This window comes from Pseudomonas sp. 20-5, from assembly GCF_056782835.1.
The window spans coordinates 4719231-4832936 of sequence record NZ_CM165584.1 but is presented as its reverse complement, the minus strand read 5'-3'; the positions used below and the strand labels follow the sequence as shown (position 1 = coordinate 4832936).

Here is a 113706-nt window from a genome sequence, read left to right as displayed (position 1 = left end):
CTGCCTGACGGGCTTCGTTGCGTTGCTCGTCGCTTTGCTTCAGTTGCCAGCTCGATTCATCGCAGCGCTGCTTGAGCTCCTGCAGACGCTGTTCGATCTGCTGAAGCCGCGCCTGTTGCTGCCGGCGTTGCTCGATGGACTCGCCGAGTGCCTGGAAAGTCCGCAGCGGATCTGCCTGCCAGCGCTGCCAGTGCTCGTCGGAGAGCAATGGACGCAATTGCTGGCTGTCCTCCTCGACCTGCTGCTGCAAATGTTCGTAGCGCTGCCGTTGTTCCGTCAGCGCCTGCTGGCGCTGTTGCAGGATCGTCTCGGCGGCCCGCAGTTCCTGCTGCAATTGCTGGGTCTGGCGCTGGCGGGCGATCAGCCGGTCGAAGTCTCGTTGGCACTGCTGGCGCTGCCCTGCCAGGTCGTCCAGGCGTTGTGCCAGCCACTCCAACTGCGCGGACGGCTGCAGGAGTCGCAGTTCTTCCGGCAGCGTCCATTGGTCCAGTTGCCGATCGAGCGCGGCCAGTTGGCCAGTCAGTTCCTGCTGCTCCTGGCGACTCTGGTTGAGTCTTTCGCGCTGGCTGGAATAGCCCTCGCGCAGACCGACCAGGGTCTGTCGCAGCCGCTCGAGGGACTGCTCGGCGCGGACCTGCTCCTGGTCGTCGTGTTCACCGAGGGCGGCGAGCAGTTGCTCGGAATGGTGATAGGGATGCTCCTGGCTGCCGCAGACCGGGCAGGCCTCGCCGTCCACCAGGCCGGCGCGCAGTTGCTCGACGCTGGCGCTGCGGGCCAGACGTTGGCGCTGGAGCAACTCGCGGGTGACCTGCAGGGCCTGCTCCGCCGCCTTCACCTCCTCGGCGCATTGGCTGCCTTGTCGTTTCAGGTCGAGCAATGCCTGCTCCTGCTCGACCATACGCTGGTCGAGTTCGCCCAGGCGTCGAGCCAGACCGGCGCGTTGGTCGAGGACCTGTTGCCATTCCTTGTGGAGCGCTTGTTGTCGTTCCAGGCTATCGGTCTGCCGGCGCAATTCGTCCAGGCGTGCCGCCAGGTCGTCCGGCTCGCTGCCATGGAGGGCGGTCCATTGCGCCTGCAAGCGTTCGAGCGGTTCACCGGCGTGGGCCAGGGATTTTTCCAGCTCGGGGAGCTGCGCCTGGCTTTCGAGCGCGCGCTGGCGACGTTGCACGAAGGCGGCGAGCTGGCCCTGGTGGGTCGCCCAGGCGTCGCCGAGCGCGGCGAGAGCCTGGCTGTCGCGCAATGCCGCCTGCAGTTGCGCCTGTTCCGCGACATGGCGCTGCTGCTCCATATCCAGTTGCCGAGCGGCGTCGCTTTGCTGGGCGTGGCGCTGGTTCGATTGCCGATGGAGTTCCTGTCGCTCGGCCAGCATTCGCTCCAGGCGCCTGGCCTCGCTCTCCAGCTGGAAAGCCTCGCGCAACGGCGCCTGGGCCTGACGCAGATGGTTGTCGGCCTGGGCCTGGCGCTCGCGCGCCTCCTGCAAGCGGGCCTGCAATCCTTGCAAGCGCTCGGCGCCCGCGGCTTGCTGCTCGGTGCGCTGCCGCTGCTGCTGCTCGGAGTGCCGGAGTTCCTGCTCGAGTTGCTTCAGGCGTTCGATCAGTCCGCGAACCGGAGCCAGGCGCTCCAGCCATTGCAGGGTTTCCCGCTCCGTCGCCAGGGCGTCCCAGGCCTGCCTGGCCTCGGCCAGTTGACCTTGTGCGTGCTCGCAGGATTGCAGCAGCCGCTGCTCCTCGGTGAACCATTGTTGCTGGCCTTCCAGACGTTGCAGTGCCTGTTGCTCCTGGAGACGCGCCTGGGCGTGGGATTCCAGCGCCGCCTCGAGCCCGGCCCGGGCCTGCTCGGCCAGGGGCAGGCTGCCTTCCAGGCGTTGCTCGAGTTGCTTGCGCTGCTCGTCGGCCTGGCTGGCGCGCTGATAGGCGGCTTTGCTCAATTGGCTGTACAGGCCGGTGTCGGTGAGTTTCTCCAGCAATGCGCCGCGGTCGTTGTCGCTGGCCTTGAGGAAGGCGCTGAATTCGCTCTGGGCCAGCAGCACGGCGCGAGTGAACTGGGCGAAATTGAGGCCGAGCTTCTGCTCCAGCTGTTCGCGGAACTCGCTTTTCTTGTTCGCTGCCAGCATTTGCTGGGTCTCCAGGTCCTGGAGGCTCTGCTGGCTCTTTTGCAAGGCGCCGTCCGCCTTGTCCCGGGAGCGCCGGGTTTCCCAGCGGGCGCGATAGCGGTGGCCGTCGATGCCGACGAAATCCACTTCGGCGTAGCCGCTGGCGCAACCGCGGCGCAGCAGGTTGCGTTCGTCGTTGCTGGACAGCTCGTTCCGGCCATCGGGAACCTTGCTGCTGGCCGAAGTGCTTTCCAGCCGCGGCGTGCTGCCGAACAGGGCCAGGCACAGGGCGTCCAGCACGGTGCTCTTGCCGGCGCCGGTCGGACCGGTGATGGCGAACAGGCCGGCGCTGGACAGCGGTTCGCGGGTGAAGTCGATTTCCTGCTCGCCAGCGAGGGAGGCGAGGTTCTTCAGGCGGATGGCGAGAATCTTCATGGAACGGCTTATTTCCCCGGGGGCTCTTCGGTGGCCAGTTCGACGCTTTGCAGCAGACTGGCGAAGTCATCCAGCGCCTGCGCATCCGGGCCGGAGCCATAGGCGCTTTCCCAGGCGCGGCTGAACAGTTCCTGGGGGTTGAGTTGGTCGAGCCCGAGCAGCGGCGCCTGCTCTTCGTCGCGGCGCTGGTACTCGCTGGCGATGCGCACCAGACGGCAAGCCTTGCCCAGCAGGGCGCTCTCGACCTGCTGGCGCAGGTCCGGTTGCGGCTGATCCAGCATGACGCGGACTTCCAGCCAGGGCCGCTGTTCGTTCAGCAGGTCGGCCTCGGCCAGTTCGCCGATTCGATCGAGCACCTCGCCAAGAGGCGCGGGGCCGATGCGCAACAGTTCCACCGCGCGTGGCACCGGGAGACTCTGTACATCCTTCAGGCGCTCACCTTCCAGGGTGACGAGGAGGACCTGGTGGCGATAGTTCACTTCGGCGAAGGACAGCGGCAGCGGCGACCCGCTATAGCGAATGCGCTCCTGTCCGGCGACTTTCTGTGGCTTGTGCAGATGACCGAGGGCTACGTAGGCGATCTGCTCCGGAAACAGGCTGGCGGGCAGCGCTTCGACGTTGCCGATGATCAGGTTTCGCTCGGAGTCTTCGGAAACCGAGCCGCCGGCCATGTGTGCGTGGCTGACGGCGACCAGTGCCTGTCCCGGCGTGCGACGGGCGTGCGCGGCGGCAACCAGGCGTTCGTGCACCTGGCGGATACCGGCCAGGTAATCGTCGCCGAGCCCGCCTCCGGTGACTTCGGCGGGACGCAGGAAGGGCAGGGCCAGGCACCAGGCGGCGACCTGGCCATCCGAATCGTGCAGGGGCAGCAGCAGGCGATCGCTATCGAGGCTTTCGTCTATCCAGCCGATCCGGCCGATGGCATGGGCGTTCAGTCGTTTCATCAGCGGAGCGGGCAGTTCGATGCGCGCGCCGGAGTCGTGGTTGCCTGCGATCATCACGATCTCCAGCCGCGGCAGCCGCCGATGGGCGCTGACGATGAAGTCGTAGAGGCGCTCCTGGGCTTTGAGCGGTGGATTGATCGTGTCGAAGATATCGCCCGCGATCAGCAGGACATCGGCGCGCTGCTCTTCCAGCTGGCGCAGCAGCCAGTCGAGGAGGCGCGCGTGTTCATGATCGCGGTCCTGGCCATGCAGGGTCTGACCCAGGTGCCAGTCGGAGGTATGTATGAGGCGCATGGAACACTCGTCGAAAGCGGCGGAGCCGTGGCTCGCATTCCTTATATGAGGCAACAGAAGGAGAGGGCGGGGCAAGCCAGCCTATAAAGGAGGAATGGGGCATCCTCTGGGCTTCCTGACCTTTGGGTTAAAAAGTTTCAAATAAGTGTTGACGCCAGTTTCTATCTCCCTATAATGCGCACCACTCCCGGCGACGACGAAGAGTAAATGCTTGAAAATCAAGGATTTACGGATTCTCTCCCAGGGGCGGTGAAGCGCTCCGGCAGGTTGTCCGCCGCAGCGGTTCGGTCCCGAAAGGGGCTCGAAACGAAGCTTCATCGAGGTGCTTGACAGCGAATTTGAACGCTGTAGAATGCGCCTCCCGCTGATCGGAAGATGGTTTGAAGGTCGGCGCAAGCGGTTGAGTAGAAAAGAAAATTTTCGAAAATAACGCTTGACGGAACGAGAGGTTGCTGTAGAATGCGCGGCCTCGGTTGAGACGAAAGCCTTGACCAGCTGCTCTTTAACAAGTCGAATCAAGCAATTCGTGTGGGTGCTTGTGATGTAAGACTGGTGATCGCAAGATTATCAGCAACGCAAGTAACACTCGTGAATTCGAGAGTTTTATCTCTTTTTAAGAGAATGCGATTGCTGAGCCAAGTTTAGGGTTTTCTCAAAACCCAAGCAGTATTGAACTGAAGAGTTTGATCATGGCTCAGATTGAACGCTGGCGGCAGGCCTAACACATGCAAGTCGAGCGGATGAAGGGAGCTTGCTCCTGGATTCAGCGGCGGACGGGTGAGTAATGCCTAGGAATCTGCCTGGTAGTGGGGGATAACGTCCGGAAACGGGCGCTAATACCGCATACGTCCTGAGGGAGAAAGTGGGGGATCTTCGGACCTCACGCTATCAGATGAGCCTAGGTCGGATTAGCTAGTTGGTGGGGTAAAGGCCTACCAAGGCGACGATCCGTAACTGGTCTGAGAGGATGATCAGTCACACTGGAACTGAGACACGGTCCAGACTCCTACGGGAGGCAGCAGTGGGGAATATTGGACAATGGGCGAAAGCCTGATCCAGCCATGCCGCGTGTGTGAAGAAGGTCTTCGGATTGTAAAGCACTTTAAGTTGGGAGGAAGGGCAGTAAGTTAATACCTTGCTGTTTTGACGTTACCAACAGAATAAGCACCGGCTAACTTCGTGCCAGCAGCCGCGGTAATACGAAGGGTGCAAGCGTTAATCGGAATTACTGGGCGTAAAGCGCGCGTAGGTGGTTCAGCAAGTTGGATGTGAAATCCCCGGGCTCAACCTGGGAACTGCATCCAAAACTACTGAGCTAGAGTACGGTAGAGGGTGGTGGAATTTCCTGTGTAGCGGTGAAATGCGTAGATATAGGAAGGAACACCAGTGGCGAAGGCGACCACCTGGACTGATACTGACACTGAGGTGCGAAAGCGTGGGGAGCAAACAGGATTAGATACCCTGGTAGTCCACGCCGTAAACGATGTCGACTAGCCGTTGGGATCCTTGAGATCTTAGTGGCGCAGCTAACGCGATAAGTCGACCGCCTGGGGAGTACGGCCGCAAGGTTAAAACTCAAATGAATTGACGGGGGCCCGCACAAGCGGTGGAGCATGTGGTTTAATTCGAAGCAACGCGAAGAACCTTACCTGGCCTTGACATGCTGAGAACTTTCCAGAGATGGATTGGTGCCTTCGGGAACTCAGACACAGGTGCTGCATGGCTGTCGTCAGCTCGTGTCGTGAGATGTTGGGTTAAGTCCCGTAACGAGCGCAACCCTTGTCCTTAGTTACCAGCACCTCGGGTGGGCACTCTAAGGAGACTGCCGGTGACAAACCGGAGGAAGGTGGGGATGACGTCAAGTCATCATGGCCCTTACGGCCAGGGCTACACACGTGCTACAATGGTCGGTACAAAGGGTTGCCAAGCCGCGAGGTGGAGCTAATCCCATAAAACCGATCGTAGTCCGGATCGCAGTCTGCAACTCGACTGCGTGAAGTCGGAATCGCTAGTAATCGTGAATCAGAATGTCACGGTGAATACGTTCCCGGGCCTTGTACACACCGCCCGTCACACCATGGGAGTGGGTTGCTCCAGAAGTAGCTAGTCTAACCGCAAGGGGGACGGTTACCACGGAGTGATTCATGACTGGGGTGAAGTCGTAACAAGGTAGCCGTAGGGGAACCTGCGGCTGGATCACCTCCTTAATCGAAGATCTCAGCTTCTTCATAAGCTCCCACACGAATTGCTTGATTCACTGGTTAGACGATTGGGTCTGTAGCTCAGTTGGTTAGAGCGCACCCCTGATAAGGGTGAGGTCGGCAGTTCGAATCTGCCCAGACCCACCAATTGTTGGTGTGCTGCGTGATCCGATACGGGGCCATAGCTCAGCTGGGAGAGCGCCTGCTTTGCACGCAGGAGGTCAGGAGTTCGATCCTCCTTGGCTCCACCATCTAAAACAATCGTCGAAAGCTCAGAAATGAATGTTCGTGAATGAACATTGATTTCTGGTCTTTGCACCAGAACTGTTCTTTAAAAATTCGGGTATGTGATAGAAGTAAGACTGAATGATCTCTTTCACTGGTGATCATTCAAGTCAAGGTAAAATTTGCGAGTTCAAGCGCGAATTTTCGGCGAATGTCGTCTTCACAGTATAACCAGATTGCTTGGGGTTATATGGTCAAGTGAAGAAGCGCATACGGTGGATGCCTTGGCAGTCAGAGGCGATGAAAGACGTGGTAGCCTGCGAAAAGCTTCGGGGAGTCGGCAAACAGACTTTGATCCGGAGATCTCTGAATGGGGGAACCCACCTAGGATAACCTAGGTATCTTGTACTGAATCCATAGGTGCAAGAGGCGAACCAGGGGAACTGAAACATCTAAGTACCCTGAGGAAAAGAAATCAACCGAGATTCCCTTAGTAGTGGCGAGCGAACGGGGATTAGCCCTTAAGCTTCATTGATTTTAGCGGAACGCTCTGGAAAGTGCGGCCATAGTGGGTGATAGCCCCGTACGCGAAAGGATCTTTGAAGTGAAATCGAGTAGGACGGAGCACGAGAAACTTTGTCTGAACATGGGGGGACCATCCTCCAAGGCTAAATACTACTGACTGACCGATAGTGAACCAGTACCGTGAGGGAAAGGCGAAAAGAACCCCGGAGAGGGGAGTGAAATAGAACCTGAAACCGTATGCGTACAAGCAGTGGGAGCCTACTTGTTAGGTGACTGCGTACCTTTTGTATAATGGGTCAGCGACTTATATTCAGTGGCAAGCTTAACCGTATAGGGTAGGCGTAGCGAAAGCGAGTCTTAATAGGGCGTTTAGTCGCTGGGTATAGACCCGAAACCGGGCGATCTATCCATGAGCAGGTTGAAGGTTAGGTAACACTGACTGGAGGACCGAACCCACTCCCGTTGAAAAGGTAGGGGATGACTTGTGGATCGGAGTGAAAGGCTAATCAAGCTCGGAGATAGCTGGTTCTCCTCGAAAGCTATTTAGGTAGCGCCTCATGTATCACTCTGGGGGGTAGAGCACTGTTTCGGCTAGGGGGTCATCCCGACTTACCAAACCGATGCAAACTCCGAATACCCAGAAGTGCCGAGCATGGGAGACACACGGCGGGTGCTAACGTCCGTCGTGAAAAGGGAAACAACCCAGACCGCCAGCTAAGGTCCCAAAGTTGTGGTTAAGTGGTAAACGATGTGGGAAGGCTTAGACAGCTAGGAGGTTGGCTTAGAAGCAGCCATCCTTTAAAGAAAGCGTAATAGCTCACTAGTCGAGTCGGCCTGCGCGGAAGATGTAACGGGGCTCAAACCACACACCGAAGCTGCGGGTGTCACGTAAGTGACGCGGTAGAGGAGCGTTCTGTAAGCCTGTGAAGGTGAGTTGAGAAGCTTGCTGGAGGTATCAGAAGTGCGAATGCTGACATGAGTAACGACAATGGGTGTGAAAAACACCCACGCCGAAAGACCAAGGGTTCCTGCGCAACGTTAATCGACGCAGGGTTAGTCGGTTCCTAAGGCGAGGCTGAAAAGCGTAGTCGATGGGAAACAGGTTAATATTCCTGTACTTCTGGTTACTGCGATGGAGGGACGGAGAAGGCTAGGCCAGCTTGGCGTTGGTTGTCCAAGTTTAAGGTGGTAGGCTGAAATCTTAGGTAAATCCGGGGTTTCAAGGCCGAGAGCTGATGACGAGTCGTCTTTTAGATGACGAAGTGGTTGATGCCATGCTTCCAAGAAAAGCTTCTAAGCTTCAGGTAACCAGGAACCGTACCCCAAACCGACACAGGTGGTCGGGTAGAGAATACCAAGGCGCTTGAGAGAACTCGGGTGAAGGAACTAGGCAAAATGGCACCGTAACTTCGGGAGAAGGTGCGCCGGCTAGGGTGAAGGATTTACTCCGTAAGCTCTGGCTGGTCGAAGATACCAGGCCGCTGCGACTGTTTATTAAAAACACAGCACTCTGCAAACACGAAAGTGGACGTATAGGGTGTGACGCCTGCCCGGTGCCGGAAGGTTAATTGATGGGGTTAGCGCAAGCGAAGCTCTTGATCGAAGCCCCGGTAAACGGCGGCCGTAACTATAACGGTCCTAAGGTAGCGAAATTCCTTGTCGGGTAAGTTCCGACCTGCACGAATGGCGTAACGATGGCGGCGCTGTCTCCACCCGAGACTCAGTGAAATTGAAATCGCTGTGAAGATGCAGTGTATCCGCGGCTAGACGGAAAGACCCCGTGAACCTTTACTGTAGCTTTGCACTGGACTTTGAGCCTGCTTGTGTAGGATAGGTGGGAGGCTTTGAAGCGTGGACGCCAGTTCGCGTGGAGCCATCCTTGAAATACCACCCTGGCATGCTTGAGGTTCTAACTCTGGTCCGTGATCCGGATCGAGGACAGTGTATGGTGGGCAGTTTGACTGGGGCGGTCTCCTCCTAAAGAGTAACGGAGGAGTACGAAGGTGCGCTCAGACCGGTCGGAAATCGGTCGCAGAGTATAAAGGCAAAAGCGCGCTTGACTGCGAGACAGACACGTCGAGCAGGTACGAAAGTAGGTCTTAGTGATCCGGTGGTTCTGTATGGAAGGGCCATCGCTCAACGGATAAAAGGTACTCCGGGGATAACAGGCTGATACCGCCCAAGAGTTCATATCGACGGCGGTGTTTGGCACCTCGATGTCGGCTCATCACATCCTGGGGCTGAAGCCGGTCCCAAGGGTATGGCTGTTCGCCATTTAAAGTGGTACGCGAGCTGGGTTTAGAACGTCGTGAGACAGTTCGGTCCCTATCTGCCGTGGACGTTTGAGATTTGAGAGGGGCTGCTCCTAGTACGAGAGGACCGGAGTGGACGAACCTCTGGTGTTCCGGTTGTCACGCCAGTGGCATTGCCGGGTAGCTATGTTCGGAAAAGATAACCGCTGAAAGCATCTAAGCGGGAAACTTGCCTCAAGATGAGATCTCACTGGGAACTTGATTCCCCTGAAGGGCCGTCGAAGACTACGACGTTGATAGGCTGGGTGTGTAAGCGTTGTGAGGCGTTGAGCTAACCAGTACTAATTGCCCGTGAGGCTTGACCATATAACACCCAAACAATCTGATGATTGTGTGTTGTAAGGTGAAGTCGACGAACCGAAAGTTCGCATGAACCGCAAACACCTTGAAATCACATACCTGAATCTGGATAGACGTAAGCCCAAGCGAACGGATATCCAACCGAATTGCTTGACGATCATAGAGCGTTGGAACCACCTGATCCCTTCCCGAACTCAGTAGTGAAACGACGCATCGCCGATGGTAGTGTGGGGTCTCCCCATGTGAGAGTAGGTCATCGTCAAGCTCCTATCCCAAAACCCCTGGTCAGCGATGACCGGGGGTTTTGCTTTTGCGCGCGGAAAAAGGCGTGCTTCCTGTTCACCTTGCCGAACCCCTCCTGGCATGTCCTCTTTCGCGTCTAGCGTAGCGAGAGTCCGGGCGGATCCGCATGGCGCTGGCGCTCTTGCGTTCGCCGTACCTATCCCGATCCGCGAGTTAGAGCCTCGCTTCGAGGAGAAAGACAAAAGGTGGCTTCCGATGAAGGGAATCGCTTGATTTACTGTATGAATAAACAGTATCTTGAGCGCTCCCCCCTTCGTGGCCATCCCTGTTGGCCATCCCAAGGCAGCTCGTCTCTCGAGCTGCCTTTTTCTTTGTCTCAATGGAAATCCCGGCTGCGGACGTCCAGGCCGGTGAGTAGAGGGGTCAGGTCATGCAGGCGCCCTGCGATGACGTGGCGCACCTCGCCGGAGGACTCCAGGATGCCCTCCACCTGCAGCAGCCGGGACTCGAGGAATGGCCGCCTCTGCCGTTCGGCGAGGTCGTGCCGGACCACCACGTTGAGCATGCCGAACTCGTCCTCCAGGGTGATGAAGGTGATGCCGCTGGCGGTCTGTGGGCGCTGCCGGCCGACCACCAGGCCGGCGACCCGTATCGGTCGTCCATGTCCCAGTTTCGCCAGTTCGCGGGAGTCGCGGCAGCGGCGGGCCTTGAGCTGTCCACGCAAGAGTTTCAGCGGATGCGGGCCGAGGGTGGTGCCGAGGAGAGCGTAATCGCTCAGCAGTTCCTCGCCGCGCGAAGGCAGCGGCAGGCTGACCGTGGTTTCTTCGATGACGGTCCCTTCGGCGAACAGTGGCAATTGCGGCTCGACGCTGGCGACGGCCCAGCGCGCCTTGTGCCGGTGTCCGGCGAGACCGCGCAGGGCGCCGGCATCGGCCAGCAACTCCAGGGCCCGGGCGTCGAGCCTGGCGCGTCGGCCGAGATCGTGCACGTCGAGGAACGGCTCGGCCTCCCGGACCTGCTCGATACGCCTGGCATCCTCCTCGCGAAAGCCTCGGATCATCCGCAGGCCGAGGCGTATGGCCGGTTGCGCCTGGCCGAACGGCTCCAGGCTGCAATCCCAACCGCTGTGGCGGACATCCACCGGGCGTGTCTGCAGGGTGTGGCGGCGGGCGTCCTGGAGCAACTGGTCGGGGCTGTAGAAGCCCATCGGCCAACTGTTGATCAAGGCGCAGGCGAAGGCCGCCGGCTCGTGACGTTTCAGCCAACTGCTGGCGTAGGTGAGCAGGGCGAAGCTGGCGGCGTGGGATTCAGGGAAACCGTAGCTGCCGAAGCCTTTGATCTGCTCGAAGATGCGCGCTGCGAAGTCGGCCTCGTAGCCGTTGGCGAGCATGCCCCGGGTCAGCCGCTCGCGGTGGTGTTCCAGGCCGCCATGACGCTTCCAGGCGGCCATCGAACGACGCAGTTCGTCCGCCTCGCCCGGCGTGTAGTCGGCGGCGACGATCGCCAGTTCCATGACCTGTTCCTGGAACAACGGGACGCCCAGGGTACGTTCGAAGACCTTCTCCAGTTCGGCCGATGGATAGGCCACCGGCTCTTCACCGTTTCGCCGGCGCAGGTAAGGATGCACCATGTCGCCCTGGATCGGCCCCGGCCGGACGATGGCGACCTGGATCACCAGATCGTAGAACTTCTGCGGGCGCAGGCGTGGCAGCATGGCCATCTGTGCGCGCGATTCGATCTGGAACACACCGATGGTATCGGCGCGGCTGATCATTTCGTAGGTGGCCGGGTCTTCGCTCGGGATACTGGCGATGCTCAACCGCTTGCCGCCGCGCAGCGCGTGGATCAGGTCGAAGCTGCGGCGCAGGGCGCTGAGCATGCCCAGGGCGAGGACGTCGACCTTGAGCAGGCCGACCGCGTCGAGATCGTCCTTGTCCCACTGGATCACCGTGCGCTCGGCCATGCTGGCATTCTCCACCGGGACCAGGGTGTCCAATGGCTGTTCGGAGATGACGAAGCCGCCGGGGTGCTGCGAGAGGTGGCGCGGAAAACCGATCAACTCGTCGGTCAGGGCCAGCACCCGGCGCAGGATCGGACTCTGCGGATCGAAGCCGGCCTCTTCCAGGCGTTCGGCGCTGGGGGCCTGGTCGCTCCAGCGGCCGCAGCAGTTGGCCAGGACGTCGACCTGCTCGGGCGGCAGACCCAGGGCCTTGGCTACGTCGCGCACCGCGCCGGCGCCGTGGTAGGTGCTGACCACCGCGGTCAGCGCCGCGCGCTGGCGTCCGTAGCGTGTGAAAACGTACTGGATGACCTCCTCGCGGCGCTCGTGTTCGAAATCCACGTCGATGTCCGGTGGTTCGTTGCGCTCGCGGGAAAGGAAGCGCTCGAACAGCAGGTTGGTCCGGTCCGGGTCCAACTCGGTGATGCCGAGGGCGAAGCACACTGCTGAATTGGCCGCCGAGCCGCGGCCCTGGCAAAGGATTTCCCGGCCCCGGGCGAAGGCGACGATGTCCTGCACGGTGAGGAAATAGCTTTCATAGCCCAGTTCGGCGATCAGCTCGAGTTCTCTCTCGATCTGCTTGCGGACCTTGGCGCTCGCGCCGTTCGGCCAGCGCCTGGCGATGCCCTGTTCGGTGAGATGGCGGAGCCATGACGCCGGGTCGTGTCCGGCCGGTACCAATTCGCGTGGATACTGGTATTTCAGCTGTTCCAGATCGAACCGGCAGCGTTCGGCGATCTTCAGGGTTTCCGCCAGCAGGGCTTGCGGGTAGATACCCTGCAGGGCCTCCAGGGTACGCAGGTGGCGTTCCCCGTTGGGGAAGAGATAGGCGCCGGCCTCGCTGACCGGCAGATGGTTGCGGATCGCTGTCATGCAGTCCTGCAGGGCTCGCCTGCCGCGGGCGTGCATGTGGACGTCGCCGCAGGCCACGGGCGGTAGCCGGAGATGCGAGGCGAGCGCGAGCAGTTTGTCCAGGCGGGCATCGTCATCGGCGCCGCGATGCAACTCGACGCCCAGCCAAAGGCGCTGGGGGAAGCGTTCGCGGAGCCAGGCAACCTGCTCGTCCTCATGGTCGTTCGGCAACCAGATCGCCAACAGGCCGGCGAGCGGCTGTTGCAGGTCTTCGCGCAGTAGCCGGTAGTGGCCCTTGTCGGCTTGTCGCCGGCCGCGGGTGATGAGGCGACAGAGGTTCTGGTAGCCCTCCAGGTCCTCCGCCAGGAGGACCAGCTTGGGCCCCTGTTCGAGGCGGATTTCGCTGCCGACGATCAGTTGTACCTGGTGCTCCCGCGCCGCCTGCCAGGCCCGTACGATACCGGCCAGGCTGCATTCGTCGGTGATCGCCAGGGCCCGATAGCCCAGGCGCGCTGCACGGGCGAAGAGTTCCGTGGCGCTGGAGGCGCCGCGCTGGAAGCTGAAGTTGGACAGGCAATGCAGTTCGGCGTAGGCGCTCATGCGAACCAGCCATGCAGCCACAGCGGCCCCTCGCTACCGACCTCGCGATAGACCCAGGCACGTTGTCCGCTGCGGGTTTCCACCAGGTAATAGTCGCGGCGGATGTCTTCGCCATCCCACCAGCCCGACTCGATCCGCTCCGGGCCGGTCAGCACGGTGGGCAAGGCCTCGCCGAGGAGGCGTGGCTCCGCCAGCAGCCAGCCGGGTCGGAGGCCGCAGGCTGCCGGCGATTGCGCCCTGTCGCAGCTGTGCGGCCGCCAGCTTCGCTCCGGACGGTGTTCGGCGACGGCGCTCAGGCCCTGTACCGCCTCGTCGCCCAGCCGCGCGCGCAGGCGTTCCCGCAACTGTTCCCAGCCGAGATACTGCTGTGGGCGCTCGTCGAACAGTTCGCGGTGCTGCGGCGTGAAGGGGGGCAGCTCGCGGGCCTCCAGGCGCACGGCATGCACGGGGGCGGGCAGTTGCAGCTGTTCGAGACGGCCGCGGGTCAGTTCGAAGAGCATGGCCGCCTCGCGTTCGGCGCTGAGCAGGCCGACCGTGACCTGGCTGTCGGCGCGCCCGTGATGCTCCAGATGCAGGGTGAAGCGCTGCACGCCGCTGTCGCGTCCGGCGAGAAAGGCGGCGAGATCGGCGCTCAGCCGTCGCAGGGGGAAGAGCAGGGCCTGGTGCGATTCCACGTCGAAATTGAGTTCGATGCGCAGGTCGAAGGTGTCCGGCGGCCGGTAGTGCTCCAGCGCCAGTGGGCTGCGGCCGCAGAGGCGGTCGATGTGCAACAGCAGTTCGGCCGGGAAGCGACGGGCCAGGGCGGCGCGCGGCAACTCGAGGACCTGGCGCAGATGGCGCAGTCCCATGCGTCCGAGGGCGACGGCCAGCTCCCGCGAGAGTCCCAGGCGGTCCAGCGGAAGGGCGGACAACTGGCGTTGCAGCGCTGTCTCGTCCTCGATGGCCAGGCCGTCGTGGCTGTTCGCCAGGACCCTCGCCGCCACCGGGTTCGGCGCCAGGCACAGGCGATGGCGGAAGCCCAGCGCCGTGAGTTCCTTGCGCAAGCGGGCCTCGAAGCGTGGCCAGGGGCCGAACAGGGCAAGGCTGGACTGCACTTCCAGCAGCAGCGCACGCGGATAGTGCAGGCTGACCTGCGAGCTGAAACCGTAGGCCCAGGCGGCGAGGAAGGCCTGCCAGCGCTCCACGGCGGCGAGGTCGTATTCCGCCGTGGCGAAGTCCCGGCTCAGGGCCTGGGCGGCGATCAGCGATTGACCGGGCTTCAGGCCGAGCGCGCGTGCCGCTGGGTTGACCGCCTGCAACTGCCGGCGCTGCGCTGGGCCGCCGAGCAGCGCCAGCGGTGCGTCGGGATTGCTCCGTTGACGCAGCGCGCTGTCCATGGCCAGTTGCGGCAGGAGAATGCAAGCCCAGAGCATGGCCGCCTCATTGCCAGGCGCTGGCCGGCAGGGCGGTCGCCGGCGCGAGGCCGCCCCGGCACTTGAGGATGCGCAGGCGTGGGGGGCGGGTTTCGATGCACAGGCGTAGCGCTGCCGGCGAAGGGTTGACCGCTTCGCGCAGGGGGCGATAGGCGAAACCCAGGGCCTGACCGCTTTCGGCGGCGACCTGGAGGCGGCGCAGGGCGCGGTCGTCGGCCTGCTGCGGCCAGCACAGCACTGCGGCGCAACTGCCCGAGCGCAGGCACTGTTCGGCAGCCCACAAGGCGTCGCGTCCGCTGGCCTGCAACAGGACCAGGTGGCGCAGGTCGACCGCGGCGGCCAGCCAGGCCTGCGGATAAGGTACATAGGGGGCGCCGACCAGGACGACACGACGTTGCGCCTGGGTCAGGCGAGCGAGGGTCGGCATCAGTAGTTGCAGTTCGCCGACACCGTCGCGGGCATGGAGGATTTCGTTCAGGGCATGCTCCGGCCAACCGCCGCCGGGCAGCAGTGCGTCCAGGCGCGCATGCCCGGTGGGCAGGGAAGCGCCGGCCGGTACGGCGGACTGGCCTTTCCAGATCCTACGTGCGTCGAGCAGCGCACTCAGCGCTATGCCATTGCCTCGTCCGGCGACGGCTGCGGGTGGGGAGATGTCGGCTACGGATGAAAGGGAGGCCAAGGAAATAACTCGAATGCTGTATGTAAATACAGTATTTGCTGTAGTCCTTTTCTGGTCAATGGCAGTCGGTCGGCATCCTTTCATGTGACACTGAGATTCAATAACGAATATAATTGAGAATCGTTATTGATACTGGGCGCGCTATGTCGGCCCAGTGCGTTCCGTCCCTCGAAAGGAATTCCCCTATGGATACCCTGGCCCCTGAATCCACTCGGCAAAACCTGCGTTCGCAACGCCTCAACCTGCTGACCAACGAGCCGCACCAGCGCCTGGAGAGCCTGGTGAAAAGCAAGGAACCCTTCGCCAGCCGGGACAATTTCGCCCGCTTCGTCGCCGCCCAGTACCTCTTCCAGCATGACCTGGAGCCGCTTTATCGCAACGAAGCGCTGGCCCGCCTGTTCCCCGGCCTGGCTTCCCGCGCCCGCGACGACGCCGCTCGTGCAGACCTGGCGGACCTCGGCCATCCGGTGCCGGAGGGCGACCAGAGCGTGCGCGAGGCCGACCTGAGCCTGGCCGAGGCACTGGGCTGGCTGTTCGTTTCCGAAGGTTCGAAGCTGGGCGCTGCGTTCCTGTTCAAGAAAGCCGCCGCGCTCGAACTCGACGAGAACTTCGGCGCCCGCCATCTGGCCGAACCGGAAGGCGGCCGCGCGCAAGGCTGGAAGAGCTTCGTGGCGATCCTCGACGGCATCGAGCTGAACGAGGAAGAAGAGCGCCTGGCCGCCAAGGGCGCCAGCGATGCCTTCAATCGTTTCGGCGACCTGCTGGAGCGTACCTTCGCCTGAGGGGCGTTCCTTGTCCTTTGATCGGCGGCCAACCTCGCCGACGACGATTGCCCCGGCCTGGTTGCCGGGGTTTTCTGTCTTGCGCCGCCGGCCAGGAGCGCGGACCTGCGGAGACCCTTAGCGAGGCGGCCGCTGCGCTTCCACTGAGTTGCCGAACGAGGTGCCCAGGCGAATGCGCGTCGCCGATTGGTTGTACAGGCCGAGCTGGTTTGGCGGACGCCGGACGATGGCGGCGGAATCCAGCTCCTGTTCGCGGCGGGTCCTGGCCGCGCTGTCAGGATCGGTCATCTGCTGGCTCAGGCATTCATAGGACAAAGCCTGGTAGCCGTTGACCTCGGTGTTGATGCAGTTCGCCGGCGGCGTCGGCTCGTCGGCCAGGGTGGCGTTCATGGCCAGGCCCAGGATCAGGGCCGGCAGAACCTGCGATGAACGGTGCATGGCGATTCTCCCGCGCTGGGATGGTGGTTTCCCGCTTATACGGCAATCGGTGAAAACATGTCACCGCAGGTACCGTCACACCACAGTCACACAGTGCCATCAGGATGTCCCTCCTGGGTGATGGCCATCTGGCCTGAACCGGGTAGTTCGGACTGGAATCCGTTGATGTCGATCCTCGGGGTGGCAAGGTCGTGCGCAGTGTCGTTGCTCGGTCTCGGCATGCTGCTGCCGGCGTCCGGCGCCGTGCCGGGCGATGGCGGCAGGCCGCCGTTGCGCCTGGCGGTGCACGCGTTCGATATTCCTCCGCAGAGCCTGGCATCGGCGCTGGTGACCTACAGCGGGGTGACGGGAATGGCGGTTCTGGTGGATGGCGAGCTGGCTCGTGGACGGCGCTCGGCCCGCTTGCAGGGGCGCTTCACCGCCAGCGACGCCCTGACCCGACTGCTCGGCGGAACCGGCCTGATGGCGCGCTACACCAGCCAGGAAGCGTTCACCCTGCTGCCGGCGCAGGCCGTCAGGAACGCTGCGCCGCTGCCGGCAGAGATGCCGAAGGTCGAGCAGCCGCTGGATCGGCGCTACGCGGGAGCGGTCCAGGCGGCGCTGGAAGAACAGTTGTGCCGCTCGCCGCGCACTCGTCCGGGTACCTATCGCGCGGTGCTGCAACTCTGGATCGGTCGCTTCGGCGAGGTTCGCCACAGTCGCCTGCTCGGTTCGACCGGCGACCCGCAGCGGGACAGCGCCCTGGTGGAAAGCCTGCGCGGCGTGCGGGTGATGCAGGCGACGCCCGCTACGCTGGCCCAGCCGCTGACCATCCTGTTGCTGCCGAAGACGACGGGCAAGGCCATGGAATGCAAGCTGACGGAGGGAGTGGGAGGGTCATGAGCGATTCGCGGCAAAGCGCGATGGTGAAGCTGTTCCTCGCCTCCTACGACGACTTCAAGGCGCGCTTGAAACGGCGCCTGGGCTCCGAGGACCTGGCGTGCGACGTGCTGCACGAAACCTACCTGAGAGTCGACCGGCTGGATGATGCCCTGGAGGTCAAGAAGCCCCAGGCCTACCTGTTCCGTATTGCCCTGAACATTGCCGCCGACCGCCGCGAGGGCGACGCCCGCCTGCTCACCGGGGAGGAGGTGGCGGAGCTGTTGCAGGTGGCCGACGAAGGCCTCGACCCGGAGCGCATCGTCGGCGGTCACGCCGAGATCCGTCGCCTGCTGGAGGCGCTCTGCGAACTGCCGGCGCGGCGCCGGCAGATTCTCATCGCCTCGCGCCTGGAGGAGACGCCGCATGCGGAAATCTCCCGTCGCTTCGGCATTTCCACCCGCACCGTGGAGAAGGAACTCAAGGCCGCCCTGTGGTTCTGCGCGGAGCGCCTGGAAAGAAAAGTCATCCAGAGGTTCGGTCCCGGGGCCGGAAAACCGTCATAAGCATAAGCAGGTGGAAAACCGCCGCCATATCCATCCCATGAGCCATTCCGGTGTCCGTACAGCACAGTCATGACAGCCTCAGACTCCGCCGCCGATGAAACCGGCGACCTTCGCCACGAAGCGCACGCCTGGGTGATCAGCCTGACCTCCGGACGCGTCACCCAGGGCGACGCGCGGGCCTTCCGCCAGTGGTGTGCGCGCAGCCCGCAACACCTGCGAGCGTTCGTCGAGGCGCGCGATCTCTGGCAGGCACTCGGCAGTGCCGCCGCTCTGCCGCTGGAGCCGCCGGCCGTGGCGCAGATCGCGCCGAGGCGTTTCGGTCGTCGCTGGTTCGTCGGCGGTGCGCTGGCCGCCTCGGTGGCGTTGTTCGTCTTGCGCCCGTCGCTGCTCGACCATGGCCTGGGCGGCGCCGACTACGTCACGGCGGTCGGCGAGCAACGCCAGGTGCAGGTGAGCGGCGAGACGCGGATCGAGATGAACACCCGCACCCGCCTGAACGTGCGGCGCAATCAAGAGCAGCAGGAAACCATCGAACTGCTCGGCGGCGAGGCCGAGATCATCGCCAGCCACCCGCCGCAGAGCAGCCTGCGGGTGATGGCCGGGAGCGCCTGGCTGAGCGCCAGCCGGGCCCGCTTCAATGTGCGCAGCAGCGGTGACGTCTGCGTGGTGACCTGCCTGGAGGGCAGCGTGCGGCTCGAACACCTCGGCCAGCGCCTGGACCTCCAGGCCGGCCAGCAGCTGACCTTCGACGAGCGACGCAACGGTCCGCCGGTGCCTTTCGACGTTGCCGAGGTGATGGCCTGGCGCGAGCGCATGCTGGTGTTCAACGACGTACCGTTGGCCACGGTGATCGACGAAATCAACCGCTACCGTCCCGGCATGCTCCTGCTGCTGGACAAGGCCCTTGGCCGACGCCGGGTCCAGGCCCGTTTCAGCCTCGACCAACTGGCCGACGTGGCGACCCTGATCCGCGATGCCTATGGCATCGAGGCCACCCGCCTGCCGGGCGGGGTGGTGCTGCTCGGCTGAGCCACCGCTTCATTGCAGGGCCACCACCCGTCGATAGCGCTCCACGCCGTTGCGGGTGACCCGCGCCAGGCTGATCTCCAGTCCGCTGGCGCGGACTTTGCTGCGTGCCGGCAGGCGCGTCCAGCCCTTTCCCGGCACCCAGGCACGGATCTCGAACCGACTCACGTCGTCCAGCACAGCCACCCGCTCCGCCAGCGGCGGCAACGGCAGGCGGTCGCCGCTGGGCGAGGCGGCGCGGTAGAGGACCTTGCCCTGTCGCCACCAGCGCACGCGCTGCAGCGGCGCGCCTGGCTCGGTACTGGCGCGGACGATGTCCAGGCGCAATGGGATCTCGCTCAGGCGCTTCAGTGCGAGTCCGGGCGGCAGGCTGTCGCCGGCCCGGATCGGCTCGTCGCCGCTGGGCAGGCCGGACTCCTCCCGGATGGCGCTGTGCAGGGCGATGTCGCGCTCCAGTTGGTTCAGCGCGCGCAGTAGCGCGGCGCCCTGCTCGGTGCTGTCCTCCAGGTGCGCGCTGGCCCGGGCGATGCTGTCCAGGCCGCGCCAGGCCATCAGGCTGACGATGGCCATGAGCATGATCGCGACCATCACCTCGATCAGGGTGAAGCCGGCTTGCCGGCGCCGCGTCGTCGCGCGTTCAGCGTACCCGGACATGGCCGTTCGCCTCGCGCAGCACGGTGACGCTGTGTTGGCCGTCGGAGAGCGTTATCCGCAACGGCGCGCCGATCCATTCGGCGTCCAGCAACACCGGTCGCGGCGGGCGCACGCTGACCCGCAGCGGCGCGGCCTGCCAGTCGCGCGCGCGCAATTCGGTGTCGGCGGCGAAGGCGTCGGTCTTGCCGCGATAGGCCTGCGGGCTGAAGCGATAGCCCTTGGCGCTGGGCTGCCAGAGGATCGGCGTACCGCGTACCCGCGCTTCGCCCTGGGCTATTTCCAGCAACCGCGCCAGGCGCGCGGCATCCTGGCGCAGCAGGCCCGTCGGGTCGGGGCGAGCGCTCAGGCTGATGGCCGCCGTGGCGATGCCGACGATTACCAGCACCACCATCAGTTCGATCAGGGTGAAACCGCCTTGCCGGGGTCGCCTCACCGGATGCCGCTCCGCGAAGAGAGAGGTTTCCAGAGTGCCCGACGAAGATGATCGGCGTGTGAAACATAACGGAGAGAATTCCGCGCTAGGCTGGTGCCGGGGCGCCGTTCGTGGCGCCCGTCGCCCAGACGCCAGGAGAGCCCGCCATGCCGGCCATGCCCCGTATCGATCCGCCCCGCCTGGTCCAGTTCGCCGCCGTGCTGGCGATCCTCGCCGGCCTGCTGTTCTGGGGCTATCTGTTGCTGGCGCCGATTCCCGGCGTGGTCCAGGCCGAGGTCGCCGACGTTCCGCCGCCCAGCGGCGAGGGCGCCGCTCAACGCTGGTTCGCGACGCCTTCCAGTGAGGTCGAGGTGCAACTGGCGGGATTGATCAGCGGTGGTCCCGCGGCGATCGCCATCCTCTCGGTGAACGGCGCGCCGGCCCAGGCCTATCGCGAGGGCGAGGTCCTGGCACGTGCGGCGAAGGTGCGGCGGATAGAGGCCGACGCGGTACTCATCGAGCAGAACGGCGAGGTTCGCCGGGTGGCCATGCAGCGGCTCGCCGAACCGCCGCCGCTGGATACCCTCAAGCGCGGTTGAGATCACCGGGAGCGGCTCAGCAGGGTGTTCAGGCGCGCCAGCGGCACCGCCTGTTCGCGCTGCGTGCGCACACGGATTTCCACCCACAGTAGCGCGGGGTCGTCGGTGGCCTCGACGCGTTGTTCGCAGTACAACCGCAGGCGGCCCTGGGAGCATTCGAAATCACTGTTTCCCGGAGCCGTGCCGACGCCCAGGCGTAGCTCGGCGAGCCGGCTCTCCGCTGCCAGCAGGGCCAGCGACTTGTCGCGCAACAGACCATTGCCGTCGGTCATCAGGCCCACCGCGCGGATCGCCGCGGCCAGGGCGATGGCGACGATGGCCAGCGCGACCAGCACTTCGATCAGGGTGAAACCGCGGGAAGACAGGCGCGTGGACATCGCGGAAAGGTCGGCGAAAGGGGACTTCCAGGCTAGCCGGGAAATCTGACCGATCCCTGACAAAAGCTCGGGAGGGCGCTCCCGCGAGCCATCCCCGGCGCCTGCCGGAAAGCCCGGCTCCAGGGCCTTGCGGGCGCCTCCGGAAGAGCGGCGCACCCGAGGATTTTCAATATCGTTGACATATCTTCCTGAAACAATCCGCGGCGAATCGAACCATGCCGAGGAGTGTCGAGATGGATGTCGTGCAGTTCAGCTCCAGCCCGAAAGGACATCGGGGACAGCGGGGCTTCACCCTGATCGAGATCATGGTGGTGGTGGTGATCCTCGGCATCCTCGCCGCGATGGTGGTGCCCAAGGTGCTCGACCGTCCCGACCAGGCCCGCGCTACCGCGGCGCGCCAGGACATCTCCGGGCTGATGCAGGCGCTCAAGCTCTACCGCCTCGACCAGGGCCGCTATCCGAGCCAGGCGCAGGGCTTGAAGGTGCTCGCGGAGCGCCCTGCCGATACCTCGGCGAGCAACTGGCGCTCGTACCTGGAGCGCCTGCCCAACGACCCCTGGGGCAAGCCCTACCAGTACCTGAATCCCGGCGTGAACGGTGAGATCGACGTGTTCTCCCTCGGCGCCGACGGGCAGCCGGGCGGCGAGGGCATCAACGCCGACATCGGCTCCTGGCAGCTCTGAGCGCGCCATGAACGGTCATCGCCAGCGCGGCATGGCGATCATCAGCGCGCTGCTGATCGTCACCGTGGTCGCGGTCATAGCCGCCGGCCTGATCGCCCGCCAGAGCGCATTCATCCGCGCCCTGGAAAGCGAGCAGCTACGCATCCAGGCCGGCTGGATGCTGCGCGGCGGCCTGGAATGGAGCCGCCAGTTGCTGCTCGAGGACAGCCGCCGCGACCCGCTGACCCGCCTCGACCAGCGCTGGGCGCAACCGATGCGTGGCTTGCGTCTGAGCAGCGCCGAATTGCCGTTCAACGGCCAACTGGAAGACGAGCAGGGCAAGTTCAACCTGCGCAACCTGTTGGTCGACCAGCGCCCCGATCTCCAGGAGCGAGCGAACTTCGAACGCCTCGCCGGTCTGCTCGGCGTGCGCCCGAAGGAGACGCGGCTGATCGTCGAGCGGGTACTCGATTCCTATGCACGGCTGCCCGCCGAAGCGCCGCCGGCCGAGACGCAACCCGCAGGCTTCGACAGCGGCCGCGAGACTTCGCCGGGCGCCGTGTTGCGTGCGCTTCCGGCGCGCATGCCGGCGCTCAGGCGTCTCGACGACCTGGCCCGGCTGGGCATTCCGCCGGCGACCCTGGAACGCCTGCGGCCCTACGTCACCATCCTGCCCGAAACCACCTGGATCAACGGCAACACCGCGCGCGCCGAAGTGCTCGCCGCCTGTGTCCCCGGCCTCGGGCTGGACCAGGCGCGGCGGGTGCTCGGCGAGCGCGACCGGGGCCGCTGGTTCCTCAATCGCGGCGACTTCGTCAACCGCCTGAACATGCCGCAATTGCAGGCGCAGTCGGTGAAGGTCGGGATCACCAGCGACTGGTTCCTGCTCACCGCCTATGCTCGGCGCGACCGGCAAGAGGTGCGCCTGCAAGCCCTGGTGCAGCGCAAGGCCGGTGAAAGCACGGCGGTCAACTGGATGAGGGTGGGCTCATGAAGGCCGCCTGGCGTTGCCTGCTGCCGCCGCTGAGCGAGTTCGCCGAGGCGGCGCCGCTGCATTGTTTGCGCCTGGATGCGCGCGGCGCGGTGCAGGAACGAATCGAGGTCTCGCTCGCGGAACTGGCGCGGCGGCGCCAGGGGTTGCCGGTGGCGCTGTTCCTGCATCCGCGCGATTGCCGCCTGGTCAGTCTCGAACTGCCGGCGCTGCCTGCGGCGAAGCTTGCCGCCGCGGTGAACTGTGCGGCCGAGGCGCTGGTCCTCGGCGATCCGGCGCAGCTACGCCTGGCCCACGGCCCGCGCGGCGCCGACGGGCGCCTGACCTTGGGGTGGCTGGAGGCGTCGGCGCTGGCCTCGCTGGAGCAGGCCGTACAGCGGCTGCGGCTCGACGTGCGGGAGGTGCAGGCCGCGCCGTTCCTCCTGCCGTTGCGCGATGACGCTTGGGTGGCCGGCGAGTGGGACGGCCATCTGCTGTTGCGCCGCTCGCTGAGCGACGCTGTGGTCCATCCCTTGCCGGAGCAGGGCCTCGCTGAGGTCCCGCAGGAGTTGCGGCTGTTCTGGCTGGGCGAGCGTCCGGCGTGGCGCTCCGCAGCCCTGGAGCGGGCCGAGATGCTGGACGAAGCGCTGCGCTGGAGCGGGCCCGCCAGTCCGTGGGGATTGGCGCTGAAAGCGCCGGCGACGAGCGCCGGCAACGGCACCTGGAAGATGCCCCTGTTCTGCGCTGCCCTGGCCTTGCTGGTGTGGGTCGCCGGCCTGAACCTGTACGCCGGGCAACTGGCCGGGCAGGGCCAGTCCTTGCAACGGCAGAGCAGTCAACGCGTGCAGCAGGCCTTCCCGGAACTGCCGGTGGTGCTCGATCCGCTGCGCCAGGCTCGCGAGCGACGCGACGCCTATCTGGCCGGCAAGGCCGATGGCGATGCCGTACCGGGGCTGGCCGCGCTGCTGCATGGCGCCGGCGAGGCGATGCCGTTCCTCGCCGGACGCCTGCAACGACTGGACTACCACGCCGGCGAACTGGACCTGGAGCTGCTGCCGGGACCGCCAGGCGGCGATGCCGCTGCCTGGCAGGGCGAGTTGGGCAAGCACGGGTTGCAGGCCGATGCCTCCGACAAGGGCTGGCAGGTGCGCGCCATGGAAGCGCCGCCAGCGCCGGCCGCTGGCGCGGCAGACAGTGGCACTGCCGAGGCGGCTGCCGATGAAGATGAATAAGCGCCTGGCGGGCCTGCTGAATACCCCGGCGCAGCGCTGGAGTCCCCTGCTGCTGCGGTTGCAGGCCTACTGGCGGCAACTGGCGCCGCGCGAGCGCAAGATTCTCGCCGGCGGTGGCCTGGCGCTATGCCTGGCGCTGACCTGGCAAGTGTTCGTCGATCCGCCGCTGGCGCGGATCGAGCATTGGCAAGCCGAGCTGCCGCGCCTGCGTGCGCAGGCCGCGGCGGTGGACGGCGTGTTGCGTGAGGTCGAGGCGTTGCGCGGTCCGACCCTGAGCGGTACGGCGGACGCCGAGGCGATCCGTCGCAGCCTGCGCGATCAGGGACTCGATGGTTTCCAACTGGACGCCCCGCAACCGGGCCAATGGCAACTGGACTTCGCCAGCGTGTCCGGCGAGGCCTTGCTGCGCTGGCTGGCGCGCAGCCCGGCAGCGTTGCGCCTGAGCGTCAGCGAGGCGCAGGTGACGCGTCTCGACGCTCCTTCCGAGGAGCGCTCCGGCTCTTCGAACGAGCTGTCCGGCGGGCTGGTGTCCGCCTCGATCCATTTGCAGTCGACTTCCGCTCCCAAGGATTCCCCATGAGGCAATCAGCTTTCCACCATGCCCGGCGTCGTTGGCCTGTACTGGGCGTGGCGCTGGGCGCGCTACTGGTCGCGGCGTGTAGCGAGACGCCGAAGGTCCCCGGCGTGCCCCCGGCCGACGAGGAAGTTGGCCGGCCGCTGAGCAGTGTCCGCTCCGGTGCGCCGTTGCGCAGCGCCGACGTCCGCGAGCGGCCCCAGGCCGAGCAGGCCCGCCGCGCGCTGAGTGCCGGACGCGGCGTAGCGCGCTCCGGTGGCGTGGCTCCGGTCTCAGCGGCAGCGGCCGAACTCGGCGAGCAGCCGGTCAGCCTGAATTTCGTCGATACCGAGGTGGAAGCGGTGGTGCGCGCGCTGTCGCGCGCCACCGGCCGGCAGTTCCTGGTCGACCCGCGGGTGAAGGGCAAGCTGACCCTGGTTTCCGAAGGCCAGGTGCCGGCGCGCACCGCCTACCGCATGCTCACCAGCGCCCTGCGCTTGCAGGGCTTCAGCGTGGTCGACGTCGACGGGGTCAGCCAGGTGGTGCCGGAGGCCGACGCCAAGCTGCTCGGCGGGCCGGTCTACGGCGCCGACCGGCCGGCGGCCAACGGCATGGTCACGCGGACCTTCCGCCTGCGCTACGAGAACGCGGTGAACCTGATCCCGGTACTGCGCCCGATCGTCGCGCAGAACAACCCGATCAATGCCTATCCGGGGAACAACACCGTGGTGGTCACCGACTACGCGGAAAACCTCGACCGGGTCGCCGGGATCATCGCCAGCATCGACATCCCCAGCGCCAGCGACACCGACGTGGTACCGATCCAGAACGGCATCGCGGTGGACATCGCCAGCACCGTCTCCGAACTGCTCGACAGCCAGGGCAGCGGCGGCGCCGAGCAGGGCCAGAAGACCGTGGTGCTCGCCGACCCACGCTCCAACAGCATCGTGATCCGCTCGCCGAGCCCCGAGCGCACGCAATTGGCGCGCGACCTGATCGGCAAGCTGGACAGCGTGCAAAGCAATCCCGGCAACCTCCATGTGGTCTACTTGCGCAACGCCCAGGCGACCCGCCTGGCCCAGGCACTGCGCGGGCTGATCACCGGCGACAGCGGCGGCGAGGGCAACGAGGGCGACCAGCAGCGCGCGCGCCTGAGCGGCGGCGGCATGCTCGGTGGCGGCAACAGCGGTACTGGTAGCCAGGGCCTGGGGAGCAGCGGCAATACCACGGGCAGCGGTTCCAGCGGGTTGGGCGGCAGCAACCGCAGCGGCGGCGCCTATGGTGCGATGGGCAGCGGCCAGGGCGGCGCCGGACCCGGTGCGATGGGCGAGGAGAACTCGGCGTTCTCCGCCGGCGGGGTCACCGTACAGGCCGACGCCACCACCAACACCCTGCTGATTTCCGCACCCGAGCCGTTGTACCGCAACCTCCGCGAAGTCATCGACCTGCTCGACCAGCGCCGCGCCCAGGTGGTGATCGAAAGCCTGATCGTCGAGGTCAGCGAAGACGACTCCAGCGAGTTCGGCATCCAGTGGCAGGCCGGCAACCTCGGCGGCAACGGCGTGTTCGGCGGGGTCAACTTCGGCCAGTCGGCGCTGAACACGGCCGGCAAGAACACCATCGACGTGTTGCCCAAGGGGCTCAACATCGGCCTGGTGGATGGCACCGTGGACATCCCCGGGATCGGCAAGATCCTCGACCTCAAGGTGCTCGCCCGGGCGCTGAAGAGCCGCGGCGGCACCAACGTCCTGTCGACCCCGAACCTGCTGACCCTGGACAACGAGTCGGCGAGCATCATGGTCGGCCAGACCATACCCTTCGTCAGCGGCCAGTACGTCACCGACGGCGGCGGTACCAGCAACAACCCGTTCCAGACCATCCAGCGCGAGGACGTCGGCCTGAAGCTGAACATCCGTCCGCAGATCTCCGAGGGAGGAACGGTCAAGCTCGACGTCTACCAGGAGGTCAGCAGCGTCGACGAGCGCGCCAGCACCGCCGCCGGGGTGGTCACCAACAAGCGCGCGATCGATACCAGCATCCTCCTCGACGACGGCCAGATCATGGTCCTCGGCGGCCTGTTGCAGGACAACGTGCAGGACAACACCGACGGCGTTCCCGGACTCTCCAGCCTCCCCGGCGTCGGCTCGCTGTTCCGCTACCAGAAGCGCTCGCGGACCAAGACCAACCTGATGGTCTTCCTGCGTCCCTACATCGTCCGCGACGCCGCCGCCGGTCGCAGCATCACCCTCAACCGCTACGACTTCATCCGCCGCGCCCAGCAGCGCGTGCAGCCGCGCCACGACTGGAGCGTCGGCGACATGCAGGCTCCGGTGCTGCCGCCGGCGCAGCAGGGCATCCCGCAGGCCGCCTACGACTTGCGCCCGAGCCCGCGGCCGCTGCGCGCGGTACCGCTGGGCGAGGCGGCGCCGCTATGAGCCTGCTGCCCTACGCCTGGGCCAAGGCGCAGCGCGCCTTGCTGCGGCCGGGCGAGCATGGCGCGACCCTGCTGGTCAGCCCGCGGACGCCCGGCTGGGCGATCAGCGAGGTGCGCCAGCGGCATGCGCTGGCCAGCCTGGAGAGCGTCCGCGACGACGAGCTCGACACCCTGCTGGCCAGCGCCTACTCCGATACCGGCAGCGCCGCGGCGGTGGTCGGCGCGGCGGAGAGCGAGGTCGACCTCGACCGCCTGATGGACGATATCCCCGAGGTTACCGACCTGCTCGACACCCAGGATGGCGCGCCAGTGATCCGCATGATCAACGCGCTGCTGACCCAGGCCGCGCGCGATGAGGCCAGCGACATCCACATCGAGCCCTTCGAGACCCATTCGGTGGTGCGCTACCGCGTCGACGGCGCCCTGCGCGACGTGGTCGCGCCGCGCAAGGCGCTGCACGCGGCGCTGGTGTCGCGGATCAAGATCATGGCGCAGCTGGATATCGCCGAGAAACGCCTGCCCCAGGACGGCCGCATCGCCTTGCGGGTAGCCGGGCGGCCGATCGACATTCGCGTCTCCACCGTGCCCACCGGCCACGGCGAACGGGTGGTGATGCGCCTGCTGGACAAGCAGGCCGGACGCCTGAGGCTGGAGACCCTGGGCATGGCTCCCGGCGTGCTGGCGCCGCTGGACAACCTGATCCGCCAGCCGCACGGCATCGTGCTGGTCACCGGGCCCACCGGCAGCGGCAAGACCACCACCCTCTACGCCGCCCTGGCGCGGCTCGACGCCAGCACCAGCAACATCCTCACCGTCGAGGACCCGGTGGAGTACGACCTGCCGGGGATCAGCCAGATCCAGGTCAACGCGCGCATCGACATGACCTTCGCCGTAGCCCTGCGGGCGATCCTCCGGCAGGACCCGGACATCATCATGATCGGCGAGATCCGCGACCTGGAGACCGCGCAGATCGCCGTGCAGGCTTCGCTCACCGGGCACCTGGTGCTGGCCACGCTGCACACCAACGACGCGGTGTCGGCAGTGACGCGGCTGGTGGACATGGGGGTCGAGCCGTTCCTGCTCGCCTCGTCGATGCTTGGCGTACTCGCCCAGCGCCTGGTGCGGCGCCTGTGCACGCATTGCCGGGTCGAAGAGGACGGCGGCTGGCGCGCGGTCGGCTGCCCGGCTTGCAACCAGACCGGCTACAGCGGGCGCACCGGCATCCACGAACTGTTCGTGATCGACGACGAGATCCGCCGCCTGGTCCACCAGGGCCGCGCCGAGCAGGATCTCCGCGAAGCCGCCCGCGCGGCCGGCATGCGCAGCATGCGCGAGGACGGCGAGCGCTGGATCGCCAGCGGCTCCACCACCCTGGAGGAAATCCTCCGCGTGACCCGGGACGCCTGATGCAGACCTTCCGTTACGAAGCCGCCGACGCCCAGGGCCGGATCGAGACCGGCACCCTGGAGGCGGACAGCCAGCGTGGCGCCCTCGGCCAACTGCGCGCCCGCGGCCTGACCCCGCTGGAGGTCCGCGAGCAGGCTGGCGGCGGGACCGGGCAAGGGGCGGGCGCGCTGTTCGCCCCGCGCCTGTCCGACGGCGACCTGGCATGGGCCACCCGCCAGCTGGCCAGCCTGCTGGCCGCCAGCCTGCCGCTGGAGGCGGCGCTGAGCGCCACCCTCGACCAGGCCGAGCGCAAGCACATCGCCCAGACCCTGAGCGCCGTGCGCAGCGACGTACGCGGCGGCATGCGCCTGGCCGACGCCCTTGCCGCACGGCCGCGGGACTTCCCGGAAATCTACCGGGCGCTGGTGGCTGCGGGCGAGGAGTCCGGCGACCTGGCCCAGGTGATGGAGCGCCTGGCCGACTACATCGAGGAACGCAACGCCCTGCGCGGCAAGATCCTCACCGCGTTCATCTACCCGGCGGTGGTCGGCGTGGTCTCCATCGGCATCGTCATTTTCCTCCTCGGCTACGTGGTGCCGCAGGTGGTCAGCGCCTTCTCCCAGGCGCGCCAGGACCTGCCGGCGCTGACCCGGGCGATGCTCCAGGCCAGCGACTTCGTGCGCGCCTGGGGCTGGCTCTGCGCCGGCGCCATCGGTAGCGCTTACTGGGGCTGGCGCTTGTACCTGCGCGACCCGCAGGCGCGGCTCGGCTGGCACCGGCGAGTGCTGCGCCTGCCTCTGCTCGGTCGTTTCGTGCTCGGGGTGAATACCGCGCGCTTCGCCTCCACCCTGGCGATCCTCGGCAGCGCTGGCGTACCGCTGCTGCGCGCGCTCGATGCGGCGCGCCAGACGTTGGCCAACGACTGCCTCGCGCAGGCGGTGGAGGAGGCCACCGCGCAGGTTCGCGAAGGTGTCTCGCTGGCCTCGGCGCTGCGCACGCGGCAGGTGTTCCCGCCGATCCTCACCCACCTGATCGCCAGCGGCGAGAAGACCGGTGCGCTGCCGCCGATGCTCGACCGCGCGGCGCAGACCCTGTCGCGCGACATCGAGCGCCGCGCCATGGGCATGACCGCGTTGCTCGAGCCGCTGATGATCGTGGTCATGGGCGGGGTGGTGCTGACCATCGTGATGGCGGTGCTGATGCCGATCATCGAGATGAACCAACTGGTCCAGTAGTCCGTACCTGAACAAGCCCTTCCCGTGCTGGGCGATTAACCGCTCGCGGCTATCCGCCGTGGGGATGGGGCGTCTCAGCAGTCTTCCGAAGAGAGGTATCGGCGGATAACGCCGCTGGCGTAATCCGCCCTACGGGAGGGGCCTGTGCAAGCAGGCCTTCCTCTCGCTGTCATCAACCCGTGTGGCCTCTCGCCAGGGCTCGGGTGCATGTTTCAGCGAGGTTGCCCCGAGGGAGCGCCATGGCCGTCGCGGGCCGGCCGCCGGGAGGCGCTCGCGGAACCTCGCAGGTCCCGCGAAAAGGCCCGGCGCAGAGCCTGCGAACACCCGAGGAAAGGCTGCGAAAACAATTCGATGCTCCCGAGATTTTTTCCCCGATCTGTCACCGGAACTTGCGAGTTTTATCCCCAGCGGCCCCTTCGACCGGCTAGGGATGCAAAGCCCGGCAAGCACGGCGCCGCCTCATGCAAGACGACTTCCTCAACGTACCAACACCACGATGAAAGGAGATTCTTCATGTTCAAGCGCTCTCTGATCGCTGCCTCGCTGAGCGTGGCCGCCCTCGTATCCGCCCAAGCCATGGCCGTCACCGGCGGTGGCGCTTCCCTGCCGGCCGAGCTGTACAAAGGCTCCGCCGACAGCATCCTGCCGGCCAACTTCAGCTATGCCGTGACCGGCAGCGGCACCGGCAAGAACGCTTTCCTGACCAACAACTCCTCGCTGTTCGGCACCACCGGTACCGTTCACTATGCCGGTAGCGACTCGGTCCTGAGCAGCTCCGAGCTGTCCACCTACAACACCAACTACAACAACACCTATGGTCCGCTGATCCAGATCCCGTCGGTAGCCACCTCGGTCACCGTGCCCTATCGCAAGGACGGCAACACCACGCTCAACCTGACCAGCGCCCAACTCTGCGACGCCTTCTCCGGCGCCAAGACCACCTGGGGTCAACTGCTGGGCACTACCGACAGCACGCCGATCCGCATCGTCTACCGCACCGGTAGCAGCGGCACCACCGAACTGTTCACCCGCCACCTGAACTCGATCTGCCCGACTCGCTTCGCCACCAACTCGACCTTTACCAACGCCCGTCTGCCGGCCGGCGGTACGTTGCCGAGCAACTGGGTTGGCGTCGCCGCCACTTCCACCGTGGTGTCGACCGTCAAGGCAACCAACGGCTCCCTCGGCTATGTCAGCCCGGATGCGGTGAACATCAACAGCAACGCCGAGGTTTCCCGTGTGAACGGCAACCTGCCGACCCAGGCTAACGTTTCCACTGCCCTGGGCAGCGTGGCTCCGCCGGCCAACGCCGCCGACCGTGCCGATCCCAGCAAGTGGGTTCCGGTGTTCGCCAATCCGAGCGCCGGCTACTCCATCGTCGGTTACACCAACTTCGTCTTCGGCCAGTGCTACAAGGACGCCAGCGTTTCCACCGACGTCCGCGCCTTCATCAACAAGCACTACGGTGGCACTACCACCAACGCCGCAGTTGCCGCCCATGGCTTCATTCCGCTGACTCCGGCCTGGAAGAGCGCCATCGTGAGCGCCTTCTACACCGGCACCAGCGAAAACCTGGCCATCGGCAACACCAACGTCTGCAACACCAAAGGCCGCCCGTAAGCGCTTCGCCTAGGCGAATCGATACGAGGACCGGCAGCCCTATGGCTGCCGGTCTTTTTTCTTGTGGGGAACCCAGGAGGTTTTCCTGCTCAAGCCAATGTTTGGCGTCGTTGCTCTGACGCTCTTGACCAGTCATACAACGCTGGGCGCTACGGTGACCGGCGGTGGTGCTTCCATGCCGGCCAAGTTGTACAAAGGTTCTGCCGACAGCATCCTGCCAATCAACTTCAGCTATGCCGCAAGCGGCAGCGGCATTGGCAAGACCGCTTTCCTGATGAATAACCCCATGCTGCTTGGCGCTACTACCGGCACCGTCCACTACATTGGTAGTGACTCGATCTTGAGTAGCAGCGAACTGAGCGCCTATTCAACCAACTATAGAGGCGCATATGGTCCACTGATCCAGATTCCATTGGCGGGTACCGCAGTAACCATTCCTTACAAGAAGCCCGATATTACCGACCTGAACCTGACCAGTGCCCAGCTCTGCGATGCCTTTTCCGGCGCCAAGGTCACTTGGGGGCAACTATTGGGGAACCCCGCCGACCGTACGCCGATTCGTATCGTCTACCAGCGGGGCGGCAGTGGAGCCACCGAGTTGCTGACCCGCCACCTGAACTCGGTCTGCCCGACTCGCTTCGCCACCAACTCGATCTTCACGAACGCCCGTCTGCCGGCCGGCGGTGCGCTGCCGAGCAACTGGGTGGCAGTACAGCCTTATGAAAGTGTCAGGAATGCCGTCGACAATGTGTCAGGCTCGATCGGCTATGAGGGGCCTGATGGTGTGGACCTGAGCGACAATTCAAAGATCGCGCGAGTGAATGGCTTGCTCCCTACTCAAGCCAATCGCGTGATCGCTGTTCGTAGCGTGGCTCCGCCGGGTGTCGCTGCAGATCGCGCCGATCCGAGCAAGTGGATACCGGTCTTCGTCAACCCGAACGCAGGCTACTCCATCGTCGGCTATACCAACTTTGTCTTTGGCCAGTGCTACAAGGATGCCACTGTTGCCGCCGACCTGCGTGCCTTCCTTACCCAGCATTATGGCGGCACCACTACAAATAGAGCGGTAGCTGACCACCGTTTCGTACCCCTGGTCGCTTCCTGGAAGAGCGCCATCATGAGCGCCTTCATCACTGGTACCAGCGAAAATCTCGCGATCAACAATCCCTCCGTCTGCAACGGCAAAGGGCGTCCATGAGTGACCTGGCATGACGGTGGCTGAAATCCGGCTGCCGTCGTGTTTCCGTTCGCCCAGGCTCCTCGCTCCGCTCCATGAACTTTCCATGACAAGTCTTCGGCCCACCCTCCGCCAGGCCGTCTACCAGTAACGGGCGTCGTTGCGGGCGCCCGACCGACTTCATGCTCAAGGACCCCTTCGCCATGCCGTCCCGTTCGCCGTCGTCCGCCCGTTCCTCCCGCGCGCTTTACGCGCCGCGCCTGAAGCCGCTGGCCCAGGCCATCGCCCTGCTGCTGGTCGCAGGGGGCGCCCAGGCCGCCGGGCAGCCGTTCAGCGCCGCCTGGTTCGCCGCCAAGGGCGCGGCTCAGGGCGGCGCTGCCGGGGCGCCGCGACCGGGAGCGCAGTTGCCGGGGGCGCCGCCGCCGCTGGCGCAGCAGCAGCGGGTCAACCAGCAGTTGCAGCGTTCGATGGCCAACCTGAACAACACCGTCGCCGCCATTGCCGCCCAGCAGGCCGCCCAGGCCGCCGGACGCCAGGCGGCGCTGAACCTCCCGCAGGATGTTCCGGACGGGCTCGGCGAGGGCGGCCTCAAGGTCGACGCCTCGCTGCCGTTCGAGCAGGCCTGGCAGAACGCCAAGGGACCGGTGCAGACCCAGGCCGCCGGCAAGACCACGGTGAGCATCGAGCAGACCGCCGACAAGGCGGTGCTCAACTGGGAAACCTTCAACGTCGGCCGCAACACCACCGTGGACTTCCAGCAGAACGCCGACTGGGCGCTGCTCAACCGGGTCAACGACCCCAGCGCGCGGCCCAGCCAGATCCAGGGGCAGATCAAGGCCGACGGCACGGTGATGCTGGTCAACCGCAACGGCGTGGTGTTTTCCGGCAGCAGCCAGGTGGACGTGCGCAACCTGACGGTGGCGGCGGCGAACATCTCGGACGAACAGTTCCGTCAGCGCGGCCTCTACTACGACAACGCCGGCAGCCGTCCGACCTTCACCGACGCGGCCGGCGCCGTGCGCGTGGAGCAGGGGGCACAGTTGCGTACGGCAGCGCCGTCCGGCTCGACCAGGGGCGGCGGCTACGTCCTGCTGCTCGGCAGCGAGGTGGACAACGCCGGCAGCATCGTCACACCGAAGGGGCAGACGGTCCTGTCCGCCGGCGACAGCTTCGTCATCCGCCGTGGCCAGGGCACCGACGGCAACCTGACCTCCACCACCCGCGGTAACGAGGTGCTGCCGGGCTTCGCCGCCGACAGCAGTGCCGGCCGGGTGCGCAACAGCGGCCTGGTGCAGGCCGCCACCGGCGATATCAGCCTCAGCGGCCGCGAGGTGGAGCAGGCCGGCGTATTGCTTTCCAGCAGTTCGGTGGACAGCCGCGGCACCCTGCACCTGAAGGCCAGCGAGCGGATCACCCTGGCCGAAGGTGCCACCAGCGCCATCCTGGTGGATAGCAGCGGCAGCGCCGCCCTCGACAGCCAGCGCGAGGCCTTGCTCAAGCCGTTGAACGGCTCCAGTGCCGCCGTCAGTCGGGGCGACGACGACCGCCGCGACCTGTCGCGGGTGGAGATCGACTCCGCCGGCAGCGTCGATTTCCGCGACGGCTCCATCACCCTCGCCAGCGGTGGCCAGGTGGCGGTCAACGCTGGCCAGCGCGCGCTGCTGCGCGACGGCGCGGTGATCGATGTCTCCGGCGCGCAAGGCGTGCAGGTGGCGATGGAGACCAACAGCATCAAGGTCAACGTGCGCGGCAACGAGCAGCGCGACGCCTCGGTCAACCGCGAGGGCGGCGGTCTGAACAGCCAGGACGTGTGGGTCGACGTGCGCGACCTGGTACGGGTGCCTGCCGGCACCAACGGCTATGCCAGCGACCGCTGGTACACCGCTGGCGGCCTGCTGGAGGTCGGTGGCTACCTGGGCACCCAGGGCCACTCGGCGGGCGAGTGGATGGCCCAGGGCGGCATCGTCAGTTTCACCGGCAACGACGTGGTGACCCAGGCCGGTTCACAGATCAACCTGTCCGGCGGAACCCTCGATGTGCAGGGCGGCTACATCCGCCAGACCTGGCTGAAGGGCTCGGACGGACGCCTCTACGAACTCGGCTCGGCGCCGGGTGACCTGCTCTACGACGGCATCTACCGCGGCTACGAGGCACACAGCGAGCGCTGGGACCAGACCCGTTATTTCTACAATCCGCTGATCGCGCCGACCCAGCGCTACGAGAACGGCTACAGCGTTGGCCGCGACGCCGGCAGTCTGGTGATCGGCAGCGCCAATGCGCGGCTCGACGGCCAGGTGGTCGGCGATACCTATCGCGGCGAGCGGCAGACCGAAGCGCCACAGGCCGGCCTGGACGGCTACAACCAGTCGCAGAATGCCGTGGCGCGCGGCGCGCAGCTGGTCGTCGGGCGCTACACCCCCTACTACGTGAAGAGCAGCGGCCTGCTGGAGTACGCTCTCGGCGCCGATGCCGGCAGCCTCAAGCAGGTGGTCATCGGTGCCGGCGAGGTGGCGGCCGAGGAGCCGACCCTGGACGCTCCGGTGGCCGCCGAGCGCCAGGGCCGCCTGAGCCTGGACAGCGAACTGCTCAACGGCTTCCAGCTGGGCGGCCTGAAGGTGGCGGCCGGCGAGAGCATCCGCGTCGACAGCGCGCTGACCCTGGCCAATGGCGGCGAGGCGATCCTGTTCGCCAAAGACGTGGCGATCGACGCCGACATCACCGCTCATGGCGGCAGCCTGCAGGCCGGCAACGTACTGGCGCAGATTTCCCCGAACGGGACGATCGATGGTTTCGTCGATGCCGGCCGCGAAGCCGGCATCTTGCGCGTGGGCGATGGTGTACGACTGGATGCCAGCGGCTTGTGGAGCAACCTGCTGCTGGCGCCGGAGGACAACGATACGTTGGTCTACCGCGACGGCGGACGGATTTCCCTGCGCAGCGGCGGCGACCTGAGCCTGGGACAGGGCAGTCTGCTCGACGTGTCGTCCGGGGCGGCGCTGCTGGCCGACGGCAAACGACTGGGCGGACGCGGCGGCGACATCGCCTTGCACGCCAGTGCCGGGCTGGCGCAGGCCAGCGATGGCCAATTGCAGTTGGGCGGCACATTGAATGGTCTCGGCACGAGTGGCGCCGGCACGCTATCGCTGCAGAGCGGCAAGGTGCGGATCGGCGGCGGCGACCTCGGGGATGGCAGCCTGCAACTGGCCGAAGATTTCTTCCAGCAGGGCTTCGCCAGCTACCGGGTGGTCGGTCGCTCCGGATTGACGGTAGCCGAGGATGCCCAGGTGCGGGTCGCGCGGCCGGTCTACCGTTTCGCCAGCGGGGCCGGCGAGGTCGCGGCTGGCGAGGCGCCGCGAGAGGCGCTGGAGGCCTGGATACCGCCGCTGTACCTAGAGGATGCCTTGGCCGGACGCTTGGTCCAACGCGAAGGGGCGGACCTGTACCTGCAGGCAGGCGGCGACGGCAATATCCTCGGGCAGCTCGATCCCGCCAGCCAGACGCTGGAGCTGGGGCGCGGTTCGCTGGTCGAGGTCGATCCGGGGCGCGCCATCGTCCTGCGCGGTCCCGGACAGATCACCTTGGATGGCATTCTGAACGCTTGGGGCGGACGCATCGACGTGCGCCAGCAGCAGTTCGGCGCGCTCGACGTTACCCAGGACAATCAGCCCAAGGCGCAAGGCCAGCCCCATGCTCGCTCCATCTGGATTGGAGAGCAGGCATTGCTGGATGTTGCCGGCCGCGCTGTCACTGCCTTGGATGGGCGCGGTCGCCGCTATGGAGAAGTGCAGTCCGGCGGCAGCATCGTCATCGGCGGCGAGATCGATCCGGGCAAGGCGATCGCGACCTCGGCGGATGCGTTCGTCATCGTACGCCCCGGTGCACGACTGGAGGCCTCCGGCAGCCAGGCACAGCTGGATGTACCGGGACTGGGAAGGGTTTTGCTGGCCGGCGACGGCGGGCGCATCGCTCTCAGTTCCTACAATGGGCTGTATCTAGACGGCTCGTTGCGCGCCGCAGCCGGCGGCTCGGGAGCGGCGGGCGGCAGCCTGGAGATCATTGCGGACGCTCCCCTGTACCAAGGTTTTACTGTCGTGGATGACCGGGTATTGGCCATGCGTGAGCTGATCCTGACGGCAGGGCACGCCGATTCGGGATTACCGACCTTGCTGCAACCGGGAATGGACGATTCGGCTCTGCGCTATGGCCAGAGCCGAGTTGGGACTCAGTCGCTGACGGGCGGCGGATTCGACCAACTTTCGTTGTTCAGCAACGGTCCGCTGTCGTTCGAGGGGAACATCGATCTTGCGATGGGGCGCAGCCTGAATCTGTACGCGGGGACGATAGCCGCCACAGGTGGCGGGCCGAGCGAGGTGAAGTTGCAGGCGCCCTATGTCCGCCTTTCCGGCATCGGGATGTATGGGCAGCAGGCCTCTGGCGAGTTTCGTCCGCGTCTCACGTACGGGCCGACCGCGACAGCGGAGCAGGTTCGCTTGCAGGTTTCTGCCGGGCGCCTGCTGGATATCGCCGGGCGCTTGTCATTCGGTAGCGACGGGGTGATCAATGGGGTCAACGCAGAGGCTGTCCGCTATCAGCGACCAGGTTTCGAGAAGGTAACGCTGCGCAGCGAGGGCGACCTGCGTTTCGCTGGCGACTATCCAGAGAATGGCGATCCGTCGGGGCGCTTGATAACCCACGGCGATCTGCAACTGACTGCGGCCCAACTCTATCCGGTGACGGGAGCGAGTTCGACCCTCTATGCCGGGTATGGACTGGATGAGAGGGGGCAGGCCGTCTTCGATGCCGAACGGCATTTGGCTATCGAACGTAGCGGCGAGTCCTTGCCGGACACTCCGCTGTCGGTATTCGGCAGTCTGGCGTTCATGGCATCGAATATCGAGCAGGGTGGCGTGGTGCGTGCGCCGCTGGGGCTCATCCAGTTCGGCAGCAATCTGGATCGTGCCCCGGGCACGGTAAGGTTGTTGCCGGGTAGCCTGACCTCGGTCAGCGGCGCTGAGCTGGTTATGCCCTATGGAGGCACGACCGATGGGATCAACTATCTGGTCAACCAGGTCCCCATTCAACTGACCGGTGCCGGGGGCGCTCTCGCTGCTGGGACACTGGTTGCGGGAGTCGGCCTTTATGCCAGCGAGGTCGATGTGCAACAGGGCGCGCGGCTGGACCTGTCCGGCGGCGGCGAACTCGCGGGGGCTGGATTCATCTCCGGCAGAGGGGGTTCGACCGATGCGCGTTTTCATCCCCTGGTGCAGCAGGACAATGATGGGTTCCGTCTGCCGGAGCTGTCCAGCAACCCGGTGTATGCCATCGTGCCTGGACACCAGGCCGTTAGTGCGCCATTGGGCGGCGAGGCGGGCGCCATCCAGCCGTTGGTCGGGCAACAGGTCACCATCGGGGATGGCGTTCCCGGCCTGGCCGCCGGTACCTACACCTTGCTGCCTTCGACCTATGCCCTGTTGCCGGGCGCTTTCCGCGTCGAGATCAACGGTCTGGCGGGGCAAGGCGCGCCCATGGCGACGCAGGGGTTGCGCAATGGCTCCTGGGCGACGTCCGGGCAGTTGTCGATTGCCGGCACGTCCATCCGCGACAGTCTGAGCCGTCAGGTCATCCTGTCTTCCGCCGATACGCTGCGCCGCTACTCGCAGTACAACGAAATGAGCTATGCGGATTTCATTCGCGCCGATGCCGCGCGCAAGAACATCCCCAGAGCGATGTTGCCAGTGGATGCCAGATCCCTCTACCTGGGATTGCGCGCGGATGAGGAGCTTCGGGAAAACGCCCTGAGCTTCGAGGGGAAGGTCGACTTCACGCCGGAAGAAAGCGGATATGGCGGCAGCCTCATCGTGGATGCCGAGGCGGGCGTCGAGATTCTGCCTGAAGGTGGGCTGCCCGACTCCGATTTCGCTGGCGTGTCGTTGGTTGCGGACGATCTGAATGCAATAGGCGCCAGCCGTATCGCCATTGGCACGCTGCCCTACGTCGAATACGGCGAGCAAGGAAACTTCGTCCAGTTCGGCGGGAGCAACCGGCTCTTTCCCGTTGTGCTGCGAAAGGGCGCGCACCTTTCCGCACCGGAGGTGATCATTGGCAGGGATATCACCCTTGAAGGCGGGAGTGGCATCAGCACTCTGGGGAAAGGCAAGACTGCATACGATTCGTCCGATGGTTTCATCTATCAACCCGGCGGCCGTAACCTGCTGCTCTTGTCCAACGGATGGCTGAACCTGCTGGCACCCGCAGCGGATAGCTCGTTACCGGTTCGTCTCGGAGGTTGTGCGGAAGGGGCGGGCTGCGCCGACACCGAACTCTATTCGGAGGGCACTCTGGGTATCGCCACCAATGGTACGGTGACGTTTGGCGACAACGTTCGTTACGGGACACGCAATCTCAGCCTGGCGCTGAGTACGATCAATATCGGCTCCAGCCAGTCGCTGGCCGACGCGGCCGCTCGCGGCGTGTTGCCGAACGGCCTGGCGCTGGACCAGACGGTGCTCCAGCGCCTGCTGCGCGGCGAGCGCGGGGCGGGTATTCCGGCCCTGGAAAACCTGATCCTCAGCGCTCGCGATGCGGTCAACATGTACGGTAGCGTCAGCCTCGACACCTACGACCCGGCCACCGGCAAATCCAGCCTGGCCAACCTGGTGCTGGGCACCCCGGCCATCTACGGCCATGGCACCGGCGAGGATGTCGCCAGCATTCGCACCGCCAGCCTGGTCTGGAGCGGCTCCAGCCAGCCGGCCGCAGGACCGGTCGCCGGCGGCGCCGGTAGCGGTAGCGGAACCCTGCGGGTGGATGCCGAGCGCATCACCCTGGGCTACGGCGCGAATACCCAGCCGGCCGGCGAGACCGACGAGGCGCGCCTGGCGCTGGGCTTCGCCGAGGTGCAACTGAACGCCAGCGAGCGGATCAGCGCCAACCACAAGGGCAGCTTGCGGGTCTACCAGCGCCTGGACGGCTACGTCGCCGGCGAAGGCCTGCGCTACAGTGGCGGCGACCTGCGTCTGAGCACGCCGTTGCTGACCGGCGAGGCCGGCTCGCTGAGTCGGATCAGCAGCGGCGGTAGCCTCAGCCTGGCGGCGCCGGCGGGCGCTGCCGCGGTGACCTTCGACAGCGGCACCGCCGGGCTTGGTGCCGAGTTGTCCCTCAGCGCCCGCGAGATCCGCCTGGATAGCGCGGTCTCGCTACCCAGCGGCAAGCTGAGCCTGAGCGCCGAAGACGACCTGGAGCTGGGCGATGGCGCGCGCATCGACCTGGCCGGACGCAAGGCCAGCTTCAACGATGTGGATAAATACAGTTGGGGTGGCGACCTGCTGCTGAGCAGTCGCGCCGGCGACATTCGCCAGGCCGCCGGTTCGCTGATCGACCTGTCGGCGCGCAACAACCGCGGCGGTACCCTGAGCGCCGTGGCGTTGGCCGAGGACGCCGGGGTGGTGGACCTGCAGGGCCGCATACTGGGTGGCGCCAGCGGCGACTACGATGCCGGCGGCACCCGCGTGCCGTTCCTCGGTGGCGAGCTGGAGATCCGCGCCCAGCGCCTGGGCGACGGCGGCAGCCTGAGCGAGCAGTTCACCGCCTTGAACCAGCGCCTGAACCAGGGCGAGGTCTTCGGCGCGCGGCGCTTCCAGCTCAAGCAAGGCGACCTGCAGATCGGCGACGGCCTGAAGGCGCATCGCATCGAGGTGTCCCTCGACAATGGCCAGCTCGGCGTGAGCGGAACGGTGGACGCCAGCGGCGCGCAGGTCGGCGAGATCCGCCTGGCCGGTGGCCGCGGCCTGAGCCTGGGCGGCAACGCGCTGCTGGATGCGCATGGGAGCCTGCTGCGGCGCGACAGCTACGGGCAGATCATCGACAGCCCGAACCGGGCGATGGTCGAGCTGAGTTCCGGCAGCGGCACCTTGGTCCTGGCCGGCGGCGCGCGCATCGACCTGCGCCATGGCACCGCGGCGCCAGCGGAACAGGTTGATGGCGTCGCCCGTGGCACGTTGGAGTTGAACGCGCCACGCCTGGGCGGGGTCAGCGCCGGCGACATCGCCATCGATGCCAGCGGCGCGCTGGACATCCGCGGCGCCGGCAGCATCGCCCTGAACGCGGTGCAGCGTTACGACGATGCGCGCTGGGGCAACGATCCGGCGGCCGGCGGGCGGCCCTACCAGGTGATCGACCAGGCTTACCTCGATGCGCGGCATGCCGAGAGCAGCGCGTTCATCGCCGCGGCGCTGGCCAACCGCGAGTTGCTCGACGGCAAGCTGGCCGGACTGACCAATGCCACCTACGCGGATGCTTTCCACCTGCGTCCAGGGGTGGAGATCGTCAGCGCAACGGCGGACGGCGATCTGGTGGTGCAGGGCGATCTCGATCTGTCCGGCTACCGCTACGCCAGCCTCAATCCGAACACGCCGCTGACCGAGGTCTACGGTTCCGGCGAGGTCGGCGCGCTGGTGCTGCGCGCCGGCGGTGACCTGAACCTCTACGGCAGTATCAACGACGGCTTCGCGCCGCCGCCGGACTCGCCGGACGACAAGGGCTGGATCCTCACCCCGGGAGTGCAGCCGTTCGGTGGCGACCTGGTGGTTCCCGGCCCGGGCGTGGTGCTCGGCGACGGTACCGCGTTCCTCGGCGGCCGCACCCTCAACTACGACCTGCCGATCAAGGGCACCACCCTGGCCGCCGGCACCCGTCTGGCCACCGAGGCGGTACTCGAACAGCCCTATACCCTGGCCGCCGGCAGCGTGCTGGTAGCGGACATCCACGATGCCGCCGGCAACCTGCTGTACGCCGCGGGCAGCCTGCTGCGCGACGGGGTGACGCTGGAGGTCGGCAGCCGGCTGGGTGCCGGTACCCTGCTGGCTGCACCGGCCAGCGTGCAGGCGATGACCTGGCCTGCGGGCGTGCCCTTGCCGAGCATCCTGCGCGAGGGGCCAAGCAGACCCAATGTCCTGCTGCTCAATGGAGAGCTGGCCTTGGCACGTGGTTCTCTGATCCCTTCGCAGACCGAGGTGGTACTGGCTGGCGATGCGCCTTTCATCGAGTTGCGGCCCAGCGACGGTGTCCGCCAGGGACGCAACTGGGCATTGGCCGAGATGCTGCCGGCCGGTAGCCAGTCCTGGTCCATGCGCCTGGTCGCCGGTGCCGATCTCGCGGCTGCCGACAACCGTCTGGTGCGTCCGGACTCCTCGGCCAGCCTGAACCTGGCCGATACGCACTATCAGGCGAAGATCGAACAGAGCTCGGGAGGGCTGGTGTTCACCGATCAGGCTACCGACTGGGGGATCACCCCGGGAACTCCGGTCGACGAGAGCAATGAATGGATCTGCGGGCTGGGGCCGTATTGTGCCGAGCCTCCCCGCTGGACCTGGGCGCCCGGCAATTACCTGGGCATGCCTGCTGGTACGGCGATCGGCGAGGGCGATCTGTGGTGGTGCAGTGTCGATCCGTCCCTGTGTATCGAGAATCTCGGCAAAACCGTGGTCACACCGCAGAACCAGTTGTTCAGTGTGCTGCGCACCGGCACTGGCGATCTTGACCTGGCCAGTGCCGGTAACCTTACGCAATGGTCGCCGTACGGCGTCTATACCGCCGGAACGCAGGCCGCCGATGTCGCGACGGGATTCAATCAGCCTCGCGGTCTGTTCAATGGGTCGGTACTGGGCGCCGGTGGCGCGGATTACGAAGTGCTCTCAACCAGCCAGTACCAGGCCTGGTATCCGGAACATGGCGGCAACCTCGATATCGCCGTTGGCGGTGATGTGGTTGGCGATCAATGGGCCGAGAAACTGACAAGTAGCGATCCCATTCGCCCCTTGCCCCCCAGCGCTGCAGTCGGCAACTGGCTCTGGCGCCAGGGCAGCGCCGATAGGGAAGGAGTGCCGACGGCCTGGTGGGTCAATTTCGGCAGCTATGTGCGTGGCGCGGAGGGAGATGCTCCCTATCTGGTCGGCTTCACCGGTTTCGGCACTCTGGGAGGCGGCAATCTCAGCATGCGAACCGGAGGTGATGCCGGCAATATCGCGCCACGCGGAGATGGTTCGATACCTTCGTCCGGTAACCTTAATCCGCGCAGCCAGGGACTGGTCTTGGCGGTTGCCGGCACTGGCCGGCTCACCTCCGACGGCGCGCTGCAACTTGGCGGCGGCGGTGACCTGAATGTGAGAATTGGCGGGGAGGTGAACCCGAGCCGGGAGGCGCGGGCTACCCAGACCTACTCGAGTTCGGGGTTTGACGGTCTTTACAGCGGCGGCACCATTCACGATCTGCAGGGGGCCCTCATCAATCTGCGCGGTTCCGCGAGCTTGTACAGTGGTGCGCTGGGAGGCATTGATCCTCGCTACGACACTCTACTGCGGGACCCCGCCGAAGTGCGCAGCAGGGATGCGTTCAGCCCGACGCTGGCTAGCTCCACGGGCGGCCTCACCCTGGTGGCCGGAGATACTGGCATGCGTCTGGAAACCCGTGGCGACCTGGTCCTGGGCGGGGTGACTGATCCCGGTAGGGTGGGGGTGCCGAATACCGTTGGCTTCACGGCTCCCGATGGCAGCGTCTACCAAGGGGGCGGGATCGCTTGGTTCAGTCTCTGGACTGCACACACCTCGATCGATCTGTTTGCGGCGGGCGGCAACCTGACGCCCAGCACCCAATTGGTCGAGGCAACCAACGCTATTCCCATGGCAGGCCGAAACCTGTCGCCTAGCGATGGGCGATTCATCTATCCATCGATAGTACGTGCGGCGGCCCCGGAAGGAAGTATCTATCTCGGTCCTTCCAGCGGTTACATGGGAGGCGTGAGCCTGAATGTCTCGACCACTCCCTACTCCTTGTTACTGGCACCGTCGCTCAACGGTGAACTGGAGTTGCTGGCTGGAGACTCCATTTATGCCGGTGGCTATTCGGTGCAACGCTCAGGTGCCGATCCTGCGAACCTGCCATCGATCTGGACGCCGGCATTTGCCGGCTACTCCGATGCCGCGCTGCTCAACCCGATAGCCGGCAACGGCAGTCCGGACGGGAATCCGGCCGTCATTGGCGGATTGCCTCTGTTCTACTTCGGCCCCGATAGCGCTGCGAGCTTGGCGCGCGATCTGCAACCGGCGCGTTTCTATGCGTTGACAGGAGATATCGTCGGGCTCAATAGCGGTGCGCAGATTCGTTTCGGCGAGCAGGCGGGGAACCGCGCCGGGCAAACCTGGTATGAAGGTGCGGGTCCCGTCTGGATGCGCGCCGGGCGCGACATCGTAGCCTCCGGAACCCCATTGGGACAGCGTATCAGCGCTCCCAGTCAGATCAGTACGGATGCCTCGTTCACCGGCAACCTCTTCGTCCACGACGACCCCAACGACCTCTCGCTGGTCCAGGCCGGCCGCGACATCCTCTACGGCAACTTCAACGTCGCCGGCCCCGGTACCCTGGAGATCAGCGCCGGGCGCAACATTCTCATGGAGGATCGCGCGGCGATCACCAGTCTCGGCGCGGTGGTGCCGGGCGACAGCCGGCCGGGTGCCGATATCGTGCTCCAGGCCGGCGCGGCGGGGGCCGACTATCAGGCCTTCCTCGAGCGCTACCTGGATCCGGCCAACCTGGCGCAGGGCGGCACCCCGTTGGCCGAGCAGCCGGGCAAGGTGGTCAGGACCTACGAAAGCGAGTTGGCCAAGTGGTTGAACGAGCGCTTCGGCTTCGCCGGCGACGCGGAACAGGCCCAGGCGTTCTTCGCCGGCCTGCCCGCCGAGCAGCAGCGGATCTTCGCCCGCCAGGTGTACTTCGCCGAACTCAGGGCCGGCGGCCGCGAGTACAACGAAGTCGGCGGGGTACGCCAGGGTAGCTACCTGCGTGGGCGCAACGCGATCGCCGCGCTGTTCCCCGAGCGCGATCCGGCGGGCAATCCGATCAGCTACGAAGGCGATATCGTCATGTATGGCGGTGCCGGCGTGCACACCGACTTCGGCGGCGACATCCAGTTGCTCAGCCCCGGCGGGCGCCAGGTGTTCGGTATCGAGGGCGAGGCGCCGCCGTCTACCGCAGGCATCGTCACCCAGGGCCAGGGCGATATCCAGGCCTACTCGCGGGACAGCATCCTGCTCGGCCAGAGCCGCATCATGACCACCTTCGGCGGCAGCATATTGGCCTGGTCGGCGGAAGGCGACATCAACGCCGGTCGCGGTTCCCAGACCACCGTGGTGTACACCCCGCCGCGGCGCATCTACGACGCCTGGGGCAACGTCAGCCTGTCGCCGCAGGTGCCCAGCACCGGCGCCGGTATCGCCACCCTCAACCCGATTCCCGAAGTGGCGCCGGGCGACATCGACCTGATCGCCCCGCTCGGCACCATCGACGCCGGCGAGGCGGGCATCCGGGTCTCCGGCAACGTCAACGTGGCGGCGCTGCAGGTGGTCAACGCGGCGAACATCCAGACCCAGGGCCAGTCCAGCGGCATTCCGCTGGTGGCTTCGGTGAATACCGGTGCGTTGACCTCCGCCAGCGCCGCGGCGAGTTCCGCGACCCAGGCGGCGGAGGACGTCAGTCGCCAGCAGCAGGCCGCCGCGCGGCAGCGCATGCCGTCGGTGATCACGGTGCAGGTGCTCGGGTTCGGCAACGAGCGCCTGGAGCCTTCGCGCGACGGCGCCAGTCGTTCGCCGGGCTACAACCCGGACAGCGCCGTGCAGGTGCTCGGCGCCGGAGCCCTCGGCGAACAGGCGCGCAGCCAATTGACCGATGAAGAGCGCGGCAACCTGATCCTGTAGGGCACCGCCGCGGAGGCACGATACCCGCCAGGCCCTCCCCACGGAGGGCCTTTTTTTCGGCGAACTTCCGAGGCGCTGGTCGATTCTCGGGTGAATGCCCGTTCGTCCCCGCCGGCGGCGCGCGAATGGCCGGCCGCATGAAGTTTTCATGACAAAAGTTCGGTGGTGCGGCGGGGTTGCCGTCAAACAGGTGTGAATGAGGAAAACGGAATTCAGTGGTGAAAGGCAGGGACGGGAACGAAAGGAATCGGCCATTTCCCGGTTGCGCTGACCGGTTGCTGGAAATGAGCGTGTCGTTCGAGAAAGACGCGTTCCGCTCTGAAACAAGAGAACAGTATCCGCTAACGGCCGTGGTCACTCCGGTGAATACGGCGAAGGACGGTGAGTATTGATGGAAAGTTACTCGAAAGTCGGTATGCAGGAACTTGACCAGCGCCTATCGAAGATCGTCGAAGCCGCACGCAAGAAACCGGTATCGGTTTATCGATATGGGGCGCCATGGGTCTGGATAGTGTCCCAGGAAGATTGGCAGGGTGCGCTCAAGGAAGTGTCCAGCTATATACCACCGGGACATTCCCTGGCGTTGCTGAAACCGCAAATAGAAAGTCTCCTTGTCGAAGAGGCGAAAGTCCTCTCGGCGCTCGCCCGCGAACATGGCATGCAGTTGGCCCCGGAGCCGCTGATCCACGCGCTGCTGCTGCAACTGCTGTACGCGATTCCCAGCGAGCAGCAGTTGTACGAGCAGTTGAACTACAACCTGCTGTATCGCTGGTTCGTCGGCCTGGAAATGAAGCAGAAGATCTGGAATTTTCCGGTTTTCGTCAGCGATATAACCGTCCTGCTGAACAGCGCGGAGGCGGTAAGGATAATAGGCAGGATTATCGGGGAAGTGATTTCCGGGGATCTCATGCAGATGCCGGAGTTCTCCCTGAACTTCGCCTTGTTGCATACATGGCAAGCGCGCCATGGCGGAGCGCGACGGCTGAATATCTAGCACGAAAGTGAAAATAGAAAAGAACGAGATTTCATAAGGGCGGGCGCCGTTTTTAACAGGTTGTTCATGCGTCGCCGCTAGTTTGTTGTCTTTCACAGAACTGTTCGATGAACGGACTTGTTGCATTAGAACAATAAGTCCCGATGGAACTTCGGGGGACCGTGTGAAGCGTTCGCTGTTCAATTGTGCGCACCCGTTTCGCCAGCGCTGGTCGATCGGTTGCCTGGCTGTCGCATTGTCGTGCGCTTCGCTGGCCGACGAGGCCCCTCCCGCCGCGGCGGGAGCCGAGACCCAGCGTCTGGTGGACATCAACGAGTACGTGGTACGCGGCAACACCGTGCTGGACAACCGCGCCATCGAGGCGGCGGTGTATCCCTTCCTCGGACCGCAGCGCAGCCTGGGCGACATCGAGGGGGCGCGCGATGCGCTGCAGGCCGCCTACCAAGAGAAGGGCTACCAGTCGGTCTACGTCGAGCTGCCGGAGCAGCAGGTGAGCGGCGGGGTGGTCTACCTGCAGGTCACCGAGACCACTGTCGGTCGCGTCCGGGTGGTCGGCGCCAAGCACTATTCGCCGGTGGAGTTGCGCGAGGAAGTGCCGGCCCTGGAGGAGGGCAAGGTGCCCGACTTCGCCCAGGTCCAGCGCGAGCTGGCGCAGGTCAACCGCACCCCCGGCCGCCAGGTGCTGCCGATGGTGCGCGAGGGCCAGCGGCCCGGCACCATGGACGTCGACCTGCAGGTGGAAGACAAGAATCCCTGGCACGCCAGCATCGGCCTGAACAACGACTACAGCGCCGACACCCGTCACTTGCGCTCGGTGGTTTCGCTGGGCTACGACAACCTCTGGCAACTCGGCCACGCCATCTCGCTGACCTATTTCACCGCGCCGCAGGACCAGGACAACGCCAAGGTCTGGTCCGGCTCCTATACCGCGCCGCTGAGCCAGCGCTGGAGCGTGCAGTTGTCCGGCTACCAGTCCGACAGCGACGTGGCCACGGTGGGCAGCATGAATGTGGTCGGCCAGGGCCACTCCTACGGCGTGGCGGCGATCTACAGCCTGCCGGTCACCGGCCTCTGGTCGCACTCGTTCTCCTTCGGCGTCGACTTCAAGGACTTCGAGGAACAGACCCGGATCGGCGGCAACAACGACAGGGTGCCGATCAAGTACGCCCCGCTGACCCTCGGCTACAACGGTTTCCGCTACACCGAACGTTCCCAGTTGGCCCTTGGCCTGAGCCTGGTGGCCGGTACCGGCAGTCTCCTCGGCTACGGCGACGACGACGAGGAATTCGACCGCAAGCGTTATCGCGCCAAGTCCGGCTTCGGCGTGCTCAAGGGCGATCTCAACCACACCCTGACCTTCGGCGGCGACTGGCAGGTGGCGACCAAGGCGGCCTTCCAGCTCGCCTCCGGGCCGCTGATTTCCAACGAACAGTTCGCCGCCGGCGGTGCCACCAGCGTGCGTGGCTACCTGGCGGCGGAGAACACCGCCGACGACGGCTACCTGCTCTCCCAGGAATGGCGTACGCCGTCCCTCGGACGCTTCCTCGGCAAGCGCGCCGGCGGCTACGTCAACGACTGGCGCTTCTACGTGTTCGCCGAGGGCGCGCAACTGCGCCTGCAGGATGCGCTGCCCGAACAGGACGACGACTTCAGCCTGGCCAGCGTCGGCATCGGCACCCGCGCGCAACTCGCCGACTGGCTGTCCGGCAGCCTCGACTGGGCCTTCCCGCTGCTGGAAGGGACGAACACCGACAAACACGACTCGCGCCTGCATTTCAGCGTGCAGGCGAGCTTCTGACGCTGACCCCGGAGTAACCCCACATGTATCGCTTATTGCTGACATCGCTGATCTGCCTGGGCCTGCTGGCCCCGGCCAGCGCCAGTGCCTGGTGGCAGGACGACTGGCAGTACCGCAAGCAGGTCTCGGTCGATACCACCCCGCAAGGCGCGGCGATCAACGAGAGTCTCGGTCGCCTGCCGTTGCTGGTGCGCCTGCATACCGGCAACTTCACCTTCGACGGGGTCAACGAGAACGGCTCGGACATCCGCTTCGTCGCCGCCGACGACAAGACCGTGTTGCGCCACCAGGTCGAGAGCTTCGACCCGCTGATGGGCATGGCCCTGATCTGGGTCGACGTGCCGCGGGTGGAGGGTGGCCAGCGCCAGGACATCTGGATGTACTACGGCAACGCCAAGGCGCCGGAGAGCGGCAACGGCCAGTCGGTGTTCGACCCGGACTACACCCTGGTCTATCACTTCGACGGTGCGCCGGGCACTCCGCCGCGGGACTCCACCGCCTACGCCAACAATGCGCAGACCGCCGCCGGCAGTCCGGTGGAGGGCGTCATCGGTCGCTCCGCGCAACTGCTGGGCCAGCCGCTGCTGCTGCCGGCCAGCCCATCGCTGGCGGTGAGCGCCGGTGGCACCTTCAGCTTCAGCGGCTGGGTGCGTCCCGACCAACTGGCCGGTGAACAGGTCCTGCTGTCGCGCCGCGAAGGCGGCAACGCCCTGTTGGTCGGCCTGGCCCAGGGCGCGCCCTTCGTCGAGCTGAACGGTCAGCGCGCTGCCGCCAGCCAGGCCCTGGCGCAGGGGCAATGGCAGCATCTGGCGCTGGTCGCCGACGGTACCCGGCTGGCGCTGTATCTCGGGGGGCGCGAAGTCGCCAGCCTGGCGGCGGCGCTGCCGGCGTTCAGCGGTGCGATCGCCATCGGCGCGGAAGGCCAGGCCGCGCCTGCGGTCGCCACCGAAGCGGCAAGCGGGGAAGGTGAGGCGAGCGCCGCGGCGCCGACCCTGCAACCCTTCCAGGGCGCCATCGACGAGTTGCGCCTGTCGAAGATCGCCCGCCCGGCGGCGCTGCTCCTCGCCGACGCCACCGCCCAGGGCGCCGAGTCGCGCCTGGTGGCCTACGGGGTCGACGAGAAGCAGTCCGGCTTCGGCTTCGGCAAGCTCGGCTTCCTGCTCAACGCAGTGCCGCTGGATGCCTGGGTGATCATCGCGATCCTGGCGCTGATGATGGTCCAGTCGTGGGTCATCATGTACCGCAAGAACCAGAACGTCGGCCGTGTCAGTCGCGCCAACGGGCTGTTCCGCGAGCGCTTCGCCGAGGTCGGCACGCGCCTGGAACTGCTCGCCGACGACCGCGAGCTGGCCGCCCGCCTGCAACACTCCTCGCTGTGGCGCCTGTACCAGGTGGCGGTGAAGGAGATCCGCACCCGCCGCGAGCAGGGCGCCGACACCTCTTCCGTCTCCGCGGCCACCATCGAGGCGATCCGCGCCTCCATGGACGGCGTGCGCACCAAGGAGAACCAGCAGCTCGGCTCGCGCCTGTCGAGCCTGTCCAACGCCATCGCCGGCGGCCCCTACATCGGCCTGCTCGGCACCGTGCTGGGGATCATGGTGGTGTTCCTCGGCACCGCCATGGCCGGCGACGTCAACATCAATGCCATCGCCCCGGGCATGGCCGCCGCCCTGCTGGCCACGGCCATGGGCCTGTTCGTCGCGATCCCCGCGTTGTTCGGCTACAACCGCCTGGTCACGCGGAACAAGGAAGTCAGCGCGGACATGCGGGTGTTCGTCGACGAGTTCGTCACCCGCCTCGCCGAGGTGCATGGCGAAAGCCAGCTCAGCGAAGTGGCCCATCGTCGCAACGGCCAGCCGTTGCCGGCCTGAGGAGAACGCCATGGCTTCCGTGAACAGCAGCCACGACGATGACGACGACGGCGCCGTCGACAGCATCAACATCACCCCGCTGGTGGACGTGCTGATGGTGGTGCTGGTGATGTTCATCCTCACCGCCACCGCCCAGGTCGCCGGGATCCAGATCAACCTGCCGAAGGCCAGTGCCACCGTGGCGCTGTCGCAGCCCAAGACCAAGGCGATCTCGGTGAACGACGCCGGCCAGGTGTTCCTCGACGCCTACCCGGTGACCCTGCCCGAGCTGGAGGACCGCCTGCGTACGGAGAAGGCCCTCAACCCCGACTTCCCGGTAGTGGTCCGCGGCGACGCCACGGTGCAGTACCAGAAGGTCATCGAGGTCCTCGACCTGCTGCGCCGCCTAGAGCTGTCCCAGGTCGGCCTGGTCACCGGCAAACCGACCTGAGGCCCGGGATGAACATGTCCGCCGATCCCAAGCACACCCCCGAGCCGAAAAATGCCGCGCCGCTGTCCATCGACGGCCGCCCGGCGAACCCGACCCTGCGCTACCTCAAGTGGGGCCTCGGCGCGCTGCTGCTCGCCGGCCTCGCCTGGCTGGTCTGGGAGTGGGCCAACGACATGAGCGGCGTGCGCCGCGAGGCGCCCAAGGTGCCGGCGATCATCCCGCTGCCGCCACCGCCTCCGCCGCCGCCGGAAAAACCGCCGGAACCGGAGCAGCCGGTGGAAGAGGAAAAGATCGTCGAGCCGGAACCGCAACCCGAACTGGAGGAGGTCAAGCCGCAGGAGGAAGCGCCGCCGTCGCCGGCCGACGACCTGGCCGACCCGATGCAGATGGATGGCGACGCCCAGTCCGGCTCCGACGCTTTCAACATCGGCGCCGGCAAGGGCGGCGGGATGGCCGGTTCCGGCGGCGGTCGCGCCGGCAACGCCAGCTATAGCCAGTACCTGGCCTACGCCTTCCAGCGCCTGCTGCGGGACAACCCGGAGCTGCGCAACCTGGCGTTCCGCCTGCAGGCGGAGATCTGGCTGAGTTCCTCGGGGGATATCACCCGGGCCGAACTGACCCGCTCCAGCGGCGACCCCGAGACCGACCAGAAGGTGCTGGCCGCGCTGCGCGCCGCCGGCCGCCTGGAAGAACGCCCGCCGGCTTCGCTGACCCTGCCGGTGCGCATCGCCCTGCAGGGCAAGCGGCCGGGATGAGAAGACGCCAACCCAGAATGATTTCCGGCAGGCGACTGCCTTGAAGGACCTTAGGAGCCGTACACAGATGAACGCGAAAGTGAACCGACTGGCGCTGGGGATGGGCGTCATGCTCGCCGCGCTGGCCGGCCAGGCGCAGGCCCAGCCGCCGGCGCCCTCGGAGAACGCCACGATCAACCTGATCCGCCTGTTGGTACAGCAGGGCGTGTTGAAGAAGGAACAGGCCGATGCGCTGGTCAGGCAGGCCGAGGCCGAGGCGTTGCAGGCCCAGCAGGCGCGCCAGGCCGTGGCGCCCGCGGCGGCCGTCGCCGCGGTCCCCGGGGAGGTCCGCGTACCCTATATCCCGCAGGTGGTGCGCGACCAGATCCGCGACGAAGTGAAGGCCGAGGTAATGACCCAGGCCAAGGCGGAGAACTGGGCGCAGCCCAACGCCTTCCCGGACTGGGCCTCGCGCATCAGCTTCGACGGCGACGTGCGCCTGCGCTACGAGTCGCGCTCCTTCGGCAACGGCAACAGCAACCAGATCACCGACTTCGCCGAACTCAACGACGACGGTCCCTATGACGTCAACCCGAATACCAGCTCGGGCCTGCCGCCGCTGCTCAACACCCGCGAGGACCGCGACAGCCTGCTGCGCCTGCGCGCGCGCTTCGGCCTCAAGGCGGCTCTGTCGGAAAGCTGGAGCGCCGGCATCCGCATCGGCACCGGTTCGGACAACAACCCGGTGTCGACCACCCAGACCCTCGGCGGCGGCTTCGGCAAGAAGGACCTCTGGCTCGACCAGGGCTACCTGACCTGGAAGCCCAGCGAGCGCCTGAGCCTGACCGGCGGGCGGATCGCCAATCCGTTCCTGTCCACCGACCTGTTGTATTCCAACGACCTCAACTTCGACGGCGTGGCGGCGATCTTCAACCAGCCGCTGAGCCGCGATGTCGCGCTGTTCGGCACGGTCGGCGCGTTCCCTGTGGAATACAGCTCGGACACCGCCTCGTCGAACGGCTTCGACAAGGAAGACAGCGACAACAAGTGGCTCTACGGCGCGCAACTGGGCGCCACCTGGAAGATCAACCCGCAGCACAGCCTTACCGGCGCGCTGGCCTACTACCGCTTCGACGATATCGAAGGGCGGCGTTCCAGCCCCTGCCGGCCCTGGGCCGGAGATCCGGAGTGTGACACCGACGGCAGCCGTCCGACCTTCATGCAGAAGGGCAACACGGTGTTCCTCCTGCGCGACATCGTGCCCAACCCGGCCGACCCGGCGAACACGCCGAACCCGCAGTACGTCGGCCTGGCCTCGGAGTTCAATCTGCTCGACCTGAACCTCGGCTGGGATGCCGAGCTACCCAACGACTTCAAGCTGCGGGTGGCCGGCAACTACGTGCACAACCTGGGCTACGACGAGGGCGACATGCGCAAGCGCGCCGGCGGTGTGGCGCAGATCGCCAACAACCTCGGCTCCGACGGCGACATCAAGAGCGGGGCGAACGCCTGGATGCTCCAGTTCACCCTGGGCAACGCCCTGGACATGCGCGACGCCGGCGACTGGCAGGTCTTCGCCGCCTACAAGTACATCCAGCCGGATGCCCTGCCGGACGGTTTCAACGATTCCACCTTCCACCTTGGCGGGACCAACGCCAAGGGCTACATCCTCGGCGCCAGCTATGGCTTCGACAAGCGCGTCTACGGTACCGCGCGCTGGCTCAGCTCCGACGAGGTCTACGGCGCACCGTTCTCCATCGACGTCCTGCAACTCGAGGTCAACACGCGCTTCTGAGCGCTCCTCGAGGCAGACCATGAAGAGGCAGACCATGAACACGCGACCTTTCTCATTACCGATCTGGGCCCAGGCGCTGCTCGCCGGCGCCGCCTTCGCCGCCTACGCCAGCCAGGCGGCCTACGCCGACAGCCTGGAGGAACGCCTGCGCACCCAGTTGCGCAGCACCACCCAGCAACTCCAGGCGCTGCAGACCGAACAGGCCCAGGCCGCCGCGGCGAAAGCTGCGCTGGAGAGCCAGCGCGATGCGGCGCTGGCCCAGGTCAAGCAACTGAGCGCCGAGCTGGCCCGGGCCAAGGGCCAGGCCGAGCAGCTCTCGGCCCAGCAACAGGGCTTGCACGACCGGGCGCGGCAGATGGTCGAGGCGAGCAACGAGCAACTGGGCAAGTACAAGCAGGCCTACGACGAGTTGCTGGTCATGGCGCGAGCCAAGGAGGCCGAGCGGCAGAAGCTCGACCTGGCGTTCCGCGAGCACGACCAGCAGTTGCAGCAGTGCACCGCGAAGAATCGGGAGATGTATGGCGTGGCCAAGGAGATCCTCGGCGCCTACGAGAACGTCAGCGTCGCCGAGGTGATGAAGATCCGCCAACCGTTCGCCAGCGGTGCGCGGGTGAAATTCGAAGAGATGGCGCAGAAGCTCGGCGACGACCTCTACAAGACCCAGGTCGAGAACCGCCAGGCGGCGCTCGCCCAGTGAAATCCGACAGCAAACCAGGAACCCGGACATGAACGACATCACCCTGATCGAACACCTTTCCGTCGACAGCCTGACCGAGGCCTTGCAGGACGCCGGCTACCGGGTCAACCGCAGCGAGCAGAACGGCGTCGTGCAACTGCTCAGTGCCAGCCAGGGAATCGGCTACGCGGTGCGCTTCGGCAATCCGGCGGCGACGCCGGCGAGCTACCTCGACTTCACCTTCAGCTGCGCCCTGCGCGTGCAGGGCGAGTTGCCCGCCGGGCTGACCGAGCGCTGGAATCTCAGCCGGCGCTTCGGCCGCCTGTCGCAGCAGGGCGAGTTCCTGGTGATGGAAATGGACGTGATCGTCGCCGGCGGCGTCAGCCTGGCCAACCTGCGTAGCCATATCGAACTGTGGGATCGCCTGCTGCAGGAGTTCATCGCCTATCTGCGCGACTACAGCCGCCTGGCCGCGGAGCAGCAGGGCATGGCGCAGGATGCCGGTCAACCCGTCGATGGCGAGGCCTGAGCCGATGCGGCCGGCATTTCGTTGCGGCATCCTGGCGTTCGCGCTTGCCGTTCTCGCCGGCTGTGGCCAGCGCGAGGACGGCGGCGCGGGCCAGGCCCAGGCCGCGCTTGCCAAGCCATCTGCCAGCGCCGCCGCGGAACCCGCGGTGGCCCGCCTCGGTGCCTTGCAGGTGGCGCCGGACGAACTGAAGGCGCTGCTGGCCGAGGTGCCGGCGGAAACCCGCGCACAGTTGAGCGAGAACCGCGACGCGATGGAACGCTGGATGCGTGCGCGACTGGCCGAGAAGGCGCTCTACGAACAGGCCAGCGCCCAGGACTGGCAACAGCGTCCGCAGGTGAAGACGCTGATCGATGCGGCGGCGCGGCAGATCGTCCTGCGTACCTACCTGGAGTCGGTGAGCACGGTGCCCGAGGACTACCCCAGCGATGCCGAACTGCAGGCCGCCTACCAGGCGAACAAGGCGCAACTGGCTGTACCGGCGCTGTACCGGGTCAGCCAGATCTTCATCGCCGCCTCTGCGGCCGGCGGGCTTGCCGAAGCGCGCAAGCGCGCCCAGGAACTCTACCGGCAGGCCGCGGACGGCGACTTCGCCGAACTGGCGCGCAAGCATTCCGACGACCCGCAGACCGCCCGCAACGGCGGCGACATCGGTGGGTTGCTGGCGCAGGCGCAACTGCTGCCGGCGATCCGTCCGGCGCTGGAACGGCTGAAGGTCGGCGCGGTGTCCGAGCCGATCCAGGGCGCCAACGGTTTCCACCTGGTCAAGCTGACCGAGCGTCGCGACGCTCGCCTCGCCACCCTCGACGAGGTCCGTGGTCGCCTGCGCGAAAGCCTGCGCGCGCAACGCCAGGAGCAGATTGCCAAGGCCTACCTGGATGGCCTGGTGAACAACGCTACCCTGAGCATCGACGGCGCGTTGCTCGGCAAGACCCTGGCGGAACTGCACTGATGGGCGGCACGCCGGAGGCCAGGCGTGGGCCGCGCGCGAGCCGCTGGCGGCACCTGCGCAGTTGGCTGTTCGGCGAGCCCGAGCGGTTCCGCGACGAACGCCAGCGGCTCTGGGGCGCCTATGCCGCATGGCTCGGCGAGCAGGTCCAGCAGCGCCTGGGCGAAGACGCCGAAACCGCGCCGCGGCTGCTGGCCTTCCTGGAGTCGCGGCGCGCGGCGGGGCAGTTGCCGAATACCGACATCGACCTGCGGGTCTGGCTCGACGAACGCGGCTGGATCGTCCGTCTCGCCTGCCTGCGCAGCGACGCCGAGCCGATCGAGAATGAACTGCGGCGCGCGCTGATGGACCGTTCGTTGCGCCTGCCGCCGCCGGAACACATGCCGCAGCCGATCGAACTGCGGATTCGCCTCATGCCTGGACGCTAGCGAGGAAGCATGGCCCTATCGGAGTCCGCCGGGCAGCGCCCGGCACTGCTCAGGCCCGCGCAGGGACGCGACGACCGTGCCTATTGGCACGAGCTGTTCGGTTCTCTGGAGGTGGTGCATTTCTTCCTGGTCACCGCCCGCTGCGGCTGTTTCATGCAGGCTGCGCGCAGCCTGGACGTCAAGCCGACGCTGCTGCGCAAGACCCTGGCCCGGCTCGAGGAGCGCCTCGGCCTGCATCTGTTCGTGCATGAGGGCAACGCCCTCTCGCTGACCCGCGAGGGCCGCATCGTCCAGGCCGCCGGGCAGCGCCTGGTCGAGGACAGCCAGAGCCACGCCGATCTTCACCGGCAACAGCCGCTGGTGCGCCTGGCGGTGGCCGAAAGCGTCCTGCACGATGTGCTCAGTCGCGAGCTGTGGGGCTACCTGCGCAAGAACGCCAACCTGCGCGTAGCCCTCGCCGAGTTGCGCGAGGGCTGGCCGGAAAGCGCAGGGCCGGCGGAGATCGCCATCTGGATCGCCGATCCGGGGCAGCCGCATCCGCCGATGGAAGGCCACTTCGCCGCACCGGCGCGCATCGCCGAGCTGGAGTACCAGCCGCACATCGGCAAGCGCTATTCGCGCGAGCGCACGCGGCCGGCCAGCGAGGACGAGCTGGACGACTACCTGCTGGCGCAGCTCCATGGCCAGGCCGCCAGCGCCGCCCTGGCACCCTGGAACCGGCGGGTGGCGGCTCGCCAGTCGGGAGTGATCGAGGTGCAGAGCCACGACCTGCTGCTACAGGCGATCCTCTGGGGCGCCTGCATCGGCCTGCTGCCGCATTACGCCGGACGCCTGGAGCGCAACCTGGCGGCGTTGCCGCAGGTCTTCGACGAGCCGATGCGGCGGGAAGTCTGGATGAGCGTGCAGCCGGAAGCGGAGAACCGCGTGGAGGTGCGTGCCTTGCTCGATCTGATCGAGCACGCCTTCGACGACCGGCGCGACTGGTTCGGACGCTGACCTTGCGGGCTTGACGGCGGTCGCCATAGCCGACACCGTTTCGCCACGGAACGGTTGACGGAAGGTACGCGATGACGGAGCGGCATTGGCAGGGCGAGGTCTGGCTGGCGCGGGACCACGCGCTGTTCGCCGGGGTCAACGGCGATACCCGCGAGCACGCGCACTATGCCCACCAGTTGCTGCTGGCGGAGACGCCGCTGCGGGTGCGCGTCGCTGGCCAGGTACTGGAGGCCCGGCGCTTGCTGGTGCCCTCGCTGCAAGCCCATCGCGTCGACGCGTCGCAGCCGTTGCTGGCGCTGTACGCCGAGCCGCTGGCGTTCGACAGCGACGACCTGCGTCAGCTTCTCGAGGACGCTCCCGGCGAGCCCGAGGCGTTGCTGGGGCGGCTTGCGCGGCTGCCTCGTCGACGGCTCGACCGCCGCGTCGAAAAGGCCCTGGCGGCGCTCGACGAGCAACTCGCGGCGCGGGTCGAGGCGGAAAGACTGGCGCGCAGCGCCAGTCTTTCGCTGAGCCAACTGGAGCGGCTGTTCGCCGTCCAGGTCGGCCTGTCGGTGCGCCGCCTGGTGCTCTGGCGCCGCCTGTACCTGGCCTTCGCCCTGGCCTTGCAGGGGCGCAGCCTGACCGAGGCGGCCCATCACGCCGGCTTCGCCGACGCCGCGCACCTGTCGCGCAGCGTACGCAGCCTGCTCGGTATCCGCGCCGGCCTGTCGCTGCCGCACCTACGCCTGGCCGGCTGAACGCCCCAATCCTTCCGGCGGCTGTGGGACGTGCCTGCTGCGTGGCAGGTCGCGGAATGGCGCGAGCAACTGGCCGGCATAGTCGCGGGGATAGTCAGGCTGGTCGCCGATGCCCATGTCGGTGCTGTCCAGGCGGTAGTCGGGACGATGGAGGGCGGTGCCGAGCAGGCGGTCCCAGACGCTGAAGAACAGCGCGAAGTTGACGTCGCCGGCGCGCCCGTAGCGGATGTGGTGCAGGCGATGCAGCGGTGCCCAGGCGAACACATGGCGTAACCCGCCGATGCGCATGTCGACGTTGCTGTGTTGCAGCAGCAACTGGATGCCGATGGCGAAGGCGAGCAGCGCGGCGACCGTCTGCGGCACGCCGAGCAGCAACAGCGGCAGGGTGCCGCCGAGCGCTTCCAGGCCCAGGTGCAGGGGATGCTTCATCAGCCCGTTGAAACCGTACAGGCGCTGCACGCTATGGTGCACCGCGTGCAGCCGCCAAAGCAGCGCCGAACGGTGGCTGGCGTAGTGCACCAGGGTGATGCCGAGATCGGCCAGGACGATCGCCAGCAGCAGTTGCAGCCACAGCGGCCAGGCCTGCGGCCATACCGGCCAGAAGCCCAGGACTCCGGCCAGCAGTGGCAGGGCGAGGATGCCAAGTGCGTTCAGGCTTTCGTTGACCGACGCGTGCAGGACATCGCGCAGGCGGTCGGCGTGCGGCCGGTTCCAGCGTGGCTGGTAGGGCAGTCGTCGTTCGGCGAGAAAGGACAGGCCGAGCGCCCCGAGGAACAGGGCGACCAGCCAGGCGTGGGAAGCCTGGCGATAGCCGACCTGCCAGGTCGCCAGGCCGATGAAGCCGGACCAGAAGAGGGGCGCGTAGGCGTAGCGCAGGAAGAACTGCATGGTGGGACCTCCGGATGAATGAGGTCCCCAGCGTCGCTCGCGACAGGCCGGCGGCGCTTGAACGAACCGCGCAAGTTCTCAGTCGCGCAGCACCAGCGGCGCGCCTCCCATGTCCCCGCGACCCGGCCAGGTCTCGCGGGCCAGCCAGGCCCCACCCAGGCAGACCAGGTTGGCCAGCAGCAGGTAGCCCAGCGGCGACAGCGGATTGCCGGTGACGCCGATCAGCCAGGTCACCACGATCTGCGCGGTGCCGCCGAACGCGGCGACGCCGGTCGCATAGACCAGGGAAAAACCGGTGGAGCGCAGCGCCCGGGGGAAGCTTTCTACCAGCAGCACGATCAGCGCCGCGCCGCTCATGCCATGCAGGGCCGAGAGCAGGGCGAGGACGGCGAGGAAGACTGCCGGCTCGGGGGGACGGGTCATTGCCTGCAGTGCCGGGAACAGCACCGCGAGCAGCGCCAGGCGCGGCAGGATCAGCACGGCGCGGCGCCCGTAGCGGTCGCAGAGCACGCCGCCGAGCAACGCCGAGAGCGCCAGTGCGGCGCCGGCGACCAGCGTCGAGAGCATCGCGATGCCCGCCGGCAGGTGTAGCTCGGTAAGGGCGAAGGTGGTCATGTAGTTGAGGAAGTACTGGGTGATGGTGCTTCCGGAGAGGATCAGCAGACCGAGCAGCAGGGCCCGCCGATGATTGCCGAACAATTCGCCGAGCAGGCTCCGGGTGTTGGCCTGGCGGCCGCGTCCGGCAAAGGTCTCGGCCAGGTTGAGGCGGATGTACAGGCCGATCGGCAGGACCAGCAGGCCGGCCGCGAAGGGAATCCGCCAGCCCCATTCCTGCAGTTGGCGCTCGTCGAGCCAGAGGGTGAGCAGGTAGCCCATCAGCCCGGCGGCGACCGCCGCGATGCCTTGCGCTACGACCTGCCAGCAGGCGTAGGTGCCGCGCTTGTGCGGCGGTGCCGCCTCGAGGATGTAGGTGGTCGCCGGCCCGGCCTCGCCGCCCCAGGCCAGGCCTTGCAGCAGGCGGGTCAGCACCAGCAGCAGCGGCGCGGCCGGGCCGATGCTGTCGTAGCCGGGGAGCACCGCGATGCCGCCGGTGCCCAGCGCCATCAGGAACAGGGTAAGGAGCATCGCCGGCTTGCGCCCGGCGCGGTCGGCGTAGGCGCCGATAAGGATCGCGCCGAGGGGGCGGATGACGAAGCCGACGCCGAACGCGGTGACCGACAGGAGCAGGCTGACGAAGGTGCTGTCGGAGGGGAAGAAAGTCCGTCCGATCATCACCGCGAAGGTGGCATAGACCCCGAAGTCGAAGAATTCCACGGCGTTGCCGAGGACCACGGCAAAGACGCTGCGGCGGCTGGCCGGATCGGCGGCCGCCGGGGGACGGGTGGGGGAGCGCATGGCGAAGGCCCTCTCGGAGTGACGACTGAAACACTCAGGCCTGGAGCCGAGCGACGAGCGGCCGCCGGCTTCAGTCAGCCGGCGGCCGGGGCCAGCCGTGGATCGGACCGCGCCAGCCTTCGTAGGTCTTGCCGATGCGCAACAGCCAGGTATCGGCGAAGCGCGGCGCGACCAGTTGCAGGCCGATCGGCATGCCGGCGGCCGTGAAGCCGCAGTTTATCGAGAGCGCGGGCTGTTCGCCCATATTCCACGGCACGGTGAAGACGATGTGCTCGAACGGCCGCTGCGGATCGTTCAGCGGCGAGGCCCAGTCGGCGGGGAAGGCCTCGACCTGGTTGGTCGGCGTCAGTAGCAGGTCGATCTCGCCGAACAGCCGGGCGGCGCGCCGGCGCATCTCGAAGGTCTGGTTGAAACCGCGCACCGCATCGACCCCGCTAACCCGTGCGCCGCCCTCGGCCCAGGCGTGGACATAGGGCAGCACTCTGGCCCGCCGCGTCTCGTCGAGGAGCAGCAGTTCGCTCCACAGGCGGGCGCGCCAGAAGTCGTTCAGGCCGTCGAGCAGGCTCCGGTCCATCAGCGGTTCGACGATCCTGAGCTGGGCGCCGTGCTCCTCGAACAGCCGCGCTGCGGCCTCGATCGCGGCGCGGATTTCCGCGTCGGGCTGCAGGCCGCAGCCGGGGTCGAGTTGCAGGCCGACCCTCAGGCCGCGCACCGACAGCGGCTCGGCGCTCCAGTCCAGCGCTTCCGGCGGCAGGCTGGTGGCGTCGCGGGCGTCGGGCTGCGCGAGGTAGCGCATCAGCAGCAGGCAGTCGTCCATGCAGCGGGTCATCGGACCGGCGCAGCGACCGGTGTAGTAGGGGTCGATGGGGATCCGCCCGAGGCTTGGCTTGAAGCCCACCAGGCCGCACCAGCCCGCCGGCAGTCGTACCGAGCCGCCGATGTCGGTGCCCAGGTGCAGCGGTCCGTAGCCGGCGGCGGCCGCCGCTGCCGCGCCCGAACTGGAGCCGCCGGTATTCTTGGCCAGGTTCCAGGGATTGCGGGTGACTCCGTGGAAGCTGGAGAGGCCGGATGAGAGCATGCCGAAGTCTGGAACCGTAGTCTTGGCCAGGACGATCGCGCCGGCTTCGCGCAGCCGAGCGGCCGGTGGCGCGTCGCAGGGCGCGGGTTGCAGGGCGGTGGCGGCGCTGCCCAATGGGATAGGTTCGCCAGCGGTCGCGATCAGCTCCTTGATGGTTACCGGCAGCCCGTCCAGCGGGCCTTTGGGCTGTCCCTTGCGCCAGCGCTCGGTGGCCGCCGCGGCCTGTTCGCGAATCCGTTGAGGGTCGAAGCGATACAGCGCGTTGAGATGCGGTTCCCAGCGCTGGATGTGGGCCAGCAGATGCTCGTAGTACTCGCCAGGCGAGAGTTCCCGGCGGGCGAACAGTGCCAGCAGGCGGGTTCCCGGGAGGTCGTGCAGCGCGGTCATTCAAGCTCCCTCGAAGAACGGCCGCGGGCGTCAAGCGACCGGCCTACCCGTTGTCGGGCGGCGATTCGAAACCAAGGTGTATCGGGGAGGTATAGCCCATGACCGGCGATCATTCCCGCCGGGGAATCAGCCCTTGCGTTGCTCGATGTAGCGCAGGAAGGCTGTCATGTCGGTACTGCACAGGGTCCGGGCGACCTGCTTCACCTCGTCCACCGGCCAGTCCCACCAGGCCGAAGCCAGCAGGGCTTCGCGGATGTCTTCCTCGAAGCGCCAGCGGATCTGCCGGGCCGGGTTGCCGCCGACGATGGCGAACGGTGGCACGTCGCGGGTCACCACCGCGCCGGCGGCGACTACCGCACCATGCCCGATGGTGACCCCGGAGAGGATCAGCGCGTTCGTGCAGATCCAACAGTCGCTACCGATGACCACGTCGCCGCGGGTCGTGGTGCTGTCAGGGATGTCGGCGACCTCATCGATCATCTTCGGGAAGGGGTAGGTGGTGAGCCAGTCGGTATGGTGCTCGCCGCCGAGGAGGATCTTCACGCCGGCAGCGATCGAGGTGTAGGCGCCGATCCTTAGGGTGGCCTTGTCGCCGAACTCGGTGACCTCCGGGATCCCGTAGGTGCCCACGCCGACCTCGTAATGTGGGTAGGCAAGACGGATCTTCTCCGGGGCCTTGAAGATCTTTTCCCAGCCACGGAAGTACTTCCGCTCTTTGCGTTTTTTCAGTTTTTCCAGGAATTTCATCGAATTACCTTGCCACCTTGGAGTCCGCGGGGCTCAGGTGGTCTCGTGATGGAGAAGGAAGCGCTTCAACCGGCGGAAGGTGGTGCGGTTCCACTGCCGCAGCGGCAGCGAGCGGAGCAGTTGCCAGGCATGCCGCTTGTCCGCGACCACGGCGTATTTCAGGGCCTTGTTGACCAGCTCCGTGCGGCCGCGCTCGTAGGCGGGATGCGACTGGTAGGGCGCGATGGTGCGCAGGTCGGCATCGAGCAGCACCTTGTAGCGCCGCGACAGGTTGTCGGGGTGGCGCCGGTAGCGGGTGACCAGCACCGGCAGCTTGTGGATCTGGTAGCCCTGGCTGGCGATACGCAGGGTCATCTGGAAGTCCTGCACCTTGATCTCGGGATCATAGAAGCCGGCGGCGCGCAGGGCCTCCATGCGGTACAGGGACACCGGGGCGCCGCAGACGTAGGCGTTGCCGAGCAGGTAGTCGAAGTCCAGCTGGCGGATGCGATTGCCGTTCTGCCGCTTGGTTTCCTGGCCTTCGCTGTCGATGTAGATCACCAGGGCGCCGACGCAGCCGACTTCCGGGTGCTGGTCGAGGTACGCGGCGCGCACGCTCAACGAGTGCGGCAGCATGATGTCGTCCAGGTCCGGCGTGGCTACGTAGTCGCCGCGGGCGTGTCGCAGGCCGAAGTTCAGCGCTGCGCTGACGCCCTGGTTCTGCTGGCGGTAGAGCTGGAAACCGTGGACTTTCTGCAACTGCTCCAGCATGGCGTAGCTGTTGTCGGTGGAACCGTCGTCGACGATGATCACTTCGAAATTCGGGTAGTCCTGCTCGTAGATGCTGCGCAGGGCTTCTTCCAGGTACTTTTCCGCGTTGAAGCAGGGCGCTACGACGGATACCAGCGGGGCGTCCGTCGTGCCTGAGTGCTTGCTGGAAGTGGCTTCTTCAATCATGTGTCGTTCTTGTCACTCGTCTTGCCCGGTAGCCGTTCCAGGGGGCCGTCGGTCATGAAGTCCTGCGATCGTTCCGGCGATCGGTGCTCGGCGCGGGCTGGCGGAAACACAGCGTTTCGCTCCGCCGCTACGGTCGCTGGAGTGGCTCTGGCACGCATGCCTGGATGGCCAGGCATCGCGACAGTATACCGTCGGAAGCATAGAGGGTAGGCCATCGGGCCCGAGAAAAATCCTCGACCTCCTTCGTCCAACCGTCAGGCCGTGGCCTGGCGCTGTTTCCAGTGCCGGTACAAGGCGGGGATATCCCCAGTACACAGCAGTGGCATGGCTGCCTCGATATCGGCCAGTGGCCAGTCCCACCAGGCCATTTCCAGCAGGTTCTGGATATCGCCATCGGAAAAGCGCTTACGAATGGTCCGGGCCGGGTTACCGCCGACGATGGCATAGGGCTCGACATCGCCGGTCACCAGCGCGCGGCTGCCGATGATGGCTCCGTGGCCGACCCGTACGCCGGGCATGAACATCGCCTCGGTACCGATCCAGACGTCATGGCCGATCAGCGTGTCGCCCGCTGGCTGATAGCCGTTCACGGCGCCGGCGAAGGCAGGCTCTTCGTGCATGAAGTGGAAGGGGAAGGTCGACGCCCATTCGGCGCGGTGTCCCTGGTTGCCGGCCATGATGAAGGCGGCGCCACTGCCGATCGAGCAGAAACTGCCGATGACCAGCTTGTCCACGTCGTCGCGGTCCGGCATCAGGTAGCGGGCGCAGTCGTCGAAGGAATGCCCGTGATAGTAGCCGGAGTAGTAGCTGTAGCGCCCCACCCGTATGTTCGGGTTGCTGACCTGTTCCGAGAGCAGCTTGCCCCTGAAGGGGCTCTCGAAATAGTTGCCCATGACCGTCGTCCCTGTCCGTCGAAACCGCCAAGGGTAGCGCCTGGTGGGATAGCGGGCCAGCCTGGCGTGACGGCTGGCAGCCGCGTCGGCGTTCAGCAGGCCGGAGTGCTGAACGGCCAGGCCTGGAAAGGCTCCGAATAGTGCCTGCCGTGACGGAAGGCGAAGGGGAGTGCGTTGGCTTGTTGGTGCAGTTCCTCATTGTCGACGTTGAGGCAAAGCATCTGGATGTCCTGTGCCACCAACAGCCGGTTCAGGTACTCGATGCTCTTGCGCTGGCGCAGGTTACGCGTCAGCGGGCCGGGGGCAAGCAGGCGCGCGTCCAGGCCCAGGTAATCGCAGAGGCCGGCGTCGACCTCGGCGAAGCACTGGCGAGCGTCGGTATCGATGCGTTGCGGGTGCAGCGCGATGCGCACGCCGCTGTCGCGTAGCCGGGCGAGGGACGCCAGGTACTCCGCCGAGGCGGGTTCCTGCTCGTCGATGGCCAGCAGCAGGCAGAGTTCGACCTGGTGCTGCTGCAATTGCCTGGCCGAGGCCAGGATCCGCTCGCAGACCCCGGCGTTGCCCAGGCTGCTGGCATGCAGGGGAATGAAGTTCTTGCCGAGCAGTTCGAGGTCGGTGTTGTGCCGGTGCACGCACAGGAGGCGCGCCAGCAGGTGCTTGACCGCCGCCTCGGCAAGCAGCGGCGGTGCGCCGGAAAGGAAGGCCGACAGGTCGACGCGCTGGCGCCGTTCGCGCAGGGAGAGCTTGCTGCCGACCAACGCGCCGTTCCTCGCATAGATGCCATGGGCGAAGAGCTCGAATCCGTCGTTCGCATCACGGTTGCCGAGGCAGAGCCATTTCAATGGCGGGGGCGTTCTGTCTGTCGCAGTCATAAGTGATGGCTCTATGGGCAAATCTCGCCAAGGCGCTCGGGCATGGAGCCCGCACGCAGGGTTGAGGGGTATCTAGCGGAGACGACCCTACCTCCCACGAATCAAGGTCTTTCGTCGGAAAACCCAGGGGGCAGGTAGGGGATCGGCTCGGCAATCGGCCGCCGAGGGTACTTCCGGTGTCGCCGCCAGGCCTGGTTGGTGGCGGCTTTTTCTCTGGTCTGTGCAGTGGTTCCGCTGTTACCGATTTTTCCGAGTGCGTTTGTGTTGCGGCATCGATCATTGGCGTCAGTCGGCGCCGATGCTGTCGATGAAGCCCTGGATCAGCGGCGAGGCTTGCTGTTTGCGCCAGACGAAATGGATATCGCTGGAGTCCAGGCCGGCTACCGGTTCGGCATGGAAACCCCGTCGCGCGGAGGGCATGCGTGCAACGAAGCTCTCCGGCACGCAGGCGAAGCCGAGACCGGCCTCGATGCAGGCGAAGAGGCTTGGGTAGGACTCGATTTCCAGGGTTGCACGCGGCTGGATACCGCTTTCCGCCAGCCAGCGGTCGACCTGGCGGCGGTAGTGGCAAGTGTGGCCGAACACATAGAGTTCGAGGCTGGCGAGGTCCTCGGGAGTGGGCGCCGGTAGGTCGGCGGGAGTGACCCGCAACAGGCGCTCGCGGAAGGCCAGGCGGCTGGCCAGCAACGGGTGTTCGATGGGGCCGTCGGTGACGATCAGGTCCAGCTCTCCCTCCATCAGCAGGCGCTCGAGCAGCAGCGAATGCTCCGGGCGGATGTGCAGTTCAACGCCCGGCGACTCACGGCGGTAGCGGGCCAGGCGCTGGGGCAGGTGATTGGCCAGGGCCACGTCCAGTGCGCCGACCCGTAGCGCGCCGTGCGCCTGGTCGCCGGCGAACAGCGCGGCGGTCTCGTCGGCCAGCGCCAGCAGGCGCCGGGCATGGCGGTACAACAGGCGGCCCTCGGGGGTGACCAGCAGGCGGTTCCTTTCGCGATTGAACAGGGCTACGCCGAGTTGTCCTTCGAGTTCGCGCAAGCGGGTAGTGATGTTCGACGGCACGCAATGCAACTGTTCGGCCGCGGCTGCGATGGTGCCGCGTTCGACCACCGCGCAGAAGAATCCGAGTTGAGAGAGTTTCACATCATTCTCTTTAAGTGAGCGATTTGCTGATTATTGATTACTTTTAATGAGTGAAAGGCCACCCTAGCATGGACCTCGCGATCGCTTCCAACCCCATTTCACGAGGAAAGATTCCATGACCTACCACGTACTGGTTCAGTTCGACGTTCCCTCCGACAAGCGCGAAGCGTTCGCCGCGGCAGGCCTGTTCGATGCCAATGGCTCGTTGCAGAACGAACCGGGCACCCTGCGCTTCGAGGTGATCCGCGACGAGAACAACCGCAACCGCTTCTACCTCGACGAGGTGTACGAAGACGAGGCGGCGTTCCTCCAGCATTGCCGCAACGAAACCATCGCGCGCTTCTATGAACTGATCGACAGCTATGCCTTCGGTCCGTTTTTCCTGTTCAAGGGCTACCGCGTCGAGGGTTGATTCCCGCTCCGGCGGCTCGCCGCCGGACTCCATGGAGAGTTTCCATGCGAATCCTGCACAGCATGCTCCGCGTGGCCGATCTCGAGGCCGCGCTGGAGTTCTACACCCGCGCCCTGGACATGCGTCTGCTACGGCGCCGGGACTATCCCGAAGGCCGCTTCACCCTGGCCTTCGTCGGCTACCAGGACGAGCGCGCGGCCGCTGCCCTGGAGTTGACCCACAACTGGGACCGGGACGGCTACACCCAGGGCGACGGCTACGGCCACCTGGCCATCGAGGTCGAGGATGCCGCCGTCACCTGCGCCCGGGCCAGGGCGCTGGGCTATCGGGTCACCCGCGAGGCCGGGCCGATGCAGCACGGACGCAGCGTGATCGCCTTCCTCGAAGACCCGGACGGCTACAAGGTGGAACTGATCCAGAAGGGTACCCAGTTCGATTGAGCCCGCGACCAGGGGGCGACATAGCGGCTGCTGTCGTTCCGGCTCAGCCGCTGGCGTCGAATGCGGCGTGGAAGGCCACTATTCCTTGCGCCATGCGCCCGCTGAAGGACTGTGCCTGGAAGTATTCGGCGGGAACGCCGGGCAACGCCAGGCCGCTTTCCACCCGAAAGCCGAAGTGCGAGTAGTAGGTCGGTTCGCCCAGTACCACGCAGCCGCCCGCGGGCAGCATGCGCAGCTCGGCGAGCAGGCGCCGGACCAACTGCGAACCGAGACCCTGGCGCTGCCGCCCGGGCGCCACCGATAGCGGCGCGAGGCCGTACCAGTCGCCCGCTTCGCCATCGATGGTCACTGGTGAGGCAGCGATATGGCCGATCACCTGGCCGTTCGCTTCGGCCACCAGCGAAAACGTCAGCGCGCCGGCACGGCGCAGGGCGTCGATGATGTACTGCTCGGTATGGCTGCTGTGCGTTTCGTTGCGGAACGCGGCTTCGGTCAGGCGGGCGATGGCGTCGATGTCGCCGGGCGTTTCCGCACGGATGGAAATATTCATGCAAGCACTCCTCGGAACCCCCGCCTTGTCCCGGCGGGGGCAATGGAAAAGGAAGAGGGTCAGCGATTGTCCGCCTGCGGGCGCACGGCTTTCAGCCCGGCCATGGATATCCGGTAGGGCCTGCCCTGGCGGGAGTGGACCAGGCCCTTGTTCTTCAGCCTGGAGAACACCGCCAGGGTGCAGTCGAGCAGCAGGTGGCCGTCGCGGTTGTAGCACTCGACGCGGGTGATCTTGCCCGAAGCGTCGCGAAGGAAGGCGATATGGCCGCCCTGGGCCAAGGCGTGAAGCGTCCGTTGTTCCGGCTTGGAAACGTTCATGTCGGTAGAACCTGTAATCATCGGTGTGACAACGCGGCCGCACTGCGCGAAAAGGCGTGTGCGAGCCATGGCGAAGGCAGATAACCGGCGACACCTCGTGCGGGATGACGAAGTGGCGGTTATCGGATGACTACTATCTCCAACATGCAAGCCTCGGATCGGGGAGGGCGCAGCCACGAAAGCGTGCTGCGATGCGGCAGTCTAACGAAGCTGGCGAAGCGACGGCAAGAAACTGCCTGCGTCGCTATGCCGCCGTGCGACGCTTGCGCCTTTGTGAGGGAGTTCGCCTCGCCCCGCGGCGGTCCGCGCTTTCATTATCGGGGGAAGCGGGAGGTATCCATGTTTCGCACGGCGCTGACGCTGGTCATGTCTTCGTTGGCAATTCCTGCCGTCGCCTCGATGAGATGCGGCACGCATCTGGTGGACGAGGGCGACAGCGTCGAGCAAGTCCTGGAAAGGTGCGGGCAACCGCTGAGCAGGATCGTCAACGAGCCTGCCCTGCGCAACAACGGCGTGCCCAAGTTGAATGCCGCACGCACCGAATTCTGGGTGTATGGCCCCAGTGGAGGCGTCTACCGACACTTGCGCTTCATCGATGGCAAGCTGGTCGAGATTCGGCTCGAGCGGAAGTGATACGAGGCTGTTGAGGAGTTATTCCTACAGATAATTACTAATTCGCTGCGGAACACCGTGAAAGAGCGCTGAGAGAGAAGACGAGCCGGGTGCGGGCCTAGGTGGATGCGTCTTCCGTCGTGTAGGAATTGCCCGATATCGGGCGGCGGGGCGGAAGGTTGCGGGCCACCCTGATCGCATACCTGAAAAGTTGGCGGCGTAATCTCCGCGATTTTCAGGCGAGGACGCGTCGTGTTGAAGTTATTGGTCGTGGTTGCTTCCCTGTTCATCGGCGGAGGCATGGCCATGGGAGAGCCTGGGGGGGCGGATGGGTTTTCCGCTGTCGCAGCGGTCGATCCGGGAGCGAACCCCGAAGCGCAACTGGACGAGGAGCCTCAGGAGGTCAGCGAAGCGCCGGTCTATCGCGTGGATGACCTCACCTTCCTGTACCTCACCCATGAGGTCTATCTGGAACCCTACGTTTCCTGCCGTCCGAAAGTCCTGGGCGAACGTTCGTACGTCGCCTGCTGGAACGAAACCTACTCCGGCCGCTCCCCGCTGAACTTCTGGGAATACGACGGGGGCGACTTCCTCGCCCTCAACGACCCGGCACGTGTGTTGGCCGAGGGAAAGTTCGCCAGCGAGCAGCACATCGGCGAAGCGCCCCTGCCGCTGCCTCTGGATATCGATCTGGACCAGTTGGAACGGGCCTACTCGCTGATGATGTAAGGAAGAGGAACCTTCCGGCTGCGCCTCCGCCGAAATCCAGGGGGCGCTTCCGATCTTTCCTGGGCTTTACGCGGTAAAGCCTGAAAACAGAAAGCCCCTGGCACTGGTTGGTGTCAGGGGCTTTTGCATTGGGATCTGGAGCGGGCGAAGGGAATCGAACCCTCGTCATGAGCTTGGGAAGCTCAGGTAATGCCATTATACGACGCCCGCTCGGATGGCTTTTGCGGCCAGGGCGCCTTTTTACCAGATGCGCGGCGGCAGGTGAAGCCCGGGGCGGGGTTTTTGTTGATTTCGCTGGGTTTTTCCGCCAGGGGAGCGGGGCTCCCCGTGGCGGTGGCGGTTAGCTGGCGAGGGCGGCGAGGGGGACGCTGGCGCCGTTGGGCTGGGGGCGGTAGATCGGGTTGAGCGGCTGCGTGCGCTGCGGGCGGAGGAAGGCCAGCAGGGCGTCCTGGGTCTGTTGCCAGGCGGCCTTGTGCTCGACGTCGATGAAGTGGCCGGCATTGCGGATGGTGTGGAATTCCGCGCCGCGGATCAGTTGGCCGAACTGGCGGGCTTCGTGGGGCGTGGTGTAGATGTCCAGCTCGCCGTTCATGAACAGCACCGGGATCTCGATGCCGGCGAAGCTCTCGGTATAGCTATCGGCGTTCAGGCGCAGCACTTCGCGGATATGGAAGTGCATCTGGTGGTATTCGTGCTCGTCCAGGCTGCTGACGTGGCGGAAGTTGTAGCGCTTGAACAACTGTGGCAGGTAGCGGCCGATGGTTTCGTTGACCAGGTTGCCGATCTGGGTGCGATCGCAGGCGGCGAGGTAGTCGAGGCCGCGATGCAGGTAGTCGAGCATGGCCGGGTTGAGCTGAGGCGAGAATGAGTTGACCACCGCCCTGCGGATCCGTCCGGGACGTTGCGCCAGGGCCAGCAGGGTGGCGACGCCGCCCCACGAGAACGACATCACTACCTCGGCACGGAAGCGTTCGATCAGTTCCAGCAGGATCCTGGCCTCGCATTCCTTGCTGATCGGCGTGTGGTTTTCGTTATGGGGTTTGGACTGGCCGGCATACGGCTGGTCGTAGAGCACCACGTTGTAATGCGGCTGCAGGTACTTCACGGTCTGGGCGAAGGACGCTGTGGTCGACAGCGAGCCGTTGACCAGGATGATGGTCTGCTGCGCCGAGGGGTTGCCGTAGAACTCGGTGTGAATCCTGTATTGCCCGTGGATCTCGATGATGGCTGTTTCCGGCCTCATGTCGCTTCCTCCTGGAATCGTTCGATGGGAACGCGGCGACCTGCTTGTCGCGGCGAATACAAAATGCTCATGGGCAGATGAAAGCGCCTCCCAATGACAGTTGAATGTCATTCGGATGGATTTAATAAACTTTTGATTTTCAACGACTTACAGGCAAATAGAGAGCGTCCGAAATCCTCTCGGATTTTGGCGAAGCGGCTATTGGCCGGGCAGGAAAGGCCGGCGCCGAAGCGCGGGCAGTCACGCGGGCTTTCTTGGAAGTCGTTTGTGACTGGTCAGTCACAACGTGAGCGTCAGTTAAGCAGCCGGCGTGCCGGACTGCAAGCCCTGTTTCGCTTTTGGATGGGGGAAGGGGGGCTGGAATCCGACGAAATGCCGCGAGGCAAGTACCGATGCTGCGATTTCGGGATGCCGGGAAGGAAAGGGACGGCGCGGCCGCCGCCCCGGCGGTTCATTTGAGCAGGCTGGCGATGACTTCCGGCGTACGCGCCGCACGTGCCACGGCGCAGCTCTGCGGGGCGAGGAAGCGCGAGGTTTCCAGCCACTTCGGTTGCGGGTAATAGGCGAACACGTAGCTGCCGCGCTTGAGGGTGTTGATCAGCCGGGCCGCCACGGCCGGGCGTACCGCAGGGCAGCCCTGGCTGCGGCCCAGACGACCGAGCCCGGGAACCACCCTGGGATCGGCGTAGGCAGCGGAATGCATGACGATGGCGCGTTCTTCGCTCTTGTCGTTGAAGCCCGGCTCCAGGCCAACCAGGCGCAGCGACTGACCATGCTTGCCGGTATAGAGCTGGCCGGTCTGGAACAGCCCGATCGACGACTGGTAGCTGTTCGGCCGGTTGGAGAAGGAGGTGGCAAGGTCATCGCCGCTGTTCTTGCCGTGGGTCACCCACTCTTCGAAGAGCAGCTTGCGGGCCTTCAGGTCGAATACCCAGAGACGCTTGTCGCGCGACGGCCGCGAGTAGTCGATCACCGTCAGCAGGCCGTTGTCGCCGCCCTGGCTGGCACTCGCGCAGGCATAGGCGGTAAGGGCCAGTTCGAGGGTCGGCAGGCTGGCCTGGGGAGCGAGTTTCTGCAGGTCCTTGGCGGAGGGAAGTGGCATGGCGAATACCGGCCCGCTGGCCAGTGCGCAAAGGGTGGCGCCCGCCAGGTTCAGCCTGCGCAGGGCGGCACGGAGGAAGGTTGGCATACGAGCAGTATTCCCATCGGTTCAGTGTGGTTTTTACCGGATGAGAGGCATTGTGCTCGATTTTTGAACAACTTGCCGACTACTTTTTAAGCGATTTCGTCGGATTGTTCGGTGTTTCCGTGGCGATCACCGTGAAATCGGAGTCGCTGTGGGTGTCCCGGGTCGAGGCCCAGTCGGTGATCACCAGGGTGCTGCCGACGTCCATGGCACCGAGCATTTCGCGGACGAAGGTCGGGTCCATGCGGATCTTGCCCAGTTGCTCGGAGGGTGTCAGGCCCTGTCCCGGGTTGCTCACCTGGACCACCGACCAGCGCAGGTTCGGCGAGGTCTCGCTGATTTCTTCCGGGGTCGGCTTTTCCAGCAGCGAGAACACCGCCATGCCGGTTTGCGGGCGTGCCGGCAACTGCACCGGTGCGGTGCCGATGCGCTGGCCGCCGCGATAGACATAGGCGCGCTGGTCGGCGCGGCTGATCAGCACCGACAACGGACCGCGTTCCGCGCCGGGGTCGTTCCAGGCGATTTCTCCGGGCTCCACCGGCAGCGTCACCGGTCGCCCGTCCGCTACCGTCGGTGCCAGCAGGCCGGGGTGGTCGACTTCCTTCGGCGCGCTGCTGGCGTTGGAAATGATTACCGTGGTGGAGCTGAATCCGGTGATGCCGTAGAGCTTCTTGGCGAACGCCATGGGCAGGCGGATGCAGCCGTGGGAGGCGGGATAGCCGGGCAGGTTGCCGGCGTGCAGGGCGATGCCGTCCCAGGTCAGGCGCTGCATGTAGGGCATGGGCGCGCTGTTGTAGAGGTCGGACTTGTGGTCGACGCTCTTTTGCAGGATCGAGAACACTCCGGTCGGGGTCTCCCGGCCCTTCTTGCCGGAGCTGAGGGTGCTGACCCCGATGGCGATACCGTTGCGGTAGATGTAGGCCTTCTGTTCGGTAAGGCTGACCACGATGGTCACTGGTCCCTGCGGGGAAACCTCCGGGTACCAGAGGTACTCGCCGGGCTTCATGCTCTTCAGCCGCGCCTTGATGTCGGCCGGCGGCAAAGGCGCGTTCGCTGGGCTGGCGGGCGCCGCGTGGAGGCTGCCGACGGCGAAGGCCAGCAGCAGTACGGCAAGGGATCTTTTCATTGGCGCTTTCTCTTGCTCCATGCGGGAAAGGCTGTCGCTCCGACAGATGCCATTCAGCTTAGCGTCGCTCGCGACGGCCGGCCAAACCCCTGCGGTCCGGCCTCTTTCGGTGGACAGGCGGCGGGCGGCGGGGTTTCACACCGAACAGATTTCTTCAGCATTCAGGGGGCGCCAGGCACCCGGCGGCAACTGTGGGTCGAGACAAATATCGCCCATGCGCTCGCGGTGCAGGCGCAGCACCTTGTTGTCGAAGTGGCCGAACATGCGCTTGACCTGGTGATAGCGGCCTTCGTGCAGGGTCAGGCGGGCGCAGCGTGGGCCGATCGGTTCGAGCTGCGCGGGGAGGGTGACCAGGTCTTCGAAGCGGAAGTGGAGGCCGGCGGCGAAGGCATCCACGTAGCGTTGGTCGATGGGCGCCTCGGTTTCCACGTAGTAGACCTTGTCGCGCCGGCTGCCCGGCAGGGTCAGGCGGCGCGACCACTGGCCATCGTTGGTCAGCAGCATCAGGCCGGTGGTGTTGTAGTCGAGACGACCGCCAATGTGCAGGTCGTCGCGCAGGTCTTCCGGGAACAGGTCGAGGACGGTCGGGTGTTGCGGGTCGCGGGTGGCGCTGACGCAGCCCATCGGTTTGTGCAGCATGTAGTAGCGCGCCGGCTTGCCAGCCTGGAGCAGCCGCTCGTCCAGTTCCACCCGGCTGAACACCCGCACCTCGTGGGTGCCGTCGCGCACCACCTGGCCGTCCACGCGCAAGTGTCCACCGGCGATCAGCATCTGCGCGTCGCGGCGGCTGAGTTCGGGCAGATTGGCGAGGAAGCGGTCCAGGCGCATCAGTCGTCGGCGTCGGGCGGCAGCAGTTGCGCGCAGCGTGGGCAGAGGCAGGCGCGGCGGCGCAGCTCGGCGGGAATCCGCTCCAGCACGGCCGCATCGATCTCCGTGGTGAAGCACCAGCAAGCCTGGGTGGCGCTAGCGGGATAGGCCAGGGTGCAGCGGTTGGATTGCTGGCACAGCGGGCAGCGGCCTGGATCGATTTCGCTGTTCATGGCGCGGTGGATGGCTGGCGGGTGCCCAGGGTGCAGGGCCCGGCGCGCGGATGCAAGCATCGTGCGCCAGGCGGGGCGTTTCAGCGGCGAACGGCGTTGGTGATCCAGGGCTCCAGGCGCTGGCCGAAGCTGAGGTGCAGTTCCAGCGGCGCTAGCCGGTAGTTTTGTTCGTCGACCTTGGCGAATACCGCGTGCCATTGTCGTGGCACGTTGATCGCGGCGAGGTCGGTACGGCTGATGTAGCCGCCGACCAGAGTCCTGCCTCCGTCGACCGCGGACCAGGGACGCACCCGGCCCTTGACGATGGCGTAGCGCTGGCGCTCGGGGTAGCGCTGGCGCAGGGCGGCCAGGTCGAGGCCGGCGTCGACGATGAACAGTCGGCTGGCCTCTCCCTGCTCATGCTTCAGTTGGTGGCGAGCGGCTTCCATCTGGCTGGACAGCATTTCGTCCTTGGGCAGGGCCTTGCTGCGGGCGCTGGCCTCGGCCAGGCGCTCCTCGGCCAGGCGTACTTCGCGGCGATAGGCCGGGCCGTCGAGCTCCAGGACCAGCAGCACCTGTTTTTCCTGTTGGCGGCGGTAGCGCCGTACGCTCTCTTCGTCGAGCGCGTCCGGGATGCTGAAACCGAGGGCGCGCATCTGCTCGGGCGGCAGCGGGGGAGCGAGGTCACTGGGCGGCTCGCTGCTCGGCGAGCGAAGCTCCAGGCGCAGTTCGACGCCACTGTTCTCTTCGCTCCAGAAACCGTAGGACCAGTTGCGCTGGAGCTCGCGCTGGCTGAGCACCAGCTTGCTTTCGGCCTCGCCGGACCGGTTCCAGGCGACGCCACCGAGGGCGGCCAGGTTCGCCGCCAGCAGCAGGAGGCTGCCGGCGATCAGGGCGTTGCGACGGTTGCGATTCATGCGTCAGTCCTCGCGGCGATGCCCAGGGGCGTGCGCAGGCGGCGCAGGACCAGCAGGATCAGCAGGGCGCTGAGGCCGAGCACCAGGAAGAACAGGTACTTCGGCATCGCTTCCCACCACCAGTCGAAGAACTTGGTGTAGAGGAAGATGACGAAGAAGGTGATCCCGGTATTGCTCACGTCCGCCCAGTTGCGTCGCGCGCCGAGCCAGATCACAAGGGCGGCGGCGACGAAGCCGGCGACCTGGTAGAGCCCCTCGATGAGCGCCGACGGTAACGCCAGGTAGCTGCCTGAGCCCCAGTTGGCCAGCACCAGCATCGGCAGGAACAGGCCGAGCAGGGCGAACACCCGGTAGATCACGGCGAAGCCGCTGAAGTTGCGCTGCTCGAAGCACAGCGGCACGGCGAAGATCAGCGCGGCGGCGGGGAAGAAGTTCTCCGGTCGCTCGCCTACGCTCAGCCAGTAGCCGCCGCCCCAGGTGCCGACGCGCGCGGCGATGAAACCCATCACGCAGAGGATCGCCGCCGCCAGCAGCAGGCGGGCGTTGCACAGGTAGGCCAGGAGCAGGGCGTAGAGCGCCCAGGGCACCAGCGCCAGGTCGCTGGGGGTGACGTTGAATATCTGCCCGAGCATGGTCAGGTCGAGGACGAAGCAGGCGAACGCGACCATCGCCGCCAGCTTGCTGAAGTAGCCCGAGGCGTCCTTGGCCTGGACCCAGAGCGTGGCGAAGAACGCGGCGAAGGCGCTGCCGATCAGGATCGCCACCTGGGCGACGGTGGGGAACAGGCCCCAGAAGCGATAGAACAGCAGGAACACGCTGGCGGCGAAGGCCAGGGCGCCGAAGAACGAGGCTACCCGCATGCCCAGCGAAAGTTGCTGGCTGCGCAGGTCGTGGTCGATGTCGAAACGGTCGCGGTAGCTGTCCAGCAGGGCCAGGTGATAGTCGGCGAGTTGCCGGGCCTGGGCCGGTTCGAGGCGGAACGCCTGCTCCTGGTCGAGGCGTTGCAGCTCGCGCTGGAACACCAGGATGTCGTTGGCGCGCTGCTGTGCCTGGGCGCGGTCGATGGGTTGCATGCATGCTCCTTGAGCGGTTCCGGCGGGGCCGGCAGTCCTTGGTCCGCGCACTCTACCGAGAAACGCCGGCTGCGGTCACGTTCTGGAGGCCCGTGTCGTTGGTCGGATTCAGGGAATTTCCGTTTTTTCCTTCGGTCTCTATTGCAGCCGGGTTGCAACCGCCGCAACCGGCTTCCCGCTCCATCGGGATCTTGTCCAGGCGTGGTTCGGCTGCGTTCTGCGATGAAGGAGAATGCTGATGGTCATGCGATTGTTCGGGCTGCTACTGGCGGCCTTCCTGATGAGCGGTTGCAGCGTTCGGGTGCCGGGCGCCTACGTCGAACTGGATCCGTTCGACGATGGCTACTACGGCTACGATCGCGGCGGCCCGCCCCATTGTCCTCCGGGCCACGCCAAGAAAGGCTGGTGCTGAGCCCACTTCCATTTCCCGAGTCTTCACGTCGTATGCGCGCCTCGCGGCGTCGCCGGTCGTCCGGCCGGTCGGCAGCGGGGCCGCAGGAGGCTGCCATGTGGCGCACATTCCTGAGAGTCCCGCTTCTTCTGCTTCTCGCCAGCCTGGGTGGCTGCGCGGTGTATGACTACGACTACGATGACGGCGATTGGCGCCACTATCGCGGCCAGCCCTACGGCTACGCCTACGAAGTGCCGCGCTATCGCGTGTATGACGATGGCTGGCGCAGCGAACGGCGCTACTACTCGACGCGCTACTACGACCAACGCTACTACCCGGCGCCACGCCGCTACGATGGCCACCGCGACTACCGGCGCGAGCAATATCGCTACCAGCAGCGCTACCACGAATCGCGCCCGGCCCATCGTGGCGAGCGGCATCCGGGCAACTGGCAGCGCGGCGGCCAGCCGCAATGGCGCGGGCATTCTCCGCAACGCTGGCAACAACACGGTCGGCAGGATCGTCCGGGACACCAGGGCCAGCAGGGCGGGACACCTCGCTGGCGCAACTGAGGTGCGCAAGGAAAGGCGGCGCTTGCGGGCGCCGTCGTGCTTTCCAGTCGAAAGTGCGGACCCTCTTGGCGCATTTGCTCGGCACACTCTGCCGATACCGAAACGAGGAGGTACCCATGAGTCATTTTCTGTCGTTCGCCAAGGGCGCCCTGGCGATGTTCTGGCTCGTCGCGCTGGTCAACCTGGCCTACCCGCTGGGCGAGTTGCATCGACCGATCCTGCTGTTGTCCGGCGTGCTGGTGCTGGTCCATGCCGCCGAGATCCTGCTGCTCAACGGGCGTCTCAAGGCGCGCCCGGCACCTTGGCTGGAGCGCCTCCAGGTGCTGCTGTTCGGCGTCCTGCACCTGCGTAGCCTCGGCTGATTTACCCAGGCTTTACTCTCGCCGCGGGCACCGTCCGCGCGCCGCGCAGTCCGATGTGCAGGTTCCGGAACAGGCAATCCTCCCGCATCCGCAGGAGAGGCCGGAACCGCACAGGAGGCGCCATGCGTCGTTTGCTTTCCCTGCTGATCCTCGTCCTGCCGCTGTCGGCCTGCGTGGTCTACGACCGCAACGACCACCGGCATCGTCCCGACTACCGCTACGAGCGCTATCACGACCGCGACCGTGACAACCGCGGGCGCGACTGGAACCGTTCCTGGCAGGAGCGCCGCGACGACGCTCGCTGGCGCTGAGCCTCAGGTGGCGGCGAAGCGCCGGTCCTGTTCCAGCACCCGCTCGACGAACACTGCCGCGGCCGGCGACAGGCTGCGGCCGGCGCGGCTGACCAGACCGTAGGCGGAGCCCTTGGCGCGGGCGGGCTCGGAGCCGGCGGGCCAGGGCAGCAGCGCCAGGCGGCCGGCCTCGACGTCGGCGGCAACCACGTCCCAGGGCGCCAGGCTGATCAGCTCGCTGGAGCCGACCAGGCCCTTGAGCATCAGCACGTCGTCGCACTGTATGCCGAGCGGTTCTTCGCGTTGCAGCAGGCGCGCCAGGTCGCCGCGGACTGCCTCGGGCAGGCGCGGGCCGGCCAGCGGGTAGTCGGCCAGTTGCTCGGCGCTCGGCCTCACCAGACGCAGCAACGGATGGCTGGGGCGGCAGAAGAGTACGCCGGGATACTCGCGTAGCGGGTGGATGCGCAACTGCGGATCGCCTTGCAGCTCGCGGATATCGGCGACGAAGAGTTCGACGGCGTCATCCAGCAGGCGCTGGCGTAGGGTCTGCCAGTCTTCGATGAGCAGTACGACGCGCACGCGTGGGTGGGCGCTGGAGAAACCGGCCAGTGCCTCGGGCAACAGCCGTGCGGCGGGGAAGGGACCGCCGCCCAGGCGTAGCTCGCCGCTGTCGAGATTGGCCAACTGGCTCACCGCGTTGTGCAGTGCGCGATGCCCGGCCAGCAGGCGCCGAGCGTGTTCCAGCACCAGCCGGCCGTGGGCCGTGAGGGCCACGCCGCGGCTGCCGCGCTCCACCAGGGTGCAACCCAACTGTCCCTCCAGCGCCTGGATGCTGCGTGACAGCGCCGGCTGGCTGAGATTCACCGCTTCGGCGGCGCGGGCATAGTGGCCGTGCTCGGCGAGGGCGACGAAGTGGCGGAACTGGCGTAGATCGCTCATGCGGACTCCGCATCGAATGTGGACCTGGAATGCATTGGAATTATTGCCGTGCCGCTCGGCATAGTGCCAGCCGAAGCCCACAACAATAAAACGGAGTATCCGATGAGCCGTCTGCTTGCACTCCTGGCGCTCGCCCCGCTGCTCGCCGGCGCCGCCGAAACCACCGCGCCCAAACCGCCCAGTGCCTTCACCGTCGAGGCCCAGCGGCGGGTCGAAGCGGAATTGCCCTTCGCCGACCGCGCCGACTTCGAGCGCGCCGAACGCGGCCTGATCCGGCGCCCGGAGCGGTTACTCATCCGCAACCCCGACGGCAGCGTCGCCTGGCAGCTCGGTGGCTACGACTTCCTCCTCGACGGCAAGCCTCGCGACAGCATCAATCCCAGCCTGCAACGCCAGGCCCTGCTCAATCTCAAGTACGGCTTGTTCGAGGTTGCCGAGGGTATCTACCAGGTGCGCGGCTTCGACCTGGCCAACATCACCTTCATCCGCGGCGACAGCGGCTGGATCGTGGTCGACACCCTGACCACCCCGGCCACCGCCAGGGCGGCCTACGAACTGGTCAGCCGCGAGCTGGGCGAGAGGCCGATCCGTACGGTGATCTACAGCCACGCCCACGCTGATCACTTTGGAGGCGTGCGCGGTCTGGTAGAGCCACAGCAGGTCGCCAGCGGCGCGGTGCAGATCATCGCTCCGGCCGGCTTCATGGAGGCGGCGATCAAGGAGAACGTCCTGGCCGGCAACGCCATGATGCGCCGCGCCACCTACCAGTACGGCACGCAACTGCCCAACGGGCCGCAGGGGCAGGTCGACATGGCCATCGGCAAGGGATTGGCGCGCGGACCGCTGAGCCTGCTGGCGCCGACCCGCCTGATCGAAGGCGAGGGCGAGGACCTGGTGCTGGACGGCGTGCCGTTCACCTTCCAGAACACGCCGGGTACCGAATCGCCGGCGGAGATGAACATCTGGCTGCCGCGGCAGAAGGCCCTGCTGATGGCCGAAAACGTGGTCGGCACCCTGCACAACCTGTACACCCTGCGCGGCGCCGAGGTACGTGATGCGCTGGGCTGGAGCAAGTACATCAACCAGGCGCTGCATCGTTTCGGCAGGCAGGCCGAGGTGATGTTCGCAGTGCACAACTGGCCGCGCTGGGGCAACGCGGAGATCGTCGAGGTGCTGGAGAAGCAGCGTGACCTGTACGGCTTCCTGCACGACCAGACCCTGCACCTGGCCAACCAGGGCGTGACCATCGGCCAGGTGCACAACCGCCTGCGCCTGCCGCCCAGCCTCGACCAGGAATGGTACGACCGCGGCTACCACGGCTCGGTCAGCCATAACGCACGGGCCGTGCTGAACCGCTACCTGGGCTACTACGACGGCAACCCGGCGAGCCTCGACCCGCTCAGCCCGGAGGACTCGGCGGGCCGCTACGTGGAATACATGGGCGGCGCCGAGCGCCTGCTGGAGCAAGCGCGGGCGTCGTACGCCAGGGGCGAGTACCGCTGGGTGGTCGAGGTGGTCAACAGGCTGGTCTTCGCCGAGCCGGATAACCGGGCCGCGCGCGAGCTGCAGGCCGACGCCCTGGAGCAGCTCGGCTACCAGGCGGAGAACGCCGGCTGGCGCAACAGCTACCTCAGCGCCGCCTACGAACTGCGCCACGGCGTACCGCGCGACCAGCCGACGATGAAGGCCGGCAGCGCCGATGCCCTGGCGGCGATGGACACCGGCCTGCTGTTCGACTATCTCGGCGTGCGCCTGGACGCCGGCGCTGCGGAGGGCAAGGCGCTGAGCATCAACCTGCGCCTGCCGGACATCGGTGAGAACTACCTGCTGGAACTGAAGAACTCGCACCTGAACAACCTGCGCGGCGTGCAGAGCGAGGACGCCGGGCAGACCGTGAGCATCGACCGCGCCGATCTCAACCGGCTGCTGCTCAAAGAGGTATCGGCGGTACGCCTGGTCTTCGAGGGCAAGCTGAAGAGTTCCGGCAATCCGCTGTTGCTGGGGCAACTGTTCGGCATGCTCGGCGACTTCGACTTCTGGTTCGATATCGTCACGCCGGCGGCGAAGTCCGAAGGCTGACGACGAAGGCGCCCGAGAGGGGCGCCTGGTCTTTTCAGTAGGCCACGGTGAAGCGCTGGCGATGATGACGGGGCTGCTCGGCCTCGTCGAGCATGGCTACCGCCAGGTCTTCCAGGGAAATCCGGCTCTCGCCCTTGGCGTCGAACAGGACCTGGTCGCCGCCGAGGCGGAACTTGCCGCTGCGCTGGCCGGGTTCGAGGAGCATCGCCGGGCTGAGGAACACCCAGTCCAGTCGTTGCTCGCCGCGCAGTTGGTCGAGGGCGTCGGCGGCGCCGAGGGCGCCCTGCTTCCACTGCTCGGGGAATTCCGGGCTGTCCACCAGGCGCTGGCCGGGGGCGATCTCCAGGCTCCCGGCGCCGCCGAGAACCAGCAGGCGCGGCACGCCGGAGCGTTTCACGCCGTCGAGAATGGCCTGGCTGCCGGCGGCGTGGCGGGCGCGGAGGTCGGCGCTACCCCAGCCGCCGTTGAAAGCGCTGATGACCACCTCGTGGCCTGCCACGGCGCTGGCCACCTGGGCCGGGTCGCTGACGTCCGCCTGCACTACGCAGAGGCCGTCGCGCGCCGCCAGCTTGCTCGGGTCGCGGACCAGGGCGGTCACCGCGTGGCCGCGTTGCAGGGCTTCGTTGAGGAAATAGTGGCCGACGTGGCCGGTGGCGCCGATCAGGGCGATTTTCATGCTGCACCTTCCGTTCGAGAAATGCCGCAGAGCGGCGTCGATCAGCATCATCCGCCCTGCGCTCGCCGGGATAAACCGCTGCGCGGGGGATGCACTCGTTAGCCCAGCTTAATAATCAGACCTCCTCGCTGTCGCTCATCAGGGTCAGGCTGCGGGCCACGGCGAGGGCGATGAACAGGACCCCGATCACTCCTTCGCTGCCGGCCAGCAGGCGCGCCAGCGGGTTGATCGCCTGGATGTCGCCGTAGCCCACGGTGGTCAGGGTCACCAGGCTGTAGTAGACGAAGGTATCCAGGCCGAGTGCGCCATGGCTGGCGATGAAGCTGGCCGGCTGCATCTGTTCGACCATGTAGTAGGCGAGAGCGAAGGCCAGCGCCATCTGCAGGTAGAGCGCGCAGAGTCCGTAGAGCAGCTCGTGGGTCACCGGGCGCTCCTGGGTGACGCGGCGGAACAGCGCGGCGAACAGGGTCAGGTACAGCAGGATCAGGCTCAGCCCGCGCAGCAGGCCGGGCGGCAGGCTGGAGTAGGGACTGCTGAAGTCCGCAGTGGTGTACAGGGCCAGGCTGAACAGGCCGAAGAAGGCCGTCAGGTAGACCAGCGGACTGCGTCTGCGCAAGGTGTTCATCCCGGCCAGCACCAGCAGCAGGAGGCTGCCGAGCACCCGTGGCTTGGTGCTCGACGGCAGGCCGAGGATCGCCGTGAACAGCACGGTGGAAAAGAACAGCAGGCGGAAACGGTAACGCAGCAGCAGGGCGTTCAAGGCGGGCTCCTCGCATCGTCGAATCGACCAGCCTGGGCGCGGACCCGCCTGCCTGTCTATTGGCCTTGGGTCGGATCGAACAATTTCTGCACCACGGAAAAGTCCCGCTCCGCATAGCCCTGCTTCAGCAGCAGACGGTACAGGCTCAGCGCCAGGCTGCCCATCGGCGTGCTGCTGGCGCTGGCCTGGGCGGCTTCCTGGGCCAGCCCGAGGTCCTTGGCCATCAACTGGGCCATGAAGCCGCCGCTGTAGTCGCGCGACGCCGGAGCGTTCTCCATAACCCCCGGCCAGGGGTTGTAGACTTCCAGCGCCCAGTTGCCACCGGAGCTGCGGCGCATGATCTCGGCCAGCACCTTCGCGTCGAGGCCGTTGGCCACGCCCAGGGCCATGGCTTCTGCGGTACCGATCATCAGCACCGCGAGGAGCTGGTTGTTGCACACCTTGGCCACCTGGCCGGCGCCGTCGGGGCCGGCATGGAAGATGTTGCGACCCATGGCCTCGAACAGCGGCCGGGCCTTCTCCAGGGCTTCGGCGTCGCCGCCGACCATGAAGGTCAGGGTGCCGGCTGCCGCGCCGGCAGTGCCGCCGGACACCGGCGCGTCGAGCATCGCCAGGCCGCGCTCGCGGGCGGCGGCGTGGACCTTGCGCGCCGAGGTCGGGGCGATGGTCGAGCATTCCAGCACCAGGGTGCCGGGGGCGATGTGCGCGAGCAGGCCATCGTCGTCGAGGTACAGGCCTTCGACGTGCTGGCTGGCCGGCAGCATGCTGATGACCACGTCGGCGCCCTGCACCGCGTCGCGGGCACTGCGGGCGGCGCTGGCGCCGGCGGCGACCAGGCCGTCGACGGCGCTCTGCACCAGGTCGAAGACGTTCAGCAGGTAGCCGGCCTTGAGCAGGTTGGTGGCCATCGGCGCGCCCATGTGGCCGAGGCCGATGAAGGCGATCTGTTTCATGGAGCTCCTCCTGTGGCGGCCGCGAGGCCTCTTGGGGATGCTGTGAAACAGCTTAGACGCTATGGACGTGGCGGGCCCGCGCCCTCCTTCGGCAGAGGGCGGCGCGGCGGATCAGAGCCCCGCCAGTGGATGCTCGCCCTCCCAGGTCGGCTCGAAGTGCGCCTCGATCACCGCCTGCGGGATCGATTCCACCTGCGGCCAATGCCAGTTCGGTGCGTTGTCGCGATCGATCAGCCTTGCGCGTACCCCCTCGGCGAAGTCCGGATGGCGCGTGCAGTTCAGGCTCATGGCGTATTCCAGGCGGAACACCTCGGCCAGCGACAGGTAGCGCGCACGCTCGATCTGCTGCCAGACCAGATGCGCGGTCATCGGGCAGCCCTCGGCCAGGGTCTTCGCGCCACGCGCAAGCAGCGGGTCGGCGTCGTCGCGCAGCGCCACCAGCGCCTGCCAGGCGCTCGCCAGGTCCGGCTGGTCGAGCAGTGCGTCCAGGCGCGGCCGGCGCGGGAGCAACTGGGCCTCCGGCAGTTCGCCGCGGGCCTCGTGTTCGAGGGCGCGAAGCAGGCTGTGAAGTTGCACTTGGGGCGACTCGTTCCAGTTCATCTGCACCAGGCCGGCGAGCAGGGCGTCCTGCTGGTCGTCGAGAAGGAAGCGGTCGGCCAGGTCGAGGTCGAGAGCGTCGCGGGCGTTCATCTGCGCCGCGCTCAGGCCGAGGAACAGGCCGAGCCTGCCGGGCAGGCGGGCGAGGAACCAGCTGGCGCCGACGTCTGGGTACAGGCCGATGCCGATCTCCGGCATCGCCAGGCGGCTGGACGGGGTGACGATGCGAATCCCGGCACCCTGCATCAGCCCCATGCCGCCACCCATCACATAGCCGTGGGCCCAGCAGATGAAGGGTTTCGGGTAGGTATGGATGCGGTAGTCGAGGCGGTATTCATCGGCGAAGAAGCGTCGCGCCAGGGCCGGTACCTCGCCGGGTTGCTCGCGGCAGGCGTCCACCAGCTTGCGCACGTCGCCGCCGGCGCAAAAGGCCTTGGCGCCGTTGCCGCGCAACAGCACGCAGGCGATGCCGGCGTCCTCGGCCCAGGCGTCGAGTTTCGCCGCCAGGGCCTCGATCATCGGCAGGGACAGGGCGTTCAGACTCTTTTCCGCATCCAGGGTGGCAATGCCGATGCGGAAGCCATGCAGGCTCGGGCGTTCTTCGAAAAGCACGTTCATGTCGGGGCTCTCGGCTCGGGCGGGCTGTGGCGCAGCCCGCCGGGTTCGATGGGAAGGCTCAGCAGTTGCGCCACTTGGGATCGCGCTTCTCGAGGAAGGCGTTGACCCCTTCGCGGGTGTCCTGGGCGTCGAACAGATCGACGAAGCGCTCGCGCTCCTCCGGCAGCCAGGTGTTCGGCGCGCGTTCGCGGGCACCCTGGATCAGCGGCTTGATGGTGCGGATCGCCACCGGGCTCTGGCGTGCCACCTTGGCCGCCAGCAGCAGGGCGGCGCCGCGCGCCTCGCCGCTGTCCACCACCTGTTCGACCAGGCCGATGCGCAGGGCGGTTTCCGCATCCACCCGCTCGTTGCAGAGGATCATCCGCTTGGCCCAGCCTTCGCCCACCAGCCAGGGCAGCGCCTGGGTCCCGCCGGCGCAGGGCAGCAGGCCCACCGCGGCCTCCGGCAGGGCCATCTGCGCCTGGCGCTCGGCGATGCGGATGTCGCAGGCGAGGGCGCACTCCAGCCCGCCGCCCATGGCGTAGCCGTTGATCGCCGCGATCGACACCCCGCGGAAATCGCGCAGCGCCTCGAAGGCTTCGCCGAAGCGGCGGGCCATCTCGCGAGCGCGGGCCTTGTCGCCGTCGGCGAACATGTTCAGGTCGGCGCCGGCGGAGAAGAACTTCGGCCCCTGGCCGGTCACTACCAGGGCGTAGATATCGTCGTCGCGGTTGAGGTGCTCGATCAGTTGGCGCAGGCCGATCAGCGAGTCGCGGTCCCAGGTGTTGGCCGGCGGGTGGTTGATGGTGATCAGCGCGGTGTGCCCGTGCTTTTCCACGGTGAGCTTGTGGGTCAGGTCGAAGGAGGAAGCCTTGTAGGGTTCGACGGCAGTGTTCATGAAGTCCCTCACTGGATCATGGGCCGGGGCGTCCCGGCACTATCGGATGCGATGGTTCGCGGCGTTCACAGCAGGCGATCGAGCATGCCGCCCTGCTCCAACAGGCGGCGGGCGACGATCACCCGCATGATTTCGTTGGTGCCTTCGAGGATCTGGTGCACGCGGGTGTCGCGTACCCAGCGCTCCAGCGGATAATCGTTGAGATAGCCGTAGCCGCCGTGCAGTTGCAAGGCCTCGTTGCAGACATCGAAGCAGCGGTCGGTGGCGAAGCGCTTGGCCATTGCGCAGTACAGGGTCGCCTCGGCGTCGCCGCGGTCCAGCCGATGGGCGCCGAGGCGGACCATCTGACGGCTGGCGGTGAGTTCGGTGAGCATGTCGGCGAGCTTGAACTGCAAGGCCTGGAAGGTCGCCAGCGGCTTGCCGAACTGCTCGCGCTCCTCGACGTAGCGCATCGACTGCTCCAGCGCCGCCTGGGCGGCGCCCAGGGAACAACTGGCGATGTTCAGGCGGCCGCCGTCGAGGCCTTTCATGGCATAGACGAAGCCCTGGCCCTCCGGGCCGATGCGGTTGCCGGCGGGGATGCGCACGCCTTCGAAGGTGATGGTGCGGGTCGGCTGCGCGCGCCAGCCCATCTTGTCCTCGTTGCGGCCGTAGCGGATGCCGGGCGCGTCGGCCGGCACCAGGAAGCAGGAGATGCCCCTGGCGCCGTCCTCGCCGGTGCGCGCCATGACGATCAGCACCTGGGTGCTGCCGGCGCCGGAAATGAAGCACTTGCTGCCGTCCAGCACGTATTCGTCGCCCTCGCGGCGGGCGCGGGTGCGCAGGCGCGCGGCGTCGGAGCCGGCATCGGGCTCGGTCAGGCAATAGGAGGCGAGCGACTCGCCGCCGATCAGGCCGGGCAGCCAGGCCTCCTTCAGCGCCGCGTCGCCGAACGAGGCGAGCATCCAGGCGGCCATGTTGTGGATGCTGATGTAGGCGGTAGTGGCCACGCAGCCGGCGGCCAGTTGCTCGAAGATCAGCGAAGTGGACAGCCGCGACAGGCCCAGACCGCCGTCTTCCTCGGCGATGTACAGGCCGAGGTAGCCCTGTTCGGCGGCGGCGCGGATGACTTCCTCCGGGAAGTGATGGTCGCGGTCCCAGTCGGCCGCCTTCGGCGCCAGTTCGTGGCGGGCGAAGGCGCGGGCGCTCTCCACCAGCAGGCGTTGTTCTTCGGTGAGGTCGAAATCCATAGGTCCTCGGGTCACTTGAGATGGATGGTCATGTTCGGGCCGGCCGACGATTCGGCGGCCGTCGGTTCATCGTCGAACCAGCGGCTGGTGACGGTCTTGGTCTCGGTATAGAAGCGCACAGCCTGCTTGCCGTAGGCGTGCAGGTCGCCGTAGAAGGAACCCTTCCAGCCGGTGAAGGAGAAGAACGGCAGCGGTACCGGGATCGGCACGTTGATACCCACCTGGCCGACCTGCACCGCGTGCTGGTAGCGCCGAGCGGCGCCGCCGGAGCGGGTGAACAGGCTGGTGCCGTTGCCATAGGGATTGGCGTTGACCAGGGCAATCGCCTCTTCCAGGGTATCGACCTCCAGGCAAGCCAGCACCGGGCCGAAGATCTCCTCGCGGTACAGGCCCATCTTCGGCGTCACTGCGCGGAACAGGGTGGGACCGAGCCAGTTGCCGTTGGGATAGCCTTCGACCTGGCACTGCGAGCCGTCGAGCAGGCACTCGGCGCCTTCTGCCTTGCCTTCGGCGATCAGGCGCAGCACGCGCTGGCGCGCCTGCGGGCTGATCAGCGGACCATAGGCGGCGTCCGGGTCCTGCCAGTGACCGGGGCGCAGGGCGGCCATCCGCTCGGCCAGCTCGGGAATCCACTCGCGCGCCGCGCCGACGAACACCGCCGCGCTGATCGCCATGCAGCGCTGGCCGGCGGCGCCGCAGCTGGCGCCGACCAGGTTGCCGAGGACCTGGGCCTTGTTCGCGTCGGGGAGGATCACCATGTGGTTCTTCGCCCCGGCGAAGGCCTGCACCCGCTTCAGGTGCGCGGTGCCGGTGCGGTACACGTGCTGGCCCACGGCGACCGAGCCGACGAAGGAAATCGCCCGGATGTCCGGGTGGGTGAGGAGGGCATCGACCTGTTCGCGGCCGCCATGGATCACCTGCAGCACGCCCTTCGGCGCGCCGGCCTCGAGGAACAGCTCGGCGAGGCGGTTGGGTGTCAGCGGATCCTGTTCGGAGGGCTTGAGGACGAAGGTGTTGCCGCAGGCGATGGCCAGCGGGAACATCCACAGCGGGATCATCGCCGGGAAATTGAACGGGGTGATCCCGGCGCACACGCCGAGGGGCTGGATCCAACTGGCGGTGTCGATCTCGCGGGCGACGTTTTCCACCGTCTCGCCCATCATCAGGCTGGCCACGTTGGCGGCGTGTTCGACCACCTCGATGCCGCGCCACACGTCGCCCTTGGCATCGGCGAGGTTCTTGCCGGTCTCCCGGGCCAGCAGTTCGCCGAGTTCGTCGTGGTGTTCCTTGAGCAGGTGCTGGTAGCGCAGCATCAACCGCGCTCGCTCGGGAGCCGGGACTTCGCGCCAGGTCTCGAAGGCGCGCTGGGCGCTGGCGATGGCCTGCTCGATCTCGTCGGCGGTGGCCTTCGGCGCCAGCGCGAGGACGTCCTGGGTCGCCGGATCGGTGACTTCGACCAGCTCGCGGGAACGGCTGCCGCGCCATTCGCCGTCGATCAGCTGGGGGATTGCCTTGGCCATCGTCGCCTCCGCTTCCCGGTGGACCGGGATGTTGTTTTGAGTCGTTATAGCCGGCCGCAAGCCGCCTGTGGATTGACGATCTTGCGCAAGGGATGGACGATCTTGGGATTCAGACTACCGAGTCGCGTCGCCGTGAAGCGTTCCGTACAGACCTCCGCCTGGCCCCTGCCCAACCAGGGTGTGCGTTTCATCACGCCGCCCCGCCTGCGTCGCGCCCTGGCCCGCCATCCGCTCGGCCAGGCCTGCTACCCGCTGGCCCTCGGTTACTATCCGGAGGCGCATGGCCACCACATGCAGCGGCGCGCGCCGGACGACAACCTGTTGATCTACTGCCGGGCCGGACGCGGCTGGCTGGAGTGTGCCGGCGAGCGCGTCGAGGTCGGCGGCGGCGACCTGCTGGTCCTGCCCAAGGGCCGGGAACATGCCTACGGCGCCGACTCGCAGCGGCCATGGAGCATCTACTGGGTACATTTCGAAGGCGGACTGGCGGAGGATTTCCTGCGTCCGCTGGGCAGCGCCCCGCGCCTGCGCCTGGGCATGCAGCCGCGCCTGCTGGCGGAGTTCGATGCGCTGCTGGCGCTGCGTCGCCAGGGCCTCAGCCTGCCGCACTTCATCCATGCCGCGCACCTGTTGCAGGGCCTGCTCACCTCGCTGGCGGTGCGTCCGGCGCGGGCCAGCCTGAAATCCGGACGGGTGCTGGACATCGACGCGGTGCAGGCGCTGATGCGCGCGCACCTGCACGACAGCCTCAACCTCGACGAGCTGGCGGCGCAGTTCAAGCTGTCGCGCTTCCATTTCGCCAAGACCTATCGCGCCCTGACCGGCCAGGCGCCGATCCAGGATTTCATCCAGATGAAGATGGCCCATGCCTGCCGCCTGCTCGACGAGGGCGCGCTGGAGGTGCGGCAGATCGCCGAGCAGCTCGGCTACGCCGATCCCTATTATTTCTCGCGGCTGTTCCGCAAGGTGGTGGGCATGGCGCCCAGTCACTACCGGGCGCTGCACCAGGGCTAGTGCTCCGGGCATAATGCTGCATCCTGCCCGTGGGCCGAGACCGACAAGGATCGTCGATGCGCAAACCCCTATCGCTCTACCACCCCTGGCTCTACTGGCTGCGGGTCTGGCAACGACGTCTCTGGCGGCACTGCCGCTGGCGTCTTGGCGGCCGTCGCTACGTGCGGTTGCCATCGGTCGACGAGCGCCTGCCGTACCGCTACATCAAGCACACCTCGAAGTTGATCCGCCGCCTCGGCGACAGCGACCTCGCCCTGCAACGCAACAAGGTGGTCAACCTGCGCCTGGCGGTGGACTGCATGAACGGCGTGAGCATCGGCCCCGGCGAGTACTTCTCGTTCTGCCGGCTGGTCGGTCGGCCCAGCGCCCGGCGTGGCTTCGTCGAAGGTATGGAGTTGTCCTTCGGCGAGGCGCGCAGCGGAATCGGCGGCGGCATCTGCCAACTGAGCAACCTGATCCACTGGATGGCCCTGCATTCCCCGCTGCGCGTGGTGGAGCGGGCCAACCACAGCTTCGACCCGTTTCCCGACGAGGGACGGATCCTGCCGTTCGGCTCGGGCGCGGCGATCTTCTACAACTTCATCGACCTGGTGCTGCACAATCCGACGGCGGATACCTTCCAGCTGCGCTTCCATATCGCCGCCCACCAACTGGAAGGCGAACTGCTGTGCAGCGCGCCGCGCCCTGTGCGCTACCACGTCTATGAGAGGGCCCAGCGCTTTGTCCGCGACGGCGATGCGGTGCTGAGGCTCAACGAGATCTGGCGCGACATCCGGGAAAAGGGCCAGGCCGGCACCCTGCTGGCCAGCGAGTGCCTGTACCGCAACCGGGTGCGCGTGAAGTATCCGGTGGAAGAGGCCCGCCTGTCCCGAGATTGACAAGCGCGGCGGGCTTTTCTACGGTTCCGCGGCCACAGGCTGTCGGCGACCTTCTGAAAAAGGCCGGACGACTTTTTCAGTACCGAGACAGGGGGTTCCATGACCGATAACGACGACCGCATCAAGCTCGAGGCGAGTTGGAAGGAAGCGCTGCGCGAGGAATTCGACAAGCCCTACATGAAGCAACTGGGCGAGTTCCTGCGCCAGGAGAAGGCCGCCGGCAAGGTGATCTTTCCGCCCGGGCCATTGATCTTCAACGCGCTGAACACCACGCCGCTGGAGAACGTCAAGGTGGTGATCATCGGCCAGGATCCCTACCACGGACCAGGCCAGGCCCACGGCCTGTGCTTCTCGGTGCAGCCCGGCGTGCCGACGCCGCCGTCCTTGCAGAACATCTACAAGGAACTCAACCGCGACCTGAACATCCCGATTCCCAACAACGGCTACCTGCAGCGCTGGGCGGAGCAGGGCGTGCTGTTGCTCAATACCTCCCTGACCGTCGAGCAGGCCAAGGCCGGCTCCCACGCCAATGCCGGCTGGCAGCCGTTCACCGACCGCGTCATCGAGGTGGTCAACGAGCGTTGCGAGCGCCTGGTGTTCCTGCTCTGGGGCAGCCACGCGCAGAGCAAGCAGAAGCTGATCGACCCGCAGCGCCACCTGATTCTCAAGTCGGCGCACCCGTCGCCGTTGTCGGCCTACCGCGGTTTCCTCGGCAACGGCCACTTCAGCCGCACCAACAAGTTCCTCGAGCAGAACGGCAAGACGCCTATCGACTGGTCGCTGCCGGACCTCTGAAGGCCGCTGTCGCCCAGCTCTTCACATGGTGGGCGCCGCTGTGTGCCTCTGACCGCGCCCGGAAAAAAAAGCCCGCACGAGGCGGGCTGGAAAACGCCACACATCCAGTGTGGCGGCGTGGCTCGATCAGCCGGCGCGCTTCCTCCAGTAGCGGAAGCACGGCTCGGCGAGGAACAGCACCAGCAATAGCCTCAGTACCTGCAAGGCGGTGACCAGCGGCACCGAGAGCTGCAAGGCTTCGGCGGTCAGGCTCAGCTCGGCGATGCCGCCGGGCATCATGCCGAGCATCAGCGACTGGTGGTCGAGGGTGGTCAGCCAGCCGAGCAACTCGGCGGCGAGCGCCGCGGCGAACATCATCCACAGCGTGCAGACCAGGGTACGACTGACGAAGGCTGGAGCGCTGCGGAAGAAACTGCGGTTGAAATGGCAACCCAGGGCGCTGCCGATCAGCCATTGGCCGACGCCGCTGGAACCGGCCGGCAGGCCGATATGCAGGTCGAAGCCGAGGCTGACGCCGGCCGCCAGCAACAGCGGGCCGAGCAGCCAGGGATTGGGTTGGCGCAACTTCTGCCAGCCCAGCGCGACCAGCGCCCCGGCCGGGAACAGCAGGGCCAGCCAGTGCCAGTCCACCGGCGCGGCCTGGTGCGGGCCTGGCTGGCCGCCGCCGAGCAGGTACTGGAACGCCGCCGGCACCAGCAGCACTACCAGCAACAGGCGCAGGCTCTGCGCTGCGGCGACGCGGCTGAGCACCGCGCCGTGGCGCTGCCCGAGGTTGACCATCTCGCTGGCACCACCGGGCATGCTGGCGAAGAACGCGGTGGCGCGGTCCTCGCCGCTGCGGCGCATGAAGGCGATCGCCAGCACGCTGGAAAGCGTGGTGGCCACGGCGCCGAAGACGATGATCACGCTATGCGCCAGCACTTGCTCGATCACTGCCGGGGTGAAGTGCAGGCCGATGCCGATGCCGACGATCCATTGCCCGCACTTGCGTGCCCCCGGCACTTCGGCCAGCGGCAGGTCGGCCAGGCAACGCACCAGCATCACCGCAAGCAGCGAGCCGATCATCCACGGCAGCGGCCAGCCGACCAGGCTTGCCAGCCAGCCGCCAAGGGCGCCCACCAGCGGCGTCGCCCAGTACAGCCTCCAGGTGACGCGCTCAGGCATCGGCCAGCCCCGTCGCGCGACGGGCCGCGCGGCGGCGCCAGGCGCGGACCAGCGGCAACAGCAGCATTACCACCACCAGCGCCCAGGTTACCAGGCTGATCGGGCTCGACCAGAGGATGCCCAGTTCACCGTTGGAGATCGACAGCGCGCGGCGTAGGTTCTGCTCCATCAGTCCACCGAGGATGAAGCCCAGCAGCAGCGGCGAGAGCGGGAAGTCGAGCTTGCGCAGGATATAGCCGATCACGCCGATGCCGACCATCAGGAACAGGTCGAAGGTGGTCGCATGCACGCCGTACACGCCGATCCCGGTGATGATCGCGATGGCCGGCACCAGGGCCCAGTTCGGCACCGCGAGGATGCGGGTGAATACGCGGACCATCGGCACGTTGAGGATGATCAGCATGACGTTGGCGATGAACAGCGAGGCGATCAGGCCCCAGACGATGTCCGGTTGCTGCTGGAACAGCAGCGGGCCGGGAGTGATGTTGTACAGGGTCAGGGCGCCGATCATCACCGCAGTGGTACCCGAGCCGGGCACGCCGAGGGTCAGCATCGGCACCATGGCGCCGCAGGCGGAGGCGCCGATGGCGGTCTCGGGAGCGGCCAGGCCGCGCATGTCGCCCTTGCCGAACTCGCCCTTGGCACCGGCCAGCTTCTTCTCGGTCATATAGGCCACCGCGCTTGCCAGGGTCGCGCCGGCGCCGGGCAGTACGCCCATGACGAAACCGAGCAGACCGCAGCGCAGGTTGACCAGGAATACGCTGGCGGCCTCCTTGAAGTTGAACAGCATGCGTCCGGTGGCTTTCACCGCCTCCTGGCCGTGGTGGGTCTTCTCCAGCAGCAGGAGGATCTCGCTGACCGAGAACAGGCCCAGCACCAGGACCACGAACTGGATGCCGTCGGCGAGGTGGATGCTGTCCCCGGTGAAGCGGTACACGCCGCTGTTGGCGTCGATCCCGACGCTCGACAGGAACAGCCCGAGCAGCGCCGCCAGCAGGGTCTTCAGCGGGCGGTCGCCGGCCATCCCGCCGAGGCAGACGATGGCGAACACCATCAGCACGAAATATTCCGCCGGACCGAAGGCGATCGCCCACTTGGCCAGCAGCGGGGCGAACAGGACCATCCCGCAGGTGGCGATGAAAGCGCCAATGAACGAACTCCAGGCCGACAGCGACAGGGCCACGCCGGCCAGGCCCTTGCGTGCCATCGGGTAGCCGTCGAGGGTGGTCATCACGGTCGAGGCTTCGCCGGGGATGTTGAGCAGGATCGAGCTGATCCGCCCGCCGTATTCGCAGCCCAGGTATACGGCGGCGAGCAGGATCAGCGCGGTTTCCGGCGGCAGGCCGAGGGCGAAGGCCACCGGGATCAGCAGTGCCACGCCGTTGATCGGACCGAGGCCTGGCAGCAGGCCTACGATGGTGCCGATCAGGGTGCCGATCAGCGCGGTGATCAGGTTGGTCGGCGTCATCGCGACGCCGAAGCCCTGGCCGAGGTAGTTCAAGGTTTCCATCACGAAGTCCTCACAGCGGCAGGAAGTCGAGAACGCCCAGCGGCAGCGGGACGTCCAGGGCGCGGTCGAACAGCCAGTAGAGGCCGATCCCGAGCAGGCTCGCGGTGACCACCGCAGGGATTGGCCGGGCGCCGTAGAGAATGGCCATGCAGGAGCCGACCAGGGCGGCGCTGAGGATGAAGCCGAGCGTTTCGAACAGGCCGGCGAACACCAGCAGCAGGGCGATGCAGGCGAGCACCTTGAGCAGCACGGCGCCGCCCAGCGGTTGTTCGTCCTCGGCGTGGCGGATCGGCGTCGGCCGCGCGATCAGCCACGCCAGGCCGGCGCCCATCAGCGCCAGGCAGAGCAGCGGGTAGGCGCGCGGGCCGACCGGTTCGTAGGAAAACGGCGCCTGGTAACGCCAGCCGGCGACCGCCAGGCCGACGCAGGCGAGCAGCCAGAGCCCGGCGAACAGGCGCTGGTACAGGTTGGAACGGGTCATGGGACGATCCTCGTGGCGCGGCCGGGGTCCGGCCGCGCGCGGGCTGGCTTACTGGATCAGGCCGAAGTCCTTGGCCAGTTGCTTGTACTGCTGGACCTGCTGCTTCACGTAGCCGTCGAGTTCCTCGCCGGTCATGGCGAAGGGGAACAGCTCGCGCTGGTCGCGCAGCTTGGCGAAGTCCTCGGAGGCCAGCAGTTGGTCGAAGGCGTTCTTCCACCAGGCGTAGTCTTCGTCGCTGACCTTCGGCCCGAGGTAGAACCCGCGAACCACCGGCCAGACGATGTCGTAGCCCTGTTCCTTGGCGGTGGGGATGTTGGCCATCGCCGCCTCCGGCAGGCGTTCTTCGGAGAACACCGCGAGCAGGCGCATGTCGCCGCTCAGGATGTGCGGCATGGAGTCGGAAATGTCGGTGCTGCCGACCTGGATGTGCCCGCCGAGCAGCGCGGTGGCGATCTCGCCGCCGCCTTCCAGGGCCACGTAGCGCAGGTCGCGCGGATTGATCCCGGCGGCCTTGGCGATCAGCGCGGTCTGCATCCAGTCCTGGCTGCCGACGGTGCCGCCGGAGCCGATCACCACCTTGCTCGGGTCGGCCTTGAGCGCCTTCACCAGGTCGTCGAGGTTCTTGTAGGGCGAGTCGGTGCGCACCGCGATGGCGCCGTAGCTGGTGCCGATGGCGGCCAGCCATTTCACCGCGTTCTCGTCGAAGCGGCCGAACTTGCCCTGGGCCAGGTTCAGCAGCGAGCCGCTGGAGAAGGCGGTGATGGTGCCGGCGTCGCCCGGGCGTTGGGCGACCACCGCGTTATAGGCGACCGCGCCGACGCCGCCGGGCATGTAGGTGACGCGCATCGGCTTGCTCAGCAGCTTGGCCTCGACCAGGGCGCTCTGCGCCAGCTTGCAGGTGAGGTCGAAACCGCCGCCGGGGGACGCCGGGGCGATGCATTCGGGACGCTTGGGTTCGGCCACGGCGGCGCCGGCCAGCAGCAGGCCGGCGGCAACCAAGGCGAGGGGACGAAAAGACAGTTTCATCATCATCGGTGCTCCTGTGGAGTTCTTGTTCTGGCTTACCAGATCGGCAGGGTATAGCTGACGATCAGGCGGTTCTCATCGATGTCGCGGGTGAAATTGGAACGGAAGGTCGCGTTGCGCCAGCGGATTCCGAGGTTCTTCAGCGCGCCGCTCTGGAACACGTACTGCAGTTCGGTGTTGCGCTCCCATTCGCGGCCTTCGCCGCGCTGCCCGGCGAGTTCGACATTGTCGCCCTTGACGTAGCGGGTCATGAAGGTCAGGCCGGGAATGCCGAGGCCGACGAAGTCGTAGTCGTAGCGCAGTTGCCAGGAGCGCTCCTTGGGGCCGGCGAAGTCGTTGACCTGGACGAAGTTGACCAGGTACGGGTTGCTGCCTTCCAGGTAGGGGAAGGCGTCGTCGCCGTTCATTCGCTGCCAGGCCGCGCCGAAGGCATGGTTGCCAAGGCTGTAGGTGAACATGCCGTTGAGCGACTTGTTGTCGATGCCGCCGGCCTTGGCCGAGCCGCTGTCGGTGCTGCGGGCGAAGCGCAGGTCGCTGGTCAGTTCGCCGGGACCGATCGGCCAGCTGTGCAGCAGGCCGACGAAGTGCTGGCGGTAGACGTCCTGCAGGTTGCTGTAGTGATAGCTGGCGGTGAGTTGGTCGGTGAGCTTGTAGTCCAGTCCGCCGAGGTCGAAGTGATCGGCGCTGACCCCGGCGAAGCGGCCGTTCTTGTCGTTCAGCGCGAGGTCCTCGGAGTCGCTGGAGTCGCGGATCTTGGTCTTTTCCAGGCGCCCGGCGGTGAAGCCGAGGTCCTTGATCTCCTTCGAGGTGAGCAGCGCGCCTTCGAATATCTGCGGGAAGATCCGCCCGTTGTTCGGTTGTACCGATGGCAGCTTCGGAATCAGCGTGCCGACTTTCAGCTCGCTCTGCGAGACCTTGACCTTGGCGGTCAGGCCCAGTTTCGAGTAGGTGTCCGGCGCGCGGCCGTCGGAATCCTTCGGCAGCAGTCCGGTACCGCTGCGGCCGCGGCCGGAGTCGAGCTTGACGCCGAGCATGCCCATGGCGTCGAGGCCGAAGCCGACGGTGCCCTGGGTGTAGCCGGACTGCAGGTTGAGGATGAAGCCTTGCGCCCACTCCTCGCGCTTGGACTGGCCGGGGCCGTCGCGGAAGTCGCGGTTCATGTAGAAGTTGCGGGTTTCCAGGCTGGCCTTGCTGTCTTCGAGGAAGCCGGCGGCGTTGCCCAGGGGCGCGATGCCGGCGAGCACGACGGCGGTGGTGGTCAGGGTGGTGCTGCGGGACGAACGTACAGACCTTGCGGCCTGCGGCAGGGAAGTCGACATGCAGTGGTCTCCGATTCTTGTTCTTGTACGCCGAGCACCACGCTGCAGGGCGTTTTGGCGGACGATCTGCGCCGTCCATCGACTGATCCTAAGGCGCCAAGCTTTCGCCAGGCTTTCAGCAATCCCCGGTGGCAGAGAAGCCATTTACCGGAGGGTTTTCCCCGGTACACTTCGCCTCTTGTGCCCTCATCCGGTGGTGGAGAACCGTCCATGCGCATCCTTCTGGTGGAAGATCATCCGCAGCTCGCCGAAAGCGTGGTCCAGGCGCTCAAGGGCGCCGGCTGGACGGTAGACCTGCTGCAGGACGGGGTGGCCGCCGACCTGGCCCTGGCCAGCGAGGAGTACGCCCTGGCGATCCTCGACGTCGGCCTGCCGCGGATGGACGGCTTCGAGGTGCTGGCGCGCCTGCGCGGGCGCGGCAAGACCCTGCCGGTGCTGATGCTGACTGCGCGCGGCGAGGTGAAGGACCGGGTGCACGGCCTCAATCTCGGCGCCGACGACTACCTGGCAAAGCCTTTCGAACTGTCCGAGCTGGAGGCGCGGGTCAAGGCCCTGCTGCGCCGCAGCGTGCTCGGTGGCGAACAGTTGCAGCGCTGCGGCGCCCTGGTCTACGACCTCGGCACCCGGCGCTTCAGCCTCGACGAGCAGCCGCTGACCCTGACCTCGCGGGAACAGGCGGTGCTGGAAGCGATGATCGCCCGTCCGGGGCGGGTGATGAGCAAGGAGCAACTGGCCGCCCAGGTCTTCGGCCTGGACGAGGAGGCCAGCGCCGACGCCATCGAGATCTACGTCCACCGCCTGCGCAAGAAGCTGGAAGGCGGCGCCGTGCGCATAGTCACCTTCCGCGGCCTCGGCTACCTGCTGGAGGCGCAGGGTGACTGATGCCGGCAGCCTGCGCGGAAGGCTGCTGCTGTGGCTGGCCCTGCTCCTGCTGCTGGTGCTCCTGGCGAGCGGCCTGAGCGCCTACTGGAACGGTCGCGAGGTGGCCGACACCGCCTACGACCGGACCTTGCTGGCCTCGGCGCGGGCGATCGCCGACGGGCTCTACGAGAAGGACGGCACCCTGCGCGCCGACGTCCCCTACGTGGCACTGGATACCTTCGCCTACGACAGCGCCGGGCGGATCTTCTACCAGGTCAACGACATCCACGGACGGATGATCTCCGGCTACGAGAGTCTTCCGGCGGCACCCGCCGATGCCCTGCGCACCGACGACTACCCGGCCCTGGCCAAGTTCTACGACGGCGTCTACCAGGGCGTCGACGTACGCGTGGTGAGCCTGCTGCAACCGGTCAGCGAACCGAGCATGAGCGGCATGGCGGAGATCCGCGTGGCGGAGACCGAAGGCGCCCGCGAGCGCATGGCGCGCAGCCTGATGACCGATACCCTGCTGCGCCTGGGCGTCCTCGGCGTCGGCGCGCTGGTGCTGGTGTGGCTGGCGGTGAGCGCCGCGCTGCGTCCGCTGGATCGCCTGCGCCGCGAGGTGGAAGAGCGCCAGCCGGACGACCTGCGGCCGTTGCCGATGCTAGAGGTCCAGCATGAATTGCGGCCGCTGGTGGAGTCGCTGAACCACTTCACCCAGCGCCTGCGCAGCCTGTTCGAGCGGCAGTCGCAGTTCATCGCCGATGCCGCCCACGAGTTGCGCACGCCGCTGGCGGCGCTCAAGGCGCGCCTGGAACTGGGCCTGCGCGAGCAGGAGCCGGAAGCCTGGCGTTCGACCCTGGAGACCACGGCGAAGAACACCGACCGCCTGATCCACCTGGCCAACCAGCTGCTTTCCCTGGCGCGCATCGAAAGCGGCGCCCAGGCCATTGCCGAGGGTGGCGCCGAGCGTATCGACCTGACCGCCCTGGCCCGGGAACTGGGCCTGGCGCTGGCGCCGCTGGCCTATGCGCGGGGAGCCTCGCTGGCGCTGGAAAGCGCCGGGCCGGTGTGGATCCAGGGTGAACCGACGCTGCTCAACGAATTGCTCAGCAACCTGCTGGACAACGCGCTGGCGCACACCCCGCAGGGCGGCAACGTGATCCTCAGGGTGCTGGAGGGGGGCGTGCTGGAAGTGGAAGACGATGGTCCGGGAATTCCCGCCGCCGACCGCGAGCGGGTCTTCCAGCGCTTCTACCGGCGCGGCGACAGCCCCGGCAGCGGCCTGGGGCTGGCGATCGTCGGCGAGGTCTGCCGGGCGCACCGGGCGCAGATCCAGCTCGACCAGGGCGAACTGGGCGGCTTGCTGGTGCGGGTGCGCTTCCCGGCGGAGTAGGGCGGGGTCTATTGCAGCATGCTGGTGGCGGCCTCCAGGGCGCTGGAGAGGTCCTCGTCTTCCTTCATGTCGACGGTCGGCTCGAGGCCGAGCTTGGCGAACGCCGGGATCTGGCTCCAGTCCAGGCGGGTATAGGGATGCTCGCTGCCAAGGTAGCTCTGCAGGGTGGCGACCTGGACCAGGTCGGTATAGTCCGCGCGCGGCGAGTTGCGGGTGAAGTCCAGGTGCTGGCGCGGGACCTCGGCGATCGGCGCGGGGAAATCCCAGGCCTTGAGGATGCGCTCGCCGATCAGCGGATGGATGCGCTCGATCACATGGCTCAGGCTGATGGAGTCCGACAGCAGCTCGTTGTGATCCTCGGCGTAGGTGAGGATCGGCAGCACGCCGATCTGGTGCACCAGCCCGGCCAGGGTCGCCTGGTCCGGCGCCAGGCGGGTGTAGTGACGGGCCAGCACGTGGCAGATGCCGGCGATCTCGGTGCTCTTGTTCCAGACTTCGCGCATCTTGCGGTCGACCACGTCGGTGGTGGCCTGGAACATCTGCTCCATGGCCAGGCCGGTGGCCAGGTTGCAGGTGTAGTTGATGCCCAGCCGGCTGATCGCCATCTGCAGGTCGGTGATTTCCTTCGGGCTGCGCAGCAGCGGACTGTTCACCACGCGGATGATGCGCGCGGTCAGCGCCGCGTCGTTGCCGATCACCTTGCTCAGGGCCTGGATGCTGACATCCGGGTCTTCCGCCGCCTCACGGACCTGCAGGGCCACCTCGGGCAGGGTCGGCAGCACCAGTTCATCCTGATCGATGGCGCGGATCAGGTCCTGTTGGACTTTGTCGGCAAGCTTGCTCATGGCATTTCCTTTGAAAACGCAATGGCCGGAGCACGCTCTACGTGCACCGGCCATGGGAATACTGGCGGGCCGTCCGCGGACGGCGAGGCACAGTTTACGGTCAGCGCTGGATTTCGCGGTCGCTGTCCAGCGTGTAAGGCAGATTGAGGAGGACGAGCGGCGCTCCTTCGGCGCTTCCGAGGCTGATCCGGCCGTCGGCGACGGCGTCGTCCTGCAGCACGGCGAGCAATTCCACGCTGTTCTCCGGCGTACGGGCGGCCAGTACCACTTCGCCGACGCTGGTGGAATGGACTGGCGAGAACAGCCCGGTGCCGGGCGCCGGCACCTCGTCTGCGTCCAGCGCCAGGCGATACAGGCGGCGCTTGAGGCGGCCGAGATACTGCATGCGGGCGACGATTTCCTGGCCGGTATAGCAGCCCTTCTTGAAGCTGACCCCGCCGACCGCCTGCAGGTTGATCATCTGTGGGATGAACAGCTCGCGGGTAGCGCCGAACACCTGGCCGATGCCTGCGCGCACCTGGCCGAGCAGCCAATCGTCGAGCGGCGCCTCGCGGCTGTGCTCGCGGAGCGTGGCAAGCACCGCCTCGGCGCGCTGCGCCGGAACCCATAGCTCGACGCGGGCGTCGCCCAGGGCGACGGCGAGCAGGTCGCCGTGGCGGGCGATCCTGCCGCTCTCCGCCGGGGTGTCTATCCCCAGGGCGCGCAGTGCCTCGCTGGCGTCGCGCAAGCCTATGCGGAGCCAGGCTGCGCTCTCGTCGGCAAGGCTGGCCTTGGAGAATACGGCGTATTTCTTCAGGTCCGCCAACTGGGCCTCGAGCAGCTCGCCGGCCATCGCCAGCAGCAGGCCGTCGCCCTCGGGCAGGATGCGGAAGCTCGATAGCAGGCGGCCCTTGATGTTGCAGCGGCCGCCGAGGCTGGAGGTCTCGTCGTTGAGGTAGGCGAGGTTGCAGGTCAGCTGGCCCTGGAGGAACTTGGCGGCGTCAGGGCCGCGGACGGCGAGGATGCCTTCATGGACTAGCGGGGTGTGGAAAGCGGGGTCGGCCATTGCGATGCTGCGCGGTCAGTCAGTCAGGACCGTCATCATAGAACTCGGTCCGAGGCTTGTCAGCGGGCAAGAATGCCTGGCGCATCCGCCTTGGCGGTTGTCGGACACTTCCGAGGCCGCCGTCGGCATGGGCCTGCGTCCCGCGCGGATACCCTTGGTTTGCCGGGCAATACGACCAAGGGCGGACGCCGGCGGAGCGACGCCTCGTCATCGGGCCGCGCCATTCGAGCGCAACCGCCCTATAATGCCGGGCGTTTTCGAGGAGCCCGAACATGGCAGATGAAACCGAACTGAAACGACTCTACTGGCACAGCCGTCGCGGCATGCTGGAACTGGATGTGCTGCTGGTGCCTTTCGTGCAGGAGGTTTACCCGGGCCTGGACGCCGAGGACCAGGCGCGCTTCCGCAAGCTGCTGGAGTGCGAGGACCAGGACATGTTCGGTTGGTTCATGCAGCGCGGCGAGCCGGAAGACGCCGACCTGCGGCGGATGGTGCGGATGATCCTGGACCGTGTCCAGCCGGATTGAGCCGTTCGAATGCCGCTGGCGGGTCTCTCCGATCCTGCTGGCGGCGAGCCTGGCACTGTGGGCCCTGGCGCTGCTGTCGATCCTGCTGGCGGCGCTGCCGGTCTGGCTGAAGCCGCCGCTTGCGCTGGTCTGCCTGGCCTACGGTGCCTGGGGGCTGTACCGCCAGGTACTGCTGCGCGGCTCGCGGGCCTTCCGCGGCTTGCGCCATGACGAGCGGGGCTGGCAGCTGTGGAGCGCCGGAAGCGGCTGGCAAGCGGTGCAATTGCGCCCTGACAGCCTGGCGCTGCCCTGGCTGATCGTACTGCGCGTGCGCCTGCCGGGCCGCTGGCGCATCCTTGGCTGCTGTATCCCGGCCGATGCATTGGGCGCCGACAGCCATCGGCGCCTGCGTGTCCGCCTGCGCTTCAGTCGCCGTAGATGGGCGGCACCAGGATAGTGTCGCGGGCTTCGGGCAGCAGGTCCGGATAATCCAGCGTGTAGTGCAGGCCCCGGCTTTCGCGGCGCTGCATGGCCGAGCGGATGATCAGCTCGGCGACCAGTGCCAGGTTGCGCAACTCGATCAGGTCGCGGCTGACCTTGTAGTTGCTGTAGAACTCGTCGATCTCGCTGAGCAGCAGGCGTACCCGGTGCTGGGCGCGCTGCAGGCGCTTGTTGGTGCGCACGATACCGACGTAGTCCCACATGAAACGCCGCAGTTCGTCCCAGTTGTGCGCGATGATCACGTCCTCGTCGGAGTCGGTGACCTGGCTGGCGTCCCAGCTCGGCAGGCTTTCCGGCACGGGCGTGCCGGGCAGGCGCTGGAGCATGTCGGCGGCGGCAGAGCGGGCATAGACGAAGCATTCTAGCAGCGAATTGCTGGCCATGCGGTTGGCGCCGTGCAGGCCGGTGAAGGTGGTTTCGCCGATGGCGTAGAGGCCCGGCACGTCGGTATGCCCGTGCTGGTCGACGAGCACGCCGCCGCAGGTATAGTGAGCGGCCGGCACTACCGGGATCGGTTGCTGGGTAATGTCGATGCCGAAGTCCAGGCAGCGCTCGTAGACGGTGGGGAAGTGCGCCTTGATGAACTCGGCCGGCTTGTGGCTGATGTCCAGGTAGACGCAGTCGATCCCCAGACGCTTCATTTCATGGTCGATGGCGCGGGCCACGATATCCCGGGGCGCCAGCTCGCCACGCGGGTCGAAGCGCGGCATGAAACGCTCGCCATTGGGCAGGCGGAGCAGGGCGCCTTCGCCGCGCAATGCCTCGGTGATGAGGAAACTCTTGGCCTGCGGGTGGTACAGGCAGGTCGGGTGGAACTGGTTGAACTCCAGGTTGCCGACCCGGCAGCCGGCGCGCCAGGCCATGGCGATGCCGTCGCCGGAGTTGCCGTCGGGATTGCTGGTATAAAGGTAGACCTTGCTCGCGCCACCGGAGGCCAGCACGCTGAAGCGGGCACGGAAGGTATCGACTTCGCCGCTTTCCCGATTCAGCACGTAGGCGCCCAGGCAGCGCTTGCTCGGCAGGCCTAGCTTGCGCTCGGTGATCAGGTCGACCGCCACCCGCTGCGACAGCAACTCGATGTTCGGTCGCCGCCGGGCCTGGGCCAGCAAGGTATTGAAGATCGCGGCGCCGGTGGCGTCGGCGGCATGGATGATGCGCCGGTGGCTGTGCCCGCCTTCGCGGGTCAGGTGGTATTCGAAGCTGCCTTCCTCGTGGTTGTGCTGCTCGTCGCGGGTGAAGGGCACCCCCTGTTCGATCAGCCACTGGATCGCTTCGCGGCTATGCTCCACGGTGAAGCGCACCGCATCCTCGCGGCACAGGCCGCCACCGGCGACCAGGGTGTCCTCGACGTGGGATTCCACGGTGTCGGTATCGTCCAGCACGGCGGCCACGCCGCCCTGGGCCCAGTAGGTCGAGCCCTGCGACAGTTCGCCCTTGCTGAGGACGGCGATGCGCAGGTGTTCCGGAAGGGTCAAGGCCAGACTCAGGCCGGCGGCGCCGCTGCCGATGACCAGTACATCGTGTTGATAATGTTGGCTCATGCCCGCATTTCCCCGTGGTGGAGCCCTAGTATATAGAAGGGCCTGGCGGCACAATAGCGCACCCCCGCTGCCGGTCCGGCGGATGAGCTGCGGGCCTGTCATCGGCAGGCGTCATCAGAGCGGGGCGATGTAGTGCTGGAACTTTCTTAGACGCATCGGTTCCAAAGCAGGATGCCTGAAGACCTCGTCCGGTTGGCCTACCCAGCGGCACAGAGGCCGGGCCCTGAGCCCGATGCAATCCATTTTCGCGGGGCCCGGACACGATGTCCGGGGCCGCACGTCACGAGCGAGGAAAAAACTCGTGACGCATGCTTGGAGGGGAGAACTTTTGCAAGAAGCCCGAGTCTATCTTGGCAAGACGATTCGCTGGGACGCTCGAAGCTCCTCCAGGTTCGAAGAGGAGCTTTCATGCTAACCCAGGAACAGGATCAGCAACTGGTTGAACGGGTACAGCGCGGAGACAAGCGGGCTTTCGATCTGCTGGTACTGAAATACCAGCACAAGATACTGGGATTGATCGTGCGGTTCGTGCACGACGCCCAGGAAGCCCAGGACGTAGCGCAGGAAGCCTTCATCAAGGCATACCGTGCGCTCGGCAATTTCCGCGGCGATAGTGCTTTTTATACCTGGCTGTATCGGATCGCCATCAACACCGCGAAGAACCACCTGGTCGCTCGCGGGCGTCGGCCACCGGACAGCGATGTGACCGCAGAGGATGCGGAGTTCTTCGAGGGCGACCACGCCCTGAAGGACATCGAGTCGCCGGAACGGGCGATGTTGCGGGATGAGATCGAGGCCACCGTGCACCAGACCATCCAGCAGTTGCCCGAGGATTTGCGCACGGCCCTGACCCTGCGCGAGTTCGAAGGTTTGAGTTACGAAGATATCGCCACCGTGATGCAGTGTCCGGTGGGGACGGTACGGTCGCGGATCTTCCGCGCTCGTGAAGCAATCGACAAAGCTCTGCAGCCTTTGTTGCGAGAAGCCTGACACAGCGGCAAATGCCAAGAGAGGTATCGCTATGAGTCGTGAAGCCCTGCAGGAAACTCTGTCCGCTGTGATGGATAACGAAGCGGATGAACTCGAGTTGCGGCGGGTGCTCGCAGCTTGCGGCGAGGATGCCGAGCTGCGTTCCACCTGGTCGCGTTACCAGCTGGCGCGGTCCGTCATGCACCGCGAGCCTACCCTGCCGAAGCTGGATATCGCTGCGGCGGTCTCTGCTGCCCTGGCCGACGAGGCCGCTCCGCCGAAAGCGGAGAAGGGACCGTGGCGGATGGTCGGTCGCCTGGCGGTCGCTGCCTCGGTGACCCTGGCGGTGCTGGCCGGCGTGCGTCTGTACAACCAGAACGACGCCCTGCCGCAGATGGCGCAACAGGGGACCACCCCGCAGATCGCCCTGCCTCAGGTGAAAGGCCCGGCCGTGCTGGCCGGCTACAGCGAAGAGCAGGGGGCGCCGCAGGTGATCACCAACTCCTCGTCCAGCGATACCCGCTGGCATGAGCAGCGTCTGCCGATCTACCTGCGTCAGCACGTGCAACAATCCGCCGTCAGTGGTACAGAGAGCGCGCTGCCCTACGCTCGGGCAGCCAGCCTGGAAAACCGCTGAGGAGAGACATGCGCACCACCTCCCTGTTGCTTTTGCTTGGCAGCCTGATGGCGGTTCCCGCTACTCAGGCTGCCGACGCTTCCGACTGGCTGAATCGTCTCGCCGAGGCCGATCGCCAGAACAGTTTCCAAGGCACCTTCGTCTACGAGCGCAATGGCAGCTTCTCCACCCATGAGATCTGGCATCGCGTGGAGAGCGATGGTGCGGTTCGCGAGCGCCTGCTCCAGCTCGACGGCGCGCGCCAGGAAGTGGTCCGGGTCGACGGGCGCACCCAGTGCATCAGCGGCGGCCTTGCCGACCAACTGGCCGATGCCCAGCTGTGGCCGGTGCGCAAGTTCGATCCCTCCCAGCTGGCTTCCTGGTACGACCTGCGCCTGGTCGGCGAATCCCGTGTCGCCGGCCGCCCGGCAGTGGTCCTTGCGGTGACTCCGCGCGACCAGCATCGCTACGGCTTCGAGCTGCACCTGGACCGCGACACCGGCCTGCCGTTGAAGTCGCTGCTGCTGAACGAGAAGGGGCAGTTGCTCGAGCGCTTCCAGTTCACCCAGTTGAATACCGGCGCGGCACCTGCCGAAGACCAGTTGCAGGCGGGCGCCGAATGCCAGGTCGTCGGCCCGGCCAAGGCCGACGGCGAGAAGACCGTGGCCTGGCGCTCGGAATGGCTGCCGCCAGGTTTCACCCTGACCCGCAGTTTCATGCGTCGCAGTCCGGTCACCCCCGATCCGGTCGCCTGCCTGACCTATGGCGATGGCCTGGCACGATTCTCGGTGTTCATCGAGCCGCTGCACGGTGCCATGGTTGGCGACGCGCGCAGCCAGCTCGGCCCGACCGTGGTGGTTTCCAAGCGCCTGCAGACCGATGACGGCGGCCAGATGGTGACCGTCGTCGGCGAAGTGCCGCTGGGCACCGCCGAGCGGGTGGCGCTGTCCATCCGGCCCGAGGCCGCCGCCCAGAAATGATCGAGGAGCAGGGGCGAGTGGTGGCGACCGAGCCGGGAGCGGTATGGGTCGAGACCGTGCGCCGCAGTACCTGCTCGTCCTGCTCGGCCAATGCCGGTTGCGGCCAGGGGCTGATGCAGCGCCTGGGCGTCGGCGCGGGGCGTGCCCGGGTGCGCGCGTTGAGCGACCTGAGCCTGCGGGTCGGCGATGCGGTCGTCCTAGGAATTCATGAAGACCTGTTGTTGCGCGCCTCCGTCCTCTTCTATCTTTTCCCTCTGCTCGGGTTTTTCGTGGCAGCATTGCTGGCGACCCGGGCGGGCCTTGTCGAACCTCTGATCATCGTGTCCGGGCTGGCGGGTTTGCTGGCGGCCTGGCTATTGGTGCGTCGGCATGCTCGTCGTCATGCCGATGATCCAGCCTCGCAGCCGGTGGTTCTGCGAGCGCTGATTTCCGGGCCGTCCGATTCGGCCTGAGTCTTTCTCTTCCCTCGAACATCACGGGAGCTGTAGTCGATGCATACCCTAAAACGCTGTATGGCTGCGATGGTGGCCTTGCTGGCCTTGAGCCTGGCGATGACGGCCCGGGCAGAACTGCCGGACTTCACGCCTTTGGTCGAACAGGCGTCGCCGGCGGTGGTGAATATCAGTACGCGGCAGAAGCTGCCGGATCGCGCCATGGCGCGCGGGCAGCTGTCTATCCCCGACCTCGAAGGGCTGCCGCCGATGTTCCGCGACTTCCTCGAACGCAGCATCCCGCAGGTTCCGCGCAATCCGCGCGGCCAGCAGCGCGAGGCGCAATCGCTGGGTTCCGGCTTCATCATCTCCAACGACGGCTACATCCTCACCAACAATCACGTCGTGGCCGATGCCGACGAGATCCTGGTGCGCCTGTCCGACCGTAGCGAGCACAAGGCCAAGCTGGTCGGCGCGGACCCGCGCAGCGACGTGGCGGTGCTGAAGATCGAGGCGAAGAACCTGCCGACCCTGAAACTGGGCGATTCGAACAAGCTGAAAGTGGGCGAATGGGTCCTGGCCATCGGTTCGCCGTTCGGCTTCGATCACTCGGTCACCGCCGGTATCGTCAGTGCCAAGGGTCGTAGCCTGCCGAACGAGAGCTACGTACCCTTCATCCAGACCGACGTGGCGATCAACCCGGGTAACTCCGGCGGTCCGCTGCTGAACCTGCAGGGCGAAGTGGTCGGCATCAACTCGCAGATCTTCACCCGTTCCGGCGGCTTCATGGGCCTGTCCTTCGCCATTCCGATCGATGTCGCGCTGAACGTCGCCGACCAGTTGAAGAAAGCCGGCAAGGTCAGTCGCGGCTGGCTGGGCGTGGTGATCCAGGAAGTGAACAAGGATCTCGCCGAGTCCTTCGGCCTCGACAAGCCGTCCGGCGCGCTGGTGGCGCAACTGGTGGAAGACGGCCCGGCGGCCAAGGGTGGCCTGCAGGTGGGCGATGTGATCCTCAGCCTGAACGGCCAGTCGATCAACGAGTCCGCCGACCTGCCGCACCTGGTGGGCAACATGAAGCCGGGCGACAAGATCAACCTGGACGTGATTCGCAACGGCCAGCGCAAGTCCCTGAGCATGGCGGTAGGCAGCCTTCCGGACGACGACGAGGAAATCGCCTCGATGGGCGCTCCGGGCGCCGAGCGCAGCAGCAACCGCCTGGGCGTGACCGTCGCCGACCTGACCGCCGAGCAGCGCAAGAGCCTGGATATCCAGGGCGGCGTGGTGATCAAGGAAGTCCAGGACGGTCCGGCCGCGGTCATCGGCCTGCGTCCGGGCGATGTCATCACCCACCTGGACAACAAGGCGGTGACCTCGACCAAGGTCTTCGCCGACGTGGCCAAGGCCCTGCCGAAGAACCGTTCGGTTTCGATGCGGGTGCTGCGCCAGGGACGCGCCAGCTTCATTACCTTCAAGCTGGCCGAATAAGCCGGCTGGCGAAAAAAGGGCGGTTTCCACCGCCCTTTTTCATGCCCGTCAATCCGTTACCTGCGTGACGCCTTGCCCGAGCATCAGGTAAACTCCCCGGCTATTTTTCGGCGGATTGCCGCCCTTGCCCTTTTCGAGTGTGTTGAGCCGTGAGCGACCTGAGCCATATCCGCAATTTCTCCATCATTGCCCATATCGACCATGGCAAGTCGACGCTGGCCGATCGCTTCATCCAGATGTGCGGCGGCCTCTCCGATCGCGAAATGGAGGCCCAGGTCCTGGACTCCATGGACCTGGAGCGCGAGCGCGGGATCACCATCAAGGCCCACAGCGTGACCCTGCACTACAAGGCGCAGGACGGTAAGACCTACCAGCTCAACTTCATCGATACCCCCGGCCACGTCGACTTCACCTACGAAGTCAGCCGCTCGCTGGCCGCCTGCGAGGGCGCGCTGCTGGTAGTGGACGCCGGCCAGGGCGTCGAGGCGCAGTCCGTCGCCAATTGCTACACCGCCATCGAGCAGGGGCTGGAAGTGATGCCCGTGCTGAACAAGATGGACCTGCCCCAGGCCGAGCCGGAGCGGGTGAAAGAGGAAATCGAGAGCATCATCGGCATCGACGCCACCGACGCCGTGGCCTGCAGCGCCAAGAGCGGGATGGGCGTGCTGGAGGTGCTGGAGCGCCTGGTGACCGCCATCCCCGCCCCGGAAGGCGAGATCGAGGCGCCGCTGCAGGCGCTGATCATCGACTCCTGGTTCGACAACTACCTCGGCGTGGTCTCGCTGGTACGGGTGAAGAACGGCCGGGTGAAGAAGGGCGACAAGATCCTGGTGAAGTCCACCGGCAAGGTCCACCAGGTGGACAGCGTCGGGGTATTCACTCCGAAGCACACCGAGACCGTCGACCTGAAGGCGGGCGAGGTGGGCTTCATCATCGCCGGTATCAAGGATATCCACGGCGCGCCGGTGGGCGATACGCTGACCCTGAACAACACGCCGGACGTCGAGGTCCTGCCGGGCTTCAAGCGGGTCAAGCCGCAGGTCTACGCGGGCCTGTTCCCGGTCAGCTCGGACGATTTCGAGGACTTCCGCGACGCCCTGCAGAAACTGACCCTCAACGACTCGTCGCTGCAATACGAGCCGGAAAGCTCCGAAGCCCTGGGCTTCGGCTTCCGTTGCGGCTTCCTCGGCATGCTGCACATGGAGATCATCCAGGAGCGCCTGGAGCGCGAATACGACCTGGACCTGATCACCACCGCGCCCACGGTGGTCTTCGAGATCGTGCAGAAGAATGGCGAGATCATCTACGTCGACAACCCGTCCAAGCTCCCGGACCTGGCGTCGATCCAGGAAATGCGCGAACCGATCTGCCGCGCCACCATCCTGGTGCCCAAGGACCACCTGGGCAACGTGATCACCCTGTGCATCGAGAAGCGCGGCGTGCAGCGCGACATGCACTTCCTCAGCGGCCAGGTGCAGGTGGTCTACGACCTGCCGATGAACGAGGTGGTGCTCGACTTCTTCGATCGCCTCAAGTCCACCAGCCGCGGCTATGCTTCCCTGGACTACAGCTTCGATCGTTTCGAGCCGTCCAACCTGGTTCGTCTCGACGTGCTGATCAATGGCGAGAAGGTCGACGCCCTCGCCCTGATCGTCCACCGCGACAACGCCCCCTACAAGGGCCGCCAGCTGGTGGAGAAAATGAAGGAACTGATCCCGCGGCAGATGTTCGACGTGGCGATCCAGGCAGCCATCGGTGGGCAGATCATCGCCCGCTCGACGGTCAAGGCGCTCAGGAAGAACGTGCTGGCCAAGTGTTACGGTGGCGACGTGAGCCGTAAACGCAAGCTGCTGGAGAAGCAGAAGGCTGGTAAGAAAAGGATGAAGCAGGTCGGTAGCGTGGAAATTCCCCAGGAAGCCTTCCTCGCCGTGCTCAAAGTGGATAGCTAGAACCCATGACACTCAATTTCCCGTTGTTGCTGGTCATCGCCGTGGCTGTATGCGGCGCCCTGGCCCTGGTCGACCTGGTGCTGTTCGCGCCGCGTCGGCGGGCCGCGATCTCTTCCTACGAAGGGCAGGTGAACGAGCCCGATCCGGCAGTGCTGGAGAAGCTCAACAAGGAACCGCTGCTGGTGGAGTACGGCAAGTCGTTCTTCCCGGTGCTGTTCATCGTGCTGGTGCTGCGTTCCTTCCTGGTCGAGCCGTTCCAGATTCCCTCGGGGTCGATGAAACCTACCCTCGAGGTCGGCGATTTCATCCTGGTCAACAAGTTCGCCTACGGTATCCGCCTGCCGGTGCTGGACACCAAGGTGATCCCGATCGGTGATCCGCAGCGCGGCGATGTCATGGTGTTCCGCTATCCCAGCGAACCGAACATCAACTACATCAAGCGCGTGGTCGGCCTGCCCGGCGACACCGTGCGCTACACCAAGGAAAAGCGCCTGTACGTCAACGGCGAGCTGGTGGCGGAGAAACTGGTCGGCGAGGAACCGGGCACCCTGGGCAGCGTGACCCTGTACCAGGAGAAGCTGGGCCAGGCCGAGCACCTGATCCGCAAGGAAATGAGCCGCTATCGCATCGAGCCCGACCGCCAGTGGACCATTCCCGCCGGCCACTACTTCATGATGGGCGACAACCGCGACAACTCCAACGACAGCCGCTACTGGAACGATCCGAAGATCCCCAAGGATCTGCTGGGCATGGTTCCGGACCGCAATATCGTCGGCAAGGCCTTCGCCGTGTGGATGAGCTGGCCCGATCCGAAGATGAGCAACCTGCCGAACTTCTCCCGGGTCGGCGTGATTCACTGACCTGTGCGCAGGTTCGCCACGCGGAAGGGCGCTCCTGCTGAATAATCGCGAAGCGGGGCTGCTCCCGAGGGCAGCCCCGCTTTCACTTCCGCGAACGCCGCCGCAGGGCCCTGCCCGATGGCGTTACCGCTCGCTGGACGGAATAACTACACTGACATGAGGTCCGACATGAGGTTCGCGCGTTCGCAGAAGGGGATGTCCCTGCTGGGGTGGCTGGTGGTGCTGGGCGTGGTGGCGTTCTTCGCCAGCGCCGCGTTCAAGATCATCCCGCACTACATGGATTACTACTCGCTGGAGAAGGTGATCACTTCCGTGGAGACCGACAAGGCGGCCGAGGTGCGTTCCGTGCCGGAGTTCTACAGCTACGTCGGCAAGGGGATGCAGATCAACGGCATCCGCAACCTGGACCTGGAGAAGGCCCTGGAGGTGCAACTGGAAGACAACCAATTCCGGGCGCACCTGAAATATGAAAAACGCGAGCCACTGATCAGCAACATCGACCTGGTGGTCCACTTCGACAAAGAATTCCGTGTACGCATGCCGTGAGTAATTCGCTGGACCGACTCGAGCGCAAGCTCGGCTATACCTTCAAAGACCGGGACCTGATGGTCCTGGCCCTGACCCATCGCAGCTACGCCGGGCGCAACAACGAGCGCCTGGAGTTCCTCGGTGACGCCATTCTCAACTTCGTCATCGGCGAGGCGCTGTTCCACCACTTCCCGCAGGCTCGCGAAGGCCAGCTTTCGCGCCTGCGCGCGCGACTGGTCAAGGGCGAGACCCTGGCCCTGCTGGCGCGCGGCTTCGAGGTGGGCGACTACCTGCGGCTGGGCTCGGGCGAGCTGAAGAGCGGCGGGTTCCGCCGCGAGTCGATCCTCGCCGATGCGATGGAAGCCCTGATCGGCGCCATCTACCTGGATACCGGCATGGACTCCGCGCGCGAGCGGATCATCGCCTGGCTCGGACCGCAACTGCGCGAGCTGACCCCGGTGGACACCAACAAGGACCCCAAGACCCGCCTGCAGGAGTTCCTGCAGTCGCGTGGCTGCGACCTGCCGCGCTACGAGGTGGTGGATATCCAGGGCGAACCCCATTGCCGGACCTTCTTCGTCGATTGCGAAGTGGCCCTGCTGAGCGACAAGACCCACGGGCACGGCGGCAGCCGCCGCATCGCCGAGCAGGTGGCCGCGGCCGCCGCGCTGGTGGCCCTGGGCGTGGAGAATGGCCATGACTGACATGCACGACGACATCCCCGCCGGCAGCCGTTGCGGCTACGTGGCGATCGTGGGGCGCCCCAATGTGGGCAAGTCCACCCTGCTCAACCACATCCTCGGGCAGAAGCTGGCGATCACCTCGCGCAAGCCGCAGACCACCCGCCACAACATGCTCGGGATCAAGACCGAGGGCGAGGTGCAGGCCGTCTACGTCGATACGCCCGGCCTGCACAAGAGCGGCGAGAAGGCCCTCAACCGCTACATGAACCGTACCGCCAGCGCGGCATTGAAGGATGTCGACGTGGTGATCTTCGTGGTCGACCGCACCCGCTGGACCGAAGAGGACCAGATGGTCCTGGAGCGCGTGCAGTACGTCAGTTGCCCGGTGCTGATCGCGGTGAACAAGACCGACCGCATCGAGGAAAAGGCCGACCTGCTGCCGCACCTCGAATGGCTCACCCAGCAGTTGCCGAAGGCCGAGGTAGTACCGATCTCGGCGCAGCACGGGACCAACCTGGACGTGCTGGAGAAGCTGGTCGCCGAGCGTCTGCCGGAAAGCGAGCACTTCTTCCCCGAAGACCAGATCACCGACCGCAGCAGCCGCTTCCTGGCCGCCGAGCTGGTCCGCGAGAAGATCATGCGCCAGCTCGGCGCCGAGCTGCCCTACCAGATCACCGTGGAGATCGAGGAGTTCAAGCAGGAAGGTCGCATCCTGCATATCCATGCGCTGATCCTGGTGGAGCGCGAGGGGCAGAAGAAGATCATCATCGGCGACAAGGGCGAGCGGATCAAAAGCATCGGCCAGAACGCGCGCAAAGACATGGAAGTGCTGTTCGACTCCAAGGTCATGCTCAACCTCTGGGTCAAGGTCAAGGGCGGCTGGTCCGACGACGAGCGTGCCCTGCGCTCGCTGGGCTACGGCGACCTCTGACCGTTCCCGGCAGCCCGGCGCCAGCCGGGCGACATTCCTCTCGCGCCCGGTCGACCCGCCATGTCCTTCGCCGCCGCCCAAGCCACCTACGTGCTGCATAGCCGGCCGTACAAGGAAACCAGCGCCCTGGTGGATTTCTTCACCCCGCTGGGTCGCCTGCGCGCGGTCCTGCGCGGCGCCCGCGGCAAGGCTGGCGCCCTGGCGCGGCCATTCGTGCCGCTGGAAGCGGAGTGGCGCGGGCGCGGCGAACTGAAGACCGTGGCCCGGCTGGAAAGCGCCGGTGTTCCCAACCTGCTCAATGGCCAGGCGCTGTTCAGCGGTCTCTACCTCAACGAGCTGTTGATCCGCCTGTTGCCGGCGGAAGACCCGCAGCCGGAAATCTTCGCCCACTACGCCGCGACCCTGCCGCTGCTGGCGGCGGGGCGCCCCATCGAACCGCTGCTGCGCGCGTTCGAATGGCGCCTGCTGGAGCAACTGGGCTATGGTTTCGCTCTCGATGTCGACATCGATGGGCGCCCGATCGAGCCGCAGGCGTTGTACCAGCTTTTGCCAGAGGCCGGCCTGGAGCCGGTGGCGCAACTGCAACCCGGGCTGTTCCAGGGCTCCGAACTGTTATCCATGGCCGACGCCGACTGGAGCGCCCCCGGCGCCCTGGCGGCGGCCAAGCGCCTGATGCGCCAGGCGCTCGCTCCCCATCTGGGCGGCCGGCCGCTGGTCAGCCGCGAGCTGTTCATGAACCGTAAGGAGTCACCCCGTGACTGAAGCCACTCGAATTCTGCTCGGCGTGAACATCGATCACGTCGCCACCCTGCGCCAGGCCCGGGGCACCCGCTATCCGGACCCGGTGAAGGCCGCCCTGGACGCCGAGGAAGCCGGCGCCGACGGTATCACCGTGCACCTGCGCGAGGACCGCCGGCATATCCAGGAACGCGACGTGCGGGTGCTCAAGGAAGTGCTGCAGACGCGGATGAACTTCGAGATGGGGGTCACCGAGGAAATGCTCGCCTTCGCCGAGGAGATCCGGCCGGCGCATAGCTGCCTGGTCCCCGAGCGCCGCGAGGAACTGACCACCGAGGGCGGCCTCGACGTCGCCGGCCAGGAACAGCGCATCCGCGACGCGGTGCGACGCCTGGCTGCGGTGGGCAGCGAAGTGTCGCTGTTCATCGATCCCGATCCGCGGCAGATCGAGGCCTCCGCCCGGGTCGGCGCGCCGGCTATCGAACTGCATACCGGTCGCTACGCCGACGCCGAAGACCCCGAGGAGCAGGCCCGTGAACTGCAGCGGGTACGCGAGGGCGTGGCCCTCGGGCGTTCCCTCGGCCTGATCGTCAACGCCGGGCATGGCCTGCACTACCACAATGTCGAGCCGGTCGCGGCCATCGACGGCATCAACGAGCTGAACATCGGCCACGCCATCGTCGCCCACGCCCTGTTCGTCGGCTTCAGGCAGGCGGTGGCCGAGATGAAAGCGCTGATGCTGGCCGCGGCGACCAAGCGCTGAGGCAATCGCGCCCCGCTTGCCGTCGACCTGCGGGGCGGATGAAAGCAAAAAAAAGCCCATCCGAGGATGGGCTTTTCCCTATTCGCTGTCAGGGCTTGCGCGCCACCAGCGTGGCGCGCATCGGTGCCGGCAGGCCTTCGACGGTTCGCGAACGGTCCTGCGGATCGAGGAATTCCGGCAGCGACTGGAAACGCATCCATTCGGTGGAGCGTTGTTCCTCGACGCTGGTCAGGCTGACGTCGACGCAGCGCGCGTCGGCGAACCCGGCGCGGCGCAGCCAGAGCTCCAGGGCTGCCACCGAGGGCAGGAACCAGACGTTGCGCATCTGCGCGTAGCGGTCCTCGGGCACCAGCACGGTGCTGGCGTCGCCTTCCACCACCAGGGTCTCCAGGACCAGTTCGCCGCCGCGCTTCAGGCAGTCCTTGAGCGCCAGCAGGTGGTCGATGGGCGAGCGACGGTGATAGAGCACGCCCATGGAGAATACCGTGTCGAAGCCTTCGAGCTTCTCCGGCAGGTCTTCCAGGGCCAGCGGCAGGTGCCAGGCCGGCAGCTCCGGCAGGTAGCGCTTGGCGGCGAGGAACTGGCAGAGGAACAGCCAGTTCGGATCGACCCCGACCACGCTTTCCGCGCCGGCGCCGAGCATGCGCCACTGGTAGTAGCCGTTGCCGCAGCCGACGTCGAGGACGCGTTTGCCACGCAGTTCGACATGTGGCGAGACACGCTCCCATTTCCAGTCGGAACGCCATTCGGTATCGACCTGTACGCCGAAGAAGTCGAACGGCCCCTTGCGCCAGGGAATCAGCCCTTGCAGCGCTTCCTTCACCTGCGCTTGCAGCGCCGCATCGTGGTCGCTGTGCAGGGCGAAGCGCTGGGCCAGTTCGACCTTCGGCGCGGGCACCTGGGGCAGGCGCTGGACCGCGCTCCACCAACGGGCCAGGTCGCCGTGGCCTTCCTCGATGCGCGCGGCGATCTGCGCGGGCAGGCTGGTCGCCCAGCCGTACAGCGGAGAGCCGGCGAGGTGTCGCTGGAGGGCGTCGAGGGCGAGGTGCTGGATCATGGCAGGGCGATCATCGAGGCGAAGTTGAGACACTGGAACCATTGGCTGACCCGGCTGAAGCCGGCGGCCAGGAGCCGTTCACGGTGTTCCTCGAAGGTGTCGGGGAGCATGACGTTTTCCAGCGCGCTGCGCTTCTGCGCGATCTCCAGCTCGCTGTAGCCGTTGGCACGCTTGAAGGCGATGTGCAGGTCGGTGAGCAGCGCGTGCTCCTGCGCATCGGCGAAGCGCAGTTTCTCC

The 113706-nt window shown here is 66.4% G+C and carries 99 protein-coding genes, 3 tRNA genes and 3 rRNA genes (2 of these 105 running past the window's edge); 60 read left to right on the top strand and 45 right to left on the bottom strand.

Annotated features, from left to right (window positions below; translation table 11 throughout):
* Together AC1RB9_RS22300 and AC1RB9_RS22295 are read right to left on the bottom strand one after the other, a co-directional pair.
* A protein-coding gene (locus AC1RB9_RS22300; protein ID WP_003455228.1) for an AAA family ATPase crosses the window boundary here: on the bottom strand, nucleotides 1-2527 show its 5' portion. The gene continues 1109 nt to the left of window position 1, outside the view; 2527 of the gene's 3636 nt are visible here — the first part of the coding sequence; it begins with the start codon at nucleotides 2525-2527; the stop codon falls past the left edge of the window.
* An 8-nt stretch (nucleotides 2528-2535) separates the two neighbouring features.
* Nucleotides 2536-3765: an exonuclease SbcCD subunit D C-terminal domain-containing protein gene (locus tag AC1RB9_RS22295; protein ID WP_003455225.1), complete on the bottom strand. Its 1230-nt coding sequence runs from the start codon at nucleotides 3763-3765 to the stop codon at nucleotides 2536-2538.
* Between the two features lie 671 nt (nucleotides 3766-4436).
* Between AC1RB9_RS22295 and AC1RB9_RS22290 the strand changes: the two genes are divergently transcribed.
* The 5 genes from AC1RB9_RS22290 (at nucleotide 4437) to rrf (ending at nucleotide 9593) form a co-directional block, all read left to right on the top strand.
* Nucleotides 4437-5972: ribosomal RNA gene (locus AC1RB9_RS22290) — 16S ribosomal RNA — on the top strand.
* Between the two features lie 64 nt (nucleotides 5973-6036).
* Nucleotides 6037-6113, top strand: a tRNA-Ile gene (locus tag AC1RB9_RS22285).
* A gap of 28 nt (nucleotides 6114-6141) precedes the next feature.
* Nucleotides 6142-6217: transfer RNA gene (locus AC1RB9_RS22280), tRNA-Ala, on the top strand.
* A 226-nt stretch (nucleotides 6218-6443) separates the two neighbouring features.
* Nucleotides 6444-9334, top strand: a 23S ribosomal RNA gene (locus AC1RB9_RS22275).
* A gap of 143 nt (nucleotides 9335-9477) precedes the next feature.
* Nucleotides 9478-9593, top strand: a 5S ribosomal RNA gene (gene rrf / locus AC1RB9_RS22270).
* The 16S, 23S and 5S rRNA genes sit together here with 2 tRNA genes alongside, the layout of an rRNA operon.
* 354 nt (nucleotides 9594-9947) lie before the next feature.
* On the opposite strand, the gene dnaE2 is transcribed toward rrf, so the two are convergent.
* Genes dnaE2 through imuA form a run of 3 tightly spaced genes read right to left on the bottom strand, consistent with a single transcriptional unit; the run spans nucleotide 9948 to nucleotide 15047 of the window.
* On the bottom strand, nucleotides 9948-13043 hold the full coding sequence (dnaE2, locus tag AC1RB9_RS22265; RefSeq protein ID WP_073666958.1) for an error-prone DNA polymerase: 3096 nt from the start codon (nucleotides 13041-13043) through the stop codon (nucleotides 9948-9950).
* Nucleotides 13019-14434: a Y-family DNA polymerase gene (locus AC1RB9_RS22260; RefSeq protein ID WP_003455174.1), complete on the bottom strand. Its 1416-nt coding sequence runs from the start codon at nucleotides 14432-14434 to the stop codon at nucleotides 13019-13021. The genes dnaE2 and AC1RB9_RS22260 overlap by 25 nt, the downstream gene beginning before the upstream one ends.
* 7 nt (nucleotides 14435-14441) lie before the next feature.
* Nucleotides 14442-15047, bottom strand: coding sequence for a translesion DNA synthesis-associated protein ImuA (imuA, locus tag AC1RB9_RS22255; protein ID WP_031628694.1), 606 nt, complete (start codon nucleotides 15045-15047; stop codon nucleotides 14442-14444).
* Between the two features lie 251 nt (nucleotides 15048-15298).
* On the opposite strand from imuA, the gene pigA reads away from it, so the two are divergent.
* Entirely contained in the window at nucleotides 15299-15895 is a 597-nt protein-coding gene (pigA, locus tag AC1RB9_RS22250; protein ID WP_003085321.1) for a biliverdin-producing heme oxygenase PigA, read from the top strand.
* Between the two features lie 117 nt (nucleotides 15896-16012).
* Here pigA and AC1RB9_RS22245 read toward each other — a convergent pair whose 3' ends face one another.
* Entirely contained in the window at nucleotides 16013-16333 is a 321-nt protein-coding gene (locus AC1RB9_RS22245; RefSeq protein WP_003455167.1) for a hypothetical protein, read from the bottom strand.
* Nucleotides 16334-16498: 165 nt separating this feature from the next.
* Here AC1RB9_RS22245 and vreA point away from each other — a divergent pair, with 165 nt between their 5' ends.
* The 3 genes from vreA (at nucleotide 16499) to vreR (ending at nucleotide 18786) form a co-directional block, all read left to right on the top strand.
* Entirely contained in the window at nucleotides 16499-17215 is a 717-nt protein-coding gene (gene vreA, locus AC1RB9_RS22240; protein WP_003120815.1) for a TonB-dependent outer membrane receptor VreA, read from the top strand.
* On the top strand, nucleotides 17212-17757 hold the full coding sequence (gene vreI / locus AC1RB9_RS22235) for an RNA polymerase sigma factor VreI (protein WP_003085329.1): 546 nt from the start codon (nucleotides 17212-17214) through the stop codon (nucleotides 17755-17757). The genes vreA and vreI overlap by 4 nt, the downstream gene beginning before the upstream one ends.
* Before the next feature lie 69 nt (nucleotides 17758-17826).
* Entirely contained in the window at nucleotides 17827-18786 is a 960-nt protein-coding gene (gene vreR, locus AC1RB9_RS22230; RefSeq protein WP_003455163.1) for an anti-sigma factor VreR, read from the top strand.
* A gap of 9 nt (nucleotides 18787-18795) precedes the next feature.
* Here vreR and AC1RB9_RS22225 read toward each other — a convergent pair whose 3' ends face one another.
* Both AC1RB9_RS22225 and gspH read right to left on the bottom strand, forming a co-directional pair.
* Nucleotides 18796-19437 carry a PulJ/GspJ family protein gene (locus tag AC1RB9_RS22225; RefSeq protein ID WP_003455154.1) on the bottom strand — a complete coding sequence of 214 codons (642 nt, stop codon included), beginning with the start codon at nucleotides 19435-19437 and terminating at the stop codon, nucleotides 18796-18798.
* Nucleotides 19421-19870, bottom strand: a complete 450-nt coding sequence (gene gspH, locus AC1RB9_RS22220; protein ID WP_003106853.1) for a type II secretion system minor pseudopilin GspH — start codon at nucleotides 19868-19870, stop codon at nucleotides 19421-19423. Before gspH ends, AC1RB9_RS22225 begins: the two co-directional genes overlap by 17 nt.
* A 146-nt stretch (nucleotides 19871-20016) precedes the next feature.
* On the opposite strand from gspH, the gene AC1RB9_RS22215 reads away from it, so the two are divergent.
* Nucleotides 20017-20448: a type II secretion system protein N gene (locus tag AC1RB9_RS22215; RefSeq protein ID WP_003455151.1), complete on the top strand. Its 432-nt coding sequence runs from the start codon at nucleotides 20017-20019 to the stop codon at nucleotides 20446-20448.
* A gap of 2 nt (nucleotides 20449-20450) precedes the next feature.
* Here the strand turns inward: AC1RB9_RS22215 and gspI are convergent, their stop codons facing one another.
* The gene (gene gspI, locus AC1RB9_RS22210) at nucleotides 20451-20825 is read right to left on the bottom strand and encodes a type II secretion system minor pseudopilin GspI (protein WP_003455149.1); all 375 of its coding nucleotides are present in this window, start codon (nucleotides 20823-20825) and stop codon (nucleotides 20451-20453) included.
* A 233-nt stretch (nucleotides 20826-21058) separates the two neighbouring features.
* Here gspI and gspG point away from each other — a divergent pair, with 233 nt between their 5' ends.
* From gspG to AC1RB9_RS22100, 22 genes are all read left to right on the top strand, one after another.
* Nucleotides 21059-21508 (top strand): type II secretion system major pseudopilin GspG, encoded by a 450-nt coding sequence (gene gspG / locus AC1RB9_RS22205; RefSeq protein ID WP_003455147.1) that lies wholly within the window; start codon nucleotides 21059-21061, stop codon nucleotides 21506-21508.
* Nucleotides 21509-21515: 7 nt separating this feature from the next.
* The gene (gene gspK, locus AC1RB9_RS22200; protein ID WP_003106847.1) at nucleotides 21516-22481 is read left to right on the top strand and encodes a type II secretion system minor pseudopilin GspK; all 966 of its coding nucleotides are present in this window, start codon (nucleotides 21516-21518) and stop codon (nucleotides 22479-22481) included.
* The gene (gspL, locus tag AC1RB9_RS22195) at nucleotides 22478-23689 is read left to right on the top strand and encodes a type II secretion system protein GspL (protein ID WP_003455145.1); all 1212 of its coding nucleotides are present in this window, start codon (nucleotides 22478-22480) and stop codon (nucleotides 23687-23689) included. The genes gspK and gspL overlap by 4 nt, the downstream gene beginning before the upstream one ends.
* Nucleotides 23676-24269 carry a type II secretion system protein M gene (locus AC1RB9_RS22190; protein ID WP_003112724.1) on the top strand — a complete coding sequence of 198 codons (594 nt, stop codon included), beginning with the start codon at nucleotides 23676-23678 and terminating at the stop codon, nucleotides 24267-24269. Before gspL ends, AC1RB9_RS22190 begins: the two co-directional genes overlap by 14 nt.
* Nucleotides 24266-26677: a type II secretion system secretin GspD gene (gene gspD / locus AC1RB9_RS22185; protein WP_033873738.1), complete on the top strand. Its 2412-nt coding sequence runs from the start codon at nucleotides 24266-24268 to the stop codon at nucleotides 26675-26677. The genes AC1RB9_RS22190 and gspD overlap by 4 nt, the downstream gene beginning before the upstream one ends.
* Nucleotides 26674-28083 (top strand): type II secretion system ATPase GspE, encoded by a 1410-nt coding sequence (gene gspE / locus AC1RB9_RS22180; RefSeq protein ID WP_003120811.1) that lies wholly within the window; start codon nucleotides 26674-26676, stop codon nucleotides 28081-28083. Before gspD ends, gspE begins: the two co-directional genes overlap by 4 nt.
* Nucleotides 28083-29297: a type II secretion system inner membrane protein GspF gene (gene gspF, locus AC1RB9_RS22175; protein ID WP_003112721.1), complete on the top strand. Its 1215-nt coding sequence runs from the start codon at nucleotides 28083-28085 to the stop codon at nucleotides 29295-29297. The genes gspE and gspF overlap by 1 nt, the downstream gene beginning before the upstream one ends.
* A gap of 513 nt (nucleotides 29298-29810) precedes the next feature.
* Nucleotides 29811-30917, top strand: coding sequence for an alkaline phosphatase LapA (gene lapA, locus AC1RB9_RS22170; RefSeq protein ID WP_003455131.1), 1107 nt, complete (start codon nucleotides 29811-29813; stop codon nucleotides 30915-30917).
* A gap of 85 nt (nucleotides 30918-31002) precedes the next feature.
* Nucleotides 31003-32115: a substrate-binding domain-containing protein gene (locus tag AC1RB9_RS22165; protein WP_058343018.1), complete on the top strand. Its 1113-nt coding sequence runs from the start codon at nucleotides 31003-31005 to the stop codon at nucleotides 32113-32115.
* Nucleotides 32116-32297: 182 nt separating this feature from the next.
* Nucleotides 32298-44840: a filamentous hemagglutinin family protein gene (locus tag AC1RB9_RS22160; protein WP_034060745.1), complete on the top strand. Its 12543-nt coding sequence runs from the start codon at nucleotides 32298-32300 to the stop codon at nucleotides 44838-44840.
* A gap of 391 nt (nucleotides 44841-45231) precedes the next feature.
* Nucleotides 45232-45834 carry a transposase gene (locus AC1RB9_RS22155; protein ID WP_003116532.1) on the top strand — a complete coding sequence of 201 codons (603 nt, stop codon included), beginning with the start codon at nucleotides 45232-45234 and terminating at the stop codon, nucleotides 45832-45834.
* 163 nt (nucleotides 45835-45997) lie between these two features.
* Nucleotides 45998-47632: a ShlB/FhaC/HecB family hemolysin secretion/activation protein gene (locus tag AC1RB9_RS22150; RefSeq protein WP_003116531.1), complete on the top strand. Its 1635-nt coding sequence runs from the start codon at nucleotides 45998-46000 to the stop codon at nucleotides 47630-47632.
* 23 nt (nucleotides 47633-47655) lie between these two features.
* Nucleotides 47656-49503 (top strand): DUF2341 domain-containing protein, encoded by a 1848-nt coding sequence (locus AC1RB9_RS22145; protein ID WP_003085365.1) that lies wholly within the window; start codon nucleotides 47656-47658, stop codon nucleotides 49501-49503.
* Nucleotides 49504-49513: 10 nt separating this feature from the next.
* A complete protein-coding gene (locus AC1RB9_RS22140) occupies nucleotides 49514-49933 on the top strand; it encodes an ExbD/TolR family protein (RefSeq protein WP_003085366.1) in 420 nt (139 codons plus the stop codon).
* 8 nt (nucleotides 49934-49941) lie between these two features.
* On the top strand, nucleotides 49942-50688 hold the full coding sequence (locus tag AC1RB9_RS22135) for an energy transducer TonB family protein (RefSeq protein WP_003098450.1): 747 nt from the start codon (nucleotides 49942-49944) through the stop codon (nucleotides 50686-50688).
* 67 nt (nucleotides 50689-50755) lie between these two features.
* Complete coding sequence (locus AC1RB9_RS22130) at nucleotides 50756-52462, top strand: putative porin (protein ID WP_003455035.1); 1707 nt, start codon at nucleotides 50756-50758, stop codon at nucleotides 52460-52462.
* A 34-nt stretch (nucleotides 52463-52496) separates the two neighbouring features.
* On the top strand, nucleotides 52497-53159 hold the full coding sequence (locus AC1RB9_RS22125; protein ID WP_003455032.1) for a hypothetical protein: 663 nt from the start codon (nucleotides 52497-52499) through the stop codon (nucleotides 53157-53159).
* Nucleotides 53160-53187: 28 nt separating this feature from the next.
* On the top strand, nucleotides 53188-53667 hold the full coding sequence (locus AC1RB9_RS22120; protein ID WP_003455030.1) for a YbjN domain-containing protein: 480 nt from the start codon (nucleotides 53188-53190) through the stop codon (nucleotides 53665-53667).
* 4 nt (nucleotides 53668-53671) lie between these two features.
* Nucleotides 53672-54616 (top strand): peptidylprolyl isomerase, encoded by a 945-nt coding sequence (locus AC1RB9_RS22115; protein WP_003098445.1) that lies wholly within the window; start codon nucleotides 53672-53674, stop codon nucleotides 54614-54616.
* Nucleotides 54616-55041, top strand: coding sequence for a hypothetical protein (locus tag AC1RB9_RS22110; RefSeq protein WP_003455027.1), 426 nt, complete (start codon nucleotides 54616-54618; stop codon nucleotides 55039-55041). The genes AC1RB9_RS22115 and AC1RB9_RS22110 overlap by 1 nt, the downstream gene beginning before the upstream one ends.
* Before the next feature lie 9 nt (nucleotides 55042-55050).
* Nucleotides 55051-56037, top strand: a complete 987-nt coding sequence (locus AC1RB9_RS22105; protein ID WP_003141134.1) for a LysR family transcriptional regulator — start codon at nucleotides 55051-55053, stop codon at nucleotides 56035-56037.
* Between the two features lie 71 nt (nucleotides 56038-56108).
* Nucleotides 56109-56774: a helix-turn-helix transcriptional regulator gene (locus AC1RB9_RS22100; protein WP_003085387.1), complete on the top strand. Its 666-nt coding sequence runs from the start codon at nucleotides 56109-56111 to the stop codon at nucleotides 56772-56774.
* On the opposite strand, the gene AC1RB9_RS22095 is transcribed toward AC1RB9_RS22100, so the two are convergent.
* From AC1RB9_RS22095 to AC1RB9_RS22060, 8 genes are all read right to left on the bottom strand, one after another.
* Entirely contained in the window at nucleotides 56757-57662 is a 906-nt protein-coding gene (locus tag AC1RB9_RS22095; protein WP_003085391.1) for a sterol desaturase family protein, read from the bottom strand. The genes AC1RB9_RS22100 and AC1RB9_RS22095 overlap by 18 nt on opposite strands.
* A gap of 78 nt (nucleotides 57663-57740) precedes the next feature.
* The gene (locus AC1RB9_RS22090; RefSeq protein WP_003455024.1) at nucleotides 57741-59057 is read right to left on the bottom strand and encodes an MFS transporter; all 1317 of its coding nucleotides are present in this window, start codon (nucleotides 59055-59057) and stop codon (nucleotides 57741-57743) included.
* A gap of 70 nt (nucleotides 59058-59127) precedes the next feature.
* Nucleotides 59128-60522 carry an amidase gene (locus AC1RB9_RS22085; RefSeq protein ID WP_003455023.1) on the bottom strand — a complete coding sequence of 465 codons (1395 nt, stop codon included), beginning with the start codon at nucleotides 60520-60522 and terminating at the stop codon, nucleotides 59128-59130.
* A 126-nt stretch (nucleotides 60523-60648) separates the two neighbouring features.
* Nucleotides 60649-61269 (bottom strand): CatB-related O-acetyltransferase, encoded by a 621-nt coding sequence (locus AC1RB9_RS22080; protein WP_003116522.1) that lies wholly within the window; start codon nucleotides 61267-61269, stop codon nucleotides 60649-60651.
* A 33-nt stretch (nucleotides 61270-61302) separates the two neighbouring features.
* Nucleotides 61303-62205, bottom strand: a complete 903-nt coding sequence (gene migA / locus AC1RB9_RS22075) for an alpha-1,6-rhamnosyltransferase (RefSeq protein ID WP_023110354.1) — start codon at nucleotides 62203-62205, stop codon at nucleotides 61303-61305.
* Between the two features lie 254 nt (nucleotides 62206-62459).
* Nucleotides 62460-63098 carry a type B chloramphenicol O-acetyltransferase gene (gene catB / locus AC1RB9_RS22070; RefSeq protein ID WP_003455019.1) on the bottom strand — a complete coding sequence of 213 codons (639 nt, stop codon included), beginning with the start codon at nucleotides 63096-63098 and terminating at the stop codon, nucleotides 62460-62462.
* Between the two features lie 92 nt (nucleotides 63099-63190).
* Nucleotides 63191-63970: a toxA transcriptional regulator ToxR gene (gene toxR / locus AC1RB9_RS22065; protein WP_016263857.1), complete on the bottom strand. Its 780-nt coding sequence runs from the start codon at nucleotides 63968-63970 to the stop codon at nucleotides 63191-63193.
* A 285-nt stretch (nucleotides 63971-64255) separates the two neighbouring features.
* Nucleotides 64256-65110 carry a LysR family transcriptional regulator gene (locus AC1RB9_RS22060; RefSeq protein WP_003455016.1) on the bottom strand — a complete coding sequence of 285 codons (855 nt, stop codon included), beginning with the start codon at nucleotides 65108-65110 and terminating at the stop codon, nucleotides 64256-64258.
* A gap of 115 nt (nucleotides 65111-65225) precedes the next feature.
* Here AC1RB9_RS22060 and AC1RB9_RS22055 point away from each other — a divergent pair, with 115 nt between their 5' ends.
* The gene (locus AC1RB9_RS22055) at nucleotides 65226-65522 is read left to right on the top strand and encodes a heme-binding protein (protein ID WP_003098431.1); all 297 of its coding nucleotides are present in this window, start codon (nucleotides 65226-65228) and stop codon (nucleotides 65520-65522) included.
* 44 nt (nucleotides 65523-65566) lie between these two features.
* The gene (gloA, locus tag AC1RB9_RS22050; RefSeq protein WP_003098430.1) at nucleotides 65567-65962 is read left to right on the top strand and encodes a lactoylglutathione lyase; all 396 of its coding nucleotides are present in this window, start codon (nucleotides 65567-65569) and stop codon (nucleotides 65960-65962) included.
* 43 nt (nucleotides 65963-66005) lie between these two features.
* Here the strand turns inward: gloA and AC1RB9_RS22045 are convergent, their stop codons facing one another.
* The gene (locus AC1RB9_RS22045) at nucleotides 66006-66512 is read right to left on the bottom strand and encodes a GNAT family N-acetyltransferase (protein ID WP_003098429.1); all 507 of its coding nucleotides are present in this window, start codon (nucleotides 66510-66512) and stop codon (nucleotides 66006-66008) included.
* Nucleotides 66513-66571: 59 nt separating this feature from the next.
* Nucleotides 66572-66829 (bottom strand): YjhX family toxin, encoded by a 258-nt coding sequence (locus AC1RB9_RS22040; protein WP_003085431.1) that lies wholly within the window; start codon nucleotides 66827-66829, stop codon nucleotides 66572-66574.
* Nucleotides 66830-67168: 339 nt separating this feature from the next.
* On the opposite strand from AC1RB9_RS22040, the gene AC1RB9_RS22035 reads away from it, so the two are divergent.
* Nucleotides 67169-67462 carry a DUF2845 domain-containing protein gene (locus tag AC1RB9_RS22035; protein ID WP_003123050.1) on the top strand — a complete coding sequence of 98 codons (294 nt, stop codon included), beginning with the start codon at nucleotides 67169-67171 and terminating at the stop codon, nucleotides 67460-67462.
* 231 nt (nucleotides 67463-67693) lie between these two features.
* Nucleotides 67694-68170: a hypothetical protein gene (locus AC1RB9_RS22030; protein WP_031652810.1), complete on the top strand. Its 477-nt coding sequence runs from the start codon at nucleotides 67694-67696 to the stop codon at nucleotides 68168-68170.
* 136 nt (nucleotides 68171-68306) lie between these two features.
* On the opposite strand, the gene AC1RB9_RS22025 is transcribed toward AC1RB9_RS22030, so the two are convergent.
* From AC1RB9_RS22025 to AC1RB9_RS21990, 8 genes are all read right to left on the bottom strand, one after another.
* A tRNA-Gly gene (locus AC1RB9_RS22025) sits at nucleotides 68307-68380 on the bottom strand.
* 130 nt (nucleotides 68381-68510) lie between these two features.
* Nucleotides 68511-69413, bottom strand: a complete 903-nt coding sequence (phaG, locus tag AC1RB9_RS22020; RefSeq protein WP_003454708.1) for a (R)-3-hydroxydecanoyl-ACP:CoA transacylase — start codon at nucleotides 69411-69413, stop codon at nucleotides 68511-68513.
* Nucleotides 69414-69864: 451 nt separating this feature from the next.
* Entirely contained in the window at nucleotides 69865-70602 is a 738-nt protein-coding gene (locus tag AC1RB9_RS22015) for a murein L,D-transpeptidase catalytic domain family protein (RefSeq protein WP_003454706.1), read from the bottom strand.
* A gap of 79 nt (nucleotides 70603-70681) precedes the next feature.
* On the bottom strand, nucleotides 70682-71725 hold the full coding sequence (locus tag AC1RB9_RS22010; protein WP_003098363.1) for a L,D-transpeptidase: 1044 nt from the start codon (nucleotides 71723-71725) through the stop codon (nucleotides 70682-70684).
* Nucleotides 71726-71860: 135 nt separating this feature from the next.
* Nucleotides 71861-72553 (bottom strand): pseudouridine synthase, encoded by a 693-nt coding sequence (locus AC1RB9_RS22005; protein WP_003114159.1) that lies wholly within the window; start codon nucleotides 72551-72553, stop codon nucleotides 71861-71863.
* A complete protein-coding gene (locus tag AC1RB9_RS22000; RefSeq protein ID WP_003098360.1) occupies nucleotides 72553-72765 on the bottom strand; it encodes a cysteine-rich CWC family protein in 213 nt (70 codons plus the stop codon). Before AC1RB9_RS22000 ends, AC1RB9_RS22005 begins: the two co-directional genes overlap by 1 nt.
* 80 nt (nucleotides 72766-72845) lie before the next feature.
* Nucleotides 72846-73661 (bottom strand): DUF4824 family protein, encoded by an 816-nt coding sequence (locus AC1RB9_RS21995; protein ID WP_003098357.1) that lies wholly within the window; start codon nucleotides 73659-73661, stop codon nucleotides 72846-72848.
* Entirely contained in the window at nucleotides 73658-74734 is a 1077-nt protein-coding gene (locus AC1RB9_RS21990; RefSeq protein WP_003098356.1) for a DUF2157 domain-containing protein, read from the bottom strand. The genes AC1RB9_RS21995 and AC1RB9_RS21990 overlap by 4 nt, the downstream gene beginning before the upstream one ends.
* A 232-nt stretch (nucleotides 74735-74966) precedes the next feature.
* On the opposite strand from AC1RB9_RS21990, the gene AC1RB9_RS21985 reads away from it, so the two are divergent.
* The 4 genes from AC1RB9_RS21985 to AC1RB9_RS21970 all read left to right on the top strand — a co-directional run bounded on the left by AC1RB9_RS21985 (nucleotide 74967) and on the right by AC1RB9_RS21970 (nucleotide 76370).
* Complete coding sequence (locus AC1RB9_RS21985; protein ID WP_003098355.1) at nucleotides 74967-75146, top strand: hypothetical protein; 180 nt, start codon at nucleotides 74967-74969, stop codon at nucleotides 75144-75146.
* 95 nt (nucleotides 75147-75241) lie between these two features.
* Nucleotides 75242-75697 carry a hypothetical protein gene (locus AC1RB9_RS21980; RefSeq protein WP_003114164.1) on the top strand — a complete coding sequence of 152 codons (456 nt, stop codon included), beginning with the start codon at nucleotides 75242-75244 and terminating at the stop codon, nucleotides 75695-75697.
* 116 nt (nucleotides 75698-75813) lie between these two features.
* Nucleotides 75814-76059: a DUF1145 domain-containing protein gene (locus tag AC1RB9_RS21975; RefSeq protein ID WP_003085479.1), complete on the top strand. Its 246-nt coding sequence runs from the start codon at nucleotides 75814-75816 to the stop codon at nucleotides 76057-76059.
* 122 nt (nucleotides 76060-76181) lie between these two features.
* Nucleotides 76182-76370 (top strand): hypothetical protein, encoded by a 189-nt coding sequence (locus AC1RB9_RS21970; protein WP_003098351.1) that lies wholly within the window; start codon nucleotides 76182-76184, stop codon nucleotides 76368-76370.
* A 3-nt stretch (nucleotides 76371-76373) separates the two neighbouring features.
* Here AC1RB9_RS21970 and AC1RB9_RS21965 read toward each other — a convergent pair whose 3' ends face one another.
* A complete protein-coding gene (locus AC1RB9_RS21965) occupies nucleotides 76374-77288 on the bottom strand; it encodes a LysR family transcriptional regulator (protein ID WP_003454702.1) in 915 nt (304 codons plus the stop codon).
* A 102-nt stretch (nucleotides 77289-77390) separates the two neighbouring features.
* On the opposite strand from AC1RB9_RS21965, the gene AC1RB9_RS21960 reads away from it, so the two are divergent.
* Nucleotides 77391-79367, top strand: coding sequence for an alkyl/aryl-sulfatase (locus tag AC1RB9_RS21960; protein ID WP_003454701.1), 1977 nt, complete (start codon nucleotides 77391-77393; stop codon nucleotides 79365-79367).
* A gap of 34 nt (nucleotides 79368-79401) precedes the next feature.
* Here AC1RB9_RS21960 and AC1RB9_RS21955 read toward each other — a convergent pair whose 3' ends face one another.
* The 7 genes from AC1RB9_RS21955 to AC1RB9_RS21925 all read right to left on the bottom strand — a co-directional run bounded on the left by AC1RB9_RS21955 (nucleotide 79402) and on the right by AC1RB9_RS21925 (nucleotide 86597).
* Nucleotides 79402-80043: an NAD(P)-dependent oxidoreductase gene (locus tag AC1RB9_RS21955; protein WP_003110820.1), complete on the bottom strand. Its 642-nt coding sequence runs from the start codon at nucleotides 80041-80043 to the stop codon at nucleotides 79402-79404.
* Between the two features lie 115 nt (nucleotides 80044-80158).
* On the bottom strand, nucleotides 80159-80803 hold the full coding sequence (locus AC1RB9_RS21950; RefSeq protein ID WP_003085490.1) for a potassium channel family protein: 645 nt from the start codon (nucleotides 80801-80803) through the stop codon (nucleotides 80159-80161).
* A gap of 56 nt (nucleotides 80804-80859) precedes the next feature.
* The gene (gene mmsB / locus AC1RB9_RS21945) at nucleotides 80860-81756 is read right to left on the bottom strand and encodes a 3-hydroxyisobutyrate dehydrogenase (RefSeq protein WP_003454697.1); all 897 of its coding nucleotides are present in this window, start codon (nucleotides 81754-81756) and stop codon (nucleotides 80860-80862) included.
* Between the two features lie 111 nt (nucleotides 81757-81867).
* Complete coding sequence (locus AC1RB9_RS21940; RefSeq protein ID WP_003114169.1) at nucleotides 81868-82971, bottom strand: enoyl-CoA hydratase/isomerase family protein; 1104 nt, start codon at nucleotides 82969-82971, stop codon at nucleotides 81868-81870.
* A gap of 58 nt (nucleotides 82972-83029) precedes the next feature.
* Nucleotides 83030-83848, bottom strand: a complete 819-nt coding sequence (locus tag AC1RB9_RS21935; RefSeq protein WP_003085498.1) for an enoyl-CoA hydratase — start codon at nucleotides 83846-83848, stop codon at nucleotides 83030-83032.
* A gap of 65 nt (nucleotides 83849-83913) precedes the next feature.
* Entirely contained in the window at nucleotides 83914-85077 is a 1164-nt protein-coding gene (locus AC1RB9_RS21930) for an isobutyryl-CoA dehydrogenase (RefSeq protein ID WP_003116511.1), read from the bottom strand.
* An 11-nt stretch (nucleotides 85078-85088) separates the two neighbouring features.
* Nucleotides 85089-86597 (bottom strand): CoA-acylating methylmalonate-semialdehyde dehydrogenase, encoded by a 1509-nt coding sequence (locus AC1RB9_RS21925; RefSeq protein ID WP_003454694.1) that lies wholly within the window; start codon nucleotides 86595-86597, stop codon nucleotides 85089-85091.
* Nucleotides 86598-86729: 132 nt separating this feature from the next.
* Between AC1RB9_RS21925 and AC1RB9_RS21920 the strand changes: the two genes are divergently transcribed.
* From AC1RB9_RS21920 to ung, 3 genes are all read left to right on the top strand, one after another.
* Nucleotides 86730-87611 carry an AraC family transcriptional regulator gene (locus AC1RB9_RS21920; protein ID WP_003106441.1) on the top strand — a complete coding sequence of 294 codons (882 nt, stop codon included), beginning with the start codon at nucleotides 86730-86732 and terminating at the stop codon, nucleotides 87609-87611.
* A gap of 56 nt (nucleotides 87612-87667) precedes the next feature.
* Nucleotides 87668-88489, top strand: a complete 822-nt coding sequence (locus AC1RB9_RS21915; protein ID WP_003114171.1) for a VanW family protein — start codon at nucleotides 87668-87670, stop codon at nucleotides 88487-88489.
* A gap of 99 nt (nucleotides 88490-88588) precedes the next feature.
* Nucleotides 88589-89284 carry a uracil-DNA glycosylase gene (gene ung / locus AC1RB9_RS21910; protein ID WP_003106436.1) on the top strand — a complete coding sequence of 232 codons (696 nt, stop codon included), beginning with the start codon at nucleotides 88589-88591 and terminating at the stop codon, nucleotides 89282-89284.
* A gap of 126 nt (nucleotides 89285-89410) precedes the next feature.
* Here ung and AC1RB9_RS21905 read toward each other — a convergent pair whose 3' ends face one another.
* Genes AC1RB9_RS21905 through AC1RB9_RS21885 form a run of 5 tightly spaced genes read right to left on the bottom strand, consistent with a single transcriptional unit; the run spans nucleotide 89411 to nucleotide 94784 of the window.
* Nucleotides 89411-90448 (bottom strand): AbrB family transcriptional regulator, encoded by a 1038-nt coding sequence (locus AC1RB9_RS21905; RefSeq protein ID WP_003114172.1) that lies wholly within the window; start codon nucleotides 90446-90448, stop codon nucleotides 89411-89413.
* A complete protein-coding gene (locus tag AC1RB9_RS21900; protein ID WP_003120784.1) occupies nucleotides 90441-91958 on the bottom strand; it encodes a tripartite tricarboxylate transporter permease in 1518 nt (505 codons plus the stop codon). Before AC1RB9_RS21900 ends, AC1RB9_RS21905 begins: the two co-directional genes overlap by 8 nt.
* A gap of 10 nt (nucleotides 91959-91968) precedes the next feature.
* On the bottom strand, nucleotides 91969-92439 hold the full coding sequence (locus AC1RB9_RS21895; protein ID WP_003101933.1) for a tripartite tricarboxylate transporter TctB family protein: 471 nt from the start codon (nucleotides 92437-92439) through the stop codon (nucleotides 91969-91971).
* Nucleotides 92440-92487: 48 nt separating this feature from the next.
* Nucleotides 92488-93471 (bottom strand): tripartite tricarboxylate transporter substrate binding protein, encoded by a 984-nt coding sequence (locus AC1RB9_RS21890; RefSeq protein ID WP_003085519.1) that lies wholly within the window; start codon nucleotides 93469-93471, stop codon nucleotides 92488-92490.
* A gap of 29 nt (nucleotides 93472-93500) precedes the next feature.
* Complete coding sequence (locus tag AC1RB9_RS21885) at nucleotides 93501-94784, bottom strand: OprD family porin (protein WP_003116508.1); 1284 nt, start codon at nucleotides 94782-94784, stop codon at nucleotides 93501-93503.
* Nucleotides 94785-94994: 210 nt separating this feature from the next.
* On the opposite strand from AC1RB9_RS21885, the gene AC1RB9_RS21880 reads away from it, so the two are divergent.
* Nucleotides 94995-95666, top strand: a complete 672-nt coding sequence (locus AC1RB9_RS21880) for a response regulator (RefSeq protein WP_003085524.1) — start codon at nucleotides 94995-94997, stop codon at nucleotides 95664-95666.
* On the top strand, nucleotides 95659-97041 hold the full coding sequence (locus tag AC1RB9_RS21875; RefSeq protein ID WP_003454689.1) for a sensor histidine kinase: 1383 nt from the start codon (nucleotides 95659-95661) through the stop codon (nucleotides 97039-97041). The genes AC1RB9_RS21880 and AC1RB9_RS21875 overlap by 8 nt, the downstream gene beginning before the upstream one ends.
* A gap of 8 nt (nucleotides 97042-97049) precedes the next feature.
* On the opposite strand, the gene AC1RB9_RS21870 is transcribed toward AC1RB9_RS21875, so the two are convergent.
* Nucleotides 97050-97886, bottom strand: coding sequence for an HDOD domain-containing protein (locus tag AC1RB9_RS21870; protein ID WP_003085528.1), 837 nt, complete (start codon nucleotides 97884-97886; stop codon nucleotides 97050-97052).
* A gap of 100 nt (nucleotides 97887-97986) precedes the next feature.
* A complete protein-coding gene (gene ygfZ, locus AC1RB9_RS21865) occupies nucleotides 97987-98931 on the bottom strand; it encodes a CAF17-like 4Fe-4S cluster assembly/insertion protein YgfZ (RefSeq protein ID WP_003101947.1) in 945 nt (314 codons plus the stop codon).
* 272 nt (nucleotides 98932-99203) lie between these two features.
* Between ygfZ and AC1RB9_RS21860 the strand changes: the two genes are divergently transcribed.
* Entirely contained in the window at nucleotides 99204-99458 is a 255-nt protein-coding gene (locus AC1RB9_RS21860; protein ID WP_003085532.1) for an FAD assembly factor SdhE, read from the top strand.
* The gene (locus tag AC1RB9_RS21855; RefSeq protein WP_003454678.1) at nucleotides 99442-99894 is read left to right on the top strand and encodes a protein YgfX; all 453 of its coding nucleotides are present in this window, start codon (nucleotides 99442-99444) and stop codon (nucleotides 99892-99894) included. Before AC1RB9_RS21860 ends, AC1RB9_RS21855 begins: the two co-directional genes overlap by 17 nt.
* Here the strand turns inward: AC1RB9_RS21855 and nadB are convergent.
* Nucleotides 99863-101479: an L-aspartate oxidase gene (nadB, locus tag AC1RB9_RS21850; protein WP_003114182.1), complete on the bottom strand. Its 1617-nt coding sequence runs from the start codon at nucleotides 101477-101479 to the stop codon at nucleotides 99863-99865. The two genes, AC1RB9_RS21855 and nadB, sit on opposite strands and share 32 nt — an antisense overlap.
* Nucleotides 101480-101887: 408 nt before the next feature.
* Here nadB and rpoE point away from each other — a divergent pair, with 408 nt between their 5' ends.
* From rpoE to pdxJ, 12 genes are all read left to right on the top strand, one after another.
* Nucleotides 101888-102469: an RNA polymerase sigma factor RpoE/AlgU gene (gene rpoE, locus AC1RB9_RS21845; RefSeq protein WP_003085543.1), complete on the top strand. Its 582-nt coding sequence runs from the start codon at nucleotides 101888-101890 to the stop codon at nucleotides 102467-102469.
* Between the two features lie 31 nt (nucleotides 102470-102500).
* Nucleotides 102501-103085 carry an anti-sigma factor MucA gene (gene mucA / locus AC1RB9_RS21840; protein WP_003101958.1) on the top strand — a complete coding sequence of 195 codons (585 nt, stop codon included), beginning with the start codon at nucleotides 102501-102503 and terminating at the stop codon, nucleotides 103083-103085.
* An 8-nt stretch (nucleotides 103086-103093) separates the two neighbouring features.
* Nucleotides 103094-104044, top strand: coding sequence for a sigma factor AlgU regulator MucB (gene mucB / locus AC1RB9_RS21835; protein ID WP_003101960.1), 951 nt, complete (start codon nucleotides 103094-103096; stop codon nucleotides 104042-104044).
* Complete coding sequence (gene mucC, locus AC1RB9_RS21830) at nucleotides 104041-104496, top strand: alginate biosynthesis regulator MucC (protein WP_003110245.1); 456 nt, start codon at nucleotides 104041-104043, stop codon at nucleotides 104494-104496. Before mucB ends, mucC begins: the two co-directional genes overlap by 4 nt.
* A gap of 39 nt (nucleotides 104497-104535) precedes the next feature.
* Entirely contained in the window at nucleotides 104536-105960 is a 1425-nt protein-coding gene (gene mucD / locus AC1RB9_RS21825; protein WP_003101964.1) for a serine protease MucD, read from the top strand.
* Nucleotides 105961-106109: 149 nt separating this feature from the next.
* Nucleotides 106110-107909 (top strand): translation elongation factor 4, encoded by a 1800-nt coding sequence (lepA, locus tag AC1RB9_RS21820; RefSeq protein ID WP_003085555.1) that lies wholly within the window; start codon nucleotides 106110-106112, stop codon nucleotides 107907-107909.
* Nucleotides 107910-107914: 5 nt separating this feature from the next.
* On the top strand, nucleotides 107915-108769 hold the full coding sequence (gene lepB / locus AC1RB9_RS21815) for a signal peptidase I (RefSeq protein ID WP_003101969.1): 855 nt from the start codon (nucleotides 107915-107917) through the stop codon (nucleotides 108767-108769).
* A 168-nt stretch (nucleotides 108770-108937) separates the two neighbouring features.
* Nucleotides 108938-109315: a DUF4845 domain-containing protein gene (locus AC1RB9_RS21810; RefSeq protein WP_003085562.1), complete on the top strand. Its 378-nt coding sequence runs from the start codon at nucleotides 108938-108940 to the stop codon at nucleotides 109313-109315.
* Nucleotides 109312-110001 carry a ribonuclease III gene (rnc, locus tag AC1RB9_RS21805; protein WP_003085565.1) on the top strand — a complete coding sequence of 230 codons (690 nt, stop codon included), beginning with the start codon at nucleotides 109312-109314 and terminating at the stop codon, nucleotides 109999-110001. Before AC1RB9_RS21810 ends, rnc begins: the two co-directional genes overlap by 4 nt.
* A complete protein-coding gene (era, locus tag AC1RB9_RS21800; protein ID WP_003085566.1) occupies nucleotides 109994-110911 on the top strand; it encodes a GTPase Era in 918 nt (305 codons plus the stop codon). Before rnc ends, era begins: the two co-directional genes overlap by 8 nt.
* 60 nt (nucleotides 110912-110971) lie before the next feature.
* Nucleotides 110972-111673: a DNA repair protein RecO gene (gene recO, locus AC1RB9_RS21795; protein ID WP_003101972.1), complete on the top strand. Its 702-nt coding sequence runs from the start codon at nucleotides 110972-110974 to the stop codon at nucleotides 111671-111673.
* Complete coding sequence (gene pdxJ, locus AC1RB9_RS21790) at nucleotides 111666-112412, top strand: pyridoxine 5'-phosphate synthase (protein WP_003101974.1); 747 nt, start codon at nucleotides 111666-111668, stop codon at nucleotides 112410-112412. Before recO ends, pdxJ begins: the two co-directional genes overlap by 8 nt.
* Nucleotides 112413-112500: 88 nt before the next feature.
* On the opposite strand, the gene cmoB is transcribed toward pdxJ, so the two are convergent.
* A complete protein-coding gene (gene cmoB / locus AC1RB9_RS21785) occupies nucleotides 112501-113469 on the bottom strand; it encodes a tRNA 5-methoxyuridine(34)/uridine 5-oxyacetic acid(34) synthase CmoB (RefSeq protein ID WP_003085573.1) in 969 nt (322 codons plus the stop codon).
* A protein-coding gene (cmoA, locus tag AC1RB9_RS21780; protein WP_003123029.1) for a carboxy-S-adenosyl-L-methionine synthase CmoA crosses the window boundary here: on the bottom strand, nucleotides 113466-113706 show its 3' portion. Its footprint extends 500 nt past the window's final position; the window shows 241 of its 741 coding nt (coding positions 501-741); the start codon falls outside the window, past its right edge — the gene reads right to left on this strand; its stop codon occupies nucleotides 113466-113468. Before cmoA ends, cmoB begins: the two co-directional genes overlap by 4 nt.

Coding starts and splice junctions, on each gene's coding strand:
- AC1RB9_RS22295 (WP_003455225.1), bottom strand. CDS start 3,765: ATGCGCCTCATACATACCTCCGACTGGCACCTGGGTCAGACCCTGCAT.
- AC1RB9_RS22260 (WP_003455174.1), bottom strand. CDS start 14,434: ATGCTCTGGGCTTGCATTCTCCTGCCGCAACTGGCCATGGACAGCGCG.
- pigA (WP_003085321.1), top strand. CDS start 15,299: ATGGATACCCTGGCCCCTGAATCCACTCGGCAAAACCTGCGTTCGCAA.
- AC1RB9_RS22245 (WP_003455167.1), bottom strand. CDS start 16,333: ATGCACCGTTCATCGCAGGTTCTGCCGGCCCTGATCCTGGGCCTGGCC.
- vreA (WP_003120815.1), top strand. CDS start 16,499: ATGTCGATCCTCGGGGTGGCAAGGTCGTGCGCAGTGTCGTTGCTCGGT.
- vreI (WP_003085329.1), top strand. CDS start 17,212: ATGAGCGATTCGCGGCAAAGCGCGATGGTGAAGCTGTTCCTCGCCTCC.
- vreR (WP_003455163.1), top strand. CDS start 17,827: ATGACAGCCTCAGACTCCGCCGCCGATGAAACCGGCGACCTTCGCCAC.
- AC1RB9_RS22225 (WP_003455154.1), bottom strand. CDS start 19,437: ATGTCCGGGTACGCTGAACGCGCGACGACGCGGCGCCGGCAAGCCGGC.
- AC1RB9_RS22215 (WP_003455151.1), top strand. CDS start 20,017: ATGCCGGCCATGCCCCGTATCGATCCGCCCCGCCTGGTCCAGTTCGCC.
- gspI (WP_003455149.1), bottom strand. CDS start 20,825: ATGTCCACGCGCCTGTCTTCCCGCGGTTTCACCCTGATCGAAGTGCTG.
- gspG (WP_003455147.1), top strand. CDS start 21,059: ATGGATGTCGTGCAGTTCAGCTCCAGCCCGAAAGGACATCGGGGACAG.
- gspK (WP_003106847.1), top strand. CDS start 21,516: ATGAACGGTCATCGCCAGCGCGGCATGGCGATCATCAGCGCGCTGCTG.
- gspL (WP_003455145.1), top strand. CDS start 22,478: ATGAAGGCCGCCTGGCGTTGCCTGCTGCCGCCGCTGAGCGAGTTCGCC.
- AC1RB9_RS22190 (WP_003112724.1), top strand. CDS start 23,676: ATGAAGATGAATAAGCGCCTGGCGGGCCTGCTGAATACCCCGGCGCAG.
- gspD (WP_033873738.1), top strand. CDS start 24,266: ATGAGGCAATCAGCTTTCCACCATGCCCGGCGTCGTTGGCCTGTACTG.
- gspE (WP_003120811.1), top strand. CDS start 26,674: ATGAGCCTGCTGCCCTACGCCTGGGCCAAGGCGCAGCGCGCCTTGCTG.
- gspF (WP_003112721.1), top strand. CDS start 28,083: ATGCAGACCTTCCGTTACGAAGCCGCCGACGCCCAGGGCCGGATCGAG.
- lapA (WP_003455131.1), top strand. CDS start 29,811: ATGTTCAAGCGCTCTCTGATCGCTGCCTCGCTGAGCGTGGCCGCCCTC.
- AC1RB9_RS22160 (WP_034060745.1), top strand. CDS start 32,298: ATGCCGTCCCGTTCGCCGTCGTCCGCCCGTTCCTCCCGCGCGCTTTAC.
- AC1RB9_RS22155 (WP_003116532.1), top strand. CDS start 45,232: ATGGAAAGTTACTCGAAAGTCGGTATGCAGGAACTTGACCAGCGCCTA.
- AC1RB9_RS22145 (WP_003085365.1), top strand. CDS start 47,656: ATGTATCGCTTATTGCTGACATCGCTGATCTGCCTGGGCCTGCTGGCC.
- AC1RB9_RS22140 (WP_003085366.1), top strand. CDS start 49,514: ATGGCTTCCGTGAACAGCAGCCACGACGATGACGACGACGGCGCCGTC.
- AC1RB9_RS22135 (WP_003098450.1), top strand. CDS start 49,942: ATGAACATGTCCGCCGATCCCAAGCACACCCCCGAGCCGAAAAATGCC.
- AC1RB9_RS22130 (WP_003455035.1), top strand. CDS start 50,756: ATGAACGCGAAAGTGAACCGACTGGCGCTGGGGATGGGCGTCATGCTC.
- AC1RB9_RS22125 (WP_003455032.1), top strand. CDS start 52,497: ATGAACACGCGACCTTTCTCATTACCGATCTGGGCCCAGGCGCTGCTC.
- AC1RB9_RS22120 (WP_003455030.1), top strand. CDS start 53,188: ATGAACGACATCACCCTGATCGAACACCTTTCCGTCGACAGCCTGACC.
- AC1RB9_RS22115 (WP_003098445.1), top strand. CDS start 53,672: ATGCGGCCGGCATTTCGTTGCGGCATCCTGGCGTTCGCGCTTGCCGTT.
- AC1RB9_RS22110 (WP_003455027.1), top strand. CDS start 54,616: ATGGGCGGCACGCCGGAGGCCAGGCGTGGGCCGCGCGCGAGCCGCTGG.
- AC1RB9_RS22105 (WP_003141134.1), top strand. CDS start 55,051: ATGGCCCTATCGGAGTCCGCCGGGCAGCGCCCGGCACTGCTCAGGCCC.
- AC1RB9_RS22100 (WP_003085387.1), top strand. CDS start 56,109: ATGACGGAGCGGCATTGGCAGGGCGAGGTCTGGCTGGCGCGGGACCAC.
- AC1RB9_RS22095 (WP_003085391.1), bottom strand. CDS start 57,662: ATGCAGTTCTTCCTGCGCTACGCCTACGCGCCCCTCTTCTGGTCCGGC.
- AC1RB9_RS22090 (WP_003455024.1), bottom strand. CDS start 59,057: ATGCGCTCCCCCACCCGTCCCCCGGCGGCCGCCGATCCGGCCAGCCGC.
- AC1RB9_RS22085 (WP_003455023.1), bottom strand. CDS start 60,522: ATGACCGCGCTGCACGACCTCCCGGGAACCCGCCTGCTGGCACTGTTC.
- AC1RB9_RS22080 (WP_003116522.1), bottom strand. CDS start 61,269: ATGAAATTCCTGGAAAAACTGAAAAAACGCAAAGAGCGGAAGTACTTC.
- migA (WP_023110354.1), bottom strand. CDS start 62,205: ATGATTGAAGAAGCCACTTCCAGCAAGCACTCAGGCACGACGGACGCC.
- catB (WP_003455019.1), bottom strand. CDS start 63,098: ATGGGCAACTATTTCGAGAGCCCCTTCAGGGGCAAGCTGCTCTCGGAA.
- toxR (WP_016263857.1), bottom strand. CDS start 63,970: ATGACTGCGACAGACAGAACGCCCCCGCCATTGAAATGGCTCTGCCTC.
- AC1RB9_RS22055 (WP_003098431.1), top strand. CDS start 65,226: ATGACCTACCACGTACTGGTTCAGTTCGACGTTCCCTCCGACAAGCGC.
- gloA (WP_003098430.1), top strand. CDS start 65,567: ATGCGAATCCTGCACAGCATGCTCCGCGTGGCCGATCTCGAGGCCGCG.
- AC1RB9_RS22045 (WP_003098429.1), bottom strand. CDS start 66,512: ATGAATATTTCCATCCGTGCGGAAACGCCCGGCGACATCGACGCCATC.
- AC1RB9_RS22040 (WP_003085431.1), bottom strand. CDS start 66,829: ATGAACGTTTCCAAGCCGGAACAACGGACGCTTCACGCCTTGGCCCAG.
- AC1RB9_RS22035 (WP_003123050.1), top strand. CDS start 67,169: ATGTTTCGCACGGCGCTGACGCTGGTCATGTCTTCGTTGGCAATTCCT.
- phaG (WP_003454708.1), bottom strand. CDS start 69,413: ATGAGGCCGGAAACAGCCATCATCGAGATCCACGGGCAATACAGGATT.
- AC1RB9_RS22015 (WP_003454706.1), bottom strand. CDS start 70,602: ATGCCAACCTTCCTCCGTGCCGCCCTGCGCAGGCTGAACCTGGCGGGC.
- AC1RB9_RS22010 (WP_003098363.1), bottom strand. CDS start 71,725: ATGAAAAGATCCCTTGCCGTACTGCTGCTGGCCTTCGCCGTCGGCAGC.
- AC1RB9_RS22005 (WP_003114159.1), bottom strand. CDS start 72,553: ATGCGCCTGGACCGCTTCCTCGCCAATCTGCCCGAACTCAGCCGCCGC.
- AC1RB9_RS22000 (WP_003098360.1), bottom strand. CDS start 72,765: ATGAACAGCGAAATCGATCCAGGCCGCTGCCCGCTGTGCCAGCAATCC.
- AC1RB9_RS21995 (WP_003098357.1), bottom strand. CDS start 73,661: ATGAATCGCAACCGTCGCAACGCCCTGATCGCCGGCAGCCTCCTGCTG.
- AC1RB9_RS21990 (WP_003098356.1), bottom strand. CDS start 74,734: ATGCAACCCATCGACCGCGCCCAGGCACAGCAGCGCGCCAACGACATC.
- AC1RB9_RS21985 (WP_003098355.1), top strand. CDS start 74,967: ATGCTGATGGTCATGCGATTGTTCGGGCTGCTACTGGCGGCCTTCCTG.
- AC1RB9_RS21980 (WP_003114164.1), top strand. CDS start 75,242: ATGTGGCGCACATTCCTGAGAGTCCCGCTTCTTCTGCTTCTCGCCAGC.
- AC1RB9_RS21975 (WP_003085479.1), top strand. CDS start 75,814: ATGAGTCATTTTCTGTCGTTCGCCAAGGGCGCCCTGGCGATGTTCTGG.
- AC1RB9_RS21970 (WP_003098351.1), top strand. CDS start 76,182: ATGCGTCGTTTGCTTTCCCTGCTGATCCTCGTCCTGCCGCTGTCGGCC.
- AC1RB9_RS21965 (WP_003454702.1), bottom strand. CDS start 77,288: ATGAGCGATCTACGCCAGTTCCGCCACTTCGTCGCCCTCGCCGAGCAC.
- AC1RB9_RS21960 (WP_003454701.1), top strand. CDS start 77,391: ATGAGCCGTCTGCTTGCACTCCTGGCGCTCGCCCCGCTGCTCGCCGGC.
- AC1RB9_RS21955 (WP_003110820.1), bottom strand. CDS start 80,043: ATGAAAATCGCCCTGATCGGCGCCACCGGCCACGTCGGCCACTATTTC.
- mmsB (WP_003454697.1), bottom strand. CDS start 81,756: ATGAAACAGATCGCCTTCATCGGCCTCGGCCACATGGGCGCGCCGATG.
- AC1RB9_RS21940 (WP_003114169.1), bottom strand. CDS start 82,971: ATGAACGTGCTTTTCGAAGAACGCCCGAGCCTGCATGGCTTCCGCATC.
- AC1RB9_RS21935 (WP_003085498.1), bottom strand. CDS start 83,848: ATGAACACTGCCGTCGAACCCTACAAGGCTTCCTCCTTCGACCTGACC.
- AC1RB9_RS21930 (WP_003116511.1), bottom strand. CDS start 85,077: ATGGATTTCGACCTCACCGAAGAACAACGCCTGCTGGTGGAGAGCGCC.
- AC1RB9_RS21925 (WP_003454694.1), bottom strand. CDS start 86,597: ATGGCCAAGGCAATCCCCCAGCTGATCGACGGCGAATGGCGCGGCAGC.
- AC1RB9_RS21915 (WP_003114171.1), top strand. CDS start 87,668: ATGCGCAAACCCCTATCGCTCTACCACCCCTGGCTCTACTGGCTGCGG.
- ung (WP_003106436.1), top strand. CDS start 88,589: ATGACCGATAACGACGACCGCATCAAGCTCGAGGCGAGTTGGAAGGAA.
- AC1RB9_RS21905 (WP_003114172.1), bottom strand. CDS start 90,448: ATGCCTGAGCGCGTCACCTGGAGGCTGTACTGGGCGACGCCGCTGGTG.
- AC1RB9_RS21900 (WP_003120784.1), bottom strand. CDS start 91,958: ATGGAAACCTTGAACTACCTCGGCCAGGGCTTCGGCGTCGCGATGACG.
- AC1RB9_RS21895 (WP_003101933.1), bottom strand. CDS start 92,439: ATGACCCGTTCCAACCTGTACCAGCGCCTGTTCGCCGGGCTCTGGCTG.
- AC1RB9_RS21890 (WP_003085519.1), bottom strand. CDS start 93,471: ATGATGATGAAACTGTCTTTTCGTCCCCTCGCCTTGGTTGCCGCCGGC.
- AC1RB9_RS21885 (WP_003116508.1), bottom strand. CDS start 94,784: ATGTCGACTTCCCTGCCGCAGGCCGCAAGGTCTGTACGTTCGTCCCGC.
- AC1RB9_RS21880 (WP_003085524.1), top strand. CDS start 94,995: ATGCGCATCCTTCTGGTGGAAGATCATCCGCAGCTCGCCGAAAGCGTG.
- AC1RB9_RS21870 (WP_003085528.1), bottom strand. CDS start 97,886: ATGAGCAAGCTTGCCGACAAAGTCCAACAGGACCTGATCCGCGCCATC.
- ygfZ (WP_003101947.1), bottom strand. CDS start 98,931: ATGGCCGACCCCGCTTTCCACACCCCGCTAGTCCATGAAGGCATCCTC.
- AC1RB9_RS21860 (WP_003085532.1), top strand. CDS start 99,204: ATGGCAGATGAAACCGAACTGAAACGACTCTACTGGCACAGCCGTCGC.
- nadB (WP_003114182.1), bottom strand. CDS start 101,479: ATGAGCCAACATTATCAACACGATGTACTGGTCATCGGCAGCGGCGCC.
- rpoE (WP_003085543.1), top strand. CDS start 101,888: ATGCTAACCCAGGAACAGGATCAGCAACTGGTTGAACGGGTACAGCGC.
- mucA (WP_003101958.1), top strand. CDS start 102,501: ATGAGTCGTGAAGCCCTGCAGGAAACTCTGTCCGCTGTGATGGATAAC.
- mucB (WP_003101960.1), top strand. CDS start 103,094: ATGCGCACCACCTCCCTGTTGCTTTTGCTTGGCAGCCTGATGGCGGTT.
- mucC (WP_003110245.1), top strand. CDS start 104,041: ATGATCGAGGAGCAGGGGCGAGTGGTGGCGACCGAGCCGGGAGCGGTA.
- mucD (WP_003101964.1), top strand. CDS start 104,536: ATGCATACCCTAAAACGCTGTATGGCTGCGATGGTGGCCTTGCTGGCC.
- lepB (WP_003101969.1), top strand. CDS start 107,915: ATGACACTCAATTTCCCGTTGTTGCTGGTCATCGCCGTGGCTGTATGC.
- AC1RB9_RS21810 (WP_003085562.1), top strand. CDS start 108,938: ATGAGGTTCGCGCGTTCGCAGAAGGGGATGTCCCTGCTGGGGTGGCTG.
- era (WP_003085566.1), top strand. CDS start 109,994: ATGACTGACATGCACGACGACATCCCCGCCGGCAGCCGTTGCGGCTAC.
- recO (WP_003101972.1), top strand. CDS start 110,972: ATGTCCTTCGCCGCCGCCCAAGCCACCTACGTGCTGCATAGCCGGCCG.
- cmoB (WP_003085573.1), bottom strand. CDS start 113,469: ATGATCCAGCACCTCGCCCTCGACGCCCTCCAGCGACACCTCGCCGGC.